Origin of the sequence: Cytobacillus sp. Bva_UNVM-123 (assembly GCF_046351715.2) — a bacterium.
GTDB lineage: Bacteria > Bacillota > Bacilli > Bacillales > Cytobacillaceae > Cytobacillus.
Map to the genome: position 1 here is coordinate 1,094,503 of NZ_CM177772.1, position 115,343 is coordinate 1,209,845.

109 protein-coding genes and 2 riboswitches (2 of these 111 only partly in view) are annotated in these 115,343 nt (G+C 36.5%); of the genes, 77 read left to right on the top strand and 32 right to left on the bottom strand.

The window, feature by feature from the left end; all coding sequences use genetic code 11:
• The 4 genes from KDN24_RS05285 to KDN24_RS05300 all read left to right on the top strand — a co-directional run.
• A protein-coding gene (locus KDN24_RS05285) for a cytochrome d ubiquinol oxidase subunit II (RefSeq protein ID WP_409971301.1) crosses the window boundary here: on the top strand, positions 1-594 show its 3' portion. Its footprint begins 420 nt before the window's first position; 594 of the gene's 1,014 nt are visible here — the last part of the coding sequence; its start codon lies beyond the left edge, outside the window; the stop codon is at positions 592-594.
• A 37-nt stretch (positions 595-631) separates the two neighbouring features.
• Entirely contained in the window at positions 632-748 is a 117-nt protein-coding gene (cydS, locus tag KDN24_RS05290; protein ID WP_409971302.1) for a cytochrome bd oxidase small subunit CydS family protein, read from the top strand.
• 114 nt (positions 749-862) lie between these two features.
• Positions 863-1,465: a class I SAM-dependent methyltransferase gene (locus KDN24_RS05295; RefSeq protein ID WP_409971303.1), complete on the top strand. Its 603-nt coding sequence runs from the start codon at positions 863-865 to the stop codon at positions 1,463-1,465.
• Positions 1,466-1,601: 136 nt separating this feature from the next.
• The gene (locus tag KDN24_RS05300) at positions 1,602-2,744 is read left to right on the top strand and encodes a trans-sulfuration enzyme family protein (protein ID WP_409971304.1); all 1,143 of its coding nucleotides are present in this window, start codon (positions 1,602-1,604) and stop codon (positions 2,742-2,744) included.
• Positions 2,745-2,808: 64 nt separating this feature from the next.
• Here the strand turns inward: KDN24_RS05300 and KDN24_RS05305 are convergent, their stop codons facing one another.
• The gene (locus KDN24_RS05305; RefSeq protein ID WP_409971305.1) at positions 2,809-3,180 is read right to left on the bottom strand and encodes a DoxX family protein; all 372 of its coding nucleotides are present in this window, start codon (positions 3,178-3,180) and stop codon (positions 2,809-2,811) included.
• Positions 3,181-3,415: 235 nt separating this feature from the next.
• Between KDN24_RS05305 and KDN24_RS05310 the strand changes: the two genes are divergently transcribed.
• From KDN24_RS05310 to KDN24_RS05350, 9 genes are all read left to right on the top strand, one after another.
• Positions 3,416-4,624 (top strand): GNAT family N-acetyltransferase, encoded by a 1,209-nt coding sequence (locus KDN24_RS05310; protein ID WP_491348467.1) that lies wholly within the window; start codon positions 3,416-3,418, stop codon positions 4,622-4,624.
• 286 nt (positions 4,625-4,910) lie between these two features.
• Positions 4,911-5,567: a 5-bromo-4-chloroindolyl phosphate hydrolysis family protein gene (locus tag KDN24_RS05315; protein WP_409971323.1), complete on the top strand. Its 657-nt coding sequence runs from the start codon at positions 4,911-4,913 to the stop codon at positions 5,565-5,567.
• A complete protein-coding gene (locus KDN24_RS05320) occupies positions 5,564-6,739 on the top strand; it encodes a toxic anion resistance protein (RefSeq protein WP_409971306.1) in 1,176 nt (391 codons plus the stop codon). The genes KDN24_RS05315 and KDN24_RS05320 overlap by 4 nt, the downstream gene beginning before the upstream one ends.
• A 101-nt stretch (positions 6,740-6,840) precedes the next feature.
• Positions 6,841-9,093, top strand: a complete 2,253-nt coding sequence (locus tag KDN24_RS05325) for an alpha/beta hydrolase (RefSeq protein WP_409971307.1) — start codon at positions 6,841-6,843, stop codon at positions 9,091-9,093.
• Positions 9,094-9,116: 23 nt separating this feature from the next.
• The gene (locus KDN24_RS05330; RefSeq protein WP_409971308.1) at positions 9,117-9,350 is read left to right on the top strand and encodes an excisionase family DNA-binding protein; all 234 of its coding nucleotides are present in this window, start codon (positions 9,117-9,119) and stop codon (positions 9,348-9,350) included.
• Between the two features lie 131 nt (positions 9,351-9,481).
• Positions 9,482-10,042 carry an FAD-dependent oxidoreductase gene (locus KDN24_RS05335; protein ID WP_409971309.1) on the top strand — a complete coding sequence of 187 codons (561 nt, stop codon included), beginning with the start codon at positions 9,482-9,484 and terminating at the stop codon, positions 10,040-10,042.
• A 234-nt stretch (positions 10,043-10,276) separates the two neighbouring features.
• Positions 10,277-11,674, top strand: coding sequence for a M28 family peptidase (locus KDN24_RS05340; protein WP_409971310.1), 1,398 nt, complete (start codon positions 10,277-10,279; stop codon positions 11,672-11,674).
• 99 nt (positions 11,675-11,773) lie between these two features.
• Positions 11,774-12,445: a response regulator transcription factor gene (locus tag KDN24_RS05345; protein ID WP_409971324.1), complete on the top strand. Its 672-nt coding sequence runs from the start codon at positions 11,774-11,776 to the stop codon at positions 12,443-12,445.
• Positions 12,442-13,446 carry a sensor histidine kinase gene (locus tag KDN24_RS05350; protein WP_409971311.1) on the top strand — a complete coding sequence of 335 codons (1,005 nt, stop codon included), beginning with the start codon at positions 12,442-12,444 and terminating at the stop codon, positions 13,444-13,446. Before KDN24_RS05345 ends, KDN24_RS05350 begins: the two co-directional genes overlap by 4 nt.
• 63 nt (positions 13,447-13,509) lie before the next feature.
• Here the strand turns inward: KDN24_RS05350 and KDN24_RS05355 are convergent, their stop codons facing one another.
• The 7 genes from KDN24_RS05355 to KDN24_RS05385 form a co-directional block, all read right to left on the bottom strand.
• Positions 13,510-14,064 (bottom strand): class I SAM-dependent methyltransferase, encoded by a 555-nt coding sequence (locus KDN24_RS05355; protein WP_409971312.1) that lies wholly within the window; start codon positions 14,062-14,064, stop codon positions 13,510-13,512.
• A 21-nt stretch (positions 14,065-14,085) separates the two neighbouring features.
• A complete protein-coding gene (locus tag KDN24_RS05360) occupies positions 14,086-16,023 on the bottom strand; it encodes an FtsX-like permease family protein (protein ID WP_409971313.1) in 1,938 nt (645 codons plus the stop codon).
• Positions 16,010-16,783: an ABC transporter ATP-binding protein gene (locus KDN24_RS05365; protein WP_491348468.1), complete on the bottom strand. Its 774-nt coding sequence runs from the start codon at positions 16,781-16,783 to the stop codon at positions 16,010-16,012. The genes KDN24_RS05360 and KDN24_RS05365 overlap by 14 nt, the downstream gene beginning before the upstream one ends.
• A gap of 175 nt (positions 16,784-16,958) precedes the next feature.
• Positions 16,959-18,461: a TerD family protein gene (locus KDN24_RS05370; protein ID WP_409971315.1), complete on the bottom strand. Its 1,503-nt coding sequence runs from the start codon at positions 18,459-18,461 to the stop codon at positions 16,959-16,961.
• Between the two features lie 290 nt (positions 18,462-18,751).
• A protein-coding gene (locus KDN24_RS05375; RefSeq protein ID WP_491348332.1) for an IS3 family transposase occupies positions 18,752-20,109 on the bottom strand; the annotation gives its coding sequence in 2 pieces (ribosomal slippage) (positions 18,752-19,656 and positions 19,656-20,109; 1,359 coding nt in all).
• 99 nt (positions 20,110-20,208) lie between these two features.
• Positions 20,209-20,553 carry an ASCH domain-containing protein gene (locus KDN24_RS05380; protein WP_409971325.1) on the bottom strand — a complete coding sequence of 115 codons (345 nt, stop codon included), beginning with the start codon at positions 20,551-20,553 and terminating at the stop codon, positions 20,209-20,211.
• Between the two features lie 33 nt (positions 20,554-20,586).
• Positions 20,587-22,254 carry a glutamine--tRNA ligase/YqeY domain fusion protein gene (locus KDN24_RS05385; RefSeq protein WP_409971326.1) on the bottom strand — a complete coding sequence of 556 codons (1,668 nt, stop codon included), beginning with the start codon at positions 22,252-22,254 and terminating at the stop codon, positions 20,587-20,589.
• 333 nt (positions 22,255-22,587) lie between these two features.
• On the opposite strand from KDN24_RS05385, the gene KDN24_RS05390 reads away from it, so the two are divergent.
• A complete protein-coding gene (locus KDN24_RS05390) occupies positions 22,588-25,284 on the top strand; it encodes a GTP-binding protein (RefSeq protein WP_491348333.1) in 2,697 nt (898 codons plus the stop codon).
• Positions 25,285-25,621: 337 nt separating this feature from the next.
• On the top strand, positions 25,622-26,185 hold the full coding sequence (locus KDN24_RS05395) for a tyrosine-type recombinase/integrase (RefSeq protein WP_409971328.1): 564 nt from the start codon (positions 25,622-25,624) through the stop codon (positions 26,183-26,185).
• A gap of 103 nt (positions 26,186-26,288) precedes the next feature.
• Here the strand turns inward: KDN24_RS05395 and KDN24_RS05400 are convergent, their stop codons facing one another.
• Entirely contained in the window at positions 26,289-26,975 is a 687-nt protein-coding gene (locus KDN24_RS05400; RefSeq protein WP_409971329.1) for a universal stress protein, read from the bottom strand.
• Positions 26,976-27,277: 302 nt separating this feature from the next.
• On the opposite strand from KDN24_RS05400, the gene KDN24_RS05405 reads away from it, so the two are divergent.
• From KDN24_RS05405 to KDN24_RS05440, 8 genes are all read left to right on the top strand, one after another.
• Positions 27,278-29,686 carry a Na+/H+ antiporter subunit A gene (locus KDN24_RS05405; RefSeq protein ID WP_409971330.1) on the top strand — a complete coding sequence of 803 codons (2,409 nt, stop codon included), beginning with the start codon at positions 27,278-27,280 and terminating at the stop codon, positions 29,684-29,686.
• Positions 29,683-30,108, top strand: coding sequence for a Na(+)/H(+) antiporter subunit B (locus KDN24_RS05410; protein WP_409971331.1), 426 nt, complete (start codon positions 29,683-29,685; stop codon positions 30,106-30,108). The genes KDN24_RS05405 and KDN24_RS05410 overlap by 4 nt, the downstream gene beginning before the upstream one ends.
• Positions 30,108-30,446, top strand: coding sequence for a Na(+)/H(+) antiporter subunit C (locus tag KDN24_RS05415; protein ID WP_409971332.1), 339 nt, complete (start codon positions 30,108-30,110; stop codon positions 30,444-30,446). The genes KDN24_RS05410 and KDN24_RS05415 overlap by 1 nt, the downstream gene beginning before the upstream one ends.
• A complete protein-coding gene (locus KDN24_RS05420; protein ID WP_409971333.1) occupies positions 30,439-31,929 on the top strand; it encodes a Na+/H+ antiporter subunit D in 1,491 nt (496 codons plus the stop codon). The genes KDN24_RS05415 and KDN24_RS05420 overlap by 8 nt, the downstream gene beginning before the upstream one ends.
• An 18-nt stretch (positions 31,930-31,947) precedes the next feature.
• On the top strand, positions 31,948-32,424 hold the full coding sequence (locus KDN24_RS05425; protein WP_409971334.1) for a Na+/H+ antiporter subunit E: 477 nt from the start codon (positions 31,948-31,950) through the stop codon (positions 32,422-32,424).
• Positions 32,424-32,708 carry a Na(+)/H(+) antiporter subunit F1 gene (locus KDN24_RS05430; protein WP_409971335.1) on the top strand — a complete coding sequence of 95 codons (285 nt, stop codon included), beginning with the start codon at positions 32,424-32,426 and terminating at the stop codon, positions 32,706-32,708. The genes KDN24_RS05425 and KDN24_RS05430 overlap by 1 nt, the downstream gene beginning before the upstream one ends.
• Entirely contained in the window at positions 32,686-33,051 is a 366-nt protein-coding gene (mnhG, locus tag KDN24_RS05435) for a monovalent cation/H(+) antiporter subunit G (RefSeq protein WP_409971336.1), read from the top strand. Before KDN24_RS05430 ends, mnhG begins: the two co-directional genes overlap by 23 nt.
• Before the next feature lie 533 nt (positions 33,052-33,584).
• Positions 33,585-34,946, top strand: coding sequence for an aspartate kinase (locus tag KDN24_RS05440; RefSeq protein WP_409971337.1), 1,362 nt, complete (start codon positions 33,585-33,587; stop codon positions 34,944-34,946).
• A gap of 260 nt (positions 34,947-35,206) precedes the next feature.
• Here the strand turns inward: KDN24_RS05440 and KDN24_RS05445 are convergent, their stop codons facing one another.
• Positions 35,207-35,701: a QueT transporter family protein gene (locus KDN24_RS05445; RefSeq protein ID WP_409971338.1), complete on the bottom strand. Its 495-nt coding sequence runs from the start codon at positions 35,699-35,701 to the stop codon at positions 35,207-35,209.
• An 8-nt stretch (positions 35,702-35,709) separates the two neighbouring features.
• Positions 35,710-35,754: riboswitch (PreQ1 riboswitch) on the bottom strand.
• 153 nt (positions 35,755-35,907) lie between these two features.
• Between KDN24_RS05445 and speG the strand changes: the two genes are divergently transcribed.
• From speG to KDN24_RS05470, 5 genes are all read left to right on the top strand, one after another.
• Positions 35,908-36,435, top strand: a complete 528-nt coding sequence (gene speG / locus KDN24_RS05450) for a spermidine N1-acetyltransferase (protein WP_409971339.1) — start codon at positions 35,908-35,910, stop codon at positions 36,433-36,435.
• Between the two features lie 145 nt (positions 36,436-36,580).
• A riboswitch (glycine riboswitch) is annotated at positions 36,581-36,685 on the top strand.
• Between the two features lie 272 nt (positions 36,686-36,957).
• A complete protein-coding gene (gene lpdA / locus KDN24_RS05455; RefSeq protein ID WP_409971340.1) occupies positions 36,958-38,358 on the top strand; it encodes a dihydrolipoyl dehydrogenase in 1,401 nt (466 codons plus the stop codon).
• Between the two features lie 45 nt (positions 38,359-38,403).
• Complete coding sequence (purU, locus tag KDN24_RS05460) at positions 38,404-39,258, top strand: formyltetrahydrofolate deformylase (RefSeq protein ID WP_491348334.1); 855 nt, start codon at positions 38,404-38,406, stop codon at positions 39,256-39,258.
• A gap of 46 nt (positions 39,259-39,304) precedes the next feature.
• A complete protein-coding gene (locus KDN24_RS05465) occupies positions 39,305-39,430 on the top strand; it encodes an FbpB family small basic protein (protein WP_409971341.1) in 126 nt (41 codons plus the stop codon).
• Between the two features lie 321 nt (positions 39,431-39,751).
• Positions 39,752-40,534, top strand: coding sequence for a MeeY/MeeF family manganese export membrane protein (locus KDN24_RS05470; protein WP_409971342.1), 783 nt, complete (start codon positions 39,752-39,754; stop codon positions 40,532-40,534).
• Positions 40,535-40,721: 187 nt separating this feature from the next.
• Here the strand turns inward: KDN24_RS05470 and KDN24_RS05475 are convergent, their stop codons facing one another.
• Positions 40,722-41,231: a DoxX family protein gene (locus KDN24_RS05475; protein ID WP_409971343.1), complete on the bottom strand. Its 510-nt coding sequence runs from the start codon at positions 41,229-41,231 to the stop codon at positions 40,722-40,724.
• Positions 41,232-41,656: 425 nt separating this feature from the next.
• On the opposite strand from KDN24_RS05475, the gene KDN24_RS05480 reads away from it, so the two are divergent.
• The 9 genes from KDN24_RS05480 to KDN24_RS05520 all read left to right on the top strand — a co-directional run bounded on the left by KDN24_RS05480 (position 41,657) and on the right by KDN24_RS05520 (position 49,484).
• Entirely contained in the window at positions 41,657-42,214 is a 558-nt protein-coding gene (locus KDN24_RS05480) for an RNA polymerase sigma factor (protein WP_409971344.1), read from the top strand.
• The gene (locus KDN24_RS05485; protein WP_409971345.1) at positions 42,207-42,986 is read left to right on the top strand and encodes a hypothetical protein; all 780 of its coding nucleotides are present in this window, start codon (positions 42,207-42,209) and stop codon (positions 42,984-42,986) included. The genes KDN24_RS05480 and KDN24_RS05485 overlap by 8 nt, the downstream gene beginning before the upstream one ends.
• A complete protein-coding gene (locus tag KDN24_RS05490) occupies positions 42,964-43,839 on the top strand; it encodes an ABC transporter ATP-binding protein (protein ID WP_409971346.1) in 876 nt (291 codons plus the stop codon). The genes KDN24_RS05485 and KDN24_RS05490 overlap by 23 nt, the downstream gene beginning before the upstream one ends.
• On the top strand, positions 43,836-45,095 hold the full coding sequence (locus KDN24_RS05495) for a hypothetical protein (RefSeq protein ID WP_409971347.1): 1,260 nt from the start codon (positions 43,836-43,838) through the stop codon (positions 45,093-45,095). Before KDN24_RS05490 ends, KDN24_RS05495 begins: the two co-directional genes overlap by 4 nt.
• A gap of 35 nt (positions 45,096-45,130) precedes the next feature.
• Positions 45,131-46,285: a hypothetical protein gene (locus KDN24_RS05500; RefSeq protein ID WP_409971348.1), complete on the top strand. Its 1,155-nt coding sequence runs from the start codon at positions 45,131-45,133 to the stop codon at positions 46,283-46,285.
• A gap of 163 nt (positions 46,286-46,448) precedes the next feature.
• Entirely contained in the window at positions 46,449-47,168 is a 720-nt protein-coding gene (locus KDN24_RS05505; protein ID WP_409971349.1) for an ABC transporter permease, read from the top strand.
• A 133-nt stretch (positions 47,169-47,301) separates the two neighbouring features.
• Positions 47,302-47,445: a hypothetical protein gene (locus tag KDN24_RS05510; RefSeq protein WP_409971350.1), complete on the top strand. Its 144-nt coding sequence runs from the start codon at positions 47,302-47,304 to the stop codon at positions 47,443-47,445.
• A 194-nt stretch (positions 47,446-47,639) separates the two neighbouring features.
• Positions 47,640-48,236, top strand: a complete 597-nt coding sequence (locus tag KDN24_RS05515) for a lysophospholipid acyltransferase family protein (protein ID WP_409971351.1) — start codon at positions 47,640-47,642, stop codon at positions 48,234-48,236.
• Positions 48,237-48,764: 528 nt separating this feature from the next.
• Positions 48,765-49,484: a YebC/PmpR family DNA-binding transcriptional regulator gene (locus KDN24_RS05520; RefSeq protein ID WP_409971352.1), complete on the top strand. Its 720-nt coding sequence runs from the start codon at positions 48,765-48,767 to the stop codon at positions 49,482-49,484.
• A gap of 88 nt (positions 49,485-49,572) precedes the next feature.
• On the opposite strand, the gene KDN24_RS05525 is transcribed toward KDN24_RS05520, so the two are convergent.
• Positions 49,573-50,898 carry a DUF4179 domain-containing protein gene (locus KDN24_RS05525; protein ID WP_409971353.1) on the bottom strand — a complete coding sequence of 442 codons (1,326 nt, stop codon included), beginning with the start codon at positions 50,896-50,898 and terminating at the stop codon, positions 49,573-49,575.
• The gene (locus tag KDN24_RS05530) at positions 50,891-51,409 is read right to left on the bottom strand and encodes a sigma-70 family RNA polymerase sigma factor (RefSeq protein ID WP_409971354.1); all 519 of its coding nucleotides are present in this window, start codon (positions 51,407-51,409) and stop codon (positions 50,891-50,893) included. The genes KDN24_RS05525 and KDN24_RS05530 overlap by 8 nt, the downstream gene beginning before the upstream one ends.
• Before the next feature lie 160 nt (positions 51,410-51,569).
• Between KDN24_RS05530 and vanR the strand changes: the two genes are divergently transcribed.
• The 4 genes from vanR (at position 51,570) to KDN24_RS05550 (ending at position 55,163) form a co-directional block, all read left to right on the top strand.
• The gene (vanR, locus tag KDN24_RS05535; protein WP_491348335.1) at positions 51,570-52,265 is read left to right on the top strand and encodes a VanR-ABDEGLN family response regulator transcription factor; all 696 of its coding nucleotides are present in this window, start codon (positions 51,570-51,572) and stop codon (positions 52,263-52,265) included.
• Positions 52,243-53,382 (top strand): vancomycin resistance histidine kinase VanS, encoded by a 1,140-nt coding sequence (gene vanS / locus KDN24_RS05540; RefSeq protein ID WP_409971355.1) that lies wholly within the window; start codon positions 52,243-52,245, stop codon positions 53,380-53,382. Before vanR ends, vanS begins: the two co-directional genes overlap by 23 nt.
• Before the next feature lie 92 nt (positions 53,383-53,474).
• Positions 53,475-54,452: a D-alanyl-D-alanine carboxypeptidase family protein gene (locus KDN24_RS05545; protein ID WP_409971356.1), complete on the top strand. Its 978-nt coding sequence runs from the start codon at positions 53,475-53,477 to the stop codon at positions 54,450-54,452.
• Between the two features lie 207 nt (positions 54,453-54,659).
• Positions 54,660-55,163 (top strand): DUF6886 family protein, encoded by a 504-nt coding sequence (locus KDN24_RS05550; protein ID WP_409971357.1) that lies wholly within the window; start codon positions 54,660-54,662, stop codon positions 55,161-55,163.
• Positions 55,164-55,206: 43 nt separating this feature from the next.
• On the opposite strand, the gene KDN24_RS05555 is transcribed toward KDN24_RS05550, so the two are convergent.
• The gene (locus KDN24_RS05555) at positions 55,207-56,094 is read right to left on the bottom strand and encodes an aminoglycoside phosphotransferase family protein (protein ID WP_409971358.1); all 888 of its coding nucleotides are present in this window, start codon (positions 56,092-56,094) and stop codon (positions 55,207-55,209) included.
• Positions 56,095-56,378: 284 nt separating this feature from the next.
• Here KDN24_RS05555 and KDN24_RS05560 point away from each other — a divergent pair, with 284 nt between their 5' ends.
• The 4 genes from KDN24_RS05560 (at position 56,379) to KDN24_RS05575 (ending at position 61,116) form a co-directional block, all read left to right on the top strand.
• Positions 56,379-56,921 carry a sigma-70 family RNA polymerase sigma factor gene (locus tag KDN24_RS05560; RefSeq protein ID WP_409971359.1) on the top strand — a complete coding sequence of 181 codons (543 nt, stop codon included), beginning with the start codon at positions 56,379-56,381 and terminating at the stop codon, positions 56,919-56,921.
• A complete protein-coding gene (locus tag KDN24_RS05565) occupies positions 56,896-58,224 on the top strand; it encodes a DUF4179 domain-containing protein (RefSeq protein ID WP_409971360.1) in 1,329 nt (442 codons plus the stop codon). Before KDN24_RS05560 ends, KDN24_RS05565 begins: the two co-directional genes overlap by 26 nt.
• A 195-nt stretch (positions 58,225-58,419) precedes the next feature.
• On the top strand, positions 58,420-59,592 hold the full coding sequence (locus tag KDN24_RS05570; protein WP_409971361.1) for an MFS transporter: 1,173 nt from the start codon (positions 58,420-58,422) through the stop codon (positions 59,590-59,592).
• Positions 59,593-59,823: 231 nt separating this feature from the next.
• Positions 59,824-61,116, top strand: coding sequence for a uracil/xanthine transporter (locus tag KDN24_RS05575; RefSeq protein ID WP_491348336.1), 1,293 nt, complete (start codon positions 59,824-59,826; stop codon positions 61,114-61,116).
• A gap of 276 nt (positions 61,117-61,392) precedes the next feature.
• Here KDN24_RS05575 and KDN24_RS05580 read toward each other — a convergent pair whose 3' ends face one another.
• A complete protein-coding gene (locus KDN24_RS05580; protein WP_409971363.1) occupies positions 61,393-62,295 on the bottom strand; it encodes a DMT family transporter in 903 nt (300 codons plus the stop codon).
• A gap of 226 nt (positions 62,296-62,521) precedes the next feature.
• Here KDN24_RS05580 and KDN24_RS05585 point away from each other — a divergent pair, with 226 nt between their 5' ends.
• Together KDN24_RS05585 and KDN24_RS05590 are read left to right on the top strand one after the other, a co-directional pair.
• Complete coding sequence (locus tag KDN24_RS05585) at positions 62,522-64,222, top strand: HAMP domain-containing methyl-accepting chemotaxis protein (protein WP_409971364.1); 1,701 nt, start codon at positions 62,522-62,524, stop codon at positions 64,220-64,222.
• 31 nt (positions 64,223-64,253) lie between these two features.
• Entirely contained in the window at positions 64,254-65,372 is a 1,119-nt protein-coding gene (locus KDN24_RS05590; protein ID WP_491348337.1) for a sugar ABC transporter substrate-binding protein, read from the top strand.
• 42 nt (positions 65,373-65,414) lie between these two features.
• On the opposite strand, the gene KDN24_RS05595 is transcribed toward KDN24_RS05590, so the two are convergent.
• Entirely contained in the window at positions 65,415-66,395 is a 981-nt protein-coding gene (locus KDN24_RS05595) for an NAD-dependent epimerase/dehydratase family protein (protein ID WP_409971366.1), read from the bottom strand.
• Between the two features lie 300 nt (positions 66,396-66,695).
• Between KDN24_RS05595 and KDN24_RS05600 the strand changes: the two genes are divergently transcribed.
• The 9 genes from KDN24_RS05600 (at position 66,696) to scpC (ending at position 76,290) form a co-directional block, all read left to right on the top strand.
• Positions 66,696-67,376 carry a response regulator transcription factor gene (locus KDN24_RS05600; RefSeq protein WP_409971367.1) on the top strand — a complete coding sequence of 227 codons (681 nt, stop codon included), beginning with the start codon at positions 66,696-66,698 and terminating at the stop codon, positions 67,374-67,376.
• Positions 67,360-68,781 carry a HAMP domain-containing sensor histidine kinase gene (locus KDN24_RS05605; RefSeq protein WP_409971368.1) on the top strand — a complete coding sequence of 474 codons (1,422 nt, stop codon included), beginning with the start codon at positions 67,360-67,362 and terminating at the stop codon, positions 68,779-68,781. Before KDN24_RS05600 ends, KDN24_RS05605 begins: the two co-directional genes overlap by 17 nt.
• Positions 68,782-68,964: 183 nt before the next feature.
• Positions 68,965-70,185 (top strand): S1C family serine protease, encoded by a 1,221-nt coding sequence (locus KDN24_RS05610; RefSeq protein WP_409971369.1) that lies wholly within the window; start codon positions 68,965-68,967, stop codon positions 70,183-70,185.
• 8 nt (positions 70,186-70,193) lie between these two features.
• Entirely contained in the window at positions 70,194-70,883 is a 690-nt protein-coding gene (locus tag KDN24_RS05615) for a polyphosphate polymerase domain-containing protein (RefSeq protein WP_409971370.1), read from the top strand.
• A 17-nt stretch (positions 70,884-70,900) separates the two neighbouring features.
• Positions 70,901-71,584, top strand: coding sequence for a DUF4956 domain-containing protein (locus tag KDN24_RS05620; protein ID WP_409971371.1), 684 nt, complete (start codon positions 70,901-70,903; stop codon positions 71,582-71,584).
• 25 nt (positions 71,585-71,609) lie between these two features.
• Positions 71,610-73,286 (top strand): CotH kinase family protein, encoded by a 1,677-nt coding sequence (locus KDN24_RS05625; RefSeq protein ID WP_409971372.1) that lies wholly within the window; start codon positions 71,610-71,612, stop codon positions 73,284-73,286.
• Positions 73,287-73,431: 145 nt separating this feature from the next.
• The gene (locus KDN24_RS05630; RefSeq protein WP_409971373.1) at positions 73,432-73,827 is read left to right on the top strand and encodes a hypothetical protein; all 396 of its coding nucleotides are present in this window, start codon (positions 73,432-73,434) and stop codon (positions 73,825-73,827) included.
• A gap of 186 nt (positions 73,828-74,013) precedes the next feature.
• Positions 74,014-74,658, top strand: a complete 645-nt coding sequence (locus KDN24_RS05635) for a LytTR family DNA-binding domain-containing protein (protein ID WP_409971374.1) — start codon at positions 74,014-74,016, stop codon at positions 74,656-74,658.
• A 129-nt stretch (positions 74,659-74,787) separates the two neighbouring features.
• Positions 74,788-76,290: a succinyl-CoA:acetate CoA-transferase ScpC gene (gene scpC / locus KDN24_RS05640; RefSeq protein WP_409971375.1), complete on the top strand. Its 1,503-nt coding sequence runs from the start codon at positions 74,788-74,790 to the stop codon at positions 76,288-76,290.
• 113 nt (positions 76,291-76,403) lie between these two features.
• Here the strand turns inward: scpC and putP are convergent, their stop codons facing one another.
• The 4 genes from putP to gdhA form a co-directional block, all read right to left on the bottom strand.
• Positions 76,404-77,882 (bottom strand): sodium/proline symporter PutP, encoded by a 1,479-nt coding sequence (gene putP / locus KDN24_RS05645; protein WP_409971376.1) that lies wholly within the window; start codon positions 77,880-77,882, stop codon positions 76,404-76,406.
• A 208-nt stretch (positions 77,883-78,090) separates the two neighbouring features.
• On the bottom strand, positions 78,091-78,339 hold the full coding sequence (locus KDN24_RS05650; RefSeq protein WP_409971377.1) for a hypothetical protein: 249 nt from the start codon (positions 78,337-78,339) through the stop codon (positions 78,091-78,093).
• A gap of 48 nt (positions 78,340-78,387) precedes the next feature.
• A complete protein-coding gene (locus KDN24_RS05655) occupies positions 78,388-78,711 on the bottom strand; it encodes an ArsR/SmtB family transcription factor (RefSeq protein ID WP_409971378.1) in 324 nt (107 codons plus the stop codon).
• 128 nt (positions 78,712-78,839) lie between these two features.
• Entirely contained in the window at positions 78,840-80,222 is a 1,383-nt protein-coding gene (gene gdhA / locus KDN24_RS05660; RefSeq protein WP_409971379.1) for an NADP-specific glutamate dehydrogenase, read from the bottom strand.
• A gap of 174 nt (positions 80,223-80,396) precedes the next feature.
• On the opposite strand from gdhA, the gene gltC reads away from it, so the two are divergent.
• From gltC to KDN24_RS05675, 3 genes are all read left to right on the top strand, one after another.
• Positions 80,397-81,302: a glutamate biosynthesis transcriptional regulator GltC gene (gene gltC, locus KDN24_RS05665; protein WP_409971380.1), complete on the top strand. Its 906-nt coding sequence runs from the start codon at positions 80,397-80,399 to the stop codon at positions 81,300-81,302.
• Positions 81,303-81,542: 240 nt separating this feature from the next.
• Positions 81,543-82,730: a DUF418 domain-containing protein gene (locus tag KDN24_RS05670; protein WP_491348338.1), complete on the top strand. Its 1,188-nt coding sequence runs from the start codon at positions 81,543-81,545 to the stop codon at positions 82,728-82,730.
• A gap of 547 nt (positions 82,731-83,277) precedes the next feature.
• Positions 83,278-84,591, top strand: coding sequence for an anaerobic C4-dicarboxylate transporter family protein (locus KDN24_RS05675; protein ID WP_409971382.1), 1,314 nt, complete (start codon positions 83,278-83,280; stop codon positions 84,589-84,591).
• Positions 84,592-84,762: 171 nt separating this feature from the next.
• Here the strand turns inward: KDN24_RS05675 and KDN24_RS05680 are convergent, their stop codons facing one another.
• Genes KDN24_RS05680 through KDN24_RS05690 form a run of 3 tightly spaced genes read right to left on the bottom strand, consistent with a single transcriptional unit; the run spans position 84,763 to position 87,133 of the window.
• Positions 84,763-84,891, bottom strand: coding sequence for a hypothetical protein (locus KDN24_RS05680; RefSeq protein ID WP_409971383.1), 129 nt, complete (start codon positions 84,889-84,891; stop codon positions 84,763-84,765).
• A 9-nt stretch (positions 84,892-84,900) separates the two neighbouring features.
• Positions 84,901-85,860, bottom strand: coding sequence for a response regulator (locus KDN24_RS05685; protein ID WP_409971384.1), 960 nt, complete (start codon positions 85,858-85,860; stop codon positions 84,901-84,903).
• A 7-nt stretch (positions 85,861-85,867) separates the two neighbouring features.
• A complete protein-coding gene (locus tag KDN24_RS05690; protein ID WP_409971385.1) occupies positions 85,868-87,133 on the bottom strand; it encodes an ATP-binding protein in 1,266 nt (421 codons plus the stop codon).
• A 392-nt stretch (positions 87,134-87,525) separates the two neighbouring features.
• Here KDN24_RS05690 and aspA point away from each other — a divergent pair, with 392 nt between their 5' ends.
• The 8 genes from aspA (at position 87,526) to KDN24_RS05730 (ending at position 95,458) form a co-directional block, all read left to right on the top strand.
• The gene (gene aspA, locus KDN24_RS05695) at positions 87,526-88,959 is read left to right on the top strand and encodes an aspartate ammonia-lyase (RefSeq protein WP_409971386.1); all 1,434 of its coding nucleotides are present in this window, start codon (positions 87,526-87,528) and stop codon (positions 88,957-88,959) included.
• Between the two features lie 118 nt (positions 88,960-89,077).
• Positions 89,078-90,787 carry an FAD-dependent oxidoreductase gene (locus tag KDN24_RS05700; RefSeq protein WP_491348339.1) on the top strand — a complete coding sequence of 570 codons (1,710 nt, stop codon included), beginning with the start codon at positions 89,078-89,080 and terminating at the stop codon, positions 90,785-90,787.
• Positions 90,787-91,740, top strand: a complete 954-nt coding sequence (locus tag KDN24_RS05705; protein ID WP_409971388.1) for a succinate dehydrogenase/fumarate reductase iron-sulfur subunit — start codon at positions 90,787-90,789, stop codon at positions 91,738-91,740. The genes KDN24_RS05700 and KDN24_RS05705 overlap by 1 nt, the downstream gene beginning before the upstream one ends.
• Positions 91,740-92,624 carry a CoB--CoM heterodisulfide reductase iron-sulfur subunit B family protein gene (locus tag KDN24_RS05710; RefSeq protein WP_491348340.1) on the top strand — a complete coding sequence of 295 codons (885 nt, stop codon included), beginning with the start codon at positions 91,740-91,742 and terminating at the stop codon, positions 92,622-92,624. Before KDN24_RS05705 ends, KDN24_RS05710 begins: the two co-directional genes overlap by 1 nt.
• Positions 92,625-92,653: 29 nt before the next feature.
• The gene (locus tag KDN24_RS05715) at positions 92,654-92,989 is read left to right on the top strand and encodes a molecular chaperone GrpE (protein WP_409971390.1); all 336 of its coding nucleotides are present in this window, start codon (positions 92,654-92,656) and stop codon (positions 92,987-92,989) included.
• Between the two features lie 56 nt (positions 92,990-93,045).
• Complete coding sequence (locus KDN24_RS05720; RefSeq protein WP_409971391.1) at positions 93,046-93,201, top strand: hypothetical protein; 156 nt, start codon at positions 93,046-93,048, stop codon at positions 93,199-93,201.
• A gap of 374 nt (positions 93,202-93,575) precedes the next feature.
• Entirely contained in the window at positions 93,576-93,929 is a 354-nt protein-coding gene (locus KDN24_RS05725; protein WP_409971392.1) for a DUF485 domain-containing protein, read from the top strand.
• Positions 93,929-95,458, top strand: coding sequence for a solute symporter family protein (locus KDN24_RS05730; RefSeq protein ID WP_409971393.1), 1,530 nt, complete (start codon positions 93,929-93,931; stop codon positions 95,456-95,458). Before KDN24_RS05725 ends, KDN24_RS05730 begins: the two co-directional genes overlap by 1 nt.
• A gap of 119 nt (positions 95,459-95,577) precedes the next feature.
• Here KDN24_RS05730 and KDN24_RS05735 read toward each other — a convergent pair whose 3' ends face one another.
• The gene (locus KDN24_RS05735; RefSeq protein ID WP_409971394.1) at positions 95,578-97,257 is read right to left on the bottom strand and encodes an MFS transporter; all 1,680 of its coding nucleotides are present in this window, start codon (positions 97,255-97,257) and stop codon (positions 95,578-95,580) included.
• Between the two features lie 136 nt (positions 97,258-97,393).
• On the opposite strand from KDN24_RS05735, the gene KDN24_RS05740 reads away from it, so the two are divergent.
• Entirely contained in the window at positions 97,394-97,927 is a 534-nt protein-coding gene (locus KDN24_RS05740; RefSeq protein WP_409971395.1) for an RNA polymerase sigma factor, read from the top strand.
• Entirely contained in the window at positions 97,911-98,825 is a 915-nt protein-coding gene (locus KDN24_RS05745) for a hypothetical protein (RefSeq protein ID WP_409971396.1), read from the top strand. The genes KDN24_RS05740 and KDN24_RS05745 overlap by 17 nt, the downstream gene beginning before the upstream one ends.
• A 32-nt stretch (positions 98,826-98,857) precedes the next feature.
• Here KDN24_RS05745 and KDN24_RS05750 read toward each other — a convergent pair whose 3' ends face one another.
• Positions 98,858-99,475: an AAA family ATPase gene (locus KDN24_RS05750; RefSeq protein WP_409971397.1), complete on the bottom strand. Its 618-nt coding sequence runs from the start codon at positions 99,473-99,475 to the stop codon at positions 98,858-98,860.
• A 108-nt stretch (positions 99,476-99,583) separates the two neighbouring features.
• Positions 99,584-100,315 carry a DsbA family oxidoreductase gene (locus KDN24_RS05755; RefSeq protein WP_409971398.1) on the bottom strand — a complete coding sequence of 244 codons (732 nt, stop codon included), beginning with the start codon at positions 100,313-100,315 and terminating at the stop codon, positions 99,584-99,586.
• 185 nt (positions 100,316-100,500) lie between these two features.
• Here KDN24_RS05755 and KDN24_RS05760 point away from each other — a divergent pair, with 185 nt between their 5' ends.
• From KDN24_RS05760 to KDN24_RS05775, 4 genes are all read left to right on the top strand, one after another.
• Positions 100,501-101,037: a ribonuclease H-like YkuK family protein gene (locus tag KDN24_RS05760; RefSeq protein ID WP_409971399.1), complete on the top strand. Its 537-nt coding sequence runs from the start codon at positions 100,501-100,503 to the stop codon at positions 101,035-101,037.
• A gap of 192 nt (positions 101,038-101,229) precedes the next feature.
• Positions 101,230-101,607 carry a GntR family transcriptional regulator gene (locus KDN24_RS05765; protein WP_409971400.1) on the top strand — a complete coding sequence of 126 codons (378 nt, stop codon included), beginning with the start codon at positions 101,230-101,232 and terminating at the stop codon, positions 101,605-101,607.
• A 40-nt stretch (positions 101,608-101,647) separates the two neighbouring features.
• On the top strand, positions 101,648-102,742 hold the full coding sequence (locus KDN24_RS05770) for a DUF1648 domain-containing protein (RefSeq protein ID WP_409971401.1): 1,095 nt from the start codon (positions 101,648-101,650) through the stop codon (positions 102,740-102,742).
• A gap of 129 nt (positions 102,743-102,871) precedes the next feature.
• The gene (locus tag KDN24_RS05775) at positions 102,872-104,083 is read left to right on the top strand and encodes an alpha/beta hydrolase (protein ID WP_409971402.1); all 1,212 of its coding nucleotides are present in this window, start codon (positions 102,872-102,874) and stop codon (positions 104,081-104,083) included.
• A 251-nt stretch (positions 104,084-104,334) separates the two neighbouring features.
• Here the strand turns inward: KDN24_RS05775 and KDN24_RS05780 are convergent, their stop codons facing one another.
• The gene (locus KDN24_RS05780; protein ID WP_409971403.1) at positions 104,335-104,790 is read right to left on the bottom strand and encodes an SRPBCC family protein; all 456 of its coding nucleotides are present in this window, start codon (positions 104,788-104,790) and stop codon (positions 104,335-104,337) included.
• 399 nt (positions 104,791-105,189) lie between these two features.
• Between KDN24_RS05780 and KDN24_RS05785 the strand changes: the two genes are divergently transcribed.
• Positions 105,190-107,625 (top strand): S8 family serine peptidase, encoded by a 2,436-nt coding sequence (locus KDN24_RS05785; protein ID WP_409971404.1) that lies wholly within the window; start codon positions 105,190-105,192, stop codon positions 107,623-107,625.
• Positions 107,626-107,693: 68 nt separating this feature from the next.
• Here KDN24_RS05785 and KDN24_RS05790 read toward each other — a convergent pair whose 3' ends face one another.
• The 5 genes from KDN24_RS05790 to KDN24_RS05810 all read right to left on the bottom strand — a co-directional run bounded on the left by KDN24_RS05790 (position 107,694) and on the right by KDN24_RS05810 (position 112,797).
• Positions 107,694-109,022 (bottom strand): IS3 family transposase, encoded by a 1,329-nt coding sequence (locus KDN24_RS05790; protein ID WP_409971405.1) that lies wholly within the window; start codon positions 109,020-109,022, stop codon positions 107,694-107,696.
• A 184-nt stretch (positions 109,023-109,206) separates the two neighbouring features.
• A complete protein-coding gene (locus KDN24_RS05795; RefSeq protein ID WP_409971406.1) occupies positions 109,207-109,938 on the bottom strand; it encodes a DUF3784 domain-containing protein in 732 nt (243 codons plus the stop codon).
• 132 nt (positions 109,939-110,070) lie between these two features.
• On the bottom strand, positions 110,071-110,988 hold the full coding sequence (locus KDN24_RS05800; protein WP_409971407.1) for a ketopantoate reductase family protein: 918 nt from the start codon (positions 110,986-110,988) through the stop codon (positions 110,071-110,073).
• 122 nt (positions 110,989-111,110) lie between these two features.
• A complete protein-coding gene (yunB, locus tag KDN24_RS05805; RefSeq protein ID WP_409971408.1) occupies positions 111,111-111,884 on the bottom strand; it encodes a sporulation protein YunB in 774 nt (257 codons plus the stop codon).
• 292 nt (positions 111,885-112,176) lie between these two features.
• Positions 112,177-112,797 (bottom strand): hypothetical protein, encoded by a 621-nt coding sequence (locus KDN24_RS05810; RefSeq protein ID WP_409971409.1) that lies wholly within the window; start codon positions 112,795-112,797, stop codon positions 112,177-112,179.
• Positions 112,798-112,974: 177 nt separating this feature from the next.
• Between KDN24_RS05810 and KDN24_RS05815 the strand changes: the two genes are divergently transcribed.
• The 3 genes from KDN24_RS05815 to KDN24_RS05825 form a co-directional block, all read left to right on the top strand.
• Positions 112,975-113,967 carry a zinc-binding dehydrogenase gene (locus KDN24_RS05815; RefSeq protein WP_409971410.1) on the top strand — a complete coding sequence of 331 codons (993 nt, stop codon included), beginning with the start codon at positions 112,975-112,977 and terminating at the stop codon, positions 113,965-113,967.
• Between the two features lie 115 nt (positions 113,968-114,082).
• On the top strand, positions 114,083-114,823 hold the full coding sequence (map, locus tag KDN24_RS05820) for a type I methionyl aminopeptidase (protein ID WP_409971411.1): 741 nt from the start codon (positions 114,083-114,085) through the stop codon (positions 114,821-114,823).
• Between the two features lie 150 nt (positions 114,824-114,973).
• Positions 114,974-115,343 carry the 5' portion of a hypothetical protein gene (locus KDN24_RS05825; protein WP_409971412.1) on the top strand. 197 nt of this gene lie beyond the right edge of the window, so 370 of the gene's 567 nt are visible here — the first part of the coding sequence; its start codon is at positions 114,974-114,976; the stop codon falls past the right edge of the window.

A 115,343-nucleotide genomic window follows, 5' to 3' on the forward strand; every position in this document is an offset into this window, starting at 1 on the left:
GGTTTTGTTTCAATGGTAGATGATTCCCCTGTACTAGATTATTGGGCTTTATTTTCAAGCCCTCTCACATGGAGCATCGTTGTACTTAGTTTGACAGCGGTTCTTTATATTTCTGCTGTTTTTTTAACATGGTATGCCAATAAAGCACAGGATGAAAAAGCCACAAATTTATTACGAAAATATGCGCTCATCTGGGCAGGTCCGTTAATGATTACTGCGATTGGCATTGTTATAGAGCTGCGAGGACATAATCCAGAGCATTATTCACGCATGGTTGATTTATGGTGGCTATTTGGCACTTCATTATTGCTCTATATTGGAACCGTGTGGCTCGTTTGGAAAAGAAGAAATTACGGTCTTGCTTTCGGATTTCTTGCTTGCCAATTTGCGTTCGCTTTTTTTGCGTATGGCATTGCCCATTATCCATATCTTTTATATCCGTATTTAACGATGTATGACAGCTTTACAAATGAAGCTATGGCATTTGCGCTCATCGCTGCTTTCATTGCTGGATTATGCTTACTCCTTCCATCGTTATGGCTTCTTTTAAGATTATTCTTATTTAATAAGAGCTATGTGCGTGGGAAGAGCTAATCCTTTTTCTTAATATATTGAAGGAGATGACGTTTTTATGAAAAGTTTTATCATCTTTTTTGCACCATTTGTTTTTCTTGTTGGAGCCCTTGCAATGGCTTTTTGGGTGGGTCCAAATGATAAGGCTGTTCGAGCTGAGAAAGAGGAAAAGTGAAGTGAAAATCTAATTCTTTCTCATAGATGTTTGTCGCAATGAAGAATGATAAAATTATTTGTAAGTAAGGAATCACCAATATCATTTAAATAAAGATTATTTGAGGAGAAACAAATGGATGAGCGGTATATTGATGGATTATTAAATATCAAAACAGGTGAAGAACAACGGGGATTTCATAAGTCCTTCCACTATCATCGGTATGAGCCAACTCCGTATTCTGCTTTAGAATCATTGTTTAATCATTATGAATTAAAAAGTAGTGATCGGGTAGTTGATTTTGGTTGTGGAAAAGGTAGGATCACTTTTTATATGAATTATTTATTTAATGCAGAAGTTGTTGGTGTAGAAATGAATGAAAGCTTCTATCAGGAGGCAGTTGAAAATCGGATTAGATATTTGAGGAAATATAAAAACAGAAAAGATAAGATTCATTTCCAGTGCTGTTTAGCTGAAGAATATGAGATTAATCCGCTTGATAATCGTTTTTACTTTTTTAATCCTTTTACAATCCAAATTTTTCGTACGGTTATTAATAATATATTAGTTTCAATGGAAAATTGTAAGCGGGAAATGGAGCTGATTATCTACTATGGCTCAGACGATTATACGTATTTTTTAGACAATTATACTTCCTTCGAATTGAAAGAAGAGATCATGCTGTCAGGTTACGACCAAAATGTTTATGAGCGATTTTTAATTTATCGATTGGAGTAGAGAAACCAATGATAATTGCTTAATTTAAGAAAATGATAGAAATACTGTCTTGTTTTAACGAAAATTAATTCATATTTAAGATTTTTCTATTATTATATATTTTAATTAGTCAACTATTACAAAGAAGGTGTCTTTTTTGAAAAAAAAGTTTGAAACAGTTGTTTTACATAGTATTGAAAAAAATAAAAGAGCGATTCGCAGTAAAGTTACGCCGATTTATCAAACTTCTGCTTTTACATTCGACGATCTAGATGATTTGGAGCGGTATTACAAAGGGGAAGGCAATTACTTATATTCACGTGTCGGTAATCCAAATACAGATAAATTGGGACAAACAGTTGCAGCACTAGAGGGCGCTCCTGCAGGAGTGGCAACTTCATCAGGGCTTTCTGCCATTTTAGCTGCTGTCCTTGCTGTTGCAAAAAGTGGGGACCATATAGTCGCAGCTGATGATGTATATGGAGGAAGCTTCCATCTATTAAAAGAAGAATTAAATCGACTTGGAATTGAAACAACTTTTGTCTCCTTTATTGATCTTCACAAGGTGGAACAAGCCATCAAGCCAAATACAAGATTGCTTTACACAGAATCGATAACAAATCCGCTTTTAAGAGTAGAAAATCTTGAAGGAGTTGTCGAACTTGCAAAAAAACATCATTTAGTGGCAATGGTCGATAATACATTCGCAACTCCATATCATTGCATGCCTTATCAATTAGGGATTGATTTAATTATTCATAGTGCTACAAAGTATATTGGTGGTCATAGCGATGTTACAGCAGGAGTTGTCGTTGGCAGAAAAGAACTTGTTGAACAGGCAAGGGCAAGAGTTGTGAATTTAGGTGCAAATGTCAGCCCGTTTGAAGCTTGGCTAACATGCCGTGGACTCAAAACACTTGCGTTAAGAATGAAAACTCAATCCTCGAATGCGAGAAAATTAGCTGAAGCTCTGCAAGATAATCCCAATATCGCCCAAGTATACTATCCATTTGAGGAAAACGAATATGGGTTTGGAGCCATAGTCACAATCAAACTAGTGGGAAATATAAATATGAATCAGTTTTTTAAGTCTTTATCGTGGGTGAAAATTGCGCCGACTCTTGCAGGGGTTGAAACAACCGTTTCCCATCCACTTTCAACTTCACATCGTGCATTGCCATTGGAAGCCTGTGAAATATTAGGGATTACGAAAGAGGTTGTCCGAATTTCGGTAGGAATTGAACATCCTGATGATATTATTCTTGTTTTCGAACAAGCGATGGCAAACGCAATGAAATAAAAAGCAAAATAGGCAAATGTATGGAGCCAGTCTTCCGTGTTTTAATTGCGGCATAGACTGGCTTTTATTTCCATTTTTTACTTCCATTAAATAAAATAAAAAGTAAAACGAGCATAACAATGTCTAAACGTGCTTGAAAAGCAAATTGTTCAAAGCCTGTATGAAGGACAGGAACTTTAGTTAAAAGAATGGCCCCTATCATAATCGCGATAAGAGGAATAGACGAGAGTTTAACTTTTTTATTGATTAATATGAGAACACCACAAACTACTTCTAAAATAGCAACCACATACATGAAATAAACCGGAGACGGAAGCCCTAAACGAATAAAATGATTAGCAAGCTCTTCACTCATAAATTTCATTAAACCAGATGTAATAAACACATAAGCAATCATATAGCGAATCAGGCTCATGAATGAAAGAGACGTTTTCATAAAAATCCCTCCTTATAGTAAATATATGCCTGGAAAGGGACAAACAGTCCTTAGAATAAGAAGTCTAACTGCTATAGGTTGGAAGCAGGAAAAATACCTTTAAGTGGAGAATACAAATTTTATTCTCGATTCATAAGGACATATCGTTTTAGTAGAAAAGATTTTTTAGGAGTGGATTGATATAAAAAGTATTATTAGAAAGCTAGAAAAACATGAATTTCCAAGCTTTGTAGAAATTGTTGTCAATGCGTATCCAGGCTTTGCGCAAAACACTGTTGAATTTAAGGAACGGTATACAAACAGTCTTATATCAGTTCAGGAAAATGTTGAATCAATAGATTTCTTTGGGCTTTTTCGTGATGATAAGCTAGTCGGTGGAATGCGAATTCACTATTTTACAATGAATCTTTACGGAAGTATGGTTGCTGCCGGAGGGGTAGGGTTAGTTGCAGTAGATTTACTACATAAAAAAGAAAAGATCGCAAAAGAAATGATTGATTATTTCATTTCGTATTTTAAAGAAAATGGAGCTTCAATTGTGCTGCTGTATCCTTTTAGACCTGATTTTTATAAACAAATGGGCTTTGGTTACAGCACAAAAATGAATCAATACAATATCGAGCCTTCAAGCTTCCCAAAAGTGCTGAAGAAAGAAGGGCTAACTTTTCTTAACGCTTCACATAAAGAATTGATAATGAATTGTGCGAACAAATATGCAAAAGCGAATCACGGAATGATCTTGAAAACAGAAAATGATGTTGAAGTTATGTTCAAAAATCCTGACCATAAAATAGTTGGTTTTATTGAAAACGACATATTACAAGGCTATTTAATATTTACTTTTAAAAATGTCAGCCAAGATAATTTTTTAATCAATCATCTTATCATAAAAGAATTTATTTATGAATCACCAAAGGCGTTAACGCAATTATGCGGTTTTCTTAACAGTCAAGCAGATCAAATTGATCGTATTGTTTTGAATACGCAAGACGATGATATCCAGTATTTAATTCGTGATCCGAGAAATGGGAGCAATCATTTAATTCCAAGTGTGTATCATGAAACGAATACATCTGGAATCGGGTTGATGTATAAGATTATTAATATCGAGGCATTTTTCAAACAGCTTCCATCAGGTCACTTTAGTGATCTTACTTGTGAAATAGGCTTAATAATCCACGATACTTTTCAATCAAATCAGCCGCAAAAATGGCTGCTTTCATTAGAAAAAGGATGCTTATCAATAGAAGAGAATGATCAACATGAAACTGAAATAGAAATGGAACTAGATATTGCGGACTTCTCCTCTCTTGCGATGGGAACAATCGATATAAATAAATTGTATCAATATGGGAGGGTAAAGATAAGAAAACCAGAATATGTAACCATTATAAAGAAACTGTTTAACCATGTACAAAAACCTATTTGTACCACTTCATTTTAAGTACGTGCTATTAGTGAGCAAATTTCTATTTATAAATGACGTAAGGTATATTTTTATTTGGAAGATTGCCTTGCGTTTTTTATTTGTGAAAAAAATTCATCTAAGACTCAAGTCCTAGAAAAGATTAAGGTCTCAGACTATGGAGAGAATGTTATTTATCGTGTATTGTTATAAATAACAAGGAAAATTGTATATATTGAATGAATGAAAAGTATTCATAAATTGAAACCTGCTATTTGTTTATTCGTATATATAATTAAGGACTGAAGTAAGGAGTCGATTGATGATGAATCAATTTTTAGCATTTCTTATCCGAATATTAATCACCATACCTACAAGTGTAACGATTTGGCTAATAAGTTTTTTTGCCTTTGATAAGACCTTTTGGCTATCTGGTGCTATAGGGTTGGGGGGAGGAATTTTTACTTTTTGGCTAATCGGCATCATTTTGAAGTCACGCTATTTGAAAAGGCATCAGCTATCGAGAAAAGAATATCAATATATTAAGAAGAATTTAGATGAAGCAAAGCATAAAATGAATCGTATGCATAAAGCATTAATGTCGATTCGTCATCTTCCGACTTTAAAACAAAGAATGGAATTTGTTCGTGTTACTCGAAAGATATATAGGTTGACAAAAAACGAACCAAAACGTTTTTATCAAGCGGAACGATTTTATTTTTCCCATCTTGATTCGGCATTGGAATTATCGGAAAAATATGTTTTCTTATCTGGACAGCCGAAAAAGACATATGAGCTTGAGCAATCATTGAATGAGACTCGCCATACACTTTCAGAACTTATTCATTTAGTGGAAGAAGATCTATATAAAGTCATTGAAGATGATATTGATAATCTAAACTTTGAAATAGACGTGGCAAAGCATTCGATTAAAACAATTAAGGATTCAAGATTGAATAATGAAAGCAGGCGATTTAAATGAACGAAAACAATCCGTCTTTATTAAAAAACACGAGTGATGCAAACTTAATGGATGACTTGCTTGCCAATCCGTTTGGAGAAAGCAAAGAGTTGCCGAATATGACAACGATTAAGGAAGAAAAACCTGTTAAATTAATTGATGTGATTCCAGAAGAAAATAGGAAAAAAGCCATCCAGCTTGCGGAACAAATTGATCCCAAAAATCATCAGGCGATGATATCATATGGAACTCCTGCGCAGACAAAGCTATTATCATTCTCTGAGACAATGCTTGCCCATGTACAGAAGAAGGATGTAGGCGAAGTTGGGGAAATCATTAGCGAATTAATGAAAAAATTTAATGATGTAAATCCAGATGATTTAAGAGCGGAACCCCCATCCTTTTTGGCGCGGATGTTTGGCAAAATTTCAGGAACAATTCAAGAGACATTGTCCAAATATCAAAAAACGGGTGCCCAAATTGACAGAATCAGTGTGAAATTAGAGCGAAGCAAAAACTTATTATTATCTGATGTTGTCATGCTTGAAAAACTTTACGAGAATAACAAAGAATATTTCCACGCATTAAATGTGTATATTGCTGCAGGTGAAATTAAGTTAGAAGAACTACATGATAAAGTAATTCCTGCGATGAAACAAGATGCACAAGTATCTAATGATCAAATGAAATTTCAAGAAGTAAATGATATGCTTCAATTCGCTGATCGATTAGATAAGCGTCTTTACGATTTAAAGCTGAGCAGGGAAATTACGATTCAAAGCGCACCGCAAATTCGTTTAATTCAAAACACAAACCAAGCGTTAGTGGAAAAGATCCAATCATCTATCATGACAGCAATTCCGCTTTGGAAGAATCAAGTTGCAATTGCTTTAACATTAATTAGACAGCGTCATGCTGTCGAAGCACAAAAGCAGGTTGCGAAAACAACGAATGAGCTGCTATTAAAAAATGCTGAAATGTTAAAAACAAATACAATTGAAACAGCAAGAGAAAATGAACGTGGACTCGTTGATATCGAAACATTGAAGAAGACTCAAGAAAATCTAATTTCCACACTTGAAGAGACATTAAGAATACAAGAAGAAGGTCGTCAAAAACGTCGTCTGGCAGAACATGAACTTGCCTCAATGGAAAGTGAATTAAGACAAAAACTACTTGAAATTAAAGGATAACTGAATATTACTTAATTTTACAGAAGCTCTTTTACATATTAAGAAGGGCTTCTTATTTTTTGAGCAAATCTTTTTCAGGCTTATCTAAGGAGGAGAAAAAGATGGAAATTAAGAATGAGAATACCCCAATAATAATAAGAAGGGTGAGAGAAAAAAGAATAAAAATAAAACCTTTAACTATAGGATGGATGGGAGCTTCAATTGTTCTATTAATCGTCGTATTGTCGCTCTTTATTATTCAAATGCATTATTTATTGTGGGATCGTGGCTTTATTGATTTTACTGTAGGGACTCTTTTATTTATAGCAGCTGTTGTATTAATAAGCGGAGTCATCACACTGCTCTTACATGGAATGAAGAAAGTGCCGAGTCGCTATCTTTGGTTATTTTTTAGCTCAATTGTGCTTCTTTCTATTTGTTTCGTTGGACCTGTAACGGTTTCAATTACCGTTGTTCTGTCCATGATCATTGGGGTATCGATATGGGGTGCTTTATTCTATTTGTTTATGAAGGGGAGCTTTAAAAGGTGGACAAAATTAAAGAAAAATATAGCTAGTAGCTTATTTGTGACAATATCGATCGCTTTAGGTTTAATAGGTTACTGGCTTATTCAAGATGGTAACGCAGGCGTGGCTGGAGTGACAATTCAAGAATTGAAAACCAATTCGCGCTATGATAACCATTTTTTGAAAAGTCCGCTAGAGAAAGGACCTTATCAAGTTCAAACTATTACATATGGTAGCCAAAACAGTTACCGAAAAGAGTTTAATCAGCCTAATTCTCTCATAACAGAAACGGTCGATGGCTCGGCTTTTGTAGAGAAATGGTCCTCATTAAGAACGAAGACGGTTGGTTTTGGACCAGAAGCAATGCCATTGAATGGGACAGTCTGGTATCCAGAAGGCAGCGGTCCTTTCCCATTAGTTGTAATTGTCCATGGAAATCATAAGATGACCAATTATTCTGATCCAGGATATGATTATCTCGGGGAACTGCTTGCAAGTAGAGGTTATATTTTTGTTTCGTTAGATGAAAATTATCTAAATTCCTCACCATATGACGATATGTTTGTCATTAATCCTTTAGTGAAGGAAAACCCAGCAAGAGGGTTTATCATACTTGAGCATCTTAGAAAGTGGAAGGAGTGGAATCTTGATAAAGACACTCCATTTTATCAAAAGGTTAATATGGATCAAATAGCCCTTATTGGTCATTCAAGAGGGGGAGAAGGCATTGCCATTGCTGCTGCTTTTAATAAATTAAGTCATTCCCCTGACAATGGAAATATAAAATTTGATTATCATTTTAATATTCGTTCATTAATATCGATAGCGGGGACAGATGGTCAATACAAGTCTTCTGGGAAACCAGTTTCTCTAGAAAATGTGAATTTCTTGGCATTGCACGGAGCTCATGATATGGATGTAAGTACATTTGATAGTACCAGTCAATATCATCGAATAAGCTATACAAATGAGGAGGATTTTATTAGTTCCGCGGTCTATGTTTATGGAGCAAATCATGGACAATTTAATCGTCGTTGGAATCGGGGCGATGGATTAGGGGTGGGAAATCAGCTTTTTAATTTGAATCAAATTATATCGCGAGATGAGCAAGAAAAGCTTGCCAAAGTATTCATTTCTGCTTTCTTAGATGCCACATTGAAGAATGACAATGAATACAAAGATATCTTTAAGGACATTGGCTATGCGAAAGAATGGCTTCCAGAAACAATGTATATAAGCAATTATAAAGATTCGAAGACAAATTTCATTTCGACATATGCCGAAGATATCGACCTACAAAGTACAACGATTCCTGGAGGGAAGCTTGACGGAGAGAATTTACAGGAATGGAAGGAAGAAAAGGTGAAAATGAAATATGGTGATAGTGAAGTGAATGCTGTAAAGTTAGGTTGGGACCGTAGCAAGAATTCGGAAACTGCCGTCTACAGTGTTGTCCTGCCACAAGAAAGCATAACGATTACGGAAAAAAGTGCGATTGTCTTCTCAATAGCAGATAGTAGTGAACGTAATTCTGCTCCCTCTCTTGAAAATTTGGTCGATCTAACCGTTAAAGTCGAAGATGAAAAAGGGAATAAAGCTAGCCTGCCTTTAAGCCATATTTCAAAACTAGTACCGATGGTGGAAGGAAAGCTGTTAAAATGGCCATTTGCCAGTCTAGGAGAAACGAAGGAACCCATATTTCAACACTACAGCTTCGAATTAACTGAATTCAAACAGGTAAATAATCAGTTTAATCCAATGGAATTGAAGAAGGTAAGTTTTGAATTTGATTTAATCGAGGCAGGTACTGTCTTAATGACTGACATTGGAATCCGAAATGAATCATAATCAAAATAGAGGTGAAAGTAAAAATGTATTTAACAGTAGAAGAAACGGCTGAATATTTATCGGTTTCAGTATCCTATATCGAAAATTTAATCTTACAAGGTAAAATACGTGTTTTGCATGATGGTGATGGTGTTGTCTTAGTATATAAGGAACAGTTCAAAACGCATTTTCAGCAGCTTGAGAAATATAAAATGTTAGTAAAGGAATTGGAGAATGAACCAATTCCAGAAGATAAAGATATAAAAGATGAAGACTAGAAAGCTAGAATGAAAAATCCAGTCAGGGGATACAATACCATTGGATATTTAATGGCAAGTCACATTGTTTTACAATCATTCTTATGTAGGATACTCTATAATTAGATACATAATCAAAGGAGGATGAAACCATGTACGATATTACGATTATCGGAGCTGGTCCTGCAGGTGGAAGTGCAGCATTATTCGCAGCAAAGGCAGGAAAAAAAGTATTAGTCATTGATAATGAAAAAAGTGTTACGAAAAGGGCTTGGTTGGAAAATCATTATGGGATTATGGAAATTTCAGGTCCTGAGTTAATAGAAATCGGCAAGAAACAAGCAGCGAAATTCGGTGCTGAACTTATTGAAGGAACAGTTGCAAACGTTGAGAAGACTGATTCAGGTTTGACAGTTCAAACAGAAAAGGAAAGCTACGACACAAAGCATGTTATTTTTGCAACTGGCATGATGGCAGACCTTGCAGAAAAAGTTGGAATAACAACAAAGCCAGGTACTGAGCCACGAATCAAAACAATTATTGATGTTCAAGCAGATGGAAGAACAAATATCGATGGCATTTGGGCTGCTGGAACCATTGCTGGTGTAAGCATGCATACGATTATTACAGCTGGCGACGGTGCAAAGGTGGCAATAAATATCGTAAGCGAGCTAAACGGTGAGCGTTACGTAGATCATGATATGATTAAATAAACGACATCCATCCATAAGGCTAGTTTCTCCCTAATGAATAGGGAGGAGCTAGCCTATTTTAATGCAATCAAATTGTAATAAATATGCTTTACTTCCTGTGTTCTTTCTCCCTATTCCTTCAAATCTATGAAGAAATAGAAATTTAAGACTAGTAATAAACAGTAGTAATTTACCTTATTTGAATATTCGTAATAATATAATATTAATGAGAAAATAAATATTAGGAGGGATTCTATGAAAAAACCAATCTTATCTTTTGCTCTGGCAACGACATTAGCATTTGGAGCAATCGGCTCGCAAGCTGTAATGGCAAAACCAGTTCAGTCAGCAGAAAATCAAGCAGCGAAAGTGTTTGATCACAAAGTAATTAAGAAAATTCAGGCGGATAATATTTACAGTACTATTGCGAATCTATCAAAAACGCCAAGGGTAGCAGGAACAGAGACTGAAGATAATGCAGTACAGTATGTGAAAAAGCAATTTGAGTCATATGGTTATGAAGTAGAAATTCAACCGTTTCAATTTTACGGTTATACACCTCCACATACGACAGAACTTTCAGTAGATGGTCATACTAGCCTCAGCCCAAATCCATTTACATATACAGTAAGTGGAAATGTGAATGGTGAGCTAGTATACGCAGGCTTAGGAAAGCTTGATGAGCTTAATAGTTTGGACTTAACTGGTAAAATAGCGCTTATAAAGCGAGGGGATATTAGCTTCGCAGAAAAAGTATTAAATGCAGCTGAAAAAGGGGCAGTAGGCGTCATCATTTTTAACAATACAGCAGGGGCGGTAAATGGAACACTTGGTGAAGCAAACGATCACTATGTACCGGCAGTTTCTTTAACGAAAGCGGACGGTGAAGCTCTGCTGGACAAGCTAGTTAATGGAGAAAAGTTGAATGCAACATTGAAAATCGAAGGTGCAAGAGCAGGTGAAAGTACTTCGCATAATGTGATTGCAACGAAAAAACCGACGAATAAAAAGAAAGATACAAATAATATCATTGTCGTCAGTTCACACCATGATTCCGTCGAAGGAGCTCCAGGTGCCAATGATAATGCCTCTGGAACAGCGATGACACTTGAACTTGCACGTGTATTTAAAAACGTTCCGACTGATACAGAAATTCGCTTCATTACATTTGGGGCTGAAGAGCTTGGATTAATTGGGTCAACTCACTATGTGAACAATCTATCTGAAGATGAAATTAATCGTACAATCGCAAACTTTAACCTCGATATGGTAGGAAGCAGAGACGCGGGAGATCTCGTTATGCTTACACTCGATGGCCAGCCTAATCTTGTCACAGAGCTCGCACAAAATGCTAGTACAAGGCTAAAAGGGATAGCTACACCATATGGACAAGGTGGTCGAAGTGATCACGTTCCATTTGCAGAAGTTGGTATTCCAGCTGCATTATTTATCCATAGCCCGACAGAGCCTTGGTACCATACACCTGAGGATTCCATTGATAAAATTAGTAAAGAAAAACTTCAAGACGTAGCAGAAATTGTTGCAGCAGCCGTTTATGAACAAGCCCAATTCGATAATATGGGACCGAAACCGAAAAAAGGGAAGAAAGAAAAAGCTAAAGCTGATTTCTATCACGAAAAAGATGTAAGATAAATAAAGAGCCAGTCCTTCAGCATATTTGAAGGGCTGGCTTTTTACTTTCTCCATAACTCTATTATAATATAAGTAAAAACATAAGGTGCTATGAAGATGATAAAAGTAATGATAATTGAAGATGATAGTAAGCTTCGAATGATTATGAGTGAGTACTTAAATAAGTGGAATTTTGAATCAATCGTGATTAGTAACTTTGCAAGTATAGATAAGCAAGTTTTAGAAGGTAAACCTGATTTAATATTATTAGATATTAATCTACCAAGTTACGATGGCTTTTATTGGTGTAGGAAGATTAGGCAAGTATCTAATATTCCGATCATTTTTATTTCATCGCGTACAGAGAATATGGATATTGTTATGGCAATGAATGTAGGTGGAGATGATTTTATTCAGAAGCCGTTTTCTTTAGAAGTGCTTGTTGCTAAAATGAATGCTGTACTTCGAAGAGTAAATCAAAATACAAACAATGAGAAAGAAATGATTAAGGTTGGAGAGCTTGCCTTAAATCTTGGCAATGCGGTAGCAGCATACGAAGAAAAGGAAGTTGCCCTAACGAAAAATGAGTTTCAAATATTATTTTTGCTGATGAGAAAGAGTGGACAAATTATCTCTAGAGACGAAATCATGAGAGCGCTCTGGGAGGATGAGCAATTTATTGATGATAATACATTGACTGTCAATATAAATCGACTTCGAAAGAAGCTCGAGTCTGTTGGACTAAGAGATGTAATCTTAACAAAAAAGAGACAAGGATACATATTGCAATGACATTTTCATCCTATTTACGTTCGCAAAAATGGCTCATTCTCATGTATGTATTGCTGATGATTTTTTTTAAACTGGTTACGTTATTAGATCCAAATGTGTCTATTCATATTACGAATCTCCTTTACATTGAAGGAATTGCTTTAGTCCTTTTTATTGTGTACTGTTGCTTTGATTACTATCGGAAAAAAGCTTTTTATCAGGAGCTGCAAAGACGTAGTGAAATAGATAAGTATCTTCATTTTCCAGAAGCGGCAAATGAAGAAAATAAGCTGGTCATTCAATTATTAAAAAATCAACAAGAGAAGCATTTGCAAAAAATAGAAGCTATTCAATTAGAAAGAAAAGAATGGCAGGAGTATATGACTACCTGGTTCCACGAGATAAAAACGCCAATTGCGGTTAGCCGCCTAATTTATGAAACAGGCGGCAGCCTAGAGAGCTTAGAAGAAGAAATGGACAAGATTGAACATTTTATTGAGCAGGCACTTTATTTTTCGAGATTAAGTGATTTTCATAAAGACTATCTGATTCAGGAAATCGACCTTGAGCGAATCGTTAAAGAAGCAGTGAAAATGCATACGAAGACATTTTTAGCCAAAAAAATAGCCATTCATCTTGAAGTGCCGAAATTTGAAGTGCTGACAGATAAAAAAGGCATTCTTTTAATTTTGAATCAAATCCTATCCAATTCACTAAAATATACAGGAAAGAACGGTTCGATTTCTATTATAGTCGATAAACATGAGCGAACGTTGCGGGTTAAGGATAGTGGGATAGGGATTGAGCCTGAAGATTTGCCGAGAGTTTTTGAGAGGGGTTTCACTGGAAAGAACGGTAGAGAAGAGCATTCTTCAACAGGAATGGGTCTTTATTTAGCAAAAAAGACAGCAGAAAAACTTGGGCATGCCGTTTCGATAGCATCTGAAAAAGCTAAGTTTACTGAGGTTGTTCTTTATTTTCCAGAAACAGAGGATCAATTTTATCAAATCGAAAAACTGTAAAAAGGCGAAGAAAATCCCCATTTTCATGACAAAATGGGGATAAAGCTTTTGATAAGCGATAAACTATTTTCGGCATACGTAAACAAATGCAGGTGGAGTATTGAAAGGGACAAATCCTATTTTTTCAATAGTAAAAGCTTTAGCAAGCTCCTTCTTCATCTGTAATGAATATTGGAAGGCAATAAAATAGCCCCCAGGTTTTAATGCATTAACAACTTGAGTTATTAGTTTTTCTCTTGTTTCAGGAGGAAAATTAAAAAATGGCAATCCACTAATCACACAATCTAATTGTTCCACCCCATGTTGTTGAATATCTTCAGTTAATGTACATGCATCTGAAAAGCAAATAAATTGAGGATATTTTGCTTGCAGCATGCTGTTCATTTTATGATCTTTCTCATATAAAAATACTTTTGTAGATTCGGAAACACAAGATTCAATAGCTTTTGTAATTGCTCCAGTACCTGCACCAAGCTCAGCGATGGAACGAACATTGTTCCAATGTAAATATTGCACCATTTTAGCAGCTAAAAATTGAGAGCTTGGCCAAACACTCCCGATTTGCTTTGGCTGAAGGAGAAATTTTCTTAAAAAGAGAAGAGAACGTGATTTTTCCAAGTAAGTCAGCTCCCAATTATATTATTTACTTACAAGTTTGATATATTTTGATAATGTGACAAAGTAATAAGAAGAATACATCGCAATATAAATGCCAATCGTCAAAATAAATGAGCTTGTCATATTCATCTTTAAAAAGTTTGATAAGGCTGTAATTAAAATTGAACTATGTGAAATCGCAATGACTAACGGTATAAAGTAAATAAAGATTAGCTGTTTGGCAATAGAGCTTTTAAGCTGATTTTTACTCATGCCGATTTTCTTTAATATTTGATATCTTGGCTGATCAGTAGTTGCTTCCGTTAATAGCTTGTAATGCAGCATGCTTCCTGTAGCAAGCAGGAAGACAAATCCGAGAAAGGCACTAATAAAAATGAGCATTCCATAAACTTGGAAAAGTTTATGATAATTATAATAAAAACTGGAAAAGATATTTTCACCTTTTGTAGCAAAATCTGCAAAAGGATCTATATAGAAAAGGTCTCTAAGTTTGTCATCTAGCTCTTTAACTGACTTCTCATTTTTCAAACTGTAAATTTGCAGTTCCTTTGAAATCCCATCTTTTTTTAACTGCTCATAAAGCGTGTCTTTTACAACCATTGGGAATACGTAAATATCAAGATTTAATAAGGAATAGTCTTCATAAGCGGCAACTGTCACCGTAGCATCTCCTGTAAGGGACACCTTTTTTCCTGTAAATGGATCATTGCTTTGATCTAAATTCCCATCATAAAAAGTGATTGCCTCGTTTTCATTAAAATGTTCATTCGCTTGTTTTCCTAATTTTTTGGCGAGCAGTTGATAGGTTGATTCCGATAGAAGGATGATCGGAAATTCATTTGGCACCCTGCCAATTTCGGAAATATCGCCGCTAATTTGCAAGTAATCAACCTTTTTGGCAAACTTTATATTCTCTTGTCCATTTTCTTTAATTAAGTTCGCAATTTCTGCTTCCTTCTCCATATCTGGAACTGTATACATATAGCTATATGGAGAATATTGTTTTGAAATAGAATTCATATTTGAATACAAACTAAATGTTGTTCCTAATGCAAATAAAGTAAATGTACTTAATGAAGCAATAACAGATAAAATGAGTACATTTCCTTTAATTCGATAGAACAGATGAGTAATACTGATTAAATGAACACTTTTAAAATAAATTTTTTTAATTTTCGTCAAGTGATTTAGAATAAAGATGATAGAAGCACGAACAAATAAATACGTTCCCACAAATAACATGAAAAATGAACTAAAAATAGCTTGAACACCATATGTATTCCAAAAGGCCGCATCACTTGGTTGTAAGATAATGAAATAGCCAGTACTGATGAATAAAATAGCTAATAATGCTGCAAGCCATGAAGCTTTTTTTGATTTTTTCTCTGCTTGTTTTTCTGCCTTTATAAGCTGTAATAAAGAATTTCGATAAATGAGGCGAAAATTATGCCAAGATGTGAGCACAATAATGATCATAAAGCCAATCACTGTTTGCCATATAGCCTTAACAGATAATGTCAGCTTTGCGATTATGGAAATCCCCATCAGCTTCATTAAAATCATGGCAAATAGCTTAGAAAAAACGATCCCAAGTGTTAGCCCGATACAGAGTGCGCTTATTCCAAGAATTAAATTTTCATAGAAAAGCAGTTTGCCAATTTGCTTTTTTTCGATCCCAAATAAGGAATAGAGAGCAACCTCTTTTTTTCTTCTTCTCGTAAAGTAAGCATTTGAAAACCAAATAAAGGCAGCAGAAAAGAAAAATAAAAGAATCGAGGCTGTTTGAAAAGCAGGTTCGATTTTGTCATGAATGGTAAGAGACTCGATTATTTGCTTATTGTATTGTAACGAAGCAAAAATAAAAAAGATAACGATGCTAAACACCATCGGATAGAGATAGAGTGAATAGGCTTTTATATTCCTGCGAATATTTCTTTTCGCAAGGCTATATAATGTCATGATGACCACCGCCTCCGAGGGTTGCTAATATATCAATAATCTGCTTGAAAAATAATTTTCTGCTTTGTTCTCCTTTATAAATCTCTGTAAAAATCATCCCGTCTTTAATAACAAGAACTCGTTTACAAAAGCTCGCGGCATACGCATCATGTGTGACCATTAAAATGGTTGCTTTCTCACTTTCATTTAAGGTAGAGAGTGTCTGCAATAAGTTATGGGCTGATTTTGAATCAAGTGACCCTGTAGGCTCATCAGCAAATAGTAAACTTGGATTTGTAATAATGGCTCGGGCTGCTGCCGTACGCTGCTGCTGACCACCTGATAATTCATAAGGATATTGGTCGAGAATCCGTTCGATCGCAAATATTTCAGCAATATGCTTCAATCTTTTTTCTATTTCCTTATGAGAGACATTTGAAAGGGCTAACGGAAGTAAAATATTTTCTTTCGCTGTCAACGTATCTAATAGGTTGAAATCTTGAAAAATAAATCCGAGCTGTTCACGGCGAAAACGAGCCAGTTCTTCCTCTTCCAAATTCGTAATGTTTTTGCCGTTAATTTTGATATAGCCGCCCGTTGGTACATCGATTGTTGATAAAACATTAAGCAATGTCGATTTTCCAGCTCCTGACGGACCCATAATCCCAACAAACTCTCCTTCAGAGATTTGTAGATCTATATCTTTTAAGGCAATATGTATATTTCCTCTATCACCGTAAACTTTTTTTACATTGGCTGCTTCTAAAACGACCACGTTCATGTTCTCCTTTTCTTTAAATTCGTTATATTTACTATAAAAGACAAGTGAATGGTTATCCATAGCTTATCCTTACGGTTTTAGAGTGAAACTTACGTTTTCGTCACTTTAAGGTAATTAAAAAAATCGAGTATAAAATCTCTTTGATTTTATACTCGATTTCCTATGCAATACTATGCTAGGATAAAAATTCTTGCGGATTCAACCCAAGCTCCATACAAATTTCAGAGACAACTTGCATTTCATTTTGGTCAAAATGTCCATCAGCATATCCAATGGCAATACAGTAGCGGGCAACTAATCGAGCAATTTCTGGCTTAGAGCGAATTCGCCCTAATGCTCTAAAGGCTTCAGCACGGCCAATAATAGGATCATGTTCAATTTTTTGGACAAACATATTGAACTGTTGAATGACTTTATTTGTGTCAAAAACTCTTAATTCATCACTTTGGTGAACAAAATCCATCATTTTTTGGCGCTCAGAATAATCTAAGTGACCATCTGCGAGTGCGACAAGTGCACATGCTGCAACAACTGCATCAAGCACATCTTGGCTTTTATAACGCGAAAATAAATCCTGTGCTTTTCTTTTTTGATTATTTGCCCATTGCGCATAGTCTGTTTGGCTTGGAGACCATGAATGGCCACATTGGTTACAAGAAAAACGCAGCTCCTTGCTTCCAAGAAACCCCCCTAGTAATCCAACAGGTCCAAGAATTAAGCCACCAATTGCTGCTTTTCCGAGTCCAAAGCCTTTTTGTCCTGTTCGAACATTTGAAGAACCACAACGAGTACAGTGAATATCATCTCGATAAGATTGTGAAGATGAATACGGCTGTCTGTATGTAGGTTGGCTATAGCTAGGTTGATGTCCATATGATGGCTGTTGGTTAGATTGTCCGTATGCTGGCTGAGTATATTGGGATTGTCCAATATTGCCAACACTCGGTTGTCCATACTGTGATTGTTGATTGTTAAAGGGAGTTTGTCCATACGGCGGCTGCCCGTTATAGCTTGGTTGATTGTTATTAGCTTGCTGACCAACATAATTGTTTGATGGTTGCGTCTGTTGTGGGCTGCTATAAGCAGGGCTATTCGTTGGCTCGTCATCAACGGTTACACCAAAGTTTCGGCAAAGTGAAGCTAATCCACCTTGGAACCCGCTAGCAATGGCATTGAACTTCCACTCTCCATTATGGCGGTAAAGCTCAGCAGCAACGATCGCTGTTTCGACAGTGAAGTCTCTGCCGAGGTCAAAACGAATTAATTCCTCATTTGTCTGCTCATTAAAAATTCTTACGTATGCATTTGAAACTTGTCCAAAATTTTGGCGCTTCACTTGGGCATCATGGATTGTAATCGTAAAGGCAATAGCATGGATTGACTGTGGTACTTTGTTTAATTCAATTCTAATTTGCTCATCATCACTAGCACCTGTTCCTGTTCGATTATCTCCACTATACACGATTGAACCATTTCCACCGGACGGATTATTATAGAAAACAAAATCTTGGTCGTTTTGGACTTTTCCAGTAGGTCCTACTAGAAAAGCAGAGGCATCTAAGTCAAATTGTGAATGATTATGACTTACGTCCCAGCCTAGACCAACAACAGCAATTTGTAAACCGGGATGTGATTTCGTTAAATCTACTTTTTGTCCTTTTCGAAGACTAACCCCCACAATGCTCACTCCTTTAATTGAATCACATGAATAATTTTCGCTCATTTAAAAATAAATACGTATTAAAAGGGACTGAAGTTTCATCGTACTAAGTTTCATCGGACTATAAACTAATTATAAGCTATTCTAATGATTGGAAGTAAAGCATTTTTGTACAAGTTTCTAATATTGTAATTTAATAGAATCTCCTTAGTTTCGTTCTTGATTTCCGCGTCAATCAACGGTTAAAAAAATCCCTAAAACCTTTTGAAAAGTGAAGTGACCCCTAAAAGTTAGACACGGTTATCTCATTAGGCAGCGGATTGGGTATGAGTCCGATATTGTATCGGACTCATGCCTTTTAATTTAGCCTTAATTCGTTTGTTGTTATAGTACTCGATATATTTTTCTAGTTCTAGTTTAAAATGTTCTACACTTTCAAATTCTTTCAAATAGAGAAACTCTGATTTCATGATACCAAAGAAATTCTCCATAACGGAATTATCATAACAGTTTCCCTTACGGGACATACTCTGGGTGATTCCTCTTTTTTGTAAAGCCTGACGATATTTCTTCATTTGATACTGCCAACCTTGATCTGAGTGCATAAGTAGCTGGTGATCTTCCGGCAACCGTTCTAGTGCTTGTTCCAGCATCGTTGATACGAGAGAGTACGTTGGTCTAGAGCCAATCGTGTATGTGATAATCTCCCCATTGAATAAATCTAATACAGGTGAAAAGTAAAGCTTCTCTCCAAATAATTTAAACTCTGTAATATCCGTTACCCATTTCTCATTCGGATGATCCGCTCTAAATTGACGATCTAAAATATTGGGCGCAATTTTACCTACTGCCCCTTTATAAGATTTATATTTTTTCATGCGTACAAGGCATTTTAAACCTAATTCCTTCATGATTCTTTGTACTTTTTTATGATTCACTTTTTTACCACGATTCGCTAATTCATCACGAATTCGACGGTATCCATAACGACCTTCATGTTCGTCATAAATAGCGCTTATTTCGATTTTTAAATCGGCATCTGGATCGGGTTTATCCATTTGTTTTACATAATAATAGTATGTGCTTCTATGGATCCCAGCTAGCTTCACTAATTCTATCACCGGAAACTCATGCCTTAATTCATAGACTACTTGCGCTTTGTCTTGTTTGGTGATTTTTCCTTGTTTTGAACTAAGGCATTCAACTTTTTTAAATACGCATTTTCCATTTCAAGCTGCTTAATACGTGCTTCCAGAGCTTCGACAGATCCTTCGGCTGGTAATTGATTTGTTTGTTTCACAGACTCTTTTTTCATGGATAGACATCCTTTCTTCTTGGATTGAAGGGCATCTAATCCTTGTGTTTCAAATTGCTTTTTCCAAACAAGAATTGTGGACGGTGCCGCTATATTAAAGATAGCAGCTGTTTCAACAAAGGACGTACCGTGTTCAATCATATAATTTAGTACGTCTAGTTTAAACTGTTGTGTGTAATTTGTATATCGCTTTATAAATGCATCAACACCATTGTATTCGTATTGTTTAACCCATTTAAGAATTGCCTTATGATTAGTTCCTAAAGATTTGGCTATTTCATATGAACTCTCATTTCCATTTAAGTAACGACTAACTGCTTGTACTTTGTCTTCTGAAGTAAATTTAGCCATATAAAAACTGCACCTCCAATTGTTAGTTGGTGTCTAACAATTGGGGTGCAGTTCAAAGGTTCTAGGGATTTCGTTGCTGACCAAGGCGCTTGCGCTTTTCTAAATTGGGCGATATTCATGTACCCAAACTTTCATCTGCGGCAACCATGGCATTCCATTATGATAGGATAAAATCGCTTCCTTGTACTCTTCTACTGTTTCATAGCCCTCTTGTTTGGCGTGTTCGTCTGTTAACTCTCCAAGGGTTTGTGAATAAATCTTTTCAACTACAAATTCATGCCCATTTAACGTCATAATTTCTCCGATGTCTGCATAACGACCATTCCGTCTTGTAGCTGTTTTTTTTCCTGCAATTACCTTTTCAACATCTTCTGGAACAGTAACGAGACGTTCAATCGTACATGTTTTTGGAGGTAGGGCATTGTTTTCAGGTTGGATTGTCATCTTAAATTCCTCCCATTTTGTGTCATATCGTTATTATATTTTAAATGAGCTCTTAAGAGAAACAATACGATTAAAGACAAGCTTTTCATTTGTTGAATCTTTCGGATCAACATTGAAATACCCATGACGGAAAAATTGAAATTTATCTTGTGGCTTACTATCTTTCATATTCGGTTCGATAAAGCCATTTACAATTTCTAATGAGTTCGGGTTCACGAAATCTAGGAATGTTTTCTCTTCCGCATTTTCTTCTAAATCAGCCTCAAGTTCAGCATCGAGAATTAACGGCTCATATAAGCGGAACTCTGCTGGAATGGCATTTTTAGCCTCCACCCAGTGGATGGTTCCTTTCACTTTTCTTCCCGTAAAGCCTGTGCCGCTTTTTGTTTCAGGATCATACGTACAATGAATTTCGATAATATTTCCATTTTCATCTTTAATCACATCATTGCACTTAATGAAATAGGCATTTTTTAAGCGGACTTCATTGCCGGGGAAGAGTCGGAAATATTTTTTCGGTGGTTCTTCCATGAAGTCATCTTGCTCAATATAGATTTCTCTTGAAAATGGAATTTCTCTACTACCCATTTCAGGGTTTTCTGGATTAATTTCAGCTTCAAGCATTTCAACTTTGTCTTCTGGATAATTCGTAATTACCACTTTTAATGGATGAAGAACACCCATTGTTCTTGGAGAAGTAAGCTTCATATCTTCTCGTACAAAATGTTCTAGCATTGCTTCATCAACGGCTCCTGAACCTTTTGAAATTCCTGTCGCTTTCACAAATTCACGGATTGCACCTGGTGTGTAGCCTTTTCGTCTTAACCCAGATATTGTCGGCATGCGCGGATCATCCCAGCCATCAACAAAGCCTTCTTCGACTAACTGTTTTAATTTTCGCTTACTCATCACAGTGTTTGTGATGTTGAGACGGCCAAATTCGATCTGTTGTGGCTTGCTCTCCATTTCACATTCTTCAACAACCCAATTGTAAAGTGGACGTTGATCTTCGAACTCTGTTGTACAAATGGAATGAGTAACATCTTCAATCGCATCTTCAAGTGGATGTGCAAATGCGTACATTGGATAAATACACCATTTATCACCTGTATTATGGTGAGTTGCATGTGCTACACGGTAAATGACAGGATCACGCATATTAATATTAGGAGAAGCCATATCGATTTTTGCACGCAACACTTTGCTGCCGTTTTCAAACTCACCGTTGCGCATCCGTTCGAATAAATCAAGGTTTTCTTCTACAGAACGATTGCGATATGGACTTTCCTTCCCAGGCTCAGTTAATGTACCACGGTATTCGCGAATTTCGTCTTGTGTTAAATCATCAACATAAGCTTTTCCTTTTTTTATTAACAGAACAGCCCGATTGTACATTTCTTCAAAATAGTCAGAAGCAAAACGTAAATCTTCCCATTCATAGCCAAGCCAATTCACGTCTGCTTTAATGGAATCTACATATTCCTGGTCTTCTTTCAGCGGATTTGTGTCATCAAAGCGCAAATGTGTTATTCCGTTAAATTCATCTGCAAGCCCAAAGTTAATAATAATTGATTTTGCATGTCCAATATGTAAGTAGCCATTCGGTTCAGGAGGAAAACGAGTAATGATCTTTTTATGCTTTCCTGTTTCTAGATCGTCTATAATAATACTCTTAATAAAGTTCGAAGAATTATTTTCCAAAACGATATCAGCCCTTCTATAAAAATTAGTTATTTCTTATTGTACTTATATTAAACAGATAAATCAATTTGGCATTATGATAAAAATCCTTCATCATTGAAATACCTTTTATAATCAATCTATTAATATGACAAAAAAACTATTTAGTAAACGAAACTTATACTGAAAACAGGATTTCTTTGTACTTTCTGCGAATTTTTAATATAGAATATAAGTATTGGCATTTATTATATTCGTTTAGAAAATCAAATGAAGAATGATTTGTTAAAATAAGGGTAGAAAGCGAAGGAAAAAGTGAAATCTGAAAACAAGTTAGAACGGGGGGAAAATGAAATGGAAAAAGAACATCAATTAAATCAGAAATTGTATTATGAATCAATGATAGAAGGAAATGAACAGCATCCAATCAAGCTCCTCGGGAACTTGTATATGGCCGAGATGCAAAAAGAGGTATCAGATTTATCGTATATTCGCTTCTCACAAGGTGAGGTTTATTTTCATAATCATGATTATGAGGCTGCCATTTTTAAGTGGGAAAACATTAACAATGAACTTGATGCATGGGCGAAGAAAAATATAGCAGATGCGTACTTTGAACTGCAATTGCATTCAACAGCAGAGGAAATTTATAAAACAGTCCAAACAGACTCGGCTATGCTGCAAACTGAAGTTTTGCTCCAGCTATTTTCTCTTTATATTGAACAAGGCAAACATGAAGAAGCAGTGGTTGCGATTAAAAGGGCAGTAGACTTAAATCCAGATTACCCGGATGTAACAGTGCTGGCACGTGCCTATTTTGAAAAACATCATGATTGGGATAATGCAATTGAACTTGCTATTAATGAAGCAGTTCGTACTGAAGAGCTATCCTGGTTTAACATCCTTCAAACATATGTTGAGCAAGGGTATACAAAAAGGATGGAGCCAAATGTATTTAATCAAACTTTAGTTTCTTTATATAGAATTGATTATGCAAGCTTCGAAAGTTTAACGGCTGCATTATGGAATAGCTACAAAGTGGAAGAAAGTTATTTCGCTTGGCTTAAGGAAATAAATTATATTTTAATGCATTTAGAGAGAAGCAGAACTTATTCGTGGCAGCAATTATCGACTCTTTACAAAGATACATATTTTGAGTTGATAAATGGTAAGAATTTAATTAAGGAAATAAGCCATCTTATTCCGAACCATATAACGAACTGGATGAAGGTTGCAAGCAAGACAGATGCATTAATTGCTGCTACATCTACATTGGCTTGGTATGAAATTTTTATGTCAAATCTAGATCCTGAGATCGTCAATGAAGCGGAAAGTATAATTAGAAGTTCAGCTCGTTATGATCAGGGCTTAACAGATGGCTACCATCTTTTTACACTCATTAGCGAATGGGCAAAGAAGAATGGTGTTGAATTAGGGAAGCGCTTTGAATGGATAGTAAGCGAGCTGCTAGATACTTGTCAGCACCATTTATTAATAACAGGCGCAGGAGGCAATGGCAAAAAGGCGGTTATTCGTTCATTAGTCGGTGAAAGCAATATGAATGATTCCGTCACGACTTCCATTCTTTATAAAAATCATGATGAGATGGAATTGCGCGAAGTAACAGATGAAGGAATAAAAGAAATTTCGGCTTTAACAAATATTGACACTACATTAGAAGCGATTGTCTATTACCAAAATCGACTCTCCTTTCTAAAGGAAAACGGTCTTGCACTCATTGATACGCCGATAATTACAGGGCGTAATAAATTTAAAAACGGGGTGCTGCAATATTTGCCTCTTGCTGATAGCTTGTTATTTGTTCTAGATCGTGAGGAGCTTTTTTCTGAGAGGGAGCTTGATATCGTCGTGAAAATCCGAGAACAAGCACCAGGACTGCCTATTCATTTTCTAATAAATGTCCAAGATAGTGAGCAAGAACTATATGATTTGGCTGCTTCTAGAGTGAATACTTATTTTCCAAAAGCGAAAGTATTTGCCTATTCAGGTCAGCTCGGACAGTTGCAGGAAATGACTAAATATATGAAGGGTAATCGTAATTTGGAAGAAGAACGGACTTCTAAAGTATTACAATATATACGAAAAACAATTAAATTCCTACTGGAAAGACGAGTAGAAATTGAAAATGGGATGGTCGATTCAATTAAACGGAATGAAGATATGGTCGTAAAGCTAACAGGTGCGACAAATCAAGTTATTGACCTTGAAGAAGAAAAGGTTCGATTGATTAAAAGAAGTTTTTCTGAGATTAAGAATGAAATGAGAGAAGTCATTAATGAAGAAATTCCGAAATTACTCCACGATTGTTCAGCATTTGTAAATGAAGATAGTGACTTTGGAAAAGTGCATCTTCAATTAAATGATGAAATGAATAAAAGGGTTCAATCCTATATGAATGATTCGGCAATGCTCCGTTTCCATCGCAGCTTCCAAAATTGGATTGAAGAAGCAAAGGGAGAATTTGAGCAAGCTCAATATTTCTTAAGCGAGTTGAGTGGTGGCCTTAATGATTTGTATGAAGAAGAGAAGTTAATGTTGGAATGTGATTTTAAAGTACTCGATGATTGGAAACGTGATGCGGATCGATTGACGAGAGGAAACATTCATGTCGATAAGATGAATATTCTTTTGCGTTTTACGCCTTCACAATTTTTACTAAAAAGTGCTGGAAAAATATTTGGGGCGCTTCAACAAAATAAGGCTTTGCTTCATAAGAAATATAAACAGTATATAGAGAGCGAAGATTATAGTGAAGTGGCTGCTAGATTAGCTGATGAGTTTCTTCAGCCATATGTTTTATTCGAGAAGGCATTAGATCGAGATATTAACATCTTTTTTCAAAATCCATTGTCCATTTTGCAAGAAACGATTGACGCAACAAATCAAGAAATTAAATTAAGTAAAGAAGAATTACAGGAAATGAGAGTCAACCCAGAGTCATATCGTGATCCACTTACTTTATTCCAGGTAAAGCTTCTCCAGTTTGAATGGATGACGAAAGCAGGCAAAGAGGTTAAGCAGTATCGTTAGGAAGGTGATAATTCACCTTCTTTTTTTTGTTGAAAAAAAATTGTAGTCGGATTCATTGAACAAGCCTGATTGTTTAAATTTTAATCGTTAGAGACTTGTCTAGTTTTACTTCATTCATATTTTTTATTTTTTTCAGTAATTAATAATTGTAATGTTACATAGTTTTTGATAAGTTTATATTAAGTAACATTAGATTTTTATTTTGCCTCGACATCTAGCCCCTCGATGTCATAAGCAAATCCACCATGAAAGATAAAGAATCATCTTTAAGCAGGGTTTTCTTATGTTGTAAGGGCTAAAGCAAGGTGTCTCGGCTTTTAGTGTAGGAGGAAGCACGGTGGAGTATGTCAATCCAATTAAGGATATCGACAAGATTAATGCCATTAAACATAATTTACGGAAGCAATCATTAAGAGACCTCCTGTTTTTTGTTTTAGGTATTAATACGGGAATAAGGGTGCATGATTTACTTTCACTGAAGGTTAAAGATATTTGGGATGGGGACAATATAAAGGAATTTCTCTATATTTGTGACGCAAAAAATGAAGAGCAGAAAGCCCATTATATTAATAATCAAGTTAAAATAGTATTAAATAGTTTTTTAAATAGTCGCGAGTATAAAGCGGATGAATATCTTTTTAAATCGAAAAAGAACGATTTGCCGATTACTCGCCAGCAAGCTTACCGAATAATCAATCAGGCTGCGAAAGATGTGGGGATTACCGGAAAAATCGGAACGCATACACTTAGAAAAACATTTGGATACCATGCTTTTCGTAAGGGGATAGCGATTTCCATCATTATGTCGATTTATAATCACCAAACCCATGCAGAAACATTACGTTATATTGGAATTGACAAAGACGAAGCTCAGCTTATTAAAGTTGATGTGAATTTGTAAATAAGAAAAGCGCAGGCGCCTTGGTAAGCGAAGTATAAATAAATTCAAATGATAAAAAAACACTTCCATTCGCAACGGTTCGGATGGAAGTGATCGTAAAAAATTACTCATTATCATTATCAAGCGGCTCAGTCATGCGGACATTTTGAAGATTTTTGACGATGTCCTCACGAACATGAACTTGGATTGTTTCGTTATCTTTCATAAATTTAAAGACTCCATTATTAAAATCAGTGCCTTGGTCTTTAAAGAAAATGCCTTCATATTTAATGTGTTTCGTATGATTGAAACTTAATCGGTAATGTTCGCCTTCTGAAATAAGGTAGGCACGAACGCCTTTTTCAAAATGGCCTTCTTGATCTCGAAGTGAGCGGGAAACGGAGATAATGTGCAGATCGACAAAAGGAATTTCACGAAGGAGAGAGTTAATAATCGATCCCTTCGTTAGTTGTTCCCAGCGGCTTTGGGCTGTCTGTCCAAGAATGATTTGTGTAATATGCTTTTCTCGTGCGATTTCAGCGATTACTTTCGCGACAGGTCGCTTCTCATTATCCATTAAAATAAATGCTTCTGCACTATGCTGTTCAGCTAATTGCTTCCATCTCGTAATATAGTCTGATTTCTCTGCATCCAATTCATCAAAGGGGATAGGATCAATGGTCAAAATGTAAAGCGGGCAATCAAGCATACTCGCTAATCTACAGCCACGCTGAATCAGTCGTTCACCATTTGGTCCATAATACACGCAGACGAGGATGCCTTCGTCCATACGTCCTTTAACTTTTTTCATTTTCCATTCACCTCTAGGTTAGATGCGTAATACGGGATTTGTTCTAAATCCAAATACAACTTAGCATATTTGCGGTTAAACTATGTATGACTATAGCTCATGCACCATCTACAGTCAATAAGGATCTGGCTTTTTTATCGCAGGAAGTATCATTTTTATAAATCGATGTTTAGCAACAGCGCCTAGCAGGTCTTTCGTGTAAGTCATTCTGTCAAGACGGTTGAGAGTAACCTTCCTGTTAGCATGCCCTATGCATATCACTAGTCAAGGCGTTTGCGCTTTTCGTTTGAGGAGGTTTGATTGTGTCTTTAATACATCTCATGATATTTGTCCCATTTTTATTTGCTTTCATTGTACCATTTATTTACAAATTATTCACGCCACGAATCCACACCGGCTGGTTCGTTATCATTATTCCATTCATTATATTTCTTTATTTACTGCAGTATGTCCAACCTATTTCAGATGGAAATACTGTCCTCTCAGTTTTTCCATGGATGCCTTCTTTAGGAATAAACTACACCGTTTATATTGACGGGTTAGCACTTATTTTTGGTCTGCTCATTAGCGGAATCGGAACCCTTGTCATCTTATATTCCATTTATTATATGTCTAAAGAAAGAGAAGCATTGCATAATTTCTATGTGTATATTCTCATCTTTATGGGCGCAATGCTTGGACTTGTTTTCTCTGATAATATCCTCGTTTTGTATGTGTTTTGGGAATTGACTAGTATCTCCTCATTTTTATTAATTGCCTATTGGTATCAACGGAAAAATTCCCGTTATGGTGCACAGAAATCAATGCTTATTACGATCGCTGGTGGACTTGCGATGTTAGCAGGGCTGATCATGCTTGCGATGATAACGGATACTTATAGTGTTCGTGAAATGGTGAGCAACATGACAATGATAGCTGAAAGTCCCTTATTCCTTCCAGCAATGATATTACTATTATTAGGAGCTTTCACAAAATCGGCTCAATTTCCATTTAGTATTTGGCTGCCAGATGCAATGGAGGCGCCGACTCCGATTAGTGCTTACTTACATTCTGCCACGATGGTAAAAGCCGGAATCTATTTAGTTGCCCGATTTACACCGATTTTTGGGGGCAGTCCTGAATGGTTTTGGATTGTTTCTGGTGTAGGGTTAACAACGTTAATATACGGTTCTGTAATGGCGGTCAACCAGAAGGACTTAAAGGCATTATTGGCTTATTCGACGGTCAGTCAATTAGGATTAATCATGAGCCTTCTCGGGTTAGGATCAGCTTCCATGTATTTTGGGCAAGGTGATGAATCGACTGTCTATGCATTTGCCATCATTGCTGCAATATTTCATTTAATTAACCATTCAACCTTTAAGGGAAGCTTGTTCATGGTGATCGGGATTATTGACCATGAAGCAGGTACACGTGATATTCGGAGATTAGGCGGATTAATGAGTTTAATGCCAGTATCCTTTACTTTGACGATTATTGGAAGCTTTGCGATGGCAGGCCTCCCACCGTTTAATGGATTTTTGAGCAAGGAAATGTTTTTTACTAGTGTATTAACTGTAATGGAGCAGCCGGTGTTTGAGATCAAGACGATTGGCTTGCTTTTCCCAATAGTAGCTTGGATTGCCAGTGTGTTCACATTTGTCTATTGTATGATTCTTGTTTTTAAAACGTTTACGGGAAAGCCTCATCCAGAAAAACTAGATAAAAATGTACATGAGGCACCGATTGGAATGCTCATACCGCCGATCATTTTAGCCGTTCTTGTTATCGTCATCTTCTTCTTCCCTAATGTTGTGTCACAAAATTTCTTAAAACCAGCGTTACTAGCGATTTTGCCAAGTCTTCCTGATGGAGGAAGCAGCATGGATATAAATATCACCCCTTGGCATGGCTGGAATATGGAAATTTTTATGACAATAGGTGTTGTCGGAATCGGTGGCATTCTGTACGTATTTTTGAAAAAATGGTCTTCCATTTATCTGTTCTTTCCGAAAAAATGGACGCTTAACCATTTGTACAATTCATTAATTGAATGGATGGAAGTGCTTGCACAAAACGTCACAAACCGTTATATGACAAACTTTATCCGCGATTATTTAGCTTATATATTTGCGTTCATGATCATTGTTCTCGGCGGTTCACTTTGGTTGTTCAATGGAATGAGTTTCAATTTCATAAATGATGCCCCCATTACCATTTACGAAGCGGGAATTATTACGTGCATGATTATTGCCGCCTTTATTGTACTTTTTGCTAAATCGAGAATTACTGCCATCATTGCTGTTGGTGCGCTTGGTTATCTTGTTTCATTGCTGTTTGTCATTTTTCGCGCCCCTGATTTAGCTCTTACACAGCTAGTCGTTGAAACAGTAACGGTCGCCTTATTTTTACTATGCTTTTATCATTTGCCAGAGTTGCGCAAGGAAGTAAGCAGATTACGTTTTAAAGCAACGAACTTAATTATTTCTATAGGGGTTGGAGTGCTTGTTACGACAATCGCTTTAGCCGTAAACAATAATCGTTTCTTTACGACTATTTCTAGTTACTTTGAAGATTCATATACGCTTACAGGTGCAAAAAACATTGTCAATTCAATCCTTGTTGATTTTCGTGGAATGGATACAATGCTAGAGATTCTCGTTTTATGTATTTCTGGCTTAGGTGTATTTACGCTCATTAAACTTCAGCTCGTAGGGAGGGACAAAGAATGAAGCCAAATGATGTAATTTTGCATACGGTGACAAAAGCCGCTGTCGTTATTATCTTAACCTTCTCCATCTACCTATTCTTTGGAGGTCATCATAATCCAGGTGGAGGGTTTGTCGGTGGACTTAGCATTGCTTCAGCACTTGTTCTTCTCTTTCTTGCTTTTGATATAGAAACGGTGCGCGAAAACATTGTGATTGATTTTAAGAAACTTGCAGCAATTGGTGTTTTGCTTGCCATGCTGACAGGGATCGGTTCATTTATTTTTAAGGCACCATTTTTAAGTCATACATTTGGCGAAATAAACCTTCCGATATTTGGCCATACAGAGCTTGCTACGGCAGTCATTTTTGATGTTGGAGTTGCATTTGCGGTTATCGGAACGGCAATGACAATTATTTTAACGATAAGTGAGGATGGATCATAATGGAAACAATTATTTCTATTCTCGTTGGGTTGTTTTTTACAATCGGGACTTACTTAATTTTATCGAAAAGCTTACTGCGCATTATTTTAGGAACGTCTATTATTAGCCACGGTGTTCATTTGCTTATTTTAACAATGGGGGGATTGAAAACAGGAGGGCCCCCTTTGCTAGGGGAAAGATTTACAACATTTACCGATTCACTTCCTCAAGCATTAATTTTAACAGCTATTGTCATTAACTTTGGAGTTACAGCACTATTTTTAGTGCTTAGCTATCGAACTTATAAAACGTTAGGGACTGATGATATGGATAAATTGAGGGGAATGGATGATGAATAATATCGTAATACTGCCAATCATCATTCCGATCATTGCGGGATTGATCATGGTTATTTTCCGGAAAAATATCCGCTTTCAGAAAATAAGCAGCATACTTGCTCTATTAGCAATGGGGATTGTATCTGCATTTTTAATGGGTGAAATTAAAGAAAACGGCATTCAAACTTTGCATGTCGGTGGATGGAGTGCTCCATTTGGAATTAGCATTGTGGCAGATATGTTTTCTGCACTTCTCCTTGTAAGCACAAGCATTGTTGCCTTATTCACATTGGTGTTTGCCTTTCAGTCGATTGGCAAGGAAAGGGAAGAACATTATTTCTACCCGATGTTTTTGTTTTTAATATCAGGGGTGGCAGGTTCGTTTTTGACAGGGGATTTATTTAATTTATTTGTTTGTTATGAAGTGATGTTAATTTCTTCTTACGTCTTAATTTCACTTGGCGGTACGAAGATTCAGCTTAAAGAATCTATTAAATATATTTTAATTAATGTTGTTTCCTCGTTTTTATTTTTAGTAGCAGTCGCTTATTTATATGCGATGACCGGTACTTTAAATTTAGCGCATCTTTCATTAAGAATTGCCGAAATTGGCCAAGATGGTCTGATGACGACTGTTGCGCTGCTGTTTTTAATTGTGTTTAGCATGAAAGCGGCATTATTTCTATTCTTTTGGCTTCCAGGCGCGTATAGTGCTCCTCCTACTGCGGTTGCAGCGATATTTGCTGCTTTATTAACGAAGGTAGGAATTTACTCAATCTTTAGGATGTTTACACTAGTGTTCTATCATGAACCACAAATTACGCATTTGTTTATCGGCATTTTAGGTGCCTTGACAATGGTGTTAGGCGCATTTGGAGCAGTCGCCTACGGCGATATCAAAAAAATCCTCACCTATAATGTAGTGGTCGGAGTAGGGTTTATTATTGCAGGCTTAGCCTCATTTACGTTAATAGGTGTGACAGGAGCTCTTTTCTATTTAATCCATGATATTTTTATTAAAGCGCTGATTTTTCTGTTAGGAGGAACGATCATCTGTTTAACGGGTACGAGCAAGCTGAATGAAATGAGTGGCTTAATTCGAAATCATCCGTATTTAGGCTGGATGTTCTTCATTGCTGCACTTTCTCTCGCAGGAATTCCGCCGCTTAGCGGGTTTTTAGGAAAAGTATTCATTACGAGGGGAACCTTTGAAGCGGACTACTACTGGTTAGGTGCTATTGGTTTAATAACAAGTTTAATGGTGCTGTATTCCATTATGAAAATATTTATGAATGTGTTTTGGGGTGAAACAAATTTAAGCAGGGAGATGGAAAAAGGGACTACAAGAGGATTAATGTTCCCGATCGGTTGCCTAACTGCGTTAACAGTAGCACTAGGGGTTGGGGCAGAAGGAATTCAGTTGTATGTTCGCCTTGCTGCCGAAGGTTTAATGAATCCCGAATTTTACATTGAGGCGGTTTTAGGAAGGAATCCAATCCGATAGTATACAAGGAGGGTTACAATGCCAATTCAAGTGCTAACGAACCTTTTTATCGCACTTCTATGGATGTTTCTACAAGATGATTGGAGCATTTTATCCTTTATTGGAGGTTATTTTGTTGGCATACTCGTCGTCTTTAGCTTGAGACGTTTTTTTCCAACATCGTTTTATTTAAAAACAGTGTTTTCAATTATTAATTTGTTTTTAGTTTTTCTTCGCGAGTCGATTAGTTCAAGTATTTATGTGATAGGACAAGTGATTAAACCAAAAATTACTGTAACGCCTGGCATTTTTAAGCTAGAAACGGAATTGGAAAGCGACCTTGAAGTAACATTGCTTGCATTACTGTTAACATTGACTCCAGGTTCAGTTGTCGTTGAAGTAACGCCAAACAAAAAAGTGTTTTATATTCATGGCTTGAATCTTCCAGAATCCATCGATGCTGTTATGCAGTCAAAAGTTAATTTTGAGAAAGCGATAAAGGAGGTAACACGATAATGTTCGATCTGTTTCTATCAGTTTGTCTGTTTTTCTTAGTGATTTCCATCCTAACAGCCCTCTATCGTGTATGGAAGGGTCCTTCTTTGCCAGATCGAGTGATGGCTTTAGATAATATCGGCGTAAATTTGCTTGCAGGCGTTGCGATTCTGTCCATTGTGATGAGGACACATGCCTTTCTTGACATTATTCTTTTAATCGGGATTTTATCCTTTGTTGGAACAATTGGTTTTGCAAGGTTTATTGAAAGAGGTGTCGTTATTGAACGAAAACGTGTACATTGAATGGCTTGTCGCTGCTTTAATTTTCCTCGGTATCGTATTCAGCTTTCTGAGTGCAGTAGGATTAATACGCTTGCCTGACGTATATACTCGTGCCCATGCTGTCTCAAAAAGTGCTAATCTAGGTGTACTCTGTATATTATTTGGAACCTTTCTCTACTTTTTACTGACAGATGGGTACTTCAGTATCCGTTTGCTATTGGGTATTTTCTTTGTTTTCCTCACATCTCCAGTTGTGGCTCATCTCTTAAATAGAGCGGCCTACCGATCGAATGTACCACTTGCTGAAGAAAGCATTCAAGATGATTTACATGAATATTTACACGAAACGGAGACAGAGAAATAAGGAGAAGCGTATTCTTAACTGAATAGGCTTCTTTTTTTTGGCTTATTGGCAAGGTAATTATTATATGAATTTAACTAGTTTATGTAAAACGAAGGTACTCTTCCAATACGTTATGTCCACAGCATAAAGACAATTGTTCTCATATGAAGGAAAAACTCTTGATTATTTTCTGAATAAGAGTAAAATTAACTTTATCGCAGATTAACCGGCAGTAAGACTCCCACTTCAAGAATTTGAGGAAAAATTAATATTCTAAGTGGGAGATCTAACAGCCCGTAAAAGCCCGACGACGGACAGGATGTCCTAGTCAGGCGAAAGCCACAGGACGTGGCGCTTTGAGCGTGATTTGTTCAACTAACATTCAGTGGGGGGATGAAGGAAACCACCACTGAATGAAGTTTCACTTTATATTTTTGAAATTAGATAACGTCTAGCACATGCATCTTGTTCCCTCTAGTCCGTTATGGAAGTAGGGTTAGGCTGTTATGAAACAAAACAGGGTGTTTGTGCTTATCATATAAGGAGATGTGTGAATGAAGGTCGTTAAGTTTGGGGGGTCCTCACTAGCTTCTGGACAACAAATTGAGAAAGTATTTCAGATTGTTGTTTCCGATCCTAAACGGAAAATTATTGTTGTTTCGGCACCTGGAAAAAGATTTGCTGAGGATAGAAAAGTAACAGATTTATTAATTGAGTGTACGGAGCTGAGTTTATTAAATCTAAATCCAGAAGAGAGGCTCCAGTCAATTCTTGAAAGATATACTGCGATTGCAGATGAATTAGCACTCTCACCAACGATTATTAATGAGATCCAACAGGACCTATTAGAAAGGCTGAGTAGAGACAAAAGTAAGCCTGAACGTTTTATGGATGCGATGAAAGCAGCTGGAGAAGATAATCATGCGAAGCTAGTAGCAGCCTATTTTCGGAAGCGTGGGGTTGAGGCATATTATGTGAATCCAAAGGAGGCTGGGCTTTTCGTAAGTGCCGAGCCTGGAAATGCACAAGTATTGCCAGAGTCGTATGATAAGCTTTTTTTGCTTCGCGAACGACCAGGCCTTACCATTTTCCCTGGTTTTTTCGGATATAGTAAGGATGGAGATGTTTTCACCTTTTCCCGCAGTGGCTCAGATATTACAGGCTCTATACTTGCAAATGGAGTGAAAGCGGACTTGTATGAGAACTTTACAGATGTAGATGCTGTATATTCCGTCAATCCGTTTATCGTCAATCATCCGAAAGAAATTAAAGAATTAAGCTATCGAGAAATGCGGGAGCTTTCCTATGCAGGGTTCACCGTTCTGCATGATGAAGCACTTGTTCCAGCATTTAGGGCAGGAATTCCAGTTCACATTAAAAATACGAATAATCCAACTGCATCTGGTACAAGAATTGTAAATGAACGAGATCATATGAATGGCCCTGTGAGTGGAATTGCCAGTGGAGCTGGTTTTTGCAGTATTTATGTGAGTAAATACTTAATGAATCGAGAGATCGGCTTTGGTCGCAAGCTCTTGGAAATATTAGAAGGCTTCGGACTAAGCTATGAACATACGCCTTCAGGAATTGATGATATTTCAATCATATTAAGGGAAAACCAGCTTGATTCTGAAATGGAAAAAGAAATTAAACAGCGAATTGAAACAGAGCTGCATACGGATGAAGTTCTCATCGATCGTGGGATTGCACTTATTATGGTTGTAGGAGAAGGGATGCGCCACAACATTGGTACAACAGCGAGAGCGTCTAAAGCATTAGCAAATGCAGGCGTCAATATTGAAATGATTAACCAAGGTTCTTCAGAAGTAAGCATGATGTTTGGCGTAAAGGAAATTGACGAAAAACGAGCAGTTCAAGCACTCTACAATGAATTCTTCGCCCCTATCACCGTCTAAACCGGTGCCAGGCACCGCTCGTGGACAAAACCACCTATTTTGTCCGTCACCAGCGGACAACAGTAATGATTAAAGTAAAAAAAAGAGTTGGGACTTTAAGTTGTCCCAACTCTTTTTAGCTAGTAGGAAAGTTTAAGTTTATTAACGTACTAAAGTAAAATTACAGTCAAATAAATTACTGCTAATAACACCGCATAAGAAAAACTAAGCCTTCTTCGAAAGTACCCTCAGAATGCCAAGTTTTTCTAATGTGCAGCAAATTAAGCTTTTTCAATTAATTTATCAAAGTTCACTCGCTTATTTAAAGCATACATGACAGGTATTCCAACACCCATTACAACAAATTCCCCAATTGCAGTTGTAAGCCAAGTAAGCATGAACGGCCATTCAAATACAAGATATAGCTCAAGAGCAATAAGGAACATCGTAAAAGTGAAGACGATAGTGTTAACAGCCATCCCCAGCCAAATATTTTTGATAAAGCGACAACAAACAATCGTGATGAGTAAAGAAATAATCGTTTGGCCGACACCAAAAATAATGTCATAAGCAGGCATTGGCGAAAATAATAGATTTGCTAAAAATACACCTAACACCATGCCGTAAATATATTTTTTATTAAATACGACGAGGTGGTTGAACATTTCCGATACCCTGAATTGGATATTCGTAAACCCAAATGGCTGGATTAACATGGTGACAGCAATATATAATGCTGCCAAAATGCCATTGGCGACAAGTGTTCTTATTTTCATATTTAATTCGCTCCTTAGTTTTTTATCGTGGGATGGTTACGAACCACGTTGAGCAATCGCTCAAAGATAATATATTAATATATATTTAGAATCACGTCAATACATACATCGTTCTTCACTTTTCAATTTTTCGAATAAAATAAGCTTCTGTCACGATAATAAATAGAAAGATTAAATTTAGCGAATGACTCGGAGGATTGAACATATTGAGTGAGGTAGTAAAGCTAAGACCGTTGGAAAGAGAAGATTTGCAGTTTGTCCATAAACTCAACATTAACGCAAATATTATGTCGTATTGGTTTGAGGAACCTTATGAGGCCTTTGTTGAATTGCAGGATCTATATGATAAGCATATACATGATCAAGGAGAACGGCGTTTCATCGTGGAGAAAACTGGTGAGATGGTCGGGCTCGTTGAATTAGTGGAGATTGATTATATTCATCGGAGGGCAGAATTCCAAATTATTATTGATCCGAGGCATCAAGGACATGGCTATGCAAAGTATGCTACTCGTTTAGCAATGAACTATGCTTTCTCCATATTAAATCTATATAAATTGTATTTAATTGTAGATAAAAATAATGAAAAAGCCATCCATATTTATCAAAAACTTGGATTTCATTTCGAAGGTGAATTAATTGATGAGTTTTTTGTGGATGGTGAATATCATAACGCTATTAGAATGTGTATGTTTCAGCATCAATTTCTAGGAATGGACAACTATATGCAATAGTAGTCTATTCTTCATATAAGTAGGGTGAGGGGATGGAAAGGCTATACGATTCAAATGAAAGTAAAACCTTCTTAGCTCCTGCTATTTTACTTGACTTTAATTAATTATAGTATTATTCTAAATTTAGTGAAAATTATATTGGCGGATGACTTTTGTGGGAGAGAGCAAGTGTAACAGCCACCGAAGGAGCAAGTTCCAAAAAGAGACCCTTGGGACTAATCTCTCAGGTAGACAGAACCACAAAAGGACGCATCTCTGGAGAGCGCGTGTTAAATTACACGTCACCAAAGGGGCTCCCACATCAAATATGGGTAAACTCTCAGGTAAAAGGACAGAGAAGGGTAATTATTTAGCGATCCCTTTCTGTCCTTTTTTGTGTGGAAAAAATGATAGCCTACAGCTTTATCATGATTACATACGAGAATTTGTGAAGGTTTTTACATATAAAATTGGATATTTTGCGAAAAGGGGATGCAAATAGCAAATAAGAGTGAGCGAATCAAAGTCAAAGGGGAGAAGAAGTTGGGTAAAGAATACGATGTTGTCATTATTGGTGGGGGAACAGGTGGTTATGTTGCAGCTATTCGCGGATCCCAATTAGGATTGTCAGTGGCTGTTGTAGAAAAGGGGAAGCTAGGTGGGACGTGTCTTCATACAGGGTGTATTCCGAGCAAAGCATTATTACGTAGTGCCGAAGTATATGCGTCAACAAAAAAAGCGGATGTATTTGGAGTCATCGTACCAGAAGTAGGTATTGACTTTTCAAAAGTTCAGGCTCGAAAAGAAGAAATAACGGATCGTTTATTTAGAGGAATCCAACATTTATTGAAAAAAGGAAAAATTGATGTTTATGAAGGAAAAGGCAGGATTTTAGAATCGAGGAATGTCTCCGTTCAGTTAAATGATGGAGAGAATGAAGTTATTCTCAATCCAAAAAATATTATCATTGCAACAGGTTCAAGACCAAGGACACTTCCTAGACTAGAAGTAGATGGGAAATATGTCATGACTTCAGATGAGGCACTGCAAATGGAGGAGCTGCCAAAATCAATGATTATCGTCGGTGGAGGTGTCATAGGAATTGAATGGGCGTCTATGCTTGCAGATTTCGGTTTAGAAGTAACGGTCATTGAATATGCAGAGCAAATTATTCCAACTGAGGACAAAGAGATTTCAAAGGAATTACAGCGTTTATTGAAGAAAAAAGGGGTAAAAATGGTTACGGGCGCTAAAGTTCTTCCAGAAACATTAGAAAAAGGGGAACAAGTGTCAATTAAGGCTGAACATCGTGGAGTAGAAAAAGAATTCTCAGCTGACAAACTATTAGTATCTGTTGGGCGCTCACCAAATATTGAAGGCATTAGTCTTGAGAATACGACTGTCAATGTACATCGTGGTTTTATTGTTACAAATGAATATTATCAAACTGCTGAGCCTAACATATATGCAATTGGTGATGTCATTGGAGGTTTGCAGTTAGCTCATGTTGCTTCACATGAAGGAGTGATTGCGATTGAGCATATTGCTGGAAACAGCCCAACTCCACTAGATCCAACACTTGTGTCGAAATGTATTTACAGCAGTCCAGAGGTAGCTAGTATTGGGCTGACAGAAGATGAGGCAAAGGTTCAAGGACTAAAGGTTAAGACTGGTAAATTTTCATTCCGTGCAATTGGAAAGGCGCTTGTTATGGGAGAACCAGATGGTTTTGTGAAGCTAGTTGTAGAAGAGGAAACGAATAAGCTTGTTGGAGCACATATGGTTGGCCCTCATGTGACAAACATGATTACGGAAGCTGGACTTGCAAAAGTTTTAAGTGTAACAGCGCAGGATATTGCATCAACGATACATCCACATCCTACATTAGCTGAAGCGATTGGGGAGGCAGCTTTAGCTGTCGATGGGAATGCGATTCATGCTTAATAGACTCTTCCTTGCAAAACATACAACATGATCGGAGAGATGACAATGTCTACTAACAATCAATCAAGCAGAGCAGTCTTATTAATTTCATGTCCGGAAAAACTAGGGATTATTTCAGCTGTATCAAACTTCTTACTAGAACATCAGGCGAATATTGTCCGCTTTGATCAACATACGACAGATCCTCATGCTGGAAGGTTTTTTATGCGCATTGAATTTGAGCACGCTTCTGAAAATCTTGAACAAGATTTTCAAGTTTTGGCGAATGAGCATGCGATGGATTGGCAGCTCAGCAGTACAGAGAAAAGAAAAAGAATGGCCATTTTTGTTTCCAAAATGGATCACTGTTTGTTAGAGCTTATCTGGCGCTGGAAATCGAAGGAGCTGCTTGTAGATATTCCAGTGGTCATTAGCAATCACGCAAATTTAAGTGATGAAGTGGAGAGCTATGGACTCCCATTTTTTCATATTCCGTTGACACATGAAACGAAGCATGATGCTGAGAAAAAGGTGTTGGAATTACTGGATGGAAAAGTGGATTTTATCGTGCTGGCCAGATATATGCAAATTCTTTCGCCTAACTTTATTTCTCATTATCCAAATCAGATTATTAACATTCACCACTCTTTTTTACCAGCGTTTGTAGGTGCTAATCCATATGTAAGAGCATTTAACAGAGGGGTTAAGCTTATTGGGGCGACAGCTCATTACGTAACGAATGATCTTGATGAAGGACCGATTATTCAACAGGATGTCCAGCGGGTAAATCATCGCTATACGGCTGATGATTTGAAGACAGCTGGTAAGCATATTGAACGAATGGTTCTTGCTGATGCGGTTGCATGGCATATCGAAGACAGAGTAATTGTTCATGGAAATAAGACCATCGTGTTTGAATAGTTGAATATGGTTTTTGAAAAATAAAGAGCAAAGGGAGAGGTTATCAATGAAGAGAAGAAGATTAACGTTATCCGCTTTAATTAAGAAAAATAAAGAAGAAATAATGCAGGATAGTGCGCAGTTAAAAAAAATTGAGAAGCGGATTGATGACAGAATACTTAAAGCAAAATAAAGAAAATTTCTTTTGACAATGATTAGGGCTATCGATTATGATATAAATATAAATAGTTGAATAGTTCTCCTAAAGGGGAGTAGCTTTAACAACAAAGTCGTCATTTCGGAGTGCAATCTCTCGGCTTTGTTGGCAACATAACGTTGTTAGCAAGACCTTTACCTAAGAAGGTAGAGGTCTTTATTTGTTTTTTAGACCTTTACCAACAAGTGGTAAAGGTCTTTTTGAATTTAAGGAGGGGATGTTCTTAGGCGGAGCATAAAGGCAAGCAATGGAAGGTTAGACTAAAACGGCAATGAAACGAATGGAGGATAACACGATATGGAACTTTCAATTTTATTAGAATATGGCTGGGTATTATTACTCTTAGTTGGATTAGAAGGACTTTTAGCAGCAGATAATGCACTCGTTTTAGCAATTATGGTCAAGCATCTTCCTGAAAAGGAACGTAGAAAAGCCTTGTTTTATGGTCTTGCTGGCGCCTTTATTTTCCGTTTTGGCTCCTTGTTTGCGATTTCATACCTTGTAGATATTTGGCAAGTGCAAGCAATAGGTGCTCTTTATCTTTTGTTTATCGCCTTTAATCATATTTTTAGAAAAGTATTGGTGAAAAAGGGAGAAGATGCAGCAAAACAACAAGAAGAGAAGAAAAAATCAGGCTTCTGGATGACTGTTTTCAAAGTGGAAATGGCTGATATCGCATTTGCGGTCGATTCGATTCTAGCTGCAGTTGCCTTAGCGATGGCATTGCCGAGCTCAGGCTTACCGAAAATTGGCGGGCTTGATGGAGGAAAATTTCTTGTGATTTTTGCTGGAGGCTTTATCGGATTAATCATTATGCGCTTTGCAGCTAACTTTTTCGTTCGATTATTACACAAAAAGCCTGGCCTAGAGGTTGCTGCATTTCTTATCGTTGGCTGGGTCGGCGTAAAATTATTAGTTTACACATTATCTCATGAGGCTTTATCTATTTTACCAACAGGCTTTGCAGAATCGCCTGCATGGAAAATGACGTTCTATGCTGTTCTGATTCTCCTTGCTTTAGGAGGATGGTTTTTATCGAAAGGGAAGGATGAAGCAAGTATCGAGGAAAAAGCAAGTTAAACTGAAAAGAAAAAAATGCATTGTTAATGCTGTTTTTCTCATATTAAACTTCATATTTGCATGTTACTATAACAAATTTAGTTTTTGATTAAGAGTAAAAATAGGAACATACAAAAAAAAGAGGGGCTCCTAAAAGTTATACTTTTGGAACACCCCTCTTTACATAAGGTTCATTTTATCTGTCTATCTATGCTGAAACAATTTGGCCTTTATCTTTTCCTTTATTGAATAATTTTCTTAAATAAGGTGTTACATAGCGGTCAAGACCGAATTTACCAGCATTATAACCAGAAACAGCGATGAAGATTGCTAGCATAATATCAAATGGGTTACTAGATACTGTACCTGCAAATAAGAAAGAGAAGTTCATAACCATTGCGAAGAAAGCTGCGTAAGTTGTTAAACATCCTAGAATTAAACCAAGTCCTACTAAGAATTCTCCCCAAGGAATAAGAAAGTTGAATACTTCAGCGTTAGGTACAGCAAAAGATTCTAAAAACTTAACATATGTCGGATATACTAATGCTTCTCCTTTTGCAACAGGGTTTGCAACTGCACCTGCTAAAAATCCACCTGCGTCAAATCCACCTGTGATTTTCCCCCAACCTGCTGTAAGCCAATGCCAACCTAAATAAATACGAATAACAGTTAAAATTCCAGCGACAATGTTGTTTTCACGCAATAATTTGTTAAACATAAAACCCCATCCTTTCAAAATAAAAAATAAGATAATTACTACACTTAAAATGTACCATTTACGAAGGAAGTGTGAAATAAGCATGTGATAAAGTTCACATTCATGTAAAAAAGATATGGCGTACTTATGAACAAGTGGTTTAAAAAAAAGGAGTTTTTATGAAAGGGGATTTTGAAAAGCAGTTATATCAACGTTTTTCCTGCTACTTCATAAATATGTCAATTTTTAGCTATTGAGTGATAAAGATAACCGTTATCACTTGTTTTGTCTATTATGTTTTAATTTGTATTTTTCTTAGGAATACGGATAATTCACCTTAAGTAAAAATTTTTCTCAATAAATCAAAACTATTTATCGAAAATAAACGAATATATAAATATAAGCTTATAAAAACAGATTTGATGACTGGAAATGAGTGGTGAATAATGGACCGAGACTTAAGGCTGATTAAACAAATAAAGAAAAAAGGAAGTGAAGCGGCTGCAAATGAGCTCGTGTCCTACTATTACCGAGAAATTTATCATTATGTTTATAAACAAACTCTTGACGAAGAGCAGTCACTCGATTTAGCACAAGAAATTTTCATTAATATGCTTCAAGGATTACATCAATTCGAAGGAAAGAGAGCGAGTTTTCGGACGTGGCTTTATAAAATAGCGACTTATAAGGTTGTTGATTATTTTCGTTCTCGGTCTTACAAATTTCGTATTCTTTCAGATGAACTTGATGATAGGGAAATAGGAGAGAATAAGGATTTTACGAAAATGCTTTTGCAAAAGGAAGAATTTGCAGCAGTCATGGAAGTAGTAAACGGATTGGAAACATCTCATCAGCAAGTATTGCGTTTAAAGCTGTTTGGGGATTATACGTTCCAAGAAATTGCTGTGTCATTACAGATTCCTGAATCGACCGTAAAAACGAAATATTATCGTAGTTTAAAGCTAATAAGGAAAGAGGTAGAGGAGGTTAATGATTATGCATGAAAAAAGCCAAACTCAATTTCCGAGTGATGACATTATTGAACAAGAAATAAAAGTAATTGTGGCAAAAGGGTTGATAAAAAGAGAATCATTTTCTGCTCTTTTAAAAAATATGTACAAGCAGATCGGAATTCGTTTCATTCTGAGAGATTATAAAGAGATTGTGGCTGCTATATGTTTGATGGCAATCATCATGTATATGATTACGATGAATGGTCAAGAAACTATTGATGACTATACAAGTTTATACAGCATTATTATGGTTATTTCACCGCTTCTTTACTTTGTTCTTTCCTTATTTTCTTTTATAACAAGTAAGCTAAACGGGACATTTGAAGTTGAAATGTCATGTAAATACAACATCTATCAAATCGCGGCATTTCGCATGCTTGCATTTAGTGTGTTTTGTTTCCTCTTGAATACGATATGGGTGTTCACATTGGCACTGAAGTTTTCTTCTGTCTATTTTGTGCAAGCTTTTATGATTTCGACAACATCACTGCTGCTTTTCTCTCTACTGTTTCTATATGTGCTGTCCGTGTTAAAAACATTTGCAGTAAAGGCTGCTGCGCTGTTAGGCTGGGTGGCGATTAATGCTGCACTCCACATTCTTGATTCATCTATTTATCATCAGATGCTTGTTTCTGTCCCGTGGTATTTGTATGGAATCATTATTTGCCTATCAGCTTATCTATATGTGAAAAAATTAAAAGAGTTCATGATTCAAAATAAAAGAAGGGGAGTAAACGAATATGCTAACAGTGAATGGAGTTAGTAAGAAATTTGGAGACTTTTCCGTATTAAATAATATTCAGCTGGAATTCTCAAATGGTGTCTATGGGTTACTCGCTCCAAACGGTGCGGGGAAAACAACCTTAATTAAAATGTTAACAACATTGCTCTATCCGACAAAAGGCGAAATTTTATATGAAGGTAAAAATATTATGACGATGGGAGAAAGTTACCGGGATTTGATCGGCTATTTACCTCAACAATTTGGCTACTATAAAAACTACAATCCCTACCAATATTTACAATACTTAGCTGCGTTGAAAGGGATATCTAAGCAAAAGGCAAAAGAAAGAATCCCTGAGCTTTTAAAGCTCGTTGCTTTAGAGGATGCGATAAAAAAGAAAATGGGGAAATTTTCAGGTGGGATGATCCAACGAGTTGGTATTGCTCAGGCAATGCTTAATGACCCAAAAATACTTATTCTTGATGAGCCGACAGCTGGACTAGATCCGAAAGAACGTGTGCGTTTCAGAAATTTACTATCTGATTTAGCAAGAGACCGCATTGTTATTTTATCCACACATATCGTTTCAGATGTTGAATCAATTGCGAATGAAATCATTATGATTAAGAATAAACAGGTGCTTTATAAAGATAGCATTTCAGCCATTTGCCAGCAGCTTGAAGGCAAGGTTTTTGAAACAGAAATGAAGTTTGAACATGTTCAACCATTTCGTAAAAAGTATTTATCCCTTTCTGAAAGACAGGAAGATGGAAGAATGAATATTCGCTTTATTGCAGACGAAATGGATGACCCAAAATGGAAGCAAGTGAAATCCGCTTTAGAAGATGTCTTTCTTTATCAATATCAAGATGAAAAAGTAGGACAAGAATGATGAGGATTTTGCTGTATGAAATAAGGAAAGCATTTCTATCTCCTATTATCATAGCGCTTACTATCATCTTCATCGGTTTCAATTCCTTTCTTATTTATGAAAATGCTTATATTCAAAATGATTTACGCGATGTAAACGAAATTGCTGCTAAATACGGAACGGAAATTGATCAAGAAATGCTGGAAAAAATGAAAAATGATTACGAAGCGAAGATGAAAAAGGTAAATGAGGGGACAACTACCGTACTAGCAAAGTCTTATCAAAATATGAATGAGTTTTTTACAGACGGCTCCTTCTATCTTCCCGAAAAATTTTCTGAAAAAGAAATACAGTTTTTTAATGAAACCGCTTTGCTCGAATTTTACTATTTTACTAGTCAAAAGATCGATGAGGATTTTTTGGCATACGATCCGATTAAAATCGCCGAGAAGGAAATTTGGATGTATGGAATTGATGGAAAAGCAGCAGAGTTCATTAGAAGTCATTATGGTAAGTTTACGGATCGATATGAAGAAGTGTTGCAAAATAAGGAGTACAAGCAACTCTTTCCAGCCCAGGCTGTATTTGATACACATCTCCTTTTGTTTAAAACATTGTTTAAAGCAATGCTAATCGAAAGTGTAATCTTGACTGTTCTAGTCACTGCCTATGTTATGAATTATGAGTTTGAGCGAGGAACCTATTTACTTTCGTACAGCTCGAAAAGAGGGAGAACACTTTGGGTAGATAAGCTATTCGCTGTGTTAATCACAAATATTCTTAATTGGACAATGATATGGACGATTAGTTTAGTAGGTTATTTTACTGTGTTTTCCTATCGAGAGTTTTGGCATGTTCCAATCAGCAGTTTATTCAATGCAGGAAAAGAATGGTTTATGTCATGGTGGAATTTATCGTTTGCCGAGTATTTGGCTGCAGCTGTTTTACTTGCTTATTTATTAATTGTTATCTTTACGTTCATGACCGTCATTATGACAAGGTGGATCCGTAATAGTTATCTCGTATTTTTTACTTTTCTTTGTATGTTTGGTGTCATCTTTGTAAATCAAGCACTGTTTTCCACTAGTAATATTTTGTTTTTGTTCGGCTATTTCACTCCGATAAACCTTGTATTAAATTCATTTATTTGGTTTATGCAAAGAGCGCTCACATTTACTGCTTACTTCGAAATAATCACAATCACGATTTGGTTGCTCGTATTACTTCTAGGTGTCATGTATTGTGCAAAAAGCTTCAGAAAAAGTGATTTAGCTTAATAGAGGATAATTTGAGATTGAAGGAGCTGTGAGCTTTGCATATCGTTTTACAGGAAATGAAGAAAATTTTTCATCCAGTCATGTTATTGCTTTTAGTCGCAATAAACGGCCTAATGTATTATATTTTCATTGATTTTGATATTACAGTTTTTCCGAACGGAAGACCAGCTACAGATATGTATTACATTGGAATTGAAATGGTTGAGAAATATGGACATGAATTAGATGAGGCTGAGTTTGAAGACTTTAAGGCCGTTCTGGCGAGGGAAATGGCGAAGGCAGATGAATACATTCAATCTGATCAAGATTTTAGGAAGCTAGGAATTAGCAGCTATCAACAATTTCAAGAAATGAGAGATACAGATTCTGCTATTGATGAAGTAGCCTCAAGGGTAATATTTGATGAAGGTGTTGATTTATTTTGGGAGATTCCTGAGAGAGAACGTATTATTGAGGATATGGAGCATGTAAACGAACGTTATGGTTATTCATTCTTTGAGGGTAAGCTTAATGAGAAACAGGAGCAAAGGATTCAAGAAATTATCAATTCTGGAACAGTTAAGGCTATTTTCCCTTCCTATCCGGTAGAATACAACTTCCGAACGATTAGCAAATCTATTGCGATTACAATTTTAGTCAGTGTACTCTTTATGATTTCTCCAATTTTTATAAGAGATTATAAGAATAATATGATTGGCTTGCAGTACTCATCAAAGATTGGCAGAGGCTTATTTAGGAAAAAGCTCATAGCTGGAATGCTCTCTGCATTCTTGCTTACAACGGTTTTGGCGATTGTTTACTACAGCCTGTACTCAACAAATCAGATCGGCATGTTTCTTGAAAGTGGCATTAACTCATTTATGGGGGAGGCATATTGGTATGATCTCAGCTTTTTTCAGCTTATTATGATGACCATCCTCTTAACTTATGTACTAACATTATCAATGGGGTTGCTTGCTATTTTTGTATCAAGCATATGCAAAAACTATATTTCCATTATTGGCATCCTTCTTCCACTTTTCGTCGTTGCTTATTATTTAATAATGAAGCAGGCATTGCCAAATGAAGCATTTTCTATTTCACACTCACAATGGGAGTTTATCATTTTGTACAGCATCATCATTATTTTCCCGTTAGTCCTGATTTTCTCGAAAAAGAGAGTAGAAATGAAGCGGGATGTTCTTGAATAATATAGAAGGAAGCTGCAATGGGGATTTAGCCATTGCAGCTTTCATGCTTGAAACGTCATTTTTGCGTTTTATATTTGAAAACGATAATTATTCTCAATAAATTCAAGAATAACCCCAAAACTTCTGCTAATTTCTTGTAAAATAAAACAAGGAGGTTTTAATTATGCAGGAGATTAGTAATCTAGCTTTGTTTGTCATACTCTTATTTGTTTTTATACCCATTCTTATTTCGATGAATCAGAAGCTTGGAATGGGAAAGGACATATTATTTTCTTCTATCCGGGGATTTGTCCAATTATTATTACTTGGTTTATTTATTTCGGTCTTATTTTCATTGGAGAATATATTCGTTGTTTTCAGCTATATTTTTCTTATGCTCATTATTGCGTCGATAAATGCGTCAAAGCGAGGAATAGATCGAAAAAAGTCATTTATCATTCTTTTGGTGGGAATGACAATTACGGTGATCATGTGTATAAGTGTTTGGCTCACTTTTGGAATTGTTCCGTTAGAAGCACAATATTTAATTCCAGTATGTGGTATGTTTATCGGTAATGGGATGATCGCAGGTGCTGTTGTGTTGGAAGCGATGAAAAATGATTTGAAGATGGAAGAAGAGCTACTAAAAAAGAAAGCAATAAAGATTGCCATGATCCCGACAGTTGATATGTTAAAGACGGTTGGACTTATTCAAATACCAGGTACGATGACAGGAATGATATTGGCGGGGGCGGATCCATTTGGATCTGTGAAGTATCAAATTTTTATCATTTTCTCATTGCTCGTAGTATCATCGTTAACCGCGATTATTGTTTGTTTATTGAACTATAAATATGTTGTGTTAAAAAAATTACATAAAGGTAGTAGTGTTGAAAATGTGTAACAATATATTTCAGAGGCCAGAAGCGCTTTTCCTTTTTGATTCCTTCGCATTATTGCAGTATTTGCATGTTTTCTATTGAAATGGTTCATCCTTTAAATAATATATGAATTTTCAATCTGAAAGGATGATAAGGATGAGAAAACAGCGGAATCAAAATGAAGGCTTACATGAGGAAAAGGACAAGCAAAATGAGCGGCAGCTTATCAGTGATTTTTCAAATCCAGAAAACAAACAACCGGTTCCACAGCCTAAAGATTTCGAGGATATAGAGTATTAATCATTGTGCAATTGTTATTGAATAATTATTAAAAAAGCTTGTTTAGGGTAATGAATGCCCAAGCAGGCTTTTTAGTTTTTTGTTTAACACTTAGTATTAGTACCAGATATTAAAATAAGGTTCCATTTTTTCCGGAATTAATTTAAAATGGAGGTATAGAAAAATGGACTAAATTGATATGGTGGGGGATTCGTATGTTATATCATATATTTTGTAATATTTTGTTCGTTATTATTAAGCTATTTAATTTATTGAAAGTAAAAGGGAAAGAAAATCTGCCTTCTGAACAGCGATATGTCGTCACATGCTCCCATAAAGGCTGGGTGGATGTCATCATGCTCGCCATTGCGATGTATCCGATCCCTGTTCATTATATGGCAAAAAAAGAATTATTCGAGGGGAAATGGAAAAATCGCTTTTTTCAATCCATTAAAGCATTTCCAGTCAATCGGGAAAACCCAGGTCCAAGTACATTAAAAATACCTCTTAAATTATTAAAAGAAAATAAATGTGTGGGGATTTTCCCCAGTGGCACTAGAACAAGTGAAGATATTCCATTAAAACGAGGAGCTGTAACGATTGCCTTAAAGGCGAATGTTCCTTTAATTCCAGCAGTTTTTAAAGGACCAACTAATTTCTCACAGCTTTTTAAAGGGGAAAAATCAGTTGTTGAATTTGGCAAGCCGATAATCTTTCAAACAGATGAACAAGGGAAAAAAAGAGATGAGATGATTGAAGAATCTTTGTATCTATTAGAAAACGAAATGAAAAGACTTGAAAATCAGCAATAGCTTATTTTGAAAGGAAAAGGAAGAACAAAAATGTTCTTTCTTTTTAATATAAAATTTGGGAAGCGGCTGATAAATTCGAGAAAAGGCCGATAAACTCGGGAAGCGGCCGATAAATTCGGGAAAGTGGCCGATAAATTCGGGAAGCGGCCGATAAACTCGGGAAAAGGCCGATAAACTTGGGAAAGCGGCCGATAAACTCAGGAAGTGGCCGATAAATTCGAGAAGCGGCTGATAAAACCGGAAATTTGCTGATAAAGTTGTGAAATTCGCCGATAAACTCGGAAAGTCGCCAATAAATCAAGAGGCTAATAGACATTTAATAAGCGAAGTCCCGATAGGGGGAATTCACTTGAAGTGGAAACAGATTTTTTATTGCGTTATAATATGAGATGGTGAAAATCAGGTTTATTTTATGTATTGGCAACAATTTTCAATGATTACATTGAAAATATGTTGAAGTCTTTATCATTTTCGTATTAATATTTTCTTTGGAAAATAGACTTTTTAAGTAGAAAGAGAGTGGTCATCATGGGCCGTAAATGGAACAATATTAAAGATAAAAAAGCAGCAAAGGATGCAAATACAAGCCGAATTTATGCGAAATTCGGACGTGAAATTTATGTCGTTGCTAGACAAGGCGAACCTGACCCAGACTCTAATCAGGCTTTGAAAATGGTTCTTGAACGTGCAAAAACATATAATGTACCGAGAGCCATTATTGATCGTGCGATTGAAAAAGCAAAAGGCGGTTCAGACGAAAGCTATGATGAGCTTCGTTATGAAGGCTTCGGTCCAAATGGATCGATGGTCATTGTTGATGCTTTAACAAATAATGTAAACAGAACAGCATCGGAAGTTCGTGCTGCGTTCGGGAAAAACGGTGGAAATATGGGAGTAAGCGGTTCAGTCGCTTACATGTTTGATGCAACCGCTGTTTTCGGAATCGAAGGGAAAACAGAGGATGAGATTTTGGAAATATTAATGGAAGCTGATGTCGATGCTCGTGATATTTTAGAAGAAGAGGATATCGTGATTGTCTATGCTGCACCTGATCAGTTTCATGCCCTACAAGAAGCATTCAAAAATGCAGGCATTACGGAATTTACAGTTGCTGAACTGACAATGCTTCCACAAACAGAAGTTACTTTAACAGATGATACGAAAGCACAATTCGAAAAAATGATTGATGCATTAGAAGATTTAGAAGATGTGCAGCAAGTGTATCATAATGTTGATTTAAGTGAATAAAATAAGGAAATGAATAAAAGCTCTTCTCATTGGTGAAAAATAATGCCCAGTGAGAGGAGCTTTTATCCTATTAAAGTGATTTTGACTGTTATTTTACTTTTAATTTCACGTCTTTATGAATCGTTGCTGGATAATCTAGCAGTTTAAGTCTAATTGGTCCTTGAACGGCTTCTTCAGAAGGATATGGGACATGATAGGTAACATAATTATTTACGTGAGAGCCTCCAGCTCCAAATGGTTTTCCGTCTCCGATGATGTTTCCATTTAAATCTTCTGCATACATGAAAATTTGATTGTTAAGAAAATCAAAATTTGTTTCTACTTTTATTGCTAGCTCATCTTTTCTTAAGAAAACCCCTGATATTTTCCCGTCTTTCGGGGCTTTAAGAATTTTTCTCTGAACAGGGTCAATTTCAACCCATAGTTCATCTTTTTCCACTGCACGAATGCTGCTAAACCGTAAATACAATTCCATAGGATTAGAAAAATAAGGACTTTCTAACTGAAGGATTGTTCCTTTTTCATTATCGAGATTGAAGGATTTATCCTTATAAGGACGCCACACTCTTCCAGACCCATCCGTTAGTTCTAAATCATTAAACCCAAATAGTCTTTTACTATTTTTTTCATCATATTCAAGATAGACTTCTGCCTGAGAAGGGTAGAGAGTAAGTTCTTTTACAGTAATTTTTTGTCCTTCTACAGAAATCGTTTCATTAAGTTGATAAACTTCCTTTTCTGCAAATTTTTCCTTATCAATTGAAAAAGCAACCTCATGGGCACGATCTAACATTTTTACGTTCTCACTAAATTCAAAAGATGCGATAAGCTTATCAGGGAGCTCTTCATTTTCTTTCAAAGGAAATTTTGCCACTTTTAAAGATTCTCCATCTTTTTCTAACGAGGAAAAATCAGGGCTGTTTGGGAGAATTTCTTTATCGAGCGTGAGCAGATTCATTTTTTCTAGAAAGAAATCATGGTCTTTGTTTATGGCTTCATACTGAAAAAACACCATTAAATTTCTTTCATCATGGATAATGGAATCAATAGTAACTTTTATACCACCATGCTCATCTGAAATATTCACTTTTTGGAAGTAATCATTTTCGGCAGCTGCTAGCAATCCTTTATCCTGACGAATAAACTTCACGATGGTTTCCATCCCTGGAATACTAGCCATATAATCAGCCATCGCTTCAGAATTTTTGATCGTCGTTATAAACGCAATGATTAGAATACTAGCAATAAGTAACAGTTTAGTTGGAGCGAATTTCTTCTTCTTTGTTTCCAAATTTCTTGCTCGTTTCATTCCTTCAAGAATTGCTTGATTTGCTAAATCATCTGATATCGTATGCTTCTCATATAATGTTTTTGATTTTTCTAATTCAATTTCTTCTTTTTTAAATTCAAGCATTGAGCTCTCCCCTTTCTTCAAGCTGCTGTCGCAATGACATAAGCCCTTTGTAAAGCCAAGTTTTAATTGTACTCTCAGGTCTCTCTAGTATTTCCGCAATATCCTTTATTTTTAAATCATGATAATATTTAAGAATAATGACTTCTCGGCAGTCCGGATCTAATTTTTGTAATGCTTCTTCAACGGCTATGCCATTTGTATAATCTACCGTTTCTGAAATATTTGCGTCTACATCTGCATAGACAAGCCGATTCTTTTTCTTAAACTGGTCGTGGCAATAATTGAGCATAATACGAATAAGCCATGTCGAAAAGTATTCTGGCTGCTTCACTTTCTTCACAGCCTGATAAGCTCTAAATGTTACTTCTTGAAGTGCTTCTAATGCATCATCCTCATTTCGCAAATAAGAAAGTGCAATTTTTAATAATTGAATCTTATGTATTTGCATCAATTCATAAAATGCACCATCATCTCCTTTTTTTGCTTTTTTCAATAGTCCTTTTATTTCCAAGGATATTCAGCCCCCTTTTCTATGTTCTAATCGTTAGACTAGCAATGGATGTAAAAAGTCTTAAAAAAATTAAGAAATTATTAAGAGTTCCTTTTTTTAATAGCTTACATTTGACTGGTAAAATGTAAGTAATGACTATGATATGGAACAGGTGAGATAAATGAGCGCGAATATTTTAGTGGTTGATGATGAAAAAGAGATTTCTGATTTAATTGAGTTGTTTTTACTGAATGAGAATTATACCGTTTATAAATTCTATCATGCGCAAGATGCGATTCATTGTATTAATAATGTGAAATTAGATCTTGCTATATTAGATGTAATGCTCCCTGAGACTGATGGTTTTACAATTTGTCAGCTAATTAGGGAAAAATATAATTTCCCCATTATTATGTTGACGGCGAAGGATGAGGAAACCGATAAAATCACTGGACTAGCATTAGGAGCAGACGATTATATGACCAAACCGTTTCGACCGTTAGAATTAGTTGCTCGTGTAAAGGCACAGCTAAGAAGGTTTACAAAATACAATGCCGATTCTCAGCAAGAGGATGAAACCATTGTTTTTTCAGGTCTAGTATTAAATAAGAATACGCATGAATGTTATTTAAACGAGAAGCGGATATTACTTACACCAACAGAGTTTGCTATCCTCTGGATATTAAGTAAAAACAGAGGGAATGTAATCAGCTCTGAAAGACTTTTTCAAGAAGTTTGGGGAGAAAAGTACTTTAGTAGCAGCAATAATACGATAATGGTTCATATTCGTCATTTACGCGAAAAAATGGGTGAATCGGCAGAAAATCCAAAATATATTAAAACAGTATGGGGAGTTGGCTATAAGATTGAAAAATGATTTTGGCAAATTAAAACAAAAAATCATTATCCAAGTATTAGCTATTGCAGTAATAACAGGGATACTTGGCTATTTTAGTACGAAATTTTTGATTGATGGCTTTTTGCAGGCTCCTTTTGCTGATTGGTTTATTTCTTTCTGTAAGAATGTCTTTGACATCGATTATTATGCAGCAAATAATCTTTATCAAAAAATATTTCGAGATCAAAAAGGCACCATATTATCGGCTGGCTTTTTTAGTTTATTACTACTCGTTTTTTATTTCTCAATGTCTAGGTTTCTTCGTTACTTTAATGAAATTAGTAAAGGAATTGACAAGCTTGCAGAAGAATCTGAACAAAAAATTGCACTTAGTCCGGAGCTTCATTTTATGGAGGCAAAGTTAAACTCAGTTAAAGAGACATTAAAGAATCGAAAGAATGCAGCATTGGAGAGTGAACAGCGAAAAAATGATTTAGTTGTATACTTGGCACATGATATTAAAACCCCTTTAACATCTGTCATCGGCTATTTGAGCTTATTAGAGGAAGCTAAAGATATGCCAATTGAGCAAAAAGCGAAATATGTAAAGATAACACTAGAAAAAGCAATTCGTCTAGAGTATTTAATTAATGAGTTCTTTGAAATTACAAGATTTAATCTCCAAAGTATTCCATTAGATAAGGAAGAAATTAATCTTTCCTTTATGCTCATGCAGTTAGCGGATGAGTTTTATCCCATTGTATCTCCTCAAGAAAAAGAAGTGAAAGTATATGTTGATGAGGAACTTCCTATTTATGGAGATCCTGATAAACTTGCAAGGGTGTTTAACAATATATTAAAAAATGCGATCGCTTATAGTTTTAATCAAAGCGTGATTGAAATAACGGCAAAAGCGGAAGACAGTCAGACAATTATTCAAATAAAAAATAAAGGTAAAACCATTCCACCGCAAAAACTAAATACGATTTTTGAGAAGTTTTATCGTCTTGATGGAGCACGCTCAAGCAATACAGGGGGAGCGGGTTTGGGGCTTGCAATCGCGAAGGAAATCGTCAAAGCGCATGATGGAAACATTTTCGCGGAAAGCGCAGAAGAGATCACGACCTTTACGGTTACTCTGCCAAGTAAACATTAAGAGAATCTTAAGATACTAATAAGGAATTAATAAAGTATAACTTTCTTCCCTATGGTTCAATAATTGTATAGGAAGGGAGTTGTATAGTAATAATGAGAAGAAAAAGGGAAAGAAATAGAGGAAAAAGCCGCTTTATCGTCCTTATTATGTTATTGTCTTTAATAATTGGAGGATTTTATATTCTTGATGAGGCTGCTGCGCCTTTAACAAATAAAAAGGATTACGTGTTTGAAAATGAAATAAAAAATGAAGAGAAAAATGAGGATTTACTTAATGTAGATGCCCTCATAGGGATTGAGCCGACAATTTATAGTGCGAATGCCATTTTAATGAATGCAGCAAATAATGAAATTCTCTTTGATAAGGGGAGTGAGGAAAGAATCTATCCTGCTTCACTCACGAAAATAATGACGACTATTATAGCGATTGAAAACATACCAAATTTACAACAGAAAATACGATTACAAGCAAACATGTTTCAAGAGTTATATGCTGCTAACGCCTCGATGGCAGGGTTTAAGCCAAATGAAGAAGTTCCAGCTTTCGATTTATTATATGGAACGATGCTACCATCTGGGGCTGAAACTGCAGTTGGCTTGGCAATGGCTGTCTCAGGTTCTGAAAAAAAATTTGTTGACTTAATGAACGAAAAAGCAATGGAGCTTAATATGAGTAATACTCACTTTATGAATGTGACAGGTCTACATCATGATGATCATTACAGCACTGTCAAGGATATTGCAATCCTGTTAACATATGCTTTACAAAATGAAACGTTTCGGACGATATTTACAGCTAGCCGTCATTCAACAGCCCCAACAAACTTGCATCCAGAGGGGATTACGTTCCATAGCTCGATGTTTCAAGAAATGGATACAACTGAATTCAATGGTGGAAAAATAATCGGTGGAAAAACAGGCTACACAGAGAAAGCAGGCTTATGTTTAGCGAGCCTTTCCAAAAAGAATAACCAAGAATATATTTTAGTGACAGCAGGTGCTGCAGGCAATCGTCAAACTGAACCCTTTCATATTCTTGATGCCTTTAAAGTTTATAATGAGTCCTTTTAAGAAATAGACAATAAGAAGCCTTCACTCGTTTAGCATGGCTAAACAGGTGAAGGCTTCTGTTGTATACTACGTATGTGTTTGTTACTATAATTATTTTTTCTCAATTCTCTTAAAAGACCATATAATTCTTCATAGTTTTTAGTTAAATTAGCATAAGGAGATGAAAATTTTGTGAAAAAAATAAAAAGTAACAGTTGGAGGTACTAAATGCTCTATCATTTTAGTGAAGAAAATAATATCGCCATTTTTAACCCAAGAGTCTCAAAATCCTATTCAAAGCCTGTTATTTGGGCCATTGACAAGGAGCATGCACTTCATTATTATTTTCCACGTGATTGTCCAAGAGTTATATATTGGAAAACAAAAGCTGCGAGAGAAGAGGATCTCGCTTATTTCTTTCGCCATGGTCATGCTAATAAAATCATTGTTGTCGAAAACGGCTGGCTTGAGAAAATTCGAAATACGAAGTTATATATGTACACATTTCCCTCATCAACCTTTCAGTTATTTGATAAAAATGCGGGGTACTATATTTCAACTGACGAAATCGTCCCTATCAAGGTTGAGCCAGTCGATGATTTATTAGAAAGGATTTTAAGTGAGAATGTAGAATTAAGATTTACCCCAAATCTCAATCCAATTCGAGACCAAATCATTTCCTCAACGCTCGGTTTTTCCGTTATTCGATTTAAACATGCGAAAAGAGAATGAATTGAAAGGGGAAATCCACAATTTTCATTACTGTATCGCGATTTTATGTGTCTTTTTCCTGGAGTATAAAGAGCTTTTGAATTTTTTCATTCGCATTGATTGTGATGCCATTTCTGATTGCGTGTAATAATTCATGAAAAACGGGTTGCAGCCCATAAAAACGACGAACTCGCTCATAAATAGCATGAGCAGGTTCTGAGCCAGTATAGTAGGATAATATTTTGCGCGTAAATTCTGCTCCAAAGTCCCAGTAAAATCCTGCAAAATCGAAGGCAGGATCACTTAATTGGGCATCGGTAAAGTCGATTACACCCGTAACGAGTTGATGAGTCGGATTGTAGAGAATGTTGGCCTTCGTTAGATCACCGTGGATCACACAATTTCTTGTCGCATCATTGCGATATTGAGAGAAAAAGTGTTGAAACAGCTGCTCAATTTTTTGTTTGTAAGCTTGTAACAGCAAAGGAAATATTTCTTTTTGAATAGAAGAGTAAAAGTCATACCAGTAAGTAATCGTATGGATAGCTGAAATAGAACCTTGTTTGAAATCTGAAGCTTGAATCGTATGTAGCTTTGTCAAAAAATCCCCGAGAAGCTTTGCAGATTCATCTATATTCACTAAATTGTTCAAGTTTAATTGCACTCCAGCGATATATGGATGGTATGTACAAATAATCTTTTTATGTTTATTAAATAGGAGAGTATAATTAGGAAATTGCAATAAAGGTTCTTTTGTTATTAAAAGATCTAAAAGCTGTTTTTCCATCCTAATTTTATGAGCTATTTCATCGTTTTTAGGAAAGCGAAAGACAAGTTGATGATTCACTATCATAATTTCATTATCCCAACCATGATTATTTTCCTCTATATGATGTATTTCTAAATTAGGTAATGATGTTAGGATAAACTGTATTTTTTCCTTTTTATTCATATTATGATCACCTCATATTGTTAATCTTCATTTTATCGCAGATGATTTAAGATGTTAATTTTTTGTAATTTAGTAGGGAAGCTTTTGCCACATGATCATTCGATGAACACTTTACTATATTATGCACAGTAACTCTCGTGAAAGAAAAAATAGAAAGAATTCATACCTTTGCAAAAAAGCGCACTCTTTATTCGTGCTTTTTTTTACGAAGGTATGAAAAACTGAAACGTTTTATATCGCCCAACTATCTAACTAGTACAAAGGAGAAAGGAGGGGCAGTTATTTTGGCAAATATTAAAAAAGTCCAAAAGGCAAAGAAAGGGAATCATAAAGCTTTCCAAGCGTTAATAGAAGAAGAAAAAAATAAGCTTTATAAAATGGCCTATATTTATATGAAAAACGAAGATGATGCATTAGAAGTTTTTCAAGAGACCGTCTATAAAGCGTTTATTTCGATTAAGAATTTGAAAGAGGAACAATATTTTTCGACTTGGCTAACGCGTATTCTCATTCATACAGCTATGGATCAATTAAATAAGAAGAAGCGAGTTATCCCAATGGGTCGAGAGATTTTGGAAAGCAAGGTTAGCCCTTATACACATACTGAAAATCATTTTGATTTACTAGAAGCGCTTAAAGAGTTAGATGAAAAATATAAAAGTGTGTTAATACTTCGATATTATAAAGACTATTCTGTGAAGCAAATTGCTGAGACTTTACAATGCCCTGAGGGTACGGTCAAAACAAATATTCATCGTGGGTTAAATCAGTTACGAGAACAAATGAAGGGGGATCATGTAAATGAGTGGCCAATTTCCGGAATTTAAAAATGAAATGGATAAAATATCGGTGCCAGATGAGAAGTTGAATTCAATTATTATGAACACCATTAAAGATAATCAAGGAAAGAAGCAGAAACGAAAAAAGGTTTTTTATTCACTAAGTGCAGCCGTTGTAGGGTTTGGGTTATTTATGGGTTCAGCACTTGTTTCGCCTGCAATGGCGAAGGTTGCCTCCCATATTCCACTTGTAGGGAATTTTTTCAATGACTCTAAAGATGAAGGATTAAGAATAGCTGGGCAAAAAGGGTTAACACAAGTGATTGAGCAAACTTCAAAGGATAACGGAATTACGATAACGATGAATGAAGTATTTTATGATGGTACACGCTTAACTTTTGGTTATACACATGAAGCACTGCTTGCAATTGGTGAGCTGGAGAGGCCAACGATTGAAGTAAATGGGAAGGAAATTAATTTCAGTGCTGGCTATTCAGGCGATTTTATTACCCCATTGAAATATAAAGGAATGATTGACATTGCGCCAACAGAAGAGCTGCCAGAAGAATTTGAGCTGAAGATGAGGTTTGATGCTGTAGGGCTAATTGCAGGGAACTGGGAATTTGCATTTCCTGTTAAGCAATCAAATACAGTTACAGTGATTAGACTAACCGGTGTTAAATCAATTGAAGAAGCAGAGGTTACAATCAATTCTTTGAAGCTCGGACCCGCAGGAACGAATCTCACTGTGAATGTTGTAGCAGCTGAAGGGCAAAAGAAGCTGGACCCTTATAGTTTGCATTTCTATATTATAGATGAGAATGGCAATGTATTAGATTTAGTGAGTGGGAGTGGCACTGGGGATGTGAAAAACGGCAAAGAAACAGTCCAACTTGATTATCTCTTCACTCCTTTAAAAGAAAAAACGAAAAAAGTAAAAATAGTCCCTTACACAATTCCAAAACCTTTTGCGAGCAAAAATGAGGGAGATGTTGAAGCACGAACGGAATATGCGGACTTGGATAGTGCAAATCTCCCGATTATGCTTGATCAAGGTGACTTCGGAAAGGTTGTCGTTACGGATATAGAATATGTACATGATAAGACAATCATTCATTTTGAGGTTGAAAGTGATTTTATCATCGATAATCACTCATCAAGAAATCCGATTTGGCTAGAGGACGCAAACGGAAAAAATTTGTTTTCCGAAGACAAGCCACTTCCTGAAAGAATCGAAGGAAACCGCTTCAAGCAGGAATTTGCAACGGGTAAAAGCAAAGGCTTACAGTTGAAAACGTATAAGCTCTCGAAGCCAGACATGTATGATGCTTTTGAAATTGAAATCCCATAAGATGATACAAATTGGCCGCTTCCGTTAGAGGAGCGGCTTTTTGATGATTCAATTGAGTTTATTCCAGCATTGTGAATTGATCATTATTTCAATAACCTTACATCCCCTTTTGTTTGTTAAATTAATGCAATTTTACTTGTTTTCTTCCACTAATAAAGTTACCATTGTTTAGTATCCGTTAGGAGGGTCATATCAATGGATAAACGTGTCTATTTATTAGCACTCATCTCATTTGTTGTTGGGATGGTTGAGCTAATAATTGGGGGTTTACTAGATTTAGTTGCAAATGATCTCAAGATCAGTCTAGGGCAGGCAGGTTTTTTAATTACGATTTTTTCATTAACATTCGCCATTTTAGCCCCGATTTTATTGACCATTACGCAAAGAATTGAACGAAAGCTGCTTACAATCATTTCATTAATTATCTTTTTAATCGGAAATATAATCGTTGTATTTAGTCCTTTTTATTCGATATTAATTGTAGGAAGGGTTATTTCAGCTGCAAGTGGCTCTTTATTAATTGCACTATGCTTAACCATTGTGCCAAAGGTTGTTACGGAGCAATATCGTGCACGGGCCATTGGTGTCGTTTTTATGGGAATAAGCGCTTCTCTTGTTTTAGGTGTGCCAGTTGGCTTAATACTAGGAAATGCATTTAGCTGGCGGGCTCCATTTGTGATGGTATCAATCTTAACATTTGTTTCAATCATAGGTGTCCATTTCTTTTTAGAAAAAATGGCGCCGAATCCTCCCATTCCACTTATCAAGCAGATTAGAACATTGAGGAGTAGGAAAATTTTATTTGCACAAATGATATCTTACTTCCATTTAACAGGGCACCTAACATTATATGCTTATTTAACTCCATTTTTAAAAATGAAAATGGGGCTTGATGGAACATGGGTGAGCATTGTGTATTTAATATTTGGGATTGCTGCCGTCGTTGGTGGGGGGCTAGGAGGAATTTTGGCAGATCGATTTGGAGCGAAAACGACAATTCTATCGCTCCTTGTCATTTTTGCCTTATCCATCTTTGTCATTCCATATACGACTGGAATATTACCATTATTCCTCCTAGTATTGATCGTGTGGAGCATGATAAGCTGGTCCATATCACCAGCAGTGCAAACCTATCTAATTGAGCTTAGTCCAGAAACAGCCGGAATTCAGCAAACTTTAAATAATTCAGCTGCCCATTTAGGGATAGCCTCTGGCTCTTTTATTGGTGGGATTGTGATTGAGCAGGCTTCAGTCGAACTAAATCCTATGATTGGCGGATTGATTGTCATTTTGGCATTAGGAGCAGCTATTGTTTCAATGGCGAAATCAAGTAGAGGTGTATATTCTCCTCAGGAGAATGCAAAGTAATAAATAGGACAGCCTAAGTGGTTAGTTGCTGTAACAGAATATTGCCGCAATCGAATGTTTAACCGTTTTCCTAATAGGAAAGCGGTTTTCTTTCATATCATATTGTTTTTTGTAAAATAACAAACCGTGTCAATAAGAAAAGACTTTATTTAAATAAAAAACCTATACTATAATAGTAGTCGGTTTATAGAGCTAAAGTTTAAAATTTATTGCATAAATGTGGTGTCGAATATGAACAAATGGTTTTCATCCGTGACAGTATTTTCTTCTGTCCAATGGTTGTTTTTTATTTTTGCCAATACTGTTATGATTCCAATTTCTGTCGGCAATGTTTTCCATTTACCACCAGATACGATGGCAATGATGTTGAAAGCATCACTAATCTTTACAGGACTTGCTTGTATTTTCCAAGCATGGAAAGGGCATCGTTTTCCTTTATTAGAAGGACACTCTGGATTGTTATGGGGACTTATCTTAAATTTAGGGCTGTCTGCTTCATCATTAGGAGTGAGTTTCGCGACGATTGGTGGAGGAATTGCTACTGGGTTTCTATTGGCTTCACTCGCAACCATTATTCTTGCTGTGTGTAATGGAATCCCACTACTTCAATCCATATTCAGTCCAATGGTCATGACCGTTTATTTATTTTTACTAACTTTTCAGCTCGTTTTTATTTTTTTTAATGGAATGCTGAAAATAACAGAGCAAGGCACCCTTGATATTCCTGTAAGTTTATTTTCACTTTTTATTGTCATTTTTGTTAGTGTACTAAAGTTAAAAGGGAATAAAGTGATTAGTAATTTTTCCATTTTAATTGGTTTGATTTTGGGCTGGATTGTGTATGATTTATTATTTCCCAACAATCTAGAACAGATGACACAAGCAGCAAATCTATCATTTACATTATTTCCTTTAGGAAAACCTAATCTTGAGTTCGGAATTGTTGCAGTCGCTTTTTTTGCAGGAATGTTGAATTTAAGCAATACCGTTTCTTCCATAAGTGCAGGAGAAAAACTTTACAAACGTAAGACAACAAAGAAGGAATACCGTAATTCAATCTTTGTCACGATTACTTTTTCAATTATTGGCACAGGTTTTGGACTTGTTCCATTTACACCATTTACATCATCTATCGGTTTTCTACAGAGTACCGGAATATTTGAACGAAAGCCGTATTATATCGGAGGAGCTTTACTAACGTTAGTAGGACTTGTTCCCGCTTTAGGGCCTCTCTTGTCGACGATGCCTATTACCGTTGGAAATGCGGTCTTATTTGTAGCTTACATGCAATTGTTTGGCACTTCTCTGAGCAGCTTAAATGGGAAGGAATTTAACTCGAATACAATATTTCGTCTAGCAGTACCAGTATTAATTGGTATAAGTTTAATGAATGTTTCCCCAGCGCTATTTAAAGATCTACCAGTTCTTATTCAACCATTTATTTCAAATGGATTAATTATGGGTATACTCATTTCAATTATTTTGGAGAAAATGGTTAATTGGTCAAAGCTGGAAAATGTATAAACAAAATGTATCGATAATGAAGATGTATTAATATTGAACGTGGCTGACCCAAAAGGTCGTTAATAACGATTTTCTTTAAAAGTTCATATTAATTTTTGCGCTGAGTTGATTGGAGTGGAAGACGCGAAGACTCCTGCGGGAAAAGCGGACTGGTGAGACCCCGCAGGAGCGTTAGCGACGAGGAGGCTCACCGTTTGCCCCGCGGAAAGCGAAGCGACTGGAACGGAAATCAACGGACAGTTTAAAAAAAGAACATAAAGACGAGAATATAAGTTTTTACGATTCTTCTGTTACGATTCTACGTTTTCTCCCAAAAATATTTACAACCATGACACCAAATATCGCAATGACTCCACCAATGATAGAAAGTGTACTCGGCCATTCATTCAGCCAAATCCAAGCAGCGATAATGGCCACTACTGGTTCAGCATACAATACACTTGAAATGGAACTGGCTTTTCCCATCGAAAGGGCAATTGCCCAAGTGATATAGCCAATTCCAGCAGGAAATATCCCCGCATAAAGGGCTGATAAATGTGCTTCTAATGTAGCATGTTGAATATCCTGAAGAACTCCTGGCGCAAAAATGAAAAATGGCACTGTTCCGATCCAAGTAAAATAAGCTGTTAATTCAATCGCACTATAGCGACTAAGAAGTGGTTTTTGAAAAACAAACAGGACGGAAGTTGCGACCGCAGACATTAACAATAAGAAAATTCCTTCAGATATTTGCAAGGAAGGTCCAGTTGTTCCTAAAGTAATGATGATAATGCCTGTAAAACCAACACTTAGGCCAATCCAACCAATAAAGCCTAGTCTTTCTTTTAAAACAATGACAGCTATAATGGAAGTGAAAATAGGTGAGGAGCCTATAATCATTCCCGCCGTACCAGATGAAATAGTTAGTTCTCCAAAGGTTACACCTATATGATATATGCTTATCCCAATAAGTCCAATAATGACAATTCTCAGTAAGTCTTCTTTTTTGGGAAATCGAAATTTCACCCCTGGCCATAAAGCGAGGATGATGAAGAATATCGAAGCAATTAAATAACGAACAAGCACTAAATGACCAGCAGAATAGCCTCCATGTAAGCTAGCACGAATCGCTGCAAATGTTGATCCCCATATAATGACGGTAAAGGCTGCTAATGTAAAAGCCTTCGTGTTCAAAAGCATTCCCCCTTTTTCATAAACCAAAGGTACCATGAAAAATAGCGAGTTGCCAAATGAAAGTTTAAGAAATAAATATAGGCTATTTTACATACTTATGCATAATTTGGTGCTTAAGTCCTATTTTTTATTGTGGTATTGATAAGATATTGAGTGTAATTTATGTTATATTTGATTGAAGATATTGTGATATTTTTTGGGATTATACGCTATTGTTTGGAGGAATATGGTAATGAATCTAAATGTAGGGAAGAAATTGATCTTAGGTTTCGGAATATTGTTATTATTAATAGTACTTTTTGCTGGTGTTTCAATTGAAAGAATGTACTCTATGCAGGGGAAAACTACGTCAATCGTAGATACATGGCTTCCAGGTGTAGAGCAGATTAATAGTATTGGCTACCAAACTGAGCATGTTTTGACTCTGACACTTAGATATATCCAATCAAATGATGAGCAGGAAAAAAATATGCTCACGAACGAAAGACTTATTTACATAAAAAAAGCAGAGGAAACGATGCAAACATATGCAAACAGAATGTCTTTGAAAGAGGATAAAGATAATTTTGCTGATCTTGAATATAAATGGAAATTTTTCTTAAATGTCAATGATAAATCAATTCAGCTAAGTGATAAACATAAAGAAGAATTTGCATATTTGTATTTTAAAAAAGGGGCAAAAGCGTTTGATTCGATGAAACAAAATCTTGATGAGTTGGTCGTTTTAAATAAATCTGAAGCAAATCACGCAGGCATCTCTTCAAAAAAGGTATATGAGCAAACGTTAATCATCATCATCGTCTCCATTTTCTTCGCATTAGTCATAGGGATTATTGCGACTATTGTTATAACGCGAAATATTGCGCGGCCTCTTCGTTTAGTAACTGAACGAATTGATGAAATTGCCAAAGGAAATTTATCTGTTGAAGAAATTCATATAAAAAATAAGGATGAAATCGGTATACTAGCAAAATCAGTAAATGAGATGAAAAATGGCCTTCAATCTATTGTGACAAAGGTTGTGCATATCTCAGGTATAGTTAACAAGCAAAGCAATGAGCTTTCCACTTCATCGAATGAAGTGAAAATCGGCAGCCAGCAAATTGCGAATACGATGCATGAGCTTGCCGGTGGCACAGAAGAGCAGGCAAGCTCATCAGTAGAGGCTGCGAAAGCAATAGAGATGTTCAATGTTGAAATTAATGAAGCAGATCTTGCTGGTCAAAAGCTTAAAAATGCTTCCAGCGATATTCTTGATAAGGCTCAACAAGGGAAAGATTTAATGGATAAATCTGTACAGCAAATTGAAGAAATTAGTCATATTGTTTCAGAATCAATGGAAAAAGTAATGAATTTAGATGAGAAAAATGAAGACATATATGGACTTGTGAATGTTATTCAAGATGTATCAGCCCAGACAAACCTGCTTGCTTTAAATGCAGCGATTGAAGCAGCAAGAGCTGGTGAGCATGGAAAAGGGTTTGCAGTTGTAGCTGATGAGGTGAGAAAGCTTGCAGAGCAAGTAACAAAATCTGTAAGTGATATTACAGTCATTACCCAAGGAATTCAAAAGGAATCTAAGCTTGTTGTTGAAACTCTGCAAAATGGTGTAAGGAAAACTGAAATTGGAAATCAGCAAATTAAGCGAACGGGAGAAACATTCGGCAATATTACAGAATATGTTTCTGCGATGGTTGACATGATCGATCAAGTTTCAGCAAATTTAAACAAAATGAAGCAGGAAAGTGAGAAGTTGACATCCTTTAGTGAGGAGATTTCTGCAGTATCCGAACAGTCTGCAGCAGGAGTCGAGCAAGTATCTGCAGCTGCTGGACAGCAAGCATATGCAATGGATTTGATTGCTCAAAGCTCAGATGCACTTAAAGAGCTTTCTCAACAATTAGAAAAGCTCGTACAGCATTTTAGAATATAAATAGATCGTTTACAAGGGAGAATGATTCAATATGAGAAATATCCTTTTAAAGCGGGTATTCATAACAATGCTTTCTATCGTGATGCTTTTAACTGGATGTTCTTCTGGAGAAAAGTCTACAGAAGCAACGGAAGCTAAGGAAGTATCTTTAGAAAATGTTCCAGAACTATTTAAAAAACCTCAAGATGTTAAAGTTAAAGTCATTCGAAAAATTGGCGGCGACGACCATACTGAACAGTTTTTAGCGGGTGCAAAAGAAGAAGGGGAAGCACTCGGAATGACAGTTGATGTATTTTCTGCGGATGGAGATAACGATAAATTCCATCGTGAGATTAAAAAAGCACTTGATGAAGATTATGATGGTTTCATTATTTCACATGGGGAAGATCCAGAAACAGTTGATGATGTCAAAATGTTAATTGAAAAGGGAAAAAGTGTTGTCACATTTGACTCTCATATGGATCTTGTAAGTGTGAAAGGAGTTACGGTTACATCACAAGATGATGAGGCGTTAGCAACACTTGCACTTGAACAGCTAATAGATGATTATGATGGCAAAGCAAATATCGCTTATCTTTGGGTTGATGGATTTCCACCAATGATAAGGCGGAATGTGATTTATCAAGATAAACTAGCGAAAAATCCTGGGATTAAGGAAATTGGCCGCTTTGGGATTGCAGCGGCAGATACCTCGGAACAAACTGAACAAGCTGTTGCAGCTATGTTAAGTCAATACCCGAAAGGGGAGTTAGATGCTATCTTCGCTACATGGGACGCATTTGCTATCGGTGCTGTCCGTGCGATTAAAGCTGCGGGACGAGATGAAGTGAAGCTTTATGGTATTGACGTCTCTAACGGAGATCTTGAATTAATGAAGGAAAGCGGAAATCCGTGGAAGTATACAGCTGCAGTGGATCCAAAGTTAATTGGCGCTATAAATATGAGACTTGTTGTAAAAAAGCTTGCTGGGGAAGAAACACCGCAACATTATAATTTAGAAGCATATTTAATAGACCAAGAGGAAATTCAAGCCTCTAAAGAGCCAGTAACAATGGGGAACTTAGGAGAGGTTCTTCCTGGCTGGGGACTTTCTACTGAACTTGAAGAAGATTGGATGAGAACTTTAAAGTTATATAATCAAAGTAAATAAAAAGAGCCGGAATTAGCTAGTTTAACTAATTCCGGCTTGTTTTTATTTCAGAACTGCTTCCTTACATAATTCAATTGTTTCAACAATAGCTGCTCTAACATCTGCTTTATTATATTTTAAAATAGGCATCGTGTCGTTCGGATCGACATAGGCATCACGGTTTTGAATATCTGCAGTCATTGCTAAGTGAATGCCATGTTCTTTTCCAGCTAAAGCAACTTGCTCGTCATGTTGAGCTAAAGCAGGCTTCATTTGTTCTAGTGGAACTACTTGAATGACTGTGTCCTTTTGACCAAGAATAGTAGCGATAAATTGGAAAAACTCTTGGTGCTTCATGTTTGTATTTGAAATCGCATATTTTGCCCCGTGTGTTCCGAATTCGAATGCTCCGATTGTTGCTTCAGCAACTTGCTGAACCGTTACCATCGCTGTTCCACCACCTAATACTGGTACAAAATCTTTTCCTTGTATTTGTGGTAAAAACATTGTCCAGAGCGGGGTTCTTCCAGGCATCGTTCCAAAAATATATGGTAAACGAAGAGTCATCACATCCATCTTGCCCTCTCCTTCAAGGATAGCGACTTCTTCTTGTAATAGTCTTGTCCGTGGGTATGCTTGGCTCTTTAAATCTAAATCTCCCCATTGTTCAGCAAAATGGGCAAAGTAGGAGCCGTAAAGTACGAATTTTTTAATCCCTGCTATTCTAGCAAGACGTGCCATTCGTTGTGTTGGCAATACGTTAGCTTCATAGAAAAATTTTGCTGCTGGAGCTTCCGGCACAACACGTTCATCCTGGCCAGCTGCATATATAAACATATCTTTTCCTTTAAGAAGCTTTAATACTTGTTCATCAGACATTTCATTAATATTGCCAAGCTGGCAATCAACTTCGGGTGGTAGTAAGTCTGCTGCTGGCATTGGGGGAAGGGAAACGGTTGAAACCTTATATTCTCGTTTCAATAATTCCTTTACAGTGTGATATCCTAAAAGTCCAGTGCCACCTAAAATGAAGACGTTTTTCATAAGTAACTCCTCCGATTGTGAAATAGTGAACAAACTTTACACTTTGATTATAGGATAGGAGGGTAAATATTGTAAAGGGAATGGCGAGATCATAAGCTATAGATTTGAACCTTTTGTTAACAATGTTCTTTCGGTTCTATTATGATATTTATTTTGACATACTCCTGACATAATGATCTGTTATATAAATTAAATAATAGGAATCAGAATGAATAGACAGTAAATCATGTTATGGTTATCATAAATTTAGTTCAAACATTTCTTTAAATGCTCGTTTTTTTGCTAGGGAGATGAAAATGAATGAAAACGATTTTGATTGTAGAAGATGAACTTCCAATTAGTCAAGTGCTGAAAGTATACGTACAGAAAGCTAATTTTAAAACAGAACAAGTTTTTAATGGCAATGAAGTAATAGAGAAGTTTGAACGAACGAAACCGGATCTTGTTCTCCTTGATGTCATGCTGCCAGGTAAGGACGGATGGACCATTTTGAAGGAAATTCGCCAAAAAAGTACTTGCCCAGTCATTATGCTAACTGCTTTAGGAGATGTGAATTATAAGCTCTCGGGCTTAAATGGCGGAGCTGATGACTACATTTCAAAACCATTTATTGCAGATGAGGTCGTTGCTCGAATTCATGCTGTTTTGAGACGAGCTCAAACAGATACAAGTCCTCTTAAATGTTTTGGACAACTCCAAATTGATACGAAGTCACATCGAGTAACGATAAACGATAGAGAAATTGAGTTAACACCCCGAGATTTGTCAGTACTCTTATTTTTAGCGGAAAATCCTAACCAAACCTTTTCAAGGGATCAGCTTATTGAGCATGTTTGGGGATGGGAGTATGATGGCAGTGACCGAGCGGTAGATTTAGCCATTAAGAGGCTGCGAAAACAACTTCAAGAGTGGCCAGAATCTGAAGGAGAAATTAAAACACTTCGTGGATTGGGGTATCAATTCTGTGTTTACAAAAAATAGTAAAAGAATAACATTATTGCGATATTGGACAAGCCGTTACTTACTTACATTATGTATTGGCTTAGTAGCTGTGGCGATTATTTCTGCATTATGGATTCGTCATACAACTTTGGAGCATCGCTTAAATATGTCAAAGCTAATGGCAGAAGAAATTGCCAATCGCTTTGTAGATTTAAGTGAGGGACGTCCGATTCCGAGAGAAGAGGTCCCGGGCACATTAACTGACCGTGGGAAAATGATCAATCCTAATGGAAACCCACTTATTTATATTGTTGATACAAATGGAACAATTCTTTCGAGTAATCGCCCTCCCGATCGATTTCTTCGACAGTTTCCTCAAACGATTCTCCAAAATGAGGAGAATGTTCAAAAGTTAAAAATGGATGGTGAGAAGGGTAGTTTCTATGTTGTAAAAGCGCCAATCGCAACACAATATATCGCATTAGGATGGGTAGTTATTGTCGAGACTGAGGCTAATTTAACTGAGGTAAATCAAGAATATATGCAGCTGGCGATTATGATTATTAGTTTGGCCCTTCTCGGATGGGGAGCGATTTATTTTCTTTCTCGCCGTCTATCAAACCCGATAAAGGATGTCGCTAGAGCGGCGAAGCAAGTTCAGGAAGGCGATTATAAAATTAATCTTCCAGATGATATTAAAGAACAGGAAGTGTATGAGCTCGTTTCTTCGTTTAAGGATATGGCTAATCGACTAGAAAAACTTGAGTCTCTTCGTACAGAATTGCTTGCAGGGGTAACACATGAATTAAAGACACCTGTTACTTCAATTAGCGGTCTTTTACAAGCATTGAATGATGAAGTTGTAACGGGAGAAGAGGCAAAAGAGTTTCTCTCCCTTTCATTAATTGAAACAGCAAAAATGAAAAAAATGGTTGAAGATCTTCTAGCCTTTAATTCATTTGCAGCTAACGCTATTCCAGTAACAGATGAGATTCATCTAATACATGAGTTATTATCTAAATACCTTTATCAATGGGAAGTAGTACATGAGGATGAACAGATCGAAATCTCTTTAACGTTACTTTCGAACAACATAAAGGTAAAGGTTGATTCGATCAGACTTCAACAAATAGTGACGAATCTACTTAATAATGCGAAACAGGCTATGAATGGCCCTGGAAAAATCAAACTCATTTTGACTGAAACAGTCGACCAAGTTATGTTGGATGTTAAAGATTCGGGACCTGGAATCCCGACGAATGAACAAAAACTCATTTTTGAGCGCTTTTATCGTGGTGAAGGTAAAAAATACAAAGTTCGGGGGCTAGGGTTAGGTTTACCATTAAGCAAAATGATTGCTCACTCACTTGGAGGAGACCTTATGCTTATCGAAAGCTCTTCAGAGGGAACAACATTCAGGTTGATTTTGCCTAAAATAAAATAGGAATTGGATGAACTACTGCTCACATGAGTCAGTAGTTTTTTTGTTAACAGGCTAGTTTTACAAAGTCTTTTGAAAAATAATAAATAATCGAGTGTCTCATAGTTTGACATCTTCCTGACATAATGGCCGTTTAAAGTAAGTCTTGTAGAAAGGCCAATTAAATGATGAAAGTAGGGTTTATAAATGGAAGACCAAAATCGAGAGATTGAAATGAAGGATATTCAACCTAATACAGATAAAAAGTCATCAAAACTAAAGAGTTTTATGACTACTGTTGCTGCTGGTGTCGTTGGGTCAGCATTGACACTTTCAGCTATGCCATATCTATCACAATTTCAGGATGAAACGCCAAAGGCAGCAGTTTCACAGGATCATGTTCAAACGACAAATAAGGCAAAAGATTTAGATGTCAAGAAAATGTCTGCCTCTGCCACATCTTTACCAGATACGATTGAGGAAGCTTCAAAGGCAGTCGTTGGCATTATAAACTATCAACAGCAAACAGATCGTTTTCATCGCTCTAGTATTGAAACTCAAAGTGGTTCAGGTTCTGGCGTTGTTTTTAAAAAGAAAGATGGAAGTGCCTATATTGTTACAAATAATCATGTTATCGAAAATGCAACAAAAATAGAAGTATCACTTCAAAATGGAGAAAAGGTACAAGCAGAACGAATTGGCAGTGATTCTTTAACGGATGTAGCTGTATTGAAAATTCCTGACAATGCCTCAATATCCGTTTTGCCATTCGGTGATTCTCAGAAATTAAGAGCAGGTGATCAAGTATTAGCGATAGGCAATCCACTTGGACTCGATTTATCTAGAACGGTCACACAAGGCATTGTGAGCGGGATAAATCGCTCAATCGAAGTATCAACCTCTTCAGGAGAATGGGAGATTGAGGTTATTCAAACGGATGCAGCAATTAATCCTGGAAACAGTGGTGGTGCCCTTATTAATACAGCTGGCGAATTAATTGGAATTAATAGTTTGAAAATATCTGAGAGTGGGGTTGAAGGGCTAGGATTTGCCATCCCTAGCAATGAAGTAAAATCAATTATTGAAGAATTGATGCAACATGGACAAGTGATCCGTCCATATGTTGGAATTGCTCTTGCGAATCTTGAGGATCTTCCTCAGTTTTACATGCAAAAGCTCCCTAATAATATAACAAAAGGAGCGATCATTACATCGGTTGAACCAAATTCGAGTGCAGCAAAAGCAGGTCTTCAAGGAGAAGATATTCTTATATCTATCGGTGGCAAGGAAATTACTAACTCTACTGATTTTCGCAAGTATTTATATAAAGAATTTTCAATCGGGGATAAGGTGAAAGTAGAATTTTACCGCCAGGGTGAACGGAAGACGGTAGAACTGACATTAGCAAGCAATAAACTTAATGAATAGGAGAGGGCATGAAGCAGAAAACAGTAGGCAGGATGGAGCTAAAGTATGCCATTACAAAAATGGATTGTTATTTGCTTAGAAATAACCTTAAACATTTTATGAGGCCAGATCTCCATGCCAAACATGATGGAAAATATTTAATTCGCAGTGTATATTTCGATAACTTTGAAAATAAAATTTTAACCGAAAAAAAAGAAGGGTATCTTAATCGTGACAAATATCGAGTAAGGCTCTATAACTATCAGATGGAATATCTTAATCTCGAGAAAAAAAGCAAACGAAATAACCAAACGTTTAAGCAAAAATGCCGGATAACATCAAATGAATATGAACGTATTAGGTTTGGAGATTACTGCTGGATGAAAGAAGATGAACGTCCACTAGTGTGTGAGCTTTATATGCAAATGAATTTATATCAGTTAAAACCGATTACGATTGTTGATTATAAACGGGAAGCGTTTATTTATAAGTATGGAAATGTTCGAGTAACCTTTGATAGCTCAATAAAAACGAGTTTTCGCAACAATGATTTACTTAATCCGAATATAGGGATGGTGCAAACAATGGATCCGAATCTTGTTCTGCTTGAAGTGAAATACGATGAATATTTACCAGACGTTATTCGCAGCCTCCTCCAAATGATGGATCGGAGAAAGGATGCTTTTTCAAAATATCAGCTGAGTAGAATGTATGGCTAATGGAAGGAAATGATCGAATGAATACAGTGACATTTAATGATATTTTTAAATCAAATTTTTTAGAAAAAACCGAAAGTTTTTCGCTTGTAGATTCTCTTATTGGACTGCTCGTCGCTTTTGCAGTTGGGCTTTTTATCTATATTGTCTATAAGAAAACCTTCAGTGGGGTTATTTATTCTCATTCCTTTAATATTTCATTAATTGTGATGACAATGGCGACGGCGCTAATCATCATGGGAATCTCATCAAATGTTCTCTTATCACTTGGAATGGTTGGTGCATTGTCAATTGTTCGATTTAGAACACCTATTAAAGATCCGATGGACCTTGTCTATTTATTTTGGGCAATTATTGCTGGGATTCTCTGTGGTGCGGGCTTCATACCGCTTGTCATTATCGGTTCAATCTTAATTGGACTCGTTCTAATCCTATTTGTAAATCGAATTACGATTGAGAATCCATATTTACTCATTGTGAAATATTCGAATGCTTCCATAGAAAAAACAATTGAAGAAATGATCAGCAAGCAATCGAAAAAACATCTGTTGAAATCGAAGTCTGTGATGCCGAATAATGACCTTGAAATGACTTATGAAATTAGAGTAAAGGAAAATAACACAGCATTTCTTAACACTCTCACAGAGATTGATCATGTTGAATCGGCTATCATGTTGAGCTATGATGGCAATTTTACTGCCTGATTAAGGTAGTAAAAGGAGAAACAGGATGATAAAAAATCGATACATTATAGGAGTTTTAAGTTTATTGCTTGTACTTTTCTCAATCTCTTTAGTTGTTCTACCAAGAATAGGGATAGAATCTATTAAAGTAAAGCATTCATATGTTGAGCGGGTATTTAATCAAAATAAAGTGACAAAGGTTGATATTAAGGTAGATGACAATGATTTGCGATCGGTATTAGAAAATCCTGAAGCTGAAAAATATGTTGAAGCAACGGTTGAGATTGATGGAACAAAAGTAGAGAATGTTGGCCTCCGCACGAAAGGAAATTTATCATTACGATCAGTTGTGAACATAGAAGATTCAGAACGCTATAGTTTTAAAATCGATTTCGATCATTATAATAGTGACCAGTCTTTATATGGTTTGAAGAAATTAAACTTAAATAATAATTATAGTGATTCAACGCAAATGAGAGAATACTTATCTTATAAATTAATGGAGAAAATGGGATTGCCCACTCCTGCTAATTCGTACATGTATGTCACGATAAACGGAAAAGAATGGGGTCTTTACTTAGGGATCGAGCAAGTAGATGAAACCTTTATTAGTCGGAACTTTGACAATAGCATAGGAGATTTATACAAACCAGATGGAGTAGGCAGCGATTTGCAATGGATCAGTGATCAAATAAAAGATTATCCAGGTCTTAATTTAAAAACAAATAATGGCACATCAGACCAAACGGCAATGATTGAGATGTTAGCAGCAATTAATAAGGGTGAAAATATTGAACAGCATATTGATGTTGATGAAATGCTCCGATATTTTGCTGCAAATACTGCTTTAGTAAATCTTGATAGCTATCAAGGTCAAATGAAGCATAATTATTACCTATATGAGCAAAATGGAATATTTTCTATTATTCCATGGGATTATAATATGTCTTTTGGTGGTTTTGGAGTCGGAGGATTTGGTGGGGGTAGAGGAGAGGCGAATAATGAACCTGTCTTTAATAAAGAAGAGAAAGCAGCTAAAGGTGAGGAAAAGAGAATTATTGGTCCTGTGGGAGGAGAGTTAATAAATGAAAAGAATATTAACCTCAGTATTACGACACCTGTCACTGGAACAACGATGGAGGCTCGACCACTATTAAATGCCCTTCTATCAGTGAAAGAGTATCGTGAAAAATATGAGGAGTATCTTGAGGAAATTGCGACAACCTTTTTAACAAAGGATCATATTGAGTCGATTACGACACATGTTTCGAAACTAGTTCTACCATATGTTGAAAAAGATCCAACAAAGTTTTATTCAACTGAAGAATTTTTGGCGGGTGTTACAGGTGAAAAAAGCTTGCCAGAATTTTCGATTCGTCGGGCAGAGTCGATAATAAAACAGCTTTCTGGAGAATTAGTTGTAGAAGCTGAAATGGAAGGTCAACCCGAGCGATTACCTCCTAATATGGATGGGAATGAAAAAGGAGAAAATTGGCAGCCGCCACAGAAGGGCGAATGGAAGGGACAGGCAGAGAGAGGAGCTCCTAATTTCAACAATGATAAAGTTTCTCGTGAATTTGGTATGCCTGGTCAGCAAGGAAGCAACCAGCAATCTCCAATAAGCGGGGAGATATCCACTAGAAACATGATTGTTTCAGCTGGCGTATTCATTCTATTAATAGCGGCGATCATTTTTGCATTTTTATTCAAGCGAAGAAGATAATGAACTGGCAGTCACCTTATAAATTAGTGGGGGACTACCAGTTTTTTTGCTAAAAAGAAGAATGCCAAGATTTTCTTGTGAAGTGGAATATCTCATCACACATAAAAATATCATTAAGTAGTATGTGTGAAATGAGGCGATTAAGGTGAGTCATGCGATTCATTTAATTACAGGGGATATGCTATCTCGCTATCAAGAGCTTAATCAAAAGAAAAAGGAAATTGAAGAACAATTAGATGAATTAAAAAAGGTATTCAATCATTATTTTGATATTTCTGTTGGTCCAAATGTCAAAGGTGAAATAACAATTAATGATTACAAGCTGCAAAGACAAATAAGGACGACAGAAAAATATTTACAGGAAGAAACAGTAAAAAGATTAGAAGAACTAAATTTAATGGATCTTATTCAAAAAAAGCCAGATGAAGGAAAAATAAAATCTGCATTAAACTTAGGTCTTTTAAAAGAGGAAGATCTAAAAAAATGTAAGATGATTAATTCCACCCAAGCGATTTATGTTAAACAGCTAGCCTCCAAATAGCTATATTTCATCAGCTACGAAAAAGGAAATTTGTTCGAAGGTCAGTTCCTAAAAATTTAGGAATTGGCCTTATTTTTGTATATACATAGAATTTTAAATTGGACAGAAATGGAATAGATACAATGCAGAAAACGGTGTAGAATTAACTGTAACTTAAATGAGATTCGCTTATGAAAGGTGTGCAAAATGAAAAGTATTTCAATTGTTTCGCTACTAGATGTGATTGGAGAATTGTTTTCTGATGAAATATCGATCGCGGTTTCGAATACGAAGGAATATATTTACTATCGACCTAGTAAACGGATTGATTTAAAAATAAAACATGGAGATCCATTGAGAGAAGGGACGATTGCTTATAAAGCAATAGATACCGAACAAAAGGTGTCTGAATTTATTAATCGAAGTATGTTCGGTGTTCCCTATCATGGAATGGCTGTACCTTTTCATCATAATGGGGTTATAGAAGGATGTGTATTGGCTATTTATCCTGCATTAACAGATGGAAAGACAGTTGTGACAGTGAAAACACATGATGGTTGGACACCCATTCCATTTTCAAACGTTGTTTATATAGAAGCAAAAGATAAAAGGACTTACGTACATACGTTAGAAACATCTGGAACACATAAATATTCACTACAAGAGTTTGAATACATGTTGCCGAAAGATAGCTTTATACGCTGTCACCGCTCTTATATCGTTAATGTAAATCATATTAAGGAAATATATCCAGATACTCATTCCACCTTCTTACTTTTAATGGACAATCATTCCCATGTAACAGTTAGTCAATCTTATTCTAGTTATTTTCGAAAACTTCTCGGATTTTAAAAAATTCTGTTTTGGTCACTATTTTCCCTGTTTTGTCCGAACTTTTTACAATTTAATCTAGAAAATCCTATTTCCTGCTTTTTCATAGGTAAAATGATTATAAAGTCAGTTTAGGGGTGGGATAACACAATGGTGAATAATGTAGTACGGATTAAACATCCTCGTTTACTTGACCGAGTTGTTACTCCGGAAAAGGCGGCCTCATGGATTCAAGATGGGATGACATTAGGCCTAAGCGGCTTTACACGTGCAGGGGACGTGAAAGCAGTTCCATTTGCTTTAGTTGAAAGGGCAAAAAAAGGGGAGTCCTTTAAAGTAAATGTTTATACAGGAGCTTCATTAGGTTCAGATGTAGACAAGCTGTTTACTGAGGTTGGCATCTTAAATAAGAGATTGCCATTTCAGGCTGACCAAACGATGAGAAATGGAATTAATCAAGGAGATTTTTTCTTCGTTGATCAGCATTTATCACATACTTCTGAGTATGTACGGGCAAATGTAATGGATTCTATTGATTTCGCAATTTTGGAAGCGGTTTCTATTTCGGAGGACGGCATGATTATCCCAACAACCTCTATCGGAAACTCGCTTACGTTTGCCTTACATGCAAAATCAATTATTGTTGAAATCAATATGGCACAATCAACTGAGCTAGAAGGCTTGCATGATTTATACGAGCCAGGCAAGCAAGGGGAGCGTGAACCGATTCCTTTAACTAAAACAGATGATCGTATAGGTGCAAGGGGAATAAAGGTTGATCCTGCGAAAATTAAAGGGATCGTCTTTACGAATCAAGAGGATTCACCTTCGACAATTGTTGCTCCTGACGAAGAAACAGTGATCATGGCTCAGCATTTAATGAGGTTTCTCCGAAAGGAAATAGAAGCTGGCAGGCTTACCAAAAGGCTAGCACCGTTACAAGCAGGTATTGGTTCAGTTGCAAATGCTGTTCTTCATGGAATGTTAGATTCTGAGTTTGAAAATTTAGAAGTTTATTCAGAAGTGCTACAAGATGCCGTTTTTGATTTAATGGATGCGGGAAAAGTTCGCTTTGCCTCATGTTGCTCTATTACGCTTTCTGAGGAGAAAATGAAAGATGTTTTTGCGAATTTTGAGAAATATCGTGATCGTCTAATCATGCGCCCACAGGAAATATCTAATCATCCAGAGATTATTCGCAGGCTTGGATTGATTTCCATTAATACCGCTTTAGAGCTTGATATTTATGGAAATGTGAATTCAACACATGTGCTTGGTACAAAAATGATGAATGGGATTGGAGGATCTGGTGATTTTGCGAGAAATGCCCGTCTTGCTATTTTTGTAACGAAATCAATCGCAAAAGCAGGCAGCATCTCAAGCATTGTACCTTTCGTATCACATGTTGATCATACAGAGCATGATGTTGATGTCATTGTTACTGAGCAAGGTTATGCAGATTTACGTGGTTTGGCTCCAAGAGAGCGTGTGAAGCCCATCATTGAGAACTGTGCGCATCCGATGTATCGTGACCAGCTTCGTGAATATTATGAAGAAGCTCTCTCAAGAGGGGGGCATACACCACATGTTTTAGAGAAGGCATTTTCGTGGCATCTTCATTTTGCTAGAAATGGGACAATGTTGAAAGAATAATGGAATGGGTTAATTGAATATAGATTGCAAAAGCTCTAAGTGGGGGACTTAGAGCTTTCTGCATCTCATTAAATAGGAAAAAAGAATCCTCCTGTTCAGGAGGATTCTGCTAATTATTCACTCTTCAATAAACGAACACTTTCATCAAATTCTTTGTCAATTTGTGCATTGTGGCGGTAAGTGACTAAGCTAACGATAACAGTAAGAATTAAGTTAATCACAAAGCCAGGAACAATTTCGTATAATGTGACACCAAGCCCAGTGTTTTTCCAGATGATAACAGTTAGAGCACCGGCAATCATCCCAACGATTGCTCCCCAGTTCGTCATTTTCTTCCAATATAAGCTTAGTATAATAGTTGGACCAAACGCAGCCCCAAAGCCTGCCCATGCATATGCAACAAGCCCTAGGATTGTATCATTTTGTTTAAAGGCAAGGAAAGCAGCTACAAGTGAAACGACTAGTACAGCCATACGACCAAAGAAAACATATTCTTTATCAGTGCCATTTTTTCTAAATATTACTTTATATAGATCTTCAGTCAGCGCACTCGATGTAACGATTAGCTGTGAGGAAATTGTACTCATAATCGCAGCGAGAACAGCAGCTAATAAAAAGCCAGCGAATAAAGGATGGAAGACAATTTGACCTAAAGTAAGAAAAACTGCTTCAGGATTATCTAAAGTAAAATGTGGATTTTGACGGAAAAAGGCTAATCCAATTAAAGCAGTGAAAATCGTTCCAATTAAAGAGAAGATCATCCAGCCGATCCCGATGCGGCGTGCGCTCTTTGTTTCTTTAACAGAGGTGATTGCCATAAATCGAACAATAATATGAGGCTGTCCAAAATAACCAAGCCCCCAAGCCATGGCGGATATGATCCCGATCGTTGTTGTGCCTTTAAAGAAATCAAGCAATGTCGGGTCGATCTCACGGATTGTTTCAAATGTGCCACTGAATCCGCCTACTTGTGATAATGCAAAAATAGGTACAAGTAGTAATGCAATGACCATCATTAATCCTTGAATGAAATCTGTATAACTAACGGCAAGGAACCCACCGAATAATGTATAAGCGACTGTAACTCCTGCAACGATAAGCAGTCCGGTATGATAGCCAGTCCCAAAAGAACTCTTAAAAAATACGGCTCCTGCGACCATTCCAGAGGATACGTAGAAAGTAAAGAAGACCAAAATAACGATTCCAGAAATAATTCTTAATAATTTCGTTGTATCCTTAAAGCGATTTTCTAAATATCCGGGAATGGTAATAGAATCATTCGCTACTTGTGTGTAAGTCCGCAATCTTGGTGCAACGAGCAGCCAGTTTAAATAAGCACCAATCGTTAATCCGATTGCAATCCATGCATCAGCGAGACCGCTTACATAAATGCCCCCCGGTAACCCCATTAAAAGCCAGCCACTCATATCGGCAGCACCTGCACTTAGAGCAGTTACTGCTGGTCCGAGTGATCGACCACCTAGCATGTAATCAGTAAGATTGCTTGTTTTTCTGTAAGAATACCAGCCGATGAAAAGCATAGCTCCCATATAAATCCCAATAGCTACTAGCTGAAGTGTTACATCAGACACTTACATTCCCCCTTCAATCCGTCATTTTTTGAAAAAAACGATAATTGCAATAGCTCTAATACTGAAAATATTCTAACATTAATCGATAAAAAATGCGATAAGAAATTTTTCCAAATAATTTCTAGTATGCTGGATTCAATTTAAACTTTACGTGATGTAGTCTACACAAAAACAGTGAATTTCATTATGAGAAATTCACTGTTTATCTTTATTCGACTTCCTTTAACATGTTTTCAATATTCGTTAAGCGATTATTCAATTCCTTAATAGCTAACATTTGCTGTTGTTGAAAGGAGACGTTTTCTTTGTCTAATTGAAGACGTTCATCTGCACGACGTTCCATTCTTCGAACAATTCGTAAAATAAAAATGATCACAATGATTGTTACAACAATCGGAATAAGAACCATAAATAAACTAACAAGTTGAAATATCATATCTCCTACATTAACCTCCATTAAATCATCTAAACTCCCTTCAAATTGTCACAATTGAAACGTTATCAGCTAATCCTTTTTACTTTTGACAGAAAGGCTTGCAACAGCTTCTGAAATTAGCTCGGCATTTAGAGTTAATTGAAAAGCATTCAGTTCATAATATTTCATTGCTTTTCCAGATTCAGATATTTCATGCTGTCCCTTGATTAAATTCGCCTCCTCCAGCCTTTGTAAATGCAAATAAAGCAATGGCCTACTAATTCCAAGTATTCGTGCAAGCTGACTTACATATTGCCTTTCACCATGAAGAATGCTGATAATTTTCAGCCGATAAGGATTAGATAGAGCCTCCAAAATGACTAACAGTTCATCACCTAATAGATTATCTTTCATATGTAATAAATTTATTACATGTATAAGAATATGTCAACACTATCATTTTATTATTAATCATAAAAATAGCCGATAAATCAGCAAATCAACTGAATTATCGGCTATTATGTTTATTATTTAGGGGAGGTTTAAACAATACCTTGGACAATCATCGCATCAGCAACGCGGGTGAAGCCAGCGATATTGGCCCCAATGACAAGATTACCTGGATAACCATATTCATCTGCAGCTTTCACACTAGAACGATAAATATTTGTCATAATGGAATGTAGTTTTTCATCAACTGTTTCAAAAGACCAGGAAAGTCTTGCACTATTTTGAGCCATCTCTAATGAGGAAACAGCTACACCTCCAGCATTAGCTGCTTTTGCGGGGGCAAAAAGAATATCGCTTTTCAAAAATATGTTAATTGCTTCTAATGTTGAAGGCATGTTGGCACCTTCACCAACGGCCTTTACACCGTTAGCCATAAGCATTTCAGCTGCACATTTATCAATCTCATTTTGTGTTGCACATGGGAGTGCAATATCACAAGGAATGGACCATATCCCAGAACATCCTTCAACATATTGAGCATGAGGGTGTTCATTTGCATACTCATAAATACGCTTATATTCGACTTCCTTCAATCGCTTTACTGTCTCAACATTAATTCCATTTTCATCAAAAATATAACCATTTGAATCACTACAAGCAACAACTTTAGCACCGAGCTGAATTGCTTTTTCCATCGCATAAATTGAAACATTTCCAGAACCTGATACGATAACTGTGCTTCCTTCAAAGCTAAGACCTTTATCGGCGAGCATTTCCTCTACGAAATAAACAGTGCCATAGCCAGTAGCTTCTTTACGTCCTAAGCTACCTCCGTAGCCAAGCCCCTTTCCAGTCAGCACGCCGGCCTCATATGCACCACGAATACGTTTGTATTGACCAAACATATAGCCGATTTCTCTTGCACCAACACCGATATCCCCTGCAGGAACATCAATATCAGGTCCAATATATTTGCAAAGCTCGGTCATAAAGCTTTGTGTAAAACGCATAATTTCACCGTCAGACTTATCTTTCGGATCAAAATCAGATCCGCCTTTTCCTCCACCAATTTGTTGCCCTGTTAAGGAATTTTTAAAGATTTGCTCAAATCCGAGGAATTTTATGATGCTTGAGTTAACCGAGGGATGGAAGCGAATACCGCCTTTATAAGGACCAATTGCACTATTGTACTGAACACGGAAACCGCGGTTTACCTGTACTTTCCCTGTATCGTCTGTCCAAGGCACTCGAAATGAGACAACTCTTTCAGGCTCAACGATTCTTTCAAGAATGCCTTGCTCCATATATTTTGGATGCTTCGAAAAAACGGGAATTAGGGAATCGAAAATTTCATTGACGGCTTGGTGAAATTCATATTCGAATGGGTTGCGTACTTTCACCATTTCAAACACTTCGTTCACATAATCAACCGCAGCTTTCGTTTCTTTATTTTTCACATCCTCCAGTGTTTGCATATTTGATCAACCCTTTCTATTAAATTGTCAACTGTTTAATAAATTTGTACAGAAATGAATAGATAATCATGGCTTTTCTAATAAGAAAATTTTATAATGAAAAAACAATCTAAACAATATGGATAATAGATAAGATTAATGCCGTCATGAGATGAATTGGGGGAGATGAGTTTTTTGGAGCTACGACAAATCCAATATTTTATTGAGGTTGCGAAGCGTGAACATGTAACAGAAGCTGCAACTGAGTTACATGTTGCACAATCTGCGGTAAGTAGGCAAATTTTTAATCTTGAAGATGAGCTTGGTGTAAATTTATTTATTCGGGAAGGAAGAAATGTGCGCTTAACACCAATTGGGAAAATATTTCTTGAATATATGCAAGAAGCGATGAGCGTGATCGATAATGCTAAGAGGGAGATTGAAGAATATTTAGATCCGGAGAAGGGAACGATCCACATCGGTTTCCCGAGCAGCCTAGCAGCTTACACATTACCTACCGTCATATCTGCCTTTCGAAAGCGTTATCCAAAAGTGAAGTATCAGCTTAAACAAGGGTCCTATCATAAGTTAATTGACGGTGTCATAAAGGGAGAAATAGATATGGCATTATTAGGTCCTGTTCCTCGTGATGAAAAAAAAGTAAAAGGAAACATTTTATTTACGGAAAAAATCGTCGCCCTATTGCCTAACAAACATCCACTTGCCAATAAAAAAGCATTGAAGCTAAGTGAATTGCGGGATGATTCTTTTGTCTTGTTTCCGAATGGCTATATTTTACGTGAAATTACAGTGAACGCTTGTCAGCAGCAAGGCTTTCAGCCAAACGTATTATTTGAAGGAGAGGACATTGACGCGATTAAAGGATTAGTATCGGCTGGTCTTGGAGTTACCGTCATTCCTGAAATTACATTATTTGATAGCTTGCCAAGGCAAACAGTAAAAATACCGCTCATTGATCCTCAAGTCACAAGAACGGTAGGGGTCATTATCCCGACCGACCGTGAAATGCTCCCGACCGCAAAACTCTTCCACGAATTTCTCAACGAATTCTTCAACATGCTCGGCCATTTCCAAAAATAAAGTGGTGCCAGGCACCGTTAGTGGACAGTTTTATTGGTTTTGTCCTTTTGGGGTGGACACTCGAACTTGATAAATGAAGCTGGCAGTTCCTGAATGTATGGAGCTGCCGGCTTTTTTCAATTGCTCGTTATTGTAAACTAGTTAATGTTTTCGTAATGTTGTAGTAATTTCACAGTTATTTTCCAGCGATATAATAAATCTGCTAATAATGGAAGTTTGACCTATTAAGGAGGTTTATATATGAAGAGATTGCGTTTACTTGATATTTTACGAGGCTTCGCCATTTTAGGAACGCTTGGTACGAATATTTGGATTTTTGCATCTTTAGGTGAATTTGATTTAGTAGGTGGTGGAAATTCAACTGCAGCAGATATCAAATGGTGGGAAAGTATGGATACTACTATAATGGTCATATTTAATTTTTTCACGAACGGAAAATTCCTTGCATTGTTAACGATCTTATTCGGTGCAGGGTTGGAATTAAAGCGAAGAAAGCTCCAAAAAACAAAGGGATTATGGCCTTGGGTTTATATTTGGACAGCAGTATTGCTATTACTTGATGGGTTTATTCATTTTCTCCTCGTTTTTGAGTATGACATATTGATGAGTTATGCTGTTACAGCCATCATTGTTTCTTTTATTGTAATGGCTAAAAAGAAAGTCGTTAAATGGATCATAGGAATTTGTGTGTCCTTGCATTTATTAATTGTTGCTGGACTTTCGATATCAACACATCTGATGATTAACGACCCTGAGCTCAAACAAACCTTCATTGAGGAAATGGCTAACATTTCACAGATTTATTTATATGGTAGCTGGTTTGAACAAGTGCAAATGCGCTTCACTGGGTTTTGGGGACTTCGATCAGAAGCCATTTTTGTTATTCCAATGAATATTCTTTTATTTATGTTAGGTGTTTGGTTTGTTCGTTCAGGCATTTTTGCAATGGATGAAGAGGGGAAAAGAAAGAGAAAAAAACTTCTCGTTATTGGATTAGCGCTGGGAGTGCCTTTAAATGCTCTTACCTTTGTTCCTTTTGAGTTTCTTGGTGTTATCGTTCGATACTTATTTGCGCCATTATTATCTATTGGCTATCTTGCACTTTTTGCGATAATTCTTGAAAAAGCAGAAAACTCTATGATTCTTGCCCGTTTAGAAGAAGTGGGGAAAATTGCTTTAAGCTGTTATATTCTGCAAAATATTGTCTCATCCATTTTATTTTACGGATGGGGATTTGGGTTAGGCAAAAACTTTAGTGGGATGAAAACCTTCATTATTTATATAGGCATTTGCTTATTTATGGTTCTCTTTGCAAATATATGGCTGCGGTTCTTTAAATTAGGTCCTGTTGAATATGTTTGGCGTTCATTAGGAAATTTACCACTAAGAGGAAAGAAGCAGGGAACTGAACAATTTAAAGCTCAATAATGAAAAGAAGTAGATAAATAGGTGGAGGAGAAGTAAGTGAAAGAAAAAAACGACTTTACTGACTCGTGGTGGTTCCTTATAGTATGTGTTTTTGCAGTAGGGATGCTCGCCATATTTGGCAGTTAACGTCTATTCGAAATCAATATTATTCAAAAGGATATTTTGATAGAGCTGTACAATAATAGGCATTATTGTACAGTTTTTTTATATCTAACATGAAGTATCTAGCTTTTGAAATGTCTGACAAATTTTTGTATGAATCCGAGAGTATTGTAACTTCTTGTAGCTTTTTGTAGAACAATTTATATGATGAAATAGAAAATATAAGGAAATTCTAACGTTACCTTATATAACCTAAAAAGTTCCGCTTAATATTGTGGAGTTTTTTAATTTATTTATTTGTGAATATGTTCACAAATAAACATGGCAGAAAGCAGGTGAATTTTTTTACACTGAATCATTTTTAGCGCGAACAGTTTTTTGCTTTAGAACAGCAAGGCTGATTAATCATTTCTAAAAATTCTCGAATTGATTGGAGGTAACACGTATGTTTTGGCTGCAATTTTTGATCTTGCTAGGCTGTATTTTTATCGGTGCCCGATTAGGAGGTCTAGGTTTAGGGGTGATGGGGGGAGTTGGACTGGCAATTCTCACATTTATATTTGGTTTAGAGCCAACCTCCGCACCTATCGATGTTATGCTGATGATTTTAGCTGTAATTACTGCAGCTGGTGCATTACAGGCTTCTGGAGGAATGGAATATCTTGTCTATTTAGCAGAAAAAGCATTACGGAAAAACCCTAAATATATTACTTTTATAGCACCTATCGTTACTTATATTTTTACATTTTGCGCAGGAACAGGTCATGTAGCTTACTCAGTATTACCAGTCATTGCTGAAGTTTCAAGAGAGTCTGGTATCCGGCCTGAAAGGCCAATGTCCATTGCGGTCATTGCCTCGCAGCAAGCAATTACAGCAAGTCCAATTTCGGCTGCAACCGTCGCATTATTAGCTTTGTTAACAGATTTCCAAATTACCTTACTAGATATTTTAATGATTTGTATACCGTCCACATTTATAGCATGTATGATTGCCGCATTTGTCGTTAGTAAAATGGGGAAAGAATTGCCTAACGATCCGATTTATTTAAAACGATTAGAAGAGGGGCTTGCACCAATCAAAAAAGATAAAAAAGAATATGTCGCTACAGCAGCTTCAAAACTATCGGTTTCATTGTTTTTATTAGCAGCAGTATTAGTTGTCCTTCTCGGTTCATTTGAAAATTTACGGCCTAGCTGGATCATTGAAGGAGCAGTTACTCGGATGTCAATGCCAGTTGCAATTGAAATAGTCATGCTGACAATTGCTGCTCTTATCATTATTATTTGTAAACCTAAGGTTGAAGAAATTGTTTCTGGAAGTGTGTTTAAAGCCGGAGCCGCAGCAGTTGTGGCTATATTTGGGATTGCATGGATGGGTGATACCTTTTTTAAAGGGAATGCAGAATTTATAAACGGTTCGATTGCAGATCTTGTAACAGCAGCACCATGGTTGTTCGCTATTGCTTTATTCGCGCTATCCATTTTACTTTATAGCCAAGCAGCAACTGTTCGAACGCTTATGCCTTTAGGGATAACGTTAGGAATAAATCCAGCGTTATTAATTGCCATGTTCCCGGCGGTAAATGGATATTTCTTTATTCCAAACTATCCAACTGTCGTAGCAGCGATTAACTTTGATAGAACAGGAACTACCCGAATCGGTAAATACATTTTGAATCACAGCTTTATGGTGCCAGGGCTAGTAGCAACGTTTGGCGCAATTGGAATCGGTATATTACTAAGTACTATCTTACTATAAAGAAAACATATAGATATGTTCGCCCTTTTCAACCTGATTTGAGGATGAAAAGGGCTTTTTGTCTTCACATTTTCTACGAATGATTGTTGATTAATTATGACAAATTAATCTAACATTGTGCTGTAAATGGAAAAACAACAAAAGTCAGACTTCTTACACCTATGGCTTCATTCATTTTGTCAAGGAGAAGCCGTTATCGTTAAAAGATAATAGCTCCTCCCTTACGTATTTATAAGATGGAATACCTACATTTGTGAATGTTTTCACAAATGTAGGTAAGCTTAGTTGTACTTTACGCAAATTGCCCTCCTATTTAATTATCGAATCTTTAGCTTCTAAATAAAAAACTTCAATAAATTTTTTTATGTTCAATCTTGAAGGAACATTGCATGTTGCTTTTCCATCTAACTCCAACATCTTCATTCGCACTTGGGAAAAATCAAAAAATTTTGATGCGTAATTTTCAAATATCGGATTCCCATAGTCAGTTAATCCAATAGAGGCAAGATTATTTAATGCTTGGTGTATAGCTCTGCGAACTCTTTGTTCACTCGCCTTTGCTTCTTTATTAATACAATTACTATTATTGAATGACTGGCAATGCTCATAAGCAACTTGTTTAAAAAGCTGTTTCAGAGAAGGAAATTGAAATTTCCCGTCGCATTGATTCTCCAATTCAAATAAATATTCAATAATATTTAGTAAGTCATAATATCCACTGTCACCAACAATTCCTAATTCCATTAATATATTATTCCCATTATGTATGATTCCAGATGAATGAACTTCCTGCTTCGGTTTCGTAATCGTATTCGACTCAATCGATTGCTCCACAACGGTTCCATGATGAAAGTCCGTTAATGATATTAATGATTGTTGAATGTTTGCAATAGATTTTGCTCGTAAATAATGTTTCGTTTCATTTTGAATGACACTAACAACCTCATATTTATTAATTGGCTTCGTTATAAAATGGGCAATTCCGAGTAAGTAAGCCTCAGCAACTGTATCCTTTTGATCAACTTGCGAGATCATAATAATTTTTCCTTTAAACTCAGGCGCTAGTGCTCGAATCGTTTCTAGCCCATCTCTTTCCTTCATTAACAAATCGATAAGCAGAATATCGATTTTTTTATCTCTTAGAAGTTCCTTGCTTACTTCAATTCCATCTTCTGCTTCTCCTTCAACCGTCCCTAGCCCTTCTGAATAAATGATTTCTGATAGCATTGCTCTAATGGCAAGAGAATCATCTACAATGAAGAATTTCATCGTTTTTTCACCCAATTTCATTGATGGTATTTATTGGAAGACGTATGTCGAAAGTTGTATTTTGAAGTTTTTGATTAGAACTTAGTCGAATCTCTCCATTTAATCTTTCAATCACTTCTTTTATATGTGACAAGCCTATCCCGTTAGACGCTATACCAGTATGGTCATATTTAGTTGTATAGCCAGGTTCAAAAACTAATGACTGTTTATTCAGTGGAATGCCTGGTCCATTGTCTTGAACTCGAAAACTAATCACATCTTCATCTCTTTCGACACTCACTAAGATCAACCCTGTTTCCTTGATTGCCTCGATTGAATTCGTTATTAGATTATTAATGAGTGAGAGTACAAGAAAGCAATTATAACAGGGATGGTCGCCTAAAATATTGACTTTAAAATGAATAGACTTTCCAAGCATTTTTGCATATCGGCGATTACATTCGATGACAACATCCATAATCTCTTCTATTTTCATTAAATCTGTTGATAGCTGTTTTACTTTAAGTTTCGATAACCCCGAATAGATTCTTTGATGATCTTTCTTTATTTCGTGAATTTCACCTGCAATAAGTAGTGCAGATTTAGCAAATTGACTCTTATTTATCATTAAATGGCGATAAAGATCATAGCATGCTTTAGTCGTATTTTCTGCGTTTTTCATCGATTTTTTTAATTGCACCATTTCTACAAACAGATCGGAAACTAGCAAGAGCATTTCTTCATTTCTTTTCCTTTGAAAGGCTTCTGTAACATTTGCTTCTCTTAATAGAAAAAAATTAAAAAATCCTAAAACAAAAAAGCTGCGGAAAAAGCTAATAATAAATATGACGAGAAATGTTTCTAAAGAAACCCAGTCCATTGAAAAATAATGCCTAAAAAAAATTTCCGTTACACTTGCCAGATTCTCAATTATCATTCCAATGAAAGCAATAATAACAGGTTGGTTGTAGAATGATCTTGTTTTCAAGAAATAAAAACATGTACCATACACTACATAATAAAAAAAGACAGGAGCATAATGTAACAGTTCATCAGTCCAACTAACTTGATCAAGTCCTATCATTGATAGACATGTACGAAATATAACAACAGATATTCCAACAAGAACACCTGCCTGGATAGGCTTTATTTTTTTTGACCATAGAAGAAAAAAGAAAAAGATGGGTGTCCCTAAACTGACACGAAAATCAATCTCAACGGGATAAAACTTAAACTCTCCTCCGAAAGATACTGCGATTATTAAAATAGTATAGATGAATACTTTATTTCTCATCTCGATCTTCCTTTAAACGCCTTTATGACTACATAAATACCTTTTTGAATTTCGTCTCCTTTCTACTAATCTATTCCACCACTAGTGTAATAGTTTTCCATTCAATGTTGTGAAGAAAATTATGACAAATTGATGTAAACCGATTCTTGTCTGTTACTTTTTGTAGTTTTTAGTAGGTCACTCTTTATGATAAAAACAACATAAATAACTTAATCACATCCATTTATGTTAAGTATTTCACAAGGGTGGTGAACCAATCGTTAAAGGTTGAGGGTGTTCAGGCTTCATGGTATCAGAATTAGTTCCCGTTATCAGTGAGGTATGTATCAGCATCTTATTAAAGTACGGTTGTGCGCTTAACTTGTTCATGCAAACAAAAATATATGGAGATGATGAAAATGGCAAACACTAGTCAATTTAGAATTGAGAAAGACTCATTAGGTGAAAAGGAAGTACCTCTAGAAGCATACTATGGAATTCAAACTTTAAGGGCAATTGAGAATTTCCCGATTACCGGTTATCGAATTGAAGAAGGACTCATTAAAGCGCTAGGGATTGTAAAAAAATGTAGTGCTCTAGCAAATGAAGAGATTGGCGAGTTAAATAGTGAAATTGCCAAAGTAATTATAGAAGCTTCTGAGGAAGTAATAGAAGGAAAATTATCAGAGCAGTTTATTATCGATCCGATTCAAGGTGGAGCTGGTACTTCCATTAACATGAATGCGAATGAAGTCATTGCAAATCGGGCACTTGAATTACTCGGGGAAAAGAAAGGTACATATAGCATCATTAGTCCGAACACACATGTAAACATGGCTCAGTCTACAAACGATGCTTTTCCGACTGCCATGCATCTTTCCGCCCTATTTGCTTTAGAACAGCTGCTTGAAGTAATGGAGGCGCTTCAAGCAGAATTCTTAAATAAAGCTGAAGAGTTTGATGGGGTTATTAAAATGGGACGTACGCATTTACAAGATGCTGTTCCGATCCGTCTTGGTCAGGAATTTAAAGCATATGCTCTCGTTCTGGGAAGAGATATTAAACGAATTCGTTCAACAAGAGAACATCTTTATGCTGTTAATATGGGGGCAACAGCAGTAGGAACAGGTTTAAATGCAGATAAAGAATATATAAAAAAAGTAATCGACTATTTAGCAAAATATTCAAAGCTTCCAATTACCGGAGTTGAAAGTCTTGTAGATGGTACACAAAATACGGATAGCTATGTTGAAGTATCTTCAGCTCTTAAAATTAGTATGTTGAACATGTCAAAAATTGCTAATGATTTAAGATTAATGGCTTCTGGACCACGCTGCGGCTTTGGAGAGATAAACCTCCCATCCCGTCAACCAGGCTCATCCATTATGCCTGGAAAAGTAAATCCTGTCATGGCAGAAGTAATGAATCAAAGTGCTTTCCAAGTTGTCGGCAATGACTTGACCATCAGCATGGCTTCGGAAGCAGGGCAATTTGAACTGAACGTAATGGAACCAGTCATTATTTTCAATCTATTACAGTCTATTAAAATAATGACGAATGTGATGAATGTATTCCGTGAATATTGTATTCGTGGGATTACTGCTAATGAAGAAAAACTAGAAAACTACGTAACGAATAGTGTTGGAATCATAACAGCCATTAATCCACATGTTGGGTATGAAGTTGCTTCAGAAATTGCGAAGGAAGCCATTACAACAAATAGACAAGTAAGGGATATTGTGCTTGAGAAAAAGGTTCTAACAGAAGCTGAATTAGACATGATTTTAGATCCGATTAATATGACAGAACCGGGAATTGCCAAGAGAGAATTAGTTGGGGCACATTAAGAAGTTCATTTTTGAAGTTAATCAATTTTACTAGAGTGAACGAGGGAAAGAGGAGGTAAGCTTAACCTCCTCCACACTCTTCATCTATTTCTATTTAATAGATAAGGAGGATATTTTGATGCTGAAATATGATGTAGTTGTAGTTGGTGCTGGTGGGGCTGGAATGATGTCTGCTCTTTATGCGAGTAAAGATGCAAATGTAAAGGTTGCTGTACTAAGTAAGATTTTTCCGACGCGTTCTCATACTGGTGCAGCACAAGGTGGTATTAACGCGGCAATGGGCTACCGTGATTCTACTGATTCCGTTGAAAAGCATTTCCGCGATACGGTAAAAGGGAGTGATTTTCTTGCTGACCAAGATGCCGTAGAATTTTTTACGACAAAAATGCCTGAGCTCATTTCTGAACTTGATTATATGGGGGTTCCATTTTCTCGAGATGAACATGGTAAAGTAGCTCAACGTCCTTTTGGAGGAGCTTCAAGTCCAAGGACTTGCTATTCTGCAGATAAAACAGGCCACGTTATTCTCCACGCCTTATATGAGCAATGTTTGAAAAACAATGTCATATTCCACGATGATTGGTTTTTGCTTTCACTGGCAGTTGAAAATAATATTTTTCAAGGATTAGTAGCAATGGATATGCGTTCAGGGAAAATTCATCCTATTCAAGCAAAATCAGTTGTCCTTGCGACAGGTGGTTTTGGACGTGTGTACTGGAGCCGGACGACGAATGCGTATAACATGACCGGAGATGGTACAGCTGCTTGTTTTGATATTGGAATCCCTCTGAAAGATCCGGAATTTGTTCAATTCCATCCAACGGGGCTAGCCTCAACAGGTGTCCTTTTATCTGAAGCATGCCGTGGTGAAGGTGGGTACTTGATTAATAAGGATGGTGAGCGCTTTATGGCTCGCTATGCACCTGAAAAAATGGAATTAGGGCCTCGCGACCTTGTCTCTCGTTCGATCGAAACAGAAATTAAAGAGGGACGTGGCTTTGGTACAGGGATGGAATCGTATGTCTTAATGGACTTACGTCATTTAGGCAAAGAGAAAATTATGGAACGACTCCCACAAGTTCGAGAGTTAGCGATGGATTTTGAAGGTGTTGATTTAATTAAAGATCCTGTGCCAATCCGTCCTAGCTGTCATTACATGATGGGAGGAATACATATTATTGACTATCAAACATGTGCGACACCAATTGAAGGCATTCATGCTGCAGGGGAATGTTGTTCTGTTTCGATTCATGGAGCAAACCGTTTAGGGGGAAACTCCGTAGCAGATGTAGTTTTGTTTGGTAAATATGCTGGCATAGGTGCTCGGGAATATGCGAAAAAACGAGATCTTCTTTCCACATCAAAACTAGAAAAAGATGCAGAACAATGGTGCGAAAAATTTCAAACGATACGTAGTAAAAAGACCGGAATAAACATGTTTGAGATCCGCGATAAAATGGCGGAAACAATGTGGAATAACGTCGGTATTTTCCGGACAGAGGAAGAGATGAAAAATGCTTATCACACAATAAATGTTTTACTTGAACAATATAAGGACGCATATATAGGTGATTCCTCAGAATCATACAATATGTCATTCATTAACTATGTAGAAATTGGCAACCTGCTAAAACTTGCGAAGGCTGTCGCAATAGGTGCAATTAATCGGAAAGAAAGCCGTGGCTCCCATTCAAGAGGAGATTTCCCAAATCGTGATGACGGAAACTTCCTCAAGCATACGTTAATTTATAACGAAGGAAAAGAATACCGTCTGGAATATTTGCCTGTCACGATTACGAAATATGAACCAGAGGAGCGAAAATACTAATGAGAACGATACAATTTACAATTAAACGATTCGATACAAAAAAAGAATGGTATCAGGACTATCTTCTACCTTATGAAAAAGGAAAAACCATTCTTTCGATCTTAACAATAATTCGAGAGCAGCTTGATCCAACCTTCGTATTTACATCTGCATGCCGCCATGCTATTTGTGGAAGTTGCGCCATCCAAATAAATGGAAAGTCATACTTAGCATGTAAAACTTCTCTAGATGAAGTACTTGATACATTTAAAACAGACAATTTAATCTTTGAGCCATTAAATAATTTTGAAGTGATTAAAGACCTTGTTATTGCTTGGGAGCCAAAGATGGAAAAAATGAAGCAAGTCAAGCCGTGGCTGTTGCCGGCAAATACAGGCAATATCGAAATGGGATTTACTCAAAGTGAAGAAGATTTTCATAAAATTGCTTCCCCAACAGACTGCATTCTATGTGGTGTTTGTACTTCAGAATGTAACCAGCTAGCTGTGAATGATGGAACATACTTAGATCCATTTATCTTGAACCGAGCTTATCGTTTCTCAGTTGATTCTCGAGATCGTTCACCTGAAGAGCATATTCGTCCAGTATATGAAAATGAACTATGGAAATGCATGCACTGTATGCAATGTATATCAAGCTGTCCGAAAGGAATTCCATTGACAGACCAAATTGCTTATTTGCGACAAGAATCGATCAAAATGGGTGAAGTTAACAATCAAGGGGCAAAGCATGCATTTGCTTTCCATGATGACGTTCGAAACAAGGGGCGATTAAATGAAACGATGTTACCGATTAAGACGGACGGACTATTAAAAACGGCTGCAACAAAAATACCTTTTGCCCTCCGGATGATTAAAAAGGGAAAAATAAATCCGCTTCATATGCCAAAAGCAGTTGATGGAATTAAAGGAGTGAAGGAAATTTACAAGTATGCTGAGGAGGTTAGAAACTAATGAGATACGCATTTTTTCCGGGATGTACATTAGAATCAGCTGCAGGCGAACTAATGATTTCCACAAAGAAAGTAGCTGAAGTATTAGGGATTGATTTAATCGAAATAACGGGGTGGACATGCTGTGGAGCAAGTCATATTCAAGATGTAGATGATTTTTTAGCTACTAGCATCAACGCTCGTAACATCGCTCTAGGAGAAAAATTAGAGACTACAAAAATTTTGACTGTATGTAATACATGTACACTCATGCTACGAACTTCTAAGGCTAAGCTTGATAAAAATGAAAAGCTGCGCAATCAAGTAAACGAAGGTTTATTATCTGCTGGATTACAATACAAAGGGTCGACAGAGGTCACCCATTTATTATGGGCTTTAATTGAGGATTATGGCCTCGAACGCTTAAAGAATAAAGTGAAGCGTCCACTTACAGGTTTAAAAGTGGCCAACTTCTACGGATGTCATATTTTAATGCCACCTAATCTTATGGGCTTTGAAAACCATCGAAACCCGTATTCGATGGAAATGGTTGCAGAAGTCCTTGGAGCAGAAAGTGTTGATTTTGCGCAAAGACTTGCTTGCTGTGGGTTCCATTCTGTTTTCCCAGCAGAAAAAGAAGTGATGAGATTAACAGGCGAAAATTGTCTATCTCCAAAAAATTCGGGAGCTCATTGCTTAGTCACGCCTTGTCCTTTATGCCAAATGCAGCTTGACGCTTATCAACCGGATGCTCAGAAATTTTTTATGGAAGATATTACGCTGCCAGTGCTACACTTGCCACAACTAATCGGTCTTGCTTTAGGTTTATCACCTGAAGAGTTAGCCATTCAAAGGCATGTTGTTGATGCGATTCCAATGTTAAAAGATAGCTTGCAACTTGTGTAAAGCGAGTAATGCTAAAGGGGATATTTTCTGTGAAATATACCTATCAAAAAAAGGCTAAATTAGTCGGGGATGTTGGTAATGGGAAGCTATGGCTTATAAATTGTAAGGATGATTGGATTCATGATCAGTATGGGGAAAGCTATATTTATTATGGAATAATCTATAGTCGTACTCCATTTCATCCATTATCGCTCTCAATTAGCGGCTATTTTCAAGAATGCGATACAAAGAAATGGATAAAAGTTAAAAAAGGGGCTGCTTTTTTCCCAGTGTGTGAAGTTGAGCAAGCATGGCATGATCATATTGAAGATTTCATACATGTAGAAATGAAAACAGGTGTTTATAAATATTATAAAAAAGTTTAACGATCTTATTATTTATTAGATCCTCTAAATCTAATACAAAAATTGTTAATGAAAATGTGGTAGAGGGTGTAGAAGTATCAAATGAAGTAATCAAGAAGTTTCAACAAATTCTGCAAAGTACGGAACTAATGACCCACAAAAAAGAAGAGGTTTCTGCAACAGCAGAACAGATGTTAACAGCTGGTACAAGAGGGCACAGCAGCTGCAGATAGAATCTCTATCATTGCCCAAGAAAATGCATCCATTTCACAAGAAGTCGCGGCAACAACGGAGGAGCAGCTAGCATCAATGGAGGAAATTGCGACTTCCTCTCAATCACTTTCAACAATGTCGGAGGCATTATTAAGTGAAATATCAAAGTTTAACTATTAATCTATCGAGAAAAACACGGTGAGCATTCATCGTGTTTTTCGCTAATATTCGACTTTTATATAAGACTTATAATCAAATGAACATGAAAATCGATTGCCCGAATCATCCGCCTAAAGTATGAAATTTTTATTTTTATTGACATGCTCCTTTATTTTTATTAAATTTTATTTATATTCTAACAATTTAGAATATGGTTAAAAAGGGGGATGGGTAGATGGCAAATTCGGCAATAAAAAAAGTGAATGAGAACAAAAATAAAGGGGTGGACTTTGAGGGGATTGTTAGTACAAAAGAGTATAAGGCATTGGTCGTAGCCAAAAAGAAATTTTTAGTGCCTTCGGTTATTCTTTTCTTCGGGCTCTATTTATTGTTTCCTATATTAATTTCGTATACGGATGTATTAGACGCTCTGGCAATTGGGGATATTTCATGGGCTTGGATTTATGCACTTCTTTTATTTGTAATGACATGGACACTTGCGACGATTTATATGAAAAAGGCAGCCACTTTTGATCATATGGCTGAGAATGTTTGTAAGGATGATGAGTTAGGGAGGAGAAAAGGTTAATGAGTGCCACAGTTATCATTTTATTTCTCATCATCGTTGGGATGACATTAGCAATTACTTACTATGCAGCTAAAAAGACGAATACAGCAAGTGAATTTTACACGGCTGGAGGGGGATTAACAGGTTGGCAAAATGGTCTTGCAATTGCTGGTGATTACTTATCTGCAGCTTCTTTTCTTGGGATTGCAGGGGCCATTGCCTTAAATGGTTTTGATGGCTTTTTATTTAGTATCGGTTATTTAGTTGCTTATTTAGTCGTGTTATTTATTGTGGCAGAACCACTTCGAAATCTTGGTAGATATACGTTAGCCGATATGATTAATGCTCGTTTTGATGCGAAGAAAGTTCGAGCAACAGCTGCATTAAACACGATTACGATCGTTATCTTCTACATGATTGCTCAATTAGTTGGTGCTGGAGCTTTAATAAAATTATTATTTGACATTGAATATTGGGTAGCGGTATTAATTGTTGGGATTATGATGACGATTTATGTTTTATTCGGTGGAATGACAGCGACTAGCTGGGTGCAAATTATTAAAGCTGTTCTTTTAATGCTTGGAACGATTATCATTTCGTTTTTAGTTCTGTCTCGTTTCCATTTTAATATTTTTGAAATGTTCAGTACGATGAAAACAGCAACTCCTCTCGGAGAATCCTATTTAAATCCAGGGGTAAAGTATACCGTCCCATTGGATACAATCTCTCTTATGATCGCACTTGTACTTGGAACAGCAGGACTTCCTCATATATTGATGAGATTCTTTACCGTAAAGGATGCTAAGACAGCACGCAGCTCTGTCATTTGGGCAACTTGGATTGTTGGGATTTTCTATGTGATGACAATTTTCCTTGGCTTTGGAGCTGCTGCATTTGTTGGAGCAGAGGCGATCAAAGTCAGCAATGCAGCAGGAAATATGGCTGCCCCATTGCTTGCTCAAGTATTAGGCGGAGACGTCTTAATGTCATTTGTTTCTGCGGTCGCTTTTGCGACGATCTTGGCTGTTGTTGCAGGTCTTGTTTTATCAGGAGCCTCTGCCTTCGCCCATGATATTTACGGACAAATTATTAAAAAGGGGAAAGCGACCGAGAAGCAGCAAATGTTAGCAGCAAAATACGCTTCACTCGGTGTTTCTGTATTCTCTATTTTACTTGCGATCTTTGCTCAAAACTTAAATGTTGCTTTTCTCGTTTCATTAGCCTTTTGTGTAGCTGCAAGCGCAAATCTTCCGGTCATTATATTCACAATTTATTGGAAACGTTTTAATACGACTGGAGCAATGACAGGAATGCTTTCAGGGCTAATTTCTGCATTAATTCTTGTGGCAATCAGCCCGAGTGTCATGTCGCCTGTAGAGGGTGCAACATTAATAACAGGCAATCCGATTTTTCCATTAACAAATCCTGCCTTACTTTCTGTACCGATTGGATTTATTGGCTCGGTCATCGGAACACTTGTATCAAACAAACAAGATGCAAAACGATTCGCCGAAGTAGCCGTAAAAGCAAATACAGGCTACCACCTATAAGGTGCCAGGCACCGCTCGTGGACAAAATAGGGGTATTTGTCTTTTTAGGGTGGACATTCATATCTTCTAAAATAAGAAAATACGCTAGCACCCGTTGGAGCGCCAGCGTATTTTCTATTTTATAGTCCTTCGATGATGACTTCTTTAGCTGGTAAAAATTCCTCACCAGTATCTAAATAAGTAATCTTCACTTTGTCTCCTTCTCGTAAATAGATCGCCATTGGGCTATTTTCAGAGGAGATGATAAAATTTTGACGGTTATCAAGCAAAATAGAAATGACTGTGAATTCACTAGATTTTTCTTTATAGAACCTTACGACCGTTCCACTTACTTGTTTTTCTTCAGCTTTCGAGCTTCCATCAACCGTTCCTCCACCTCTTTGCAAGGCTGTTTTATAAAGCTTTAATGCTTCTTTTGGTGTTGTACCAAAAACAGAAATCTCTGGATTTGCTGCAGAAACGATGAAGTAATTTTGGAGAAATCCATTTGAATCAAGGACAGGCGTGAGCCAGCTTGCTTCACCATAGAAATTATAGATGACAGGCATTTGGCCCTTCCATTTCTTTTCAATGAATTTCTTCTCAATGATTTGCAGCGCCCCTTGTGAATCCATGTACGATTCCTCTTGATTTCCAGTATAGTATGTTGCTTTACCAGTTCTTGAGTTCGTTAATGAATAACCAAGCATTGAATCGACCCCTTCTTTCGGGCTCGTAAAATCAGTGAAATAATACATATCCCCATTTTGATCGAAAATGGGACTTACATTTGCAACGGTTCCTTCATCAGAAGGAAGCTTTACATCTTTCTTCCCAAATTTACTGTTCCAGAATCCATGAATATAATTTCCATAGTAGCTGTTTTGCAAACTGACTACTTCTGGAGCAACTGCACCATCGATAAACTCTGGTACATCTTTCAGCGGATAGGATGTTGTTTCACCTGTTTTCGGATCGACCATAACGATTCCTTTCACAGCAAACCCATTTCGAGCTGAAATATATTCTCCGAATGAACGAATATAATAAGGTTTTCCATCATCATCAATTTCTAATTGTACATCTCCATAAAAAATCGTTTTCGGGTATTTCATCCGAATATGGCGGTTAACATCCTTATTGAAAAATGAAGATGGTGTGTAAACCATTTCTTCCTTTATAAATTTTGGATTGGCGGAAGAATCTGTTGCACTAATTGTAAAGTATCCAGGTGTTTCCTTCCCATTAATCCATTTAAAAAATCCTGAAAATTCAACTGGTGCAATATAAACGTATTCACCGTTCACCTTCTGAATTTGCAAATTTCCAAGCTCATAATAACTTGTGTTTGGAACCTGTCCAAATGCTTTTTTCATTTTATTGCGTGCGAATTTTGGCGGTACGCTAGCTGGAGTCTTCGTTTCATCAAAGACTTCGATTTCCGTTTTTACTTCCATTTTTGCCTGCTCATATTTATCATTGGCATTGAAGAGGAAGGCAGAAAGGAAGAAAATTCCTACAAAAAGGCTGCATAAGAACAATACTGCCTTCAACATTCTCTCTTTGCCTGTAGCAAAAACAGCGCCTGCTGCAGTAACAACAATGGCGAATGCCCATAAAGAAGTTAGATTTTGATCAAGATTCGTAACATAATAAAATAGGAAGATAATAGCGACTAAAAGCACTAGAGCTGCCAACATCACTCTAGATTTAAGTCGCTTTCCTTCTTGCTCATTGCCTTTTTTGTTATTGGAAAAGGGAATGAGCACAAGTGCCGACGCCAATCCAACGATGAGTGAAAATAATAACATATTCCCCATAAGATCGCTCCTTTAAAATATTGTTAACCATTAGTACGGTTGAGCAATTGAAAAAGTTTCGCATAATACATGTCACAAATATTCAGTTTTTTCGACTGATGATATGAAAGAGAGAAAAAGGCAGGTGAAGAGGAAATTGAATAAGAGCAAGGAAGAACTTTTACTGGAATGGTATGAACAATACTATGAAGATGTTTATCGCTTTGTTTTTTTTATGCTTAACGATAAGCAAAGCTGTGGAGATTTAGTTCATGATACATTCATTCGTGCTTTTACAGCTTTTGATCGCTTTGACGGCCGTTCAAGTATTAAAACATGGCTTTTTAGTATTGCGAAGTATACAGTGATCGATGAAATTAGAAGGAGAAAACGAAGAAGTCTATTTGGAGTCATCCCTTTAGAAAATGAAGTCGCTTCTGCTTTTAATATTGAACAATATGTAGAAAATAAAGAAATGGTTCTCCAGCTTATTGAAACAATACACGGCCTTAAACCAAATTATCGATTAGTTATCATCATAAATAAAATTGAAGAATTCTCTACGAAGGAAACAGCGGTTATCCTTAATTGGTCAGAAACTAAGGTTCGCAAAACATTGTCGAGAGCAATGCTAGCATTAAAAGAAAAGATGGAGAATAAAGGTGGTGAATATTTTGAACGACTACAATAAGGCAGACTGGAAACAATTAAAACAATTTCGTCCAAGTGAACATGAGAAAGCTGAAATTCGAGAGCGGCTTTGGAAATCCATTCAGAACGAAACCTATGATCAAGCACCCAAAAGAAGCTTTCAATGGAAAGTATTATTCACTACTTGTTTGTTCGTTCTAATTTGTAGTGGATTTATTTATAATATGATTCAAAACGCACATGAAGCGGAAACAGATGTGCGACAACTTGGAGAAGGTGAAGAAATCAATTGGGAGTTTAAGAATGTTGTAACGAAAAAGATTTCTAACGGTTGGGAAATCTATCGTAAAAATGGCGATCTCCTAGTTGGGACAATTACTCTCGTTTCAGAAGAGGAAAAGAATAAGCTAATTGCAGAATTATCGATGTTTGTCAAGACAGAGCTGGAATCATTCCCTTATAAAACGAGTATGAATATAGAGCATGTGAAGACGATGGATACGGTGCAACGTTATCATTTTTTCATCACGCTTGGGGAAGAGAAAATTGCCCATATTACATTTGATTATCCGAAGCTAGAGTATGCGGAGATTTTTCATGCGATGGAAACTTTGAAGATTGAGGGATTTGAAGCAAAAAAAGAGATTACTCAGCCATATGTGAATCATGGCTATGGAAGCTTGCTATTTCCTGTTGGGTTAGAGCCAATATCGATTTCTCATGAAGAAGAAATTTATCATTGGGAACAAGCTGATTCCACAAAATTCAAAGCTTATTTAGAGAAGATTGCTGGAGGTCCTTTTTATCGGAAACAGGAATCTGAATCTATAGGAGAAACGGCAACCTTTATATCAAGTAATGAAAAGGAGATAGTAAAAATTACTTTAGAGGGAAAAAGGCTCATTTATGAATTCACTTATTTTTATGACGAGGAGTAAGGTAAATCGCCCATCTTATTAAGGTGGGCGATTTAATTTTTGGTCGTAATGGTCCTATTTGCTTGGAAAGCTGGAGCATACTCCTCAATATATTTTTCCTCAGCGGGGAAATAGCGGTTTTTATATTTTTCTTTAATGGCAAGGTCATCCCCAATATAAGTATCCCGTTTAAGCACTCTTTGGAAACGTTCTTCCTTTGGCACATCCATATAAATCATGTAGTCAAAATAACGATTTAGCTCGGCTCGCTGCAAAAAGACACCTTCAATTACTAAAATCGAATCTGTATACATTCTCATATTTTTCAAAAAGTAATGATCTGTTCGTTTATCATAAACTTCGATTTGCTTCTTAATGGCACATCCTAATTGGATAGGCGCTAAGATTTCCTTGATCAAGTAATCATATCTCCATTGTATATAGTAATAGCATTCCCAATCTGCTTTTGAGAGGTTATAACGAATTTGTCTAGGATGAATAAAATCATCAATATGTAAAATGTCGACATGAATTCCTTCATTTTTAATGGAATTTTCAATTGATTTAGCATATGTTGTTTTTCCAGACCCACCTAAACCATCAATCCCTAATACAAATATTTGCTTTTGCTCTTTAGAATAATAAGAATTCAATATTTCATTAAGAGGCATACAACCCCAACTTTCATATTTTTACACTAATATTTAGATGATGGAAAAAGCGTACTGCTTCATAATCGGTTGAAAGATTATGAAGCAGTATGTGCATGTTTTTTTAGCTTATTCTTCGTTATTTGGTATTGTGCAGCCTTCATCTGTACAAGTAGTACCTTCTGCACCGTCTAACTTAAGCTCTTCAAACTTTGGTGTTGAAGTTTCTTCCTCCCACACTTTTTGCAAGGCATTTGCAAATTTATCAGTTGGTTGAGCACCTGAAATCGCATATTTTTGGTTAATAATAAAATAAGGCACACCACTTATGCCATACTGTTTAGCAATCGCTTCATCAATTCGCACATCATTTGCATAAGCATTCTCATCTTGAATAATAGTTAGCGCTTCTTCACGTTCCATTCCAACTGAATGAGCAATATTGGCTAAAGTATCATCATCACCTAAATCAATGGAATCGGTAAAATAGCCATGAAGAAGTTTTTCTGTTATTTCGCGCTCTTTTCCTTTCGTCTTAGCAAATTTCGCTAGGCGATGAGCTTTAAAAGTATTACCAGGCTTCATCTCATCAAAATTGAAAGTTAAACCAACAGATTCTGCCTGTTTTCCAACACCTTCATTTGCTTGTTTTGCTTGTTCAATACTCATCCCATATTTAACAGCGAGAATTTCATGAATGCTCTTTCCATTATATTCGGGAGAATTTGGATCGAGTTCAAAAGCTTTATATTCCACCTCGACCTGCTCTCTATGAGGAAACTGAGCAAGTGCCATCTCTAATCTGCGTTTCCCTATATAACAAAAAGGACAGACAAAATCCGACCAAACTTCTATTTTCATAAAAACACCTCATTCATTAATTGATTTACTTTATAGTAGCATACTTAATTATGAAAGCTCACAACACACGCTCAAAAAAATGAGAAATAGTTTATTCCTTGCTGCATAAGGAAAAAATAAGAACATGGCTCATTTTTCTTCAATATACTAATTGTAAGGATAAAATCATAATGTGGTGATATTCAATGAGAATAGGTGAGAATAAACAAGAAATGTTTCAAAATCTTCAAGAGTGTTCTTTAACTTTTGAACAGGTTTTCTCAAGAATTCTTAAATTCATCAGGAGAAGTCCTTGCGGAAATTACCGTTTAATGATCGGAACGGATTCTCAAGTCCATTGTGATTGCACCGTTTTTATAACAGGGATTGTGATTCAAAATGAAGGAAAAGGTGCATGGGCTTGTATAAGAAAGGAAGTTGTTCCAAGGAAAATGCTTCACTTGCATGAGCGAATATCATATGAAACTTCATTAACCGAACAAATCGTTTCATTATTTACAGTCGAGAAAAAAAACGAAATGATTGATATTGTGCTCCCTTATATTTACCAAGGAGCGACATTTACGATGGAGGGACATTTAGATATCGGTATTGGCAAGAAAAATAAAACGAGGGAATTCGTTAAAGAAATGGTAGCAAGAATGGAATCAGTCGGAGTAGAAGCGAAAATAAAACCAGATTCCTTTGTTGCCTCAAGCTACGCGAACCGCTATACGAAATAAAGCAGAACTCTTGGCCATCTGAACAAGAGTTCTTTCCTATTTTGTGGTGCCAGGCACCGCTCATGGACAGTATGCTGATATTTGTCCATGTGGGGTATACAGCGAAGATGCCGTTAATGGAACTAAATTTGTTCTATACAAACTATAACAAATTTGTTATAGTTTAAATAGAACAGAATGGAGGGATAATCGTTGATTATACAAATAGAGCCCGAATCTGATGTTCCTATTTATACGCAATTAACGAATCAAATTATTGAAGGGATAGCTAGAGGGTATATTGTTCCTGGAGAGTCGCTTCCTTCCGTTAGGGCATTTGCTTCTGATCTAGGCGTGAATATGCATACAGTTAATAAAAGCTATCATGAATTAGAAAAGAAAGGCATTATTCGAATTATCCCTAAATCTGGGGCAGTGATAAATGCACCATCAGAAATGAGTGTATTTATCAATAGACTTTCAGAAGAGTTTAAACCAGTAATCGCGGAAGCACTTGTGTTAGGGATGGAGGATGCTCAAATCCAAGAACTCGTTTCTGAAATTATTCAAGACTTACTGAAAAAATCATAGTTCTATAGCTATTTCTAATCATAAAGGGGAGAGAAAACATATGGGTTTTCTGCTTTTTTTAACAATCATTATATTTTTAATTTTACTGGAAATGGCGATTCCATTTCTCGTAAAACGCACGATTGTATTTGGCGTATTCATCCCAGACGAATTTGTTTCCGATCCAAAGCTATTATCCTATAAAAAGAGGTATGCATTGCTAGTTCTTATTACTGGTGCTGCTGCAGTTTGTCTCTTTTTATTATTGTCGTTAAATGGAAATTCAAAAGAAGCGCTTCAAGTATTATACGGAATATCCATTCAATTTAGCATCTTATTGATAAGCGCAGCTCTTTATTTTTATTTTCATGCGAAAACATTACAGCGGAAAAAAGAGATGAAGTGGGGGGAAAACCTTAAGCAAGTAAAAATGACAGATTTGTCAGTTCGTTCGCGAGACATGATGCTTTCTTCCTCTATATTTATAATTCCAATGATTGTAACGTTAAGTGTAATAGGTTATACGGCTTTGAAATACAATATGCTTCCAGAACAAATCCCTACTCATTGGGGAGCTGATGGGAAACCAGATGCGTTTACAGCGAAAAGTCTATTTTCTGCCCATTCATTGTCACTCGTATTGTTAATAATGCAATTAATGTTTCTCGGCATAAATGAAACGACAAAACGTTCTGGTATAAAACTAAGTGCTACAAGACAAGAAGCTTCTCGAATTCGTCAGCTGACATTAAGAAAATATTCAAGCTTGTTTCTGTTCATAATCAATGTCTTAATTACACTTCTTTTTTCTTTTTTACAATTGCAAATGATTCATCCAAATATTTTAGATGGAGCAATTGTTACTGCAATACCGTTGCTGTTTTTACTAATTGTTTTAATTGGGACGGTTATTTTCGCGCTTAAAGTAGGAAGAGCCGGGGAGGGAGTAGAGTCCTCACTAAAGAGTGGAATATCAGATGTAGATGATGACTCATTTTGGAAGGGTGGCATCTTCTATTTTAATAAAAACGATCCTTCTATCTTTGTTGAGAAACGGTTCGGTGTTGGCTGGACGCTTAATTTAGCTAACCCAATTGGTTATTTAATTATCTTTGTCCCGCTTATCATTATTTTATTAATAGCTTTTTGGGCATAAATGAAAGGAGAACATATGAAAAAAATATTTATTCTTCTTTGTGTAATCATTAGCTGCTCTATCCTAATACTAGGTTGCAGCAAGAATGATAATAAAAGTTCAGAGATAAACGAAAAAGGAGGGAGTTCATTGGAAAGTATTGTAGGAAACTGGGAAGGATCGATTAATATTCCGAATCAACCGCTACCATTTCTTATTCAATTTTCAAGTGAAGGAGGTACGATTAGCATTCCTATACAAGGGTTGAATCATTACCCGCTGGCGAGTGTAAAATTAACTGAACAAAGCTTGTTTTTTGACATGAAAATTCAGGGGCAACAGATTACATTTGATGGAAAGGTTGATAATGACAAAATAACGGGGACATTTTCCCAGCAAGGTCAGTCATTTCCTTTTGAATTAACGAAAACAAATGAGCAGGAGCCAGAAGAAGATGGCGAGACTGTTCAAATAGAGCTTCAGGACGGTACGATGAAAGCCACATTAGAAATGCCACAAGGTGAAGGACCTTTCCCTATCATGATCATTATCGCTGGTTCAGGTCCAACCGATAAAGATGGAAATTCACCTCTACTGCCTGGAAAAAATAATAGCTTGAAAATGGTAGCGCTGGATTTAGCCGCACATGGTGTTGCAAGCATTCGTTATGATAAAAGAGGGGTTGGAGCAAATGCCAGCCTACTTGAGAAAGAAGAAGATGTAAGCTTTGAGCATTTCATAAATGATGCCGCTTCATGGGTGCAATTCGCTAAAGAAGATAAGCGTTTTTCAAAGGTCGGGATTATAGGTCATAGTGAAGGGTCTTTAATTGGAATGGCTGCCGCAAATAAAGGCGGCGCCGATGCTTTCGTTTCCATCGCCGGGGCAGGAAGACCTATTGATGAAGTGCTGCTTGAACAGTTAAAAGTGCAGCTTCCGACGAATTTATTGGAAGAATCAAAGACGATTCTTGAGAAATTAAAAAAAGGCGAGCAAGTGCAAACAGTGAGTGCTGAAATACAGAATCTATTCCGACCATCTGTTCAGCCATATATGATTTCTTGGCTAAAAATTAATCCACAAGAGCAAATTCAAAAATTGGATTGCCCAGTTTTAATTATGAATGGAAATCAAGATATACAAGTACCTGTTACGGATGCAGAGGCCTTGTATGCAGTGAAAAAGGATGCTAATTTCTTCGTCATTGAAGGGATGAATCATGTTTTGAAAGAAGCGCCTGAAGATCGAGAAGGTAATCTCGCAACATATTCTAAGCCTGATTTGCCTTTAGCAAAAGGGCTAATGGATAATATCATTGAATTTCTAAAAGAAAATGATTTCTTGGCTAGTAGGAAAGAGTAAGTTTATTGAGATACTAAATTAAAATGAAGTTCAAATCATATTAGCGTTTATAATACCGCATAAGAGAAGCTAAGGCATTCGCTGAAAAGACTGGCGAATGCCAAGTTTTTCTAACAAAAATAAAAAAACGGGAGCATTTCTCTACTATGAGAATGCTCCTATTTTTCTTATCTGAGCCATTTTTTGGAGGAGTTTAGTATTAGAATATAGCTATTTATGAAAAGCATGAAATGCACGAGAGTATGTTTGAGTTATGAATGTACCTGGTAGTTTTCTTCGATTTTAGCCCCAACAGCTTCCGTTAATTCTGCAGTCACTTCAGGAAGTGAAGCATTCAATATTGTATTCGCCATTTTCGCCATCATACCTTCAGCTTTAATATCTAGAAATCCTGTAATAAGGCTTTTGGAGTTCGTTAGTGCTTCAGCAAGAAAATATCCATGACCGTCTAGTTTTTCATTCAACCCGACTAAATTAAAGGTTACCTTTGTAGGTTCTTGCCAACTCGTTATTTTCACTTTCAACTCAATTTTTTTCTTCATAAATCCAATATCGCTTTTAAAACTCCAAGTTGACTCATTTTCATTTAATATTTGGTGATTCATATAACCCGGTACGAGAGGAGCCCAATTATCGATATTGCTTACAAATTTCCATACCGAATAAATAGGTGCATCCACCTCGAGGTGATGACTATAAGATGGCATTTCTTTACCGCTCCTTTATATGTTATTCGAAAATGCATACTTCACATATGTATGCAAAATAAGGCAGCGGTATTCCAAAACAATTTATGGTGAATGTTACTCTCACAGTCCGCCACAGAAGGACAGAAATGAAGAAATGTCCATCTGTGGTGCCTGGCACCATTGTCGCCTGGCACCATTGTCGCCTGGCACCATTGTCGCCTGGCACCATTGTCGCCTGGCACCATTGTCGCCATTGTCGAATTTTGTGATAAATAGGAAAAAGGTTTCAAGGGAAGAACACGTAAGTTACAGAATATTTATAATGTTACATAAAATTGTAGAATGCGCTCGAATCGAGGTGAATGAACAGCGCGCTTGTGAAAATAAAAATTAAATAAAAAGGGGCTGTATGTATATATGCCGAAACGTTTTTTTAAATCCTTTCTTGTAGTGCTTACACTACTGTTGGCTTTTTCACCTATGGGCGCTGAGGCTGCGAATAAGCCAACTAGCACTGAAGCTTTAAAGCTTCCTGAATTAGTTGGTGAGTTTAATTTTTCATCGACAGAACTTACAAGTGTAATTGTAGAATTAGCTGAGCCATCCATTGTAGAGGCAAAGCATAAAGGAAAAAGCCAATCAAAGGCAAATCTTTCTAAAGTTCGCAATCAAGTAAAATCTGAAATTAGTAAAGCTGTAAAAAGTTCAAATATTAATCGTGAGTATGAGTATGTATTTTCCGGTCTTTCTGTCGAATTAGTTGAAAATGAAATTCCGGCACTTTTATCAGTTGAAGGAGTTAAGGCTGTCTATCCTGATGTAGAATATCAGACAACAAGCATTGGTGAAGGCGAATTCATTTCGGCCGAAGAATATAGCCCGAACATGTTAAATAGTGCACCACATATTGGTGCTCAGCAAGCATGGGAATCTGGATATACAGGAAAAGGTATAACGGTAGCCATTATTGATACAGGAGTAGATTATACACATCCTGATTTAATCCATGCATTTGGAAATTATAAAGGTTGGGATTTTGTCGATAATGATGCGGAGCCACAAGAAACACCGAATGGCGATCCGAGAGGGGCAGCTACAACTCATGGGTCCCATGTAGCTGGAACAGTTGCTGCTAATGGATTAATTAAGGGGGTAGCCCCTGATGCGACATTACTTGCATATCGCGTATTAGGTCCTGGAGGAAGAGGAACAACCGAAAATGTAATTGCAGCTATTGAAAAAGCTGTCCAAGACGGTGCAGACGTCATGAATCTATCATTAGGGAACTCGCTAAATGATCCTGATTATGCGACAAGTATTGCTTTGGACTGGGCAATGGCCGAAGGTGTTGTCGCTGTAACATCGAATGGAAACAGTGGTCCGAATAACTGGACAGTTGGTTCTCCAGGAACAGCTCGTGCTGCCATTTCTGTAGGTGCTACCCAACTGCCGTATAACGTATACAATGCAATGATTTCTACTCCGGAAGGAACAGGCTATCCTTCTGCAAAAGTAATGGGTTTTCCAAATGATGAGGAGCTTTTAGCTTTAAATGGAAAAGAATTTGAATATGTTGATGTTGGCCTAGGTATTCCAGCTGATTTTGAAGGAAAAGATTTAACAGGGAAAATTGCATTAATTAAGCGAGGAGATATTGCCTTTGTTGATAAAGCAACAAATGCGAAAAATGCAGGTGCAGTAGGTGCTATTATTTATAATCATAGTCCTGGTGAACAACCAGATGTACCAGGAACTGACATTCCAACAATCAAAATTTCTTTAGATGATGGTGAAAACCTTCTTGCTGATTTAGAAAAGGGAAATAATAAGGTCTCATTTACAATTGATTTTTCTTATCGTGTAGGAGAATCAATGGCAGATTTTTCTTCACGTGGGCCAGTTATTTATACGTGGATGATCAAGCCAGATGTTTCTGCACCAGGTGTTAATATTGTAAGTACAGTCCCAACGCATGATCCAGCCAATCCTCACGGATATGGTGCGAAGCAAGGAACAAGTATGGCCTCGCCTCATGTAGCGGGTGCGGCTGCTCTTATTTTGCAAGCGAATCCGCATTGGGGGATTGATGAAGTGAAGGCAGCCTTAATGAATACGGCTGAAAATCTTATTGACCCTGCTACAGGTCAAGCATACCCACATAATACTCAAGGGGGAGGGAGTATTAAAGTAGTAGATGCCATTCATGCGAAAACACTTGTCACTCCTGGTAGCCATTCTTTCGGCACATTTTATAAAGATAAAGGAAAGCAAGTGGAAAAACAGCATTTCATCATTAAAAATTTATCTTCAGAGCGCCAAACGTATAGTTTTGATGTGAGTTTAAAAGAAGGTGCAAATGCGATAAAAGTGATGACAAGTAATAACTTAAAAGTAAATCCTGGTCAATCGCAAAATGTAAATATGAATGTACAAGTTGATGCAGGCCAACTTACTCCTGGTTATTATGAAGGAACTATTACGATTAGCAATGGTAAGGAAACCATTCATGTCCCAACCATTCTTTTCATAAAGGAGCCAGACTACCCTCGTGTAGAATATTTAGGTGTAAGTCAATTGGCTGACGGGAAAATAAATATTGATGGATTTTTCCCAGGTGGAGCAGAGGAAGTTGAATTATTTGTTTATTTATCGAATAAGGATGGCCAGCCTTTAGCCTATTTAGGTGATATTGCCTTATACAAAAATGTGAAAGCTGGTTATACGACATTCGAATGGGATGGAAAATTAACAGACGGTTCTAAACTACAACCTGGTTATTATTATAATGTTTACGCATATGCAACCTATCTTGGTCAAAAAGATTTAGCAGGTGCAAACTTCCTACTTAAATAATACTGAAAAAAGAAAGTGTCCCAAAAGTTAAATTGGCACCTAAGTCAAGGACACTATAAAAAAAGAGATTAACTAACTAGAAGATGATTCCTATATTGAATAGGGGTCATCTTCTTTAAGTTCCACTGATATCGATAATTGTTATAGTAAACCATATAATGATTTATTTTCATCTTTAATTCTTTCAATGATTCAACGGATTGATAATCGACTTCATCTTTTAAATGACCAAAGAATGACTCTTGAGGAGCGTTATCCCAACAGTTCCCTCTTCGTGACATAGATTGGCCGAGGCCATATTTTTTTAATAACTTTTGATATCTTGGGCTGGTGTAATGACTTCCTTGGTCCGAGTGGATAAAGGCCTCCCGATGCAGAGTAATTTTCTTATTATTGATTAATTTATGGATCGTTTGAGTTGCGATGTCCAAAGTGATACGATCAGAAACATGATAAGCCAAAATTTCGTTAGTAGAGGCGTCTTTTATGGTAGACAAATAAGCCATACAATTCCCGTTATATGGCAAATAAGTAATGTCCGTTAATAATGCTTTTCCAGGGATTCCTTGCTTAAATTCTCTGTTTAATTTATTTGGAACAACCTGATGCTCTTTTGTTGCTTTAGCGATCTTTTTATAAGGATTCGGCCTTCTATGAGGGCAAACTATTCCGAATTTCCTCATGATTCTCTGTATTTTTTTACGACTATAGATAAGGCTATAGTCGTTTTCCAACATCATTTTTATGGAACGTGACCCTTTCTTATATCCTCGACGATTAAACGCCTTTAAGATGATTGCCTTCGCTTTTAAGTCTGATTGCTCTCTTGCTTCCCGGACAGTGGTTGCCTTTAGATAGCTATAATATCCAGAACGGGAGACCTCTAAAAGATCACAAAAATACTTGGTCATTCGCTTAAAATGATTTTGTTCAATGGTCTCATAAATGAACTGATATACTCTATTTGGATCTAGATTTTCGCTTGCGTTTAGCAGCCTCCTTTCTGTCACTTCTAGCTTTTTTAATAGCTCCACCTGTCCCTCCAATAGCTTAATTCTTGCTTCCTGTCTTTCAATCACTTCGGTTGGTGTAAGTTCCCGTATTAATGGTCTGCCAGAACCTATTTTCCTTGAATCTGTAAGCCCTATTAATCCATTCTTCTCATAAGCTCTCTTCCACCTATAAGCTGATTGTTCAATTCTTTTAATTCCTATAACGTCCACATCGAAACCGTTCTCTAAAAAAATTTGTCGAGGGAGTCTCCCATTCAGATACTCATCCATAAATCTATTTTTAAAGGAGTCGGTATAGGTAATAGCTCGCTCGCTAACACGTTGTACATTTGGATTATTTTGAAGTGTTTTTATCTCTTTAGTTGAAAATGTTATTTTACTCATGATGTCTCCTAATCCCATATCTTGAAATTCAAGTATATAAAAAAATACCTGTAGATAGAACACTCTTTTTCAAGTGTCTTAACTACAGGTACCATATTAAGTATAACATTCAGGGACACTTTCTTATTTATGTTCCTACTAGCCAAAAAAATCGTTATTGAAATGAAGTTTAACCTTTATAAAATTACTTCACTATAGTTGCTTTTTCATTCAATCGCTCAAACCATTTCCTCGTTGTATCAGTTTGTTTATCATTAATGAAAATGTTCTTGTTAGGAAGTTCAATGTAAATGTAAGGAGATGAACTTTTTTGGATAAATAGTAGGCTGCTTCCATATCCTTTCACTTTAAAATGTCCTTTTGATAAAGTCGGTAAACCAATCCCATTCGTTCTCATTGTAACTTCGGGCATTTCGTCCATTAATTCGACTCTTTTAATATCTTTAATACTCCACTCATCCCCATACATACCTGTTACTTCAAAGCTATTCTCCTTCACACGTAGTTCATAGCCTTGATAGCTTGTTACACTCAGAGCCGTTATCGAACCAATAACGATAATAAAAAGGGCAGTATGAATTAAGTAGCCTCGCTTTCGTTTATTCTCGACTTCATATTTAGTTAAATAAATAAGTCCCCCCATTAAATAAATAAGCATAAAACCAAGCTGAATTTCGAATCTAAATGTATAAGACGTAAAATTAAGTGGTAATAAAAGCAATACAATGCCGGCAGTTGTGAGAAGCAGGGACCCAATTTTTTGCGGGAATCCATTTGCAATCAGCTGCTTTTTTTCCTCCTCAGGTCGAGAATCAAAGCCAGAAATCAACGAATACATTTTTTTGTAGCGAATGATCCAGCCGAGTAAACCAAAAATTACTATTAAAATGATTTGTGTTATCATATATCCCCACATAGCAAGCCTCCTTTTAGTTGGAAGATGGAGCTCATTTTTATATCCTATCAGAAAAAATTTTTATGTTCAGCACAAAAAGACAGGCATTTAAAAATGGGTGCCTGTCAGTGATTAATCTTTAATATTTTAATGTTATAAAGTGTTATGTTCATAAAGTTTTAAATTTGTATAGATCGTTTCAATAGAATTTGCTCGTATGCCATGAGCTTCCGCTTTTTCTAGCAAGTAGCCGAAGAAATGGTCAGCTTCAATCGGCATTTGTTTTTCTATATCTTTTAAAAGAGATGCCTTCATTTTATAGCCGAGGTTGTTGATTTTTTCTAGCAGATTTTCTTCAATGTTTTCTAATAAAGGTGCGTTCATCGCTCTCATAATTTCGGCAGCTTCCTTTAAGACTGTGCGAATCGTATGCAAGCCATATTTTTGTTCACGAATCGGCCCCATTGGTGAGCGGAAAAGGGAGGTAACACCAGCAACTGTCGAAATAAATAAGTATTTATGCCACATGTCTTGTTCAATATTTTCTGAAAGCCTAAAGTTCGAGGTTGTACCTGAAAAAGCCGTTTGAAGGTTCAAGATTCGTTCTGTCTTCTCTCCATTTCTTTCACCATACACAAATTCTTGAAGTGCACTCGTTTGAATCACTTTTCCTGATTGATCTAGGGTTGATTCAATTGTACACATGCCACCAATTACATGCTCTTCACCGAAGGCATTAATAAGTGTAGCAATATGTTCTATGCCATTTAGGAGTGGAAGAATCATCGTTTGTTTTTTTACATAAGGTCGAAAGCTTTCGATCGCTCCTTCTAAATGATAGGATTTTGTTGAGAGAATTATGACATCAAAATCCTCAGCTTTTTCCCCCGTTAAAAGGGTTTTTACTTTCAATTCCATATTTCCGTTGACACTTTCAACAATTAAGCCGTTCGTATCAAGCTGTTCCTTTCTTTTTTCACGAACGAGAAATGTAACATCGGCACCTTTTTCTACAAGCCTTCCTCCAAAATATCCACCGATTGCTCCAGCTCCAACCATTAATATTCTCATTATTATTCCCCCTAGAGTCCATGATTAAGGTTAATGTTAAGTCATAATCTGCTTTTTATGTAGTTTGACGTATGGACTTATTCTACTTTGTTCAGTATTTTTCCTGCTAGAGGAACTTCCTGTTAGTTATTATTAGTAGGTGGGGGCATTAGCCCAGGATTATAATATTGTGGAACTTTACCAGGATGAAATAAATCACCAACTTTTACTTGATTGGAGATTTCAATCGGTTCTTCTTTTAAAGGAATAATAATATTCATATGAACTTTCACATTTATATAGACTTCTAGATACGTATTGTTAATCCCTGATGAGATAATTTTTGTTTCTACATTTGATGTAACATCTCCAAGTATTTGTAATCTCACTGGAATGTCGGGACCTAAATTTGAGAATAATGTCATTCCAGTAGCCATTCCGAGCGGTATATGATACACAATCCCATTCGAATTTTTTGTATTCTCCTTATCAATGTTAATGTCATTTTTGAAATTCTCAAGCTGCTCTAATTGACCTGCTTCTACTAAATCTAAATAGTTTTGCACTCTTTTTGAAGCATCCGAAATGACTTTATTATAGACTTGAGGATTGAAGCTGAAGGCAGTTTCGTCAGCGTTTTTATGTTTCACGATAAGTTCATTAATATCTACACTTTCAGAGATTTTTTTAGCGATGGCATCATTTATGGCTTGAGCAGCAAATTGACGTGCTCTCGTTTCTGCGATACTCATTAAGGATGGCTCAAGCTTCTTATTTATGATAATCAAGCTAATGATCGTTAAGACATTAAAAATGATGAATGAAATGAGGAGAACATATCTAAATGGAAGTGGACCTTTCGTAATCCATTTTCTTCTCTTGGCTTTTTTTATTCTCATTTTATTTTGTTTAAACACTTAAAAACCTCCTGCCCCTATCATCTAAGTGCGGATTTTATGGCTAATAGAAAAATTTGATTTTACTAACGTACTAAAGTAAAATTTAATTTTTATAATATTACTGCATATAATACCGCATAAGAAAAGCTAAGGCACTCGCCGAAAGGACTTGGCGAATGTCAAGTTTTTCTAATAAAACCTTTGTACAAATATATGTCTGTACCGAAGGAATTAAAACGGAGTTCTTATCTCTTTTTTTAGCGGGGAGGGTTTAAATAAAAAAAGACACACAAATTGTGCATCTTTTTCATCAATTATTATTAAAAATAATTTCTTTATTAAGAATAACTTCCTTAGGTGGAAATTCCATTGGTGCAGCAAATGGTATTAAGGCAAAATCAATATGGCTTAAGTCATCAGGTAATCGTGGTGAAACGGTGAATTGCAATTGTGTATGACCACCACCTCCACGCGCACCATTCTTTCTCACTGTGAAATCGGCTGAACCCGTTACTTGTAAGATTAAATGGGGGATAATATTCCCAATATTTTCGTCATTATGATGTTTATAGTTGATCTCAAGGGTAACAATGCTCGCATGCTCATACTGCATGGAATGGGTCAATACATAATCAAAGTCATCTAAAGTTGATTTTTTCATGATTTGCAAAACCCCAAGAAGTTCTCCAGGTACATCAGGTTGGTAAAAGAGTCCCCTGCTATCATTAAGCTGATTGATGAACCAGCTAATCTCAGAAGTCTCCATTTCAAATTTTTTAGCCCATTCTTCCATTACTTCTACCGTAGGGAAAAAATGCTTTCCTTTTGCTAAAGCTTTTCGTTTATGTATTAGCTTTAATACTTCTTCGTCCACCAATTTAAATTCTTCATTGTAGTCATTTTTTACGCGTTCAAATTCTGCCCATCCCACATTAATCCACTCCTAACATATTAGCTATTCTAATATGAATTTACCATAGAATGACAAATGTATCTAAAATTTAATACATCTACCAAGGAAATAGGTGAAATTATTGTGAATTCAAACAATTCCGAAGTATGATAGAAATAGACTTGTTGTATTTAAAAATTATTGAGGAGTGATGGAATGAAGGCAATTATACATGCAGCTAAATCAGGCTTTAGTGGATTATCTTATGGTGAAATGACAGAAGTGAAACCAATGGAAGGGGAAATTAGAGTAAAACTGAAAGCAGCAGGACTTAACCATCGCGATTTATTTGTTCTCAATCGCCACCTCCCATCAGATCCACCATTAATTATTGGTTCGGACGGAGCGGGTATTGTAGACGCGATTGGTCAAGGTGTAACATCTGTTCAAATCGGTGATGAAATCATCATTAATCCAGGCCTTGGGTGGAAAAAAAATAGTGATGCACCTCCAGTGGGTTTTGAAATAATCGGGCACCCATTCCATGGAACATTTGCTGAATATGTGATTATTCCAGCTGAAAATGCGGCTCCAAGGCCAGAGCATTTAACATGGGAAGAAGCGGGCGTACTGTCATTAGCTGGATTAACTGCATACAGAGCATTGTTTACGAGAGGAAAAGTACAGCCTGGAATGAAAGTGTTTATTCCAGGGGTCGGAAGTGGAGTCGCAACATTTTTAGTGCAGTTTGCGAAGGCTGCTGGGGCAGAAGTTTATGTTAGCTCACGTTCGAAGGAAAAATGTGCGATGGCAATCAAGTTAGGAGCAAACAAAGCGATTGATAGCCACTCAGATTGGAATAAAGCACTTGAAGGTATGAAAATGGATCTTATTATTGAATCAGTTGGAGCTGCCACTTTTAATAAATCACTCGAGCTTCTTCGTCCAGGTGGGACAATTGTTACGTTTGGTGCATCTGCTGGAGATGAAATTCAACTTAATCTTCGCACGTTCTTTTATGGGCAACAAAATTTGTTAGGCTCAACATTAGGAAGTGGAGAAGAATATGCTGAAATGCTTAAGTTTATTGAGATGAACGCAATTAAGCCAGTCGTTGATCGAGTGTTCCAACTGGATGAATTTGAACAGGCATTTAATAGGATGGAACGTGCGGAGCAGTTAGGGAAAATCGGCTTCCGTATAGATTAGCTTTGTTCAACAATAGATGTTTTTTCAGTTGTTTCCTTTCAAGCTGTAAGTTTGAGGAAAGTAGAATATAATATACATAAAGATGAAAGAACATCTAGTGAAGGGACAGGAAGATATGATTGTAAAAAATGATGAAGAGTTAGCAGGTCTGAAAGAAATCGGAAAAATTGTTGCAATTATCCGTGATGAACTAATCGAACGAACAAAACCAGGCGTTACAACAAAAGAATTAGATGATTATGCAGGAGAGCTTTTTGAAAAGTATGAAGCAATTTCTGGACCAAAAGGGGAATATCAATTCCCAGGATTTACATGTATAAGTGTGAATGAAGAGGTAGCACACGGAATACCTGGAAAGCGTGTTATTCAGAAAGGTGACTTAGTAAACATTGATGTTTCTGGTTCAAAGAATGGATATTTCGCAGATACGGGACTATCCATTGTGGTTGGAGAAAATGAAAAGCTCCAGCATCTTTGTGAAACTGCACAGAAAGCCTTTGAAGAAGGTCTTAAGAAAATTAGAGCAGGTGCTAAGCTTAGTGTGATCGGAAAAATTGTTAACAGAACAGCCAATCAGAATGGCTACACGGTGATTAAAAACCTCACTGGACATGGGGTAGGGCGTGCTCTTCATGAGGAGCCAGACCATATATTAAACTATTTCGATCCGTGGGATACACAATTGTTGAAAGAGGGAATGGTGTTAGCTTTCGAACCATTTATTTCAACAAGTGCAGAAGAAGTTATTGAACTGGGAGATGGCTGGACTTTTGTTACTCATGATAAAAGCCTTGTTGCTCAATGTGAACATACATTAATTGTGACAAAAGATGAGCCGATTATTGTTACTCGATAATTTTGCAAACACACTATCTAGAGGAGATTTCATTTTTAGATGGTGTGTTTATTTTTTATGGCTTAAATATTTCGATAGATTCTATTATTTTACCTAAATCAGTTCAGTTAAAATGTTATAATGATACGGAGTAAGTGAGGAGGTGAAATAGTGGACAAGCAATTGGAAAAGCAAATTCTATCTGCGCTGGAACAAATTAATTTGAAGCTTGATAAACAAGATAAAACCCTTTATACCCATGGAGAAATGCTTAAAGAACAGGGAGAAATACTTAAAGTTCATGGAAAAATGCTTAAAAACCATGGGGAAGTTCTTAACATCCATAGTGAACTCCTTAAGGCACATAGTGAACTGTTTAAAACACAAGGTGCTAAGCTTTCAAATTTAGAAGAGATGCAACGACAACAAGGTGCTAAGCTTTCAAATTTAGAAGAGATGCAACAGCAACAAGGTGCTAAGCTTTCAAACATAGAAGAAGTGCAGCGACTACAAGGTGAAACACTTAAAGAGCATACCAGCT

Bases quoted from the DNA above. Each gene is read 5' to 3' on its own strand.
- KDN24_RS05675 (WP_409971382.1), top strand. From the start codon at position 83,278: ATGTTTTGGCTGCAATTTTTGATCTTGCTAGGCTGTATTTTTATCGGT.
- KDN24_RS05685 (WP_409971384.1), bottom strand. From the start codon at position 85,860: ATGAAATTCTTCATTGTAGATGATTCTCTTGCCATTAGAGCAATGCTA.
- KDN24_RS05550 (WP_409971357.1), top strand. From the start codon at position 54,660: ATGCTCTATCATTTTAGTGAAGAAAATAATATCGCCATTTTTAACCCA.
- KDN24_RS05710 (WP_491348340.1), top strand. From the start codon at position 91,740: ATGAGATACGCATTTTTTCCGGGATGTACATTAGAATCAGCTGCAGGC.
- KDN24_RS05490 (WP_409971346.1), top strand. From the start codon at position 42,964: ATGCTAACAGTGAATGGAGTTAGTAAGAAATTTGGAGACTTTTCCGTA.
- KDN24_RS05635 (WP_409971374.1), top strand. From the start codon at position 74,014: ATGAAAAGTATTTCAATTGTTTCGCTACTAGATGTGATTGGAGAATTG.
- KDN24_RS05655 (WP_409971378.1), bottom strand. From the start codon at position 78,711: ATGAAAGATAATCTATTAGGTGATGAACTGTTAGTCATTTTGGAGGCT.
- KDN24_RS05330 (WP_409971308.1), top strand. From the start codon at position 9,117: ATGTATTTAACAGTAGAAGAAACGGCTGAATATTTATCGGTTTCAGTA.
- KDN24_RS05615 (WP_409971370.1), top strand. From the start codon at position 70,194: ATGAAGCAGAAAACAGTAGGCAGGATGGAGCTAAAGTATGCCATTACA.
- KDN24_RS05700 (WP_491348339.1), top strand. From the start codon at position 89,078: ATGCTGAAATATGATGTAGTTGTAGTTGGTGCTGGTGGGGCTGGAATG.
- KDN24_RS05325 (WP_409971307.1), top strand. From the start codon at position 6,841: ATGGAAATTAAGAATGAGAATACCCCAATAATAATAAGAAGGGTGAGA.
- KDN24_RS05465 (WP_409971341.1), top strand. From the start codon at position 39,305: ATGAAGAGAAGAAGATTAACGTTATCCGCTTTAATTAAGAAAAATAAA.
- KDN24_RS05390 (WP_491348333.1), top strand. From the start codon at position 22,588: ATGGAAAAAGAACATCAATTAAATCAGAAATTGTATTATGAATCAATG.
- KDN24_RS05295 (WP_409971303.1), top strand. From the start codon at position 863: ATGGATGAGCGGTATATTGATGGATTATTAAATATCAAAACAGGTGAA.
- KDN24_RS05475 (WP_409971343.1), bottom strand. From the start codon at position 41,231: ATGTTTAACAAATTATTGCGTGAAAACAACATTGTCGCTGGAATTTTA.
- KDN24_RS05470 (WP_409971342.1), top strand. From the start codon at position 39,752: ATGGAACTTTCAATTTTATTAGAATATGGCTGGGTATTATTACTCTTA.
- purU (WP_491348334.1), top strand. From the start codon at position 38,404: ATGTCTACTAACAATCAATCAAGCAGAGCAGTCTTATTAATTTCATGT.
- KDN24_RS05505 (WP_409971349.1), top strand. From the start codon at position 46,449: ATGCAGGAGATTAGTAATCTAGCTTTGTTTGTCATACTCTTATTTGTT.
- KDN24_RS05545 (WP_409971356.1), top strand. From the start codon at position 53,475: ATGAGAAGAAAAAGGGAAAGAAATAGAGGAAAAAGCCGCTTTATCGTC.
- KDN24_RS05625 (WP_409971372.1), top strand. From the start codon at position 71,610: ATGATAAAAAATCGATACATTATAGGAGTTTTAAGTTTATTGCTTGTA.
- KDN24_RS05690 (WP_409971385.1), bottom strand. From the start codon at position 87,133: ATGAGAAATAAAGTATTCATCTATACTATTTTAATAATCGCAGTATCT.
- KDN24_RS05790 (WP_409971405.1), bottom strand. From the start codon at position 109,022: ATGAGTAAAATAACATTTTCAACTAAAGAGATAAAAACACTTCAAAAT.
- KDN24_RS05565 (WP_409971360.1), top strand. From the start codon at position 56,896: ATGAGTGGCCAATTTCCGGAATTTAAAAATGAAATGGATAAAATATCG.
- KDN24_RS05420 (WP_409971333.1), top strand. From the start codon at position 30,439: ATGAATAATATCGTAATACTGCCAATCATCATTCCGATCATTGCGGGA.
- KDN24_RS05410 (WP_409971331.1), top strand. From the start codon at position 29,683: ATGAAGCCAAATGATGTAATTTTGCATACGGTGACAAAAGCCGCTGTC.
- KDN24_RS05755 (WP_409971398.1), bottom strand. From the start codon at position 100,315: ATGAAAATAGAAGTTTGGTCGGATTTTGTCTGTCCTTTTTGTTATATA.
- KDN24_RS05380 (WP_409971325.1), bottom strand. From the start codon at position 20,553: ATGACAATCCAACCTGAAAACAATGCCCTACCTCCAAAAACATGTACG.
- KDN24_RS05735 (WP_409971394.1), bottom strand. From the start codon at position 97,257: ATGGGGAATATGTTATTATTTTCACTCATCGTTGGATTGGCGTCGGCA.
- KDN24_RS05575 (WP_491348336.1), top strand. From the start codon at position 59,824: ATGAACAAATGGTTTTCATCCGTGACAGTATTTTCTTCTGTCCAATGG.
- KDN24_RS05315 (WP_409971323.1), top strand. From the start codon at position 4,911: ATGAATCAATTTTTAGCATTTCTTATCCGAATATTAATCACCATACCT.
- KDN24_RS05795 (WP_409971406.1), bottom strand. From the start codon at position 109,938: ATGTGGGGATATATGATAACACAAATCATTTTAATAGTAATTTTTGGT.
- KDN24_RS05515 (WP_409971351.1), top strand. From the start codon at position 47,640: ATGTTATATCATATATTTTGTAATATTTTGTTCGTTATTATTAAGCTA.
- KDN24_RS05610 (WP_409971369.1), top strand. From the start codon at position 68,965: ATGGAAGACCAAAATCGAGAGATTGAAATGAAGGATATTCAACCTAAT.
- KDN24_RS05595 (WP_409971366.1), bottom strand. From the start codon at position 66,395: ATGAAAAACGTCTTCATTTTAGGTGGCACTGGACTTTTAGGATATCAC.
- KDN24_RS05485 (WP_409971345.1), top strand. From the start codon at position 42,207: ATGCATGAAAAAAGCCAAACTCAATTTCCGAGTGATGACATTATTGAA.
- KDN24_RS05800 (WP_409971407.1), bottom strand. From the start codon at position 110,988: ATGAGAATATTAATGGTTGGAGCTGGAGCAATCGGTGGATATTTTGGA.
- KDN24_RS05670 (WP_491348338.1), top strand. From the start codon at position 81,543: ATGAAGAGATTGCGTTTACTTGATATTTTACGAGGCTTCGCCATTTTA.
- KDN24_RS05445 (WP_409971338.1), bottom strand. From the start codon at position 35,701: ATGAAAATAAGAACACTTGTCGCCAATGGCATTTTGGCAGCATTATAT.
- KDN24_RS05305 (WP_409971305.1), bottom strand. From the start codon at position 3,180: ATGAAAACGTCTCTTTCATTCATGAGCCTGATTCGCTATATGATTGCT.
- cydS (WP_409971302.1), top strand. From the start codon at position 632: ATGAAAAGTTTTATCATCTTTTTTGCACCATTTGTTTTTCTTGTTGGA.
- KDN24_RS05725 (WP_409971392.1), top strand. From the start codon at position 93,576: ATGGCAAATTCGGCAATAAAAAAAGTGAATGAGAACAAAAATAAAGGG.
- KDN24_RS05335 (WP_409971309.1), top strand. From the start codon at position 9,482: ATGTACGATATTACGATTATCGGAGCTGGTCCTGCAGGTGGAAGTGCA.
- aspA (WP_409971386.1), top strand. From the start codon at position 87,526: ATGAAAATGGCAAACACTAGTCAATTTAGAATTGAGAAAGACTCATTA.
- KDN24_RS05430 (WP_409971335.1), top strand. From the start codon at position 32,424: ATGTTCGATCTGTTTCTATCAGTTTGTCTGTTTTTCTTAGTGATTTCC.
- KDN24_RS05770 (WP_409971401.1), top strand. From the start codon at position 101,648: ATGGGTTTTCTGCTTTTTTTAACAATCATTATATTTTTAATTTTACTG.
- KDN24_RS05650 (WP_409971377.1), bottom strand. From the start codon at position 78,339: ATGGAGGTTAATGTAGGAGATATGATATTTCAACTTGTTAGTTTATTT.
- map (WP_409971411.1), top strand. From the start codon at position 114,083: ATGATTGTAAAAAATGATGAAGAGTTAGCAGGTCTGAAAGAAATCGGA.
- KDN24_RS05415 (WP_409971332.1), top strand. From the start codon at position 30,108: ATGGAAACAATTATTTCTATTCTCGTTGGGTTGTTTTTTACAATCGGG.
- KDN24_RS05425 (WP_409971334.1), top strand. From the start codon at position 31,948: ATGCCAATTCAAGTGCTAACGAACCTTTTTATCGCACTTCTATGGATG.
- KDN24_RS05580 (WP_409971363.1), bottom strand. From the start codon at position 62,295: ATGCTTTTGAACACGAAGGCTTTTACATTAGCAGCCTTTACCGTCATT.
- KDN24_RS05600 (WP_409971367.1), top strand. From the start codon at position 66,696: ATGAAAACGATTTTGATTGTAGAAGATGAACTTCCAATTAGTCAAGTG.
- KDN24_RS05570 (WP_409971361.1), top strand. From the start codon at position 58,420: ATGGATAAACGTGTCTATTTATTAGCACTCATCTCATTTGTTGTTGGG.
- KDN24_RS05360 (WP_409971313.1), bottom strand. From the start codon at position 16,023: ATGACATTATATAGCCTTGCGAAAAGAAATATTCGCAGGAATATAAAA.
- KDN24_RS05760 (WP_409971399.1), top strand. From the start codon at position 100,501: ATGAGAATAGGTGAGAATAAACAAGAAATGTTTCAAAATCTTCAAGAG.
- KDN24_RS05365 (WP_491348468.1), bottom strand. From the start codon at position 16,783: ATGAACGTGGTCGTTTTAGAAGCAGCCAATGTAAAAAAAGTTTACGGT.
- KDN24_RS05590 (WP_491348337.1), top strand. From the start codon at position 64,254: ATGAGAAATATCCTTTTAAAGCGGGTATTCATAACAATGCTTTCTATC.
- KDN24_RS05510 (WP_409971350.1), top strand. From the start codon at position 47,302: ATGAGAAAACAGCGGAATCAAAATGAAGGCTTACATGAGGAAAAGGAC.
- KDN24_RS05320 (WP_409971306.1), top strand. From the start codon at position 5,564: ATGAACGAAAACAATCCGTCTTTATTAAAAAACACGAGTGATGCAAAC.
- vanR (WP_491348335.1), top strand. From the start codon at position 51,570: ATGAGCGCGAATATTTTAGTGGTTGATGATGAAAAAGAGATTTCTGAT.
- KDN24_RS05440 (WP_409971337.1), top strand. From the start codon at position 33,585: ATGAAGGTCGTTAAGTTTGGGGGGTCCTCACTAGCTTCTGGACAACAA.
- KDN24_RS05480 (WP_409971344.1), top strand. From the start codon at position 41,657: ATGGACCGAGACTTAAGGCTGATTAAACAAATAAAGAAAAAAGGAAGT.
- KDN24_RS05495 (WP_409971347.1), top strand. From the start codon at position 43,836: ATGATGAGGATTTTGCTGTATGAAATAAGGAAAGCATTTCTATCTCCT.
- KDN24_RS05620 (WP_409971371.1), top strand. From the start codon at position 70,901: ATGAATACAGTGACATTTAATGATATTTTTAAATCAAATTTTTTAGAA.
- KDN24_RS05780 (WP_409971403.1), bottom strand. From the start codon at position 104,790: ATGCCATCTTATAGTCATCACCTCGAGGTGGATGCACCTATTTATTCG.
- KDN24_RS05730 (WP_409971393.1), top strand. From the start codon at position 93,929: ATGAGTGCCACAGTTATCATTTTATTTCTCATCATCGTTGGGATGACA.
- KDN24_RS05815 (WP_409971410.1), top strand. From the start codon at position 112,975: ATGAAGGCAATTATACATGCAGCTAAATCAGGCTTTAGTGGATTATCT.
- KDN24_RS05785 (WP_409971404.1), top strand. From the start codon at position 105,190: ATGCCGAAACGTTTTTTTAAATCCTTTCTTGTAGTGCTTACACTACTG.
- KDN24_RS05555 (WP_409971358.1), bottom strand. From the start codon at position 56,094: ATGAATAAAAAGGAAAAAATACAGTTTATCCTAACATCATTACCTAAT.
- KDN24_RS05350 (WP_409971311.1), top strand. From the start codon at position 12,442: ATGACATTTTCATCCTATTTACGTTCGCAAAAATGGCTCATTCTCATG.
- KDN24_RS05705 (WP_409971388.1), top strand. From the start codon at position 90,787: ATGAGAACGATACAATTTACAATTAAACGATTCGATACAAAAAAAGAA.
- KDN24_RS05340 (WP_409971310.1), top strand. From the start codon at position 10,277: ATGAAAAAACCAATCTTATCTTTTGCTCTGGCAACGACATTAGCATTT.
- KDN24_RS05400 (WP_409971329.1), bottom strand. From the start codon at position 26,975: ATGAAAAAAGTTAAAGGACGTATGGACGAAGGCATCCTCGTCTGCGTG.
- KDN24_RS05525 (WP_409971353.1), bottom strand. From the start codon at position 50,898: ATGCTTGAATTTAAAAAAGAAGAAATTGAATTAGAAAAATCAAAAACA.
- gdhA (WP_409971379.1), bottom strand. From the start codon at position 80,222: ATGCAAACACTGGAGGATGTGAAAAATAAAGAAACGAAAGCTGCGGTT.
- scpC (WP_409971375.1), top strand. From the start codon at position 74,788: ATGGTGAATAATGTAGTACGGATTAAACATCCTCGTTTACTTGACCGA.
- KDN24_RS05750 (WP_409971397.1), bottom strand. From the start codon at position 99,475: ATGCCTCTTAATGAAATATTGAATTCTTATTATTCTAAAGAGCAAAAG.
- KDN24_RS05520 (WP_409971352.1), top strand. From the start codon at position 48,765: ATGGGCCGTAAATGGAACAATATTAAAGATAAAAAAGCAGCAAAGGAT.
- KDN24_RS05585 (WP_409971364.1), top strand. From the start codon at position 62,522: ATGAATCTAAATGTAGGGAAGAAATTGATCTTAGGTTTCGGAATATTG.